The organism is Burkholderia territorii (assembly GCF_001718335.1).
GTDB lineage: Bacteria > Pseudomonadota > Gammaproteobacteria > Burkholderiales > Burkholderiaceae > Burkholderia > Burkholderia territorii.
In genome coordinates this window covers 685,926-801,268 of sequence record NZ_CP013366.1, presented here as the reverse complement: position 1 = coordinate 801,268, position 115,343 = coordinate 685,926, and the positions used below count along the sequence as shown (strand labels likewise).

At 65.5% G+C, this 115,343-nt stretch carries 90 protein-coding genes, 1 tRNA gene, 1 pseudogene and 1 riboswitch (2 of these 93 cut by a window edge); of the genes and pseudogenes, 41 read left to right on the top strand and 51 right to left on the bottom strand.

Going from position 1 to position 115,343, the window contains the following annotated elements:
* A protein-coding gene (locus tag WS51_RS14355) for an acyl-CoA dehydrogenase (RefSeq protein WP_059450908.1) crosses the window boundary here: on the top strand, positions 1-161 show its end. Its footprint begins 1,027 nt before the window's first position; the window shows 161 of its 1,188 coding nt (coding positions 1,028-1,188); its start codon lies beyond the left edge, outside the window; its stop codon occupies positions 159-161.
* A 139-nt stretch (positions 162-300) separates the two neighbouring features.
* Here WS51_RS14355 and WS51_RS14350 read toward each other — a convergent pair whose 3' ends face one another.
* The gene (locus WS51_RS14350) at positions 301-939 is read right to left on the bottom strand and encodes a peroxiredoxin (protein ID WP_059450909.1); all 639 of its coding nucleotides are present in this window, start codon (positions 937-939) and stop codon (positions 301-303) included.
* A gap of 318 nt (positions 940-1,257) precedes the next feature.
* Between WS51_RS14350 and WS51_RS14345 the strand changes: the two genes are divergently transcribed.
* The 3 genes from WS51_RS14345 (at position 1,258) to WS51_RS14335 (ending at position 2,561) form a co-directional block, all read left to right on the top strand.
* Positions 1,258-1,560, top strand: a complete 303-nt coding sequence (locus WS51_RS14345) for an ElaB/YgaM/YqjD family protein (protein WP_006754606.1) — start codon at positions 1,258-1,260, stop codon at positions 1,558-1,560.
* 124 nt (positions 1,561-1,684) lie between these two features.
* On the top strand, positions 1,685-2,074 hold the full coding sequence (locus WS51_RS14340) for a phage holin family protein (RefSeq protein ID WP_059450910.1): 390 nt from the start codon (positions 1,685-1,687) through the stop codon (positions 2,072-2,074).
* Positions 2,075-2,117: 43 nt separating this feature from the next.
* Complete coding sequence (locus tag WS51_RS14335) at positions 2,118-2,561, top strand: DUF3318 domain-containing protein (RefSeq protein WP_059450911.1); 444 nt, start codon at positions 2,118-2,120, stop codon at positions 2,559-2,561.
* A gap of 62 nt (positions 2,562-2,623) precedes the next feature.
* On the opposite strand, the gene WS51_RS14330 is transcribed toward WS51_RS14335, so the two are convergent.
* The 7 genes from WS51_RS14330 to glyA all read right to left on the bottom strand — a co-directional run bounded on the left by WS51_RS14330 (position 2,624) and on the right by glyA (position 7,448).
* Positions 2,624-3,076, bottom strand: coding sequence for a type IV pilin protein (locus WS51_RS14330; protein ID WP_059507009.1), 453 nt, complete (start codon positions 3,074-3,076; stop codon positions 2,624-2,626).
* Positions 3,073-3,534 (bottom strand): pilus assembly protein, encoded by a 462-nt coding sequence (locus WS51_RS14325; RefSeq protein WP_059507163.1) that lies wholly within the window; start codon positions 3,532-3,534, stop codon positions 3,073-3,075. Before WS51_RS14325 ends, WS51_RS14330 begins: the two co-directional genes overlap by 4 nt.
* Positions 3,535-3,752: 218 nt before the next feature.
* Complete coding sequence (locus WS51_RS14320; RefSeq protein ID WP_081333566.1) at positions 3,753-4,592, bottom strand: PilW family protein; 840 nt, start codon at positions 4,590-4,592, stop codon at positions 3,753-3,755.
* Positions 4,576-5,004 (bottom strand): hypothetical protein, encoded by a 429-nt coding sequence (locus tag WS51_RS14315; RefSeq protein WP_059868906.1) that lies wholly within the window; start codon positions 5,002-5,004, stop codon positions 4,576-4,578. Before WS51_RS14315 ends, WS51_RS14320 begins: the two co-directional genes overlap by 17 nt.
* On the bottom strand, positions 5,001-5,561 hold the full coding sequence (locus WS51_RS14310; RefSeq protein ID WP_060022728.1) for a GspH/FimT family pseudopilin: 561 nt from the start codon (positions 5,559-5,561) through the stop codon (positions 5,001-5,003). The genes WS51_RS14315 and WS51_RS14310 overlap by 4 nt, the downstream gene beginning before the upstream one ends.
* Positions 5,562-5,714: 153 nt before the next feature.
* Complete coding sequence (nrdR, locus tag WS51_RS14305; RefSeq protein ID WP_006760615.1) at positions 5,715-6,194, bottom strand: transcriptional regulator NrdR; 480 nt, start codon at positions 6,192-6,194, stop codon at positions 5,715-5,717.
* A 6-nt stretch (positions 6,195-6,200) separates the two neighbouring features.
* On the bottom strand, positions 6,201-7,448 hold the full coding sequence (gene glyA / locus WS51_RS14300) for a serine hydroxymethyltransferase (RefSeq protein WP_069229355.1): 1,248 nt from the start codon (positions 7,446-7,448) through the stop codon (positions 6,201-6,203).
* Positions 7,449-7,585: 137 nt separating this feature from the next.
* A riboswitch (ZMP/ZTP riboswitch) is annotated at positions 7,586-7,686 on the bottom strand.
* A gap of 180 nt (positions 7,687-7,866) precedes the next feature.
* Here glyA and ydfG point away from each other — a divergent pair.
* From ydfG to WS51_RS14255, 9 genes are all read left to right on the top strand, one after another.
* A complete protein-coding gene (gene ydfG / locus WS51_RS14295) occupies positions 7,867-8,613 on the top strand; it encodes a bifunctional NADP-dependent 3-hydroxy acid dehydrogenase/3-hydroxypropionate dehydrogenase YdfG (protein ID WP_059451373.1) in 747 nt (248 codons plus the stop codon).
* Positions 8,614-8,721: 108 nt separating this feature from the next.
* The gene (gene ybgC / locus WS51_RS14290; RefSeq protein ID WP_059506997.1) at positions 8,722-9,207 is read left to right on the top strand and encodes a tol-pal system-associated acyl-CoA thioesterase; all 486 of its coding nucleotides are present in this window, start codon (positions 8,722-8,724) and stop codon (positions 9,205-9,207) included.
* Positions 9,208-9,351: 144 nt separating this feature from the next.
* Positions 9,352-10,029 carry a protein TolQ gene (gene tolQ / locus WS51_RS14285; RefSeq protein WP_010091489.1) on the top strand — a complete coding sequence of 226 codons (678 nt, stop codon included), beginning with the start codon at positions 9,352-9,354 and terminating at the stop codon, positions 10,027-10,029.
* A 10-nt stretch (positions 10,030-10,039) separates the two neighbouring features.
* A complete protein-coding gene (gene tolR / locus WS51_RS14280) occupies positions 10,040-10,489 on the top strand; it encodes a protein TolR (protein ID WP_006484943.1) in 450 nt (149 codons plus the stop codon).
* A complete protein-coding gene (gene tolA / locus WS51_RS14275; RefSeq protein ID WP_069229354.1) occupies positions 10,486-11,550 on the top strand; it encodes a cell envelope integrity protein TolA in 1,065 nt (354 codons plus the stop codon). The genes tolR and tolA overlap by 4 nt, the downstream gene beginning before the upstream one ends.
* Positions 11,551-11,659: 109 nt before the next feature.
* Positions 11,660-12,955, top strand: a complete 1,296-nt coding sequence (tolB, locus tag WS51_RS14270) for a Tol-Pal system beta propeller repeat protein TolB (RefSeq protein WP_059506995.1) — start codon at positions 11,660-11,662, stop codon at positions 12,953-12,955.
* Between the two features lie 17 nt (positions 12,956-12,972).
* Complete coding sequence (gene pal, locus WS51_RS14265; protein ID WP_059451369.1) at positions 12,973-13,482, top strand: peptidoglycan-associated lipoprotein Pal; 510 nt, start codon at positions 12,973-12,975, stop codon at positions 13,480-13,482.
* A 19-nt stretch (positions 13,483-13,501) separates the two neighbouring features.
* Positions 13,502-14,251: a tol-pal system protein YbgF gene (gene ybgF / locus WS51_RS14260; protein ID WP_059451368.1), complete on the top strand. Its 750-nt coding sequence runs from the start codon at positions 13,502-13,504 to the stop codon at positions 14,249-14,251.
* 58 nt (positions 14,252-14,309) lie between these two features.
* Positions 14,310-14,385: transfer RNA gene (locus WS51_RS14255), tRNA-Lys, on the top strand.
* A gap of 150 nt (positions 14,386-14,535) precedes the next feature.
* Here WS51_RS14255 and WS51_RS14250 read toward each other — a convergent pair.
* Positions 14,536-15,483: a cupin domain-containing protein gene (locus WS51_RS14250; protein WP_060328783.1), complete on the bottom strand. Its 948-nt coding sequence runs from the start codon at positions 15,481-15,483 to the stop codon at positions 14,536-14,538.
* 131 nt (positions 15,484-15,614) lie between these two features.
* On the opposite strand from WS51_RS14250, the gene WS51_RS14245 reads away from it, so the two are divergent.
* Both WS51_RS14245 and WS51_RS14240 read left to right on the top strand, forming a co-directional pair.
* Positions 15,615-15,944, top strand: a complete 330-nt coding sequence (locus tag WS51_RS14245; RefSeq protein WP_011883382.1) for a carboxymuconolactone decarboxylase family protein — start codon at positions 15,615-15,617, stop codon at positions 15,942-15,944.
* A 148-nt stretch (positions 15,945-16,092) separates the two neighbouring features.
* Positions 16,093-16,926: pseudogene (locus tag WS51_RS14240) on the top strand (class II glutamine amidotransferase).
* Between the two features lie 21 nt (positions 16,927-16,947).
* On the opposite strand, the gene WS51_RS14235 reads toward WS51_RS14240, so the two are convergent.
* The 21 genes from WS51_RS14235 to WS51_RS14135 all read right to left on the bottom strand — a co-directional run bounded on the left by WS51_RS14235 (position 16,948) and on the right by WS51_RS14135 (position 57,709).
* The gene (locus WS51_RS14235; RefSeq protein ID WP_236872399.1) at positions 16,948-17,625 is read right to left on the bottom strand and encodes a GNAT family N-acetyltransferase; all 678 of its coding nucleotides are present in this window, start codon (positions 17,623-17,625) and stop codon (positions 16,948-16,950) included.
* Positions 17,625-18,950 carry an aminotransferase class I/II-fold pyridoxal phosphate-dependent enzyme gene (locus tag WS51_RS14230; RefSeq protein WP_069229352.1) on the bottom strand — a complete coding sequence of 442 codons (1,326 nt, stop codon included), beginning with the start codon at positions 18,948-18,950 and terminating at the stop codon, positions 17,625-17,627. Before WS51_RS14230 ends, WS51_RS14235 begins: the two co-directional genes overlap by 1 nt.
* Before the next feature lie 73 nt (positions 18,951-19,023).
* Positions 19,024-19,941 (bottom strand): UDP-3-O-acyl N-acetylglycosamine deacetylase, encoded by a 918-nt coding sequence (locus tag WS51_RS14225; RefSeq protein WP_069229983.1) that lies wholly within the window; start codon positions 19,939-19,941, stop codon positions 19,024-19,026.
* Between the two features lie 47 nt (positions 19,942-19,988).
* Positions 19,989-27,551 (bottom strand): type I polyketide synthase, encoded by a 7,563-nt coding sequence (locus WS51_RS14220; protein ID WP_069229351.1) that lies wholly within the window; start codon positions 27,549-27,551, stop codon positions 19,989-19,991.
* Complete coding sequence (locus WS51_RS14215) at positions 27,548-29,083, bottom strand: LTA synthase family protein (RefSeq protein ID WP_069229350.1); 1,536 nt, start codon at positions 29,081-29,083, stop codon at positions 27,548-27,550. The genes WS51_RS14220 and WS51_RS14215 overlap by 4 nt, the downstream gene beginning before the upstream one ends.
* A gap of 1 nt (position 29,084) precedes the next feature.
* A complete protein-coding gene (locus WS51_RS14210) occupies positions 29,085-29,870 on the bottom strand; it encodes an SDR family NAD(P)-dependent oxidoreductase (RefSeq protein ID WP_059768463.1) in 786 nt (261 codons plus the stop codon).
* A complete protein-coding gene (locus tag WS51_RS14205; protein WP_069229349.1) occupies positions 29,857-31,080 on the bottom strand; it encodes a capsule biosynthesis protein in 1,224 nt (407 codons plus the stop codon). The genes WS51_RS14210 and WS51_RS14205 overlap by 14 nt, the downstream gene beginning before the upstream one ends.
* A 229-nt stretch (positions 31,081-31,309) precedes the next feature.
* Entirely contained in the window at positions 31,310-33,475 is a 2,166-nt protein-coding gene (locus tag WS51_RS14200; RefSeq protein WP_236872385.1) for a capsular polysaccharide biosynthesis protein, read from the bottom strand.
* A gap of 35 nt (positions 33,476-33,510) precedes the next feature.
* Positions 33,511-34,311 (bottom strand): SGNH/GDSL hydrolase family protein, encoded by an 801-nt coding sequence (locus WS51_RS14195; RefSeq protein WP_236872384.1) that lies wholly within the window; start codon positions 34,309-34,311, stop codon positions 33,511-33,513.
* Positions 34,308-35,372 (bottom strand): CgeB family protein, encoded by a 1,065-nt coding sequence (locus tag WS51_RS14190; RefSeq protein WP_236872383.1) that lies wholly within the window; start codon positions 35,370-35,372, stop codon positions 34,308-34,310. The genes WS51_RS14195 and WS51_RS14190 overlap by 4 nt, the downstream gene beginning before the upstream one ends.
* A 1-nt stretch (position 35,373) precedes the next feature.
* The gene (locus tag WS51_RS14185; protein WP_236872382.1) at positions 35,374-37,932 is read right to left on the bottom strand and encodes a DUF6270 domain-containing protein; all 2,559 of its coding nucleotides are present in this window, start codon (positions 37,930-37,932) and stop codon (positions 35,374-35,376) included.
* Positions 37,919-41,311 carry a heparinase II/III domain-containing protein gene (locus WS51_RS14180; RefSeq protein WP_236872381.1) on the bottom strand — a complete coding sequence of 1,131 codons (3,393 nt, stop codon included), beginning with the start codon at positions 41,309-41,311 and terminating at the stop codon, positions 37,919-37,921. Before WS51_RS14180 ends, WS51_RS14185 begins: the two co-directional genes overlap by 14 nt.
* Positions 41,312-41,338: 27 nt before the next feature.
* Positions 41,339-42,691 carry a hypothetical protein gene (locus tag WS51_RS14175; RefSeq protein ID WP_155773598.1) on the bottom strand — a complete coding sequence of 451 codons (1,353 nt, stop codon included), beginning with the start codon at positions 42,689-42,691 and terminating at the stop codon, positions 41,339-41,341.
* Between the two features lie 52 nt (positions 42,692-42,743).
* Positions 42,744-46,166, bottom strand: a complete 3,423-nt coding sequence (locus tag WS51_RS14170; protein ID WP_081333565.1) for a heparinase II/III domain-containing protein — start codon at positions 46,164-46,166, stop codon at positions 42,744-42,746.
* 117 nt (positions 46,167-46,283) lie between these two features.
* A complete protein-coding gene (locus WS51_RS14165) occupies positions 46,284-50,486 on the bottom strand; it encodes a glycosyltransferase family protein (protein WP_069229344.1) in 4,203 nt (1,400 codons plus the stop codon).
* A 70-nt stretch (positions 50,487-50,556) separates the two neighbouring features.
* The gene (wecC, locus tag WS51_RS14160) at positions 50,557-51,825 is read right to left on the bottom strand and encodes a UDP-N-acetyl-D-mannosamine dehydrogenase (protein ID WP_069229343.1); all 1,269 of its coding nucleotides are present in this window, start codon (positions 51,823-51,825) and stop codon (positions 50,557-50,559) included.
* 90 nt (positions 51,826-51,915) lie between these two features.
* Positions 51,916-53,097, bottom strand: coding sequence for a non-hydrolyzing UDP-N-acetylglucosamine 2-epimerase (gene wecB, locus WS51_RS14155; RefSeq protein ID WP_069229342.1), 1,182 nt, complete (start codon positions 53,095-53,097; stop codon positions 51,916-51,918).
* A gap of 134 nt (positions 53,098-53,231) precedes the next feature.
* Positions 53,232-55,022 (bottom strand): polysaccharide biosynthesis/export family protein, encoded by a 1,791-nt coding sequence (locus WS51_RS14150; RefSeq protein WP_059808387.1) that lies wholly within the window; start codon positions 55,020-55,022, stop codon positions 53,232-53,234.
* Positions 55,023-55,147: 125 nt separating this feature from the next.
* Positions 55,148-56,254, bottom strand: a complete 1,107-nt coding sequence (locus WS51_RS14145) for a KpsE/RkpR family capsule polysaccharide export protein (protein WP_059808383.1) — start codon at positions 56,252-56,254, stop codon at positions 55,148-55,150.
* Positions 56,247-56,909 carry an ABC transporter ATP-binding protein gene (locus WS51_RS14140; protein WP_059808379.1) on the bottom strand — a complete coding sequence of 221 codons (663 nt, stop codon included), beginning with the start codon at positions 56,907-56,909 and terminating at the stop codon, positions 56,247-56,249. Before WS51_RS14140 ends, WS51_RS14145 begins: the two co-directional genes overlap by 8 nt.
* A complete protein-coding gene (locus WS51_RS14135; RefSeq protein WP_059808443.1) occupies positions 56,906-57,709 on the bottom strand; it encodes an ABC transporter permease in 804 nt (267 codons plus the stop codon). Before WS51_RS14135 ends, WS51_RS14140 begins: the two co-directional genes overlap by 4 nt.
* Positions 57,710-58,037: 328 nt before the next feature.
* Between WS51_RS14135 and WS51_RS14130 the strand changes: the two genes are divergently transcribed.
* Positions 58,038-58,850: a mechanosensitive ion channel family protein gene (locus WS51_RS14130; RefSeq protein WP_069229340.1), complete on the top strand. Its 813-nt coding sequence runs from the start codon at positions 58,038-58,040 to the stop codon at positions 58,848-58,850.
* 83 nt (positions 58,851-58,933) lie between these two features.
* Here WS51_RS14130 and WS51_RS14125 read toward each other — a convergent pair whose 3' ends face one another.
* Positions 58,934-59,617: a DedA family protein gene (locus WS51_RS14125; protein WP_059768436.1), complete on the bottom strand. Its 684-nt coding sequence runs from the start codon at positions 59,615-59,617 to the stop codon at positions 58,934-58,936.
* A gap of 172 nt (positions 59,618-59,789) precedes the next feature.
* Here WS51_RS14125 and mutL point away from each other — a divergent pair, with 172 nt between their 5' ends.
* Positions 59,790-61,784, top strand: a complete 1,995-nt coding sequence (gene mutL / locus WS51_RS14120) for a DNA mismatch repair endonuclease MutL (RefSeq protein ID WP_069229339.1) — start codon at positions 59,790-59,792, stop codon at positions 61,782-61,784.
* A complete protein-coding gene (gene miaA, locus WS51_RS14115; protein WP_059799599.1) occupies positions 61,781-62,758 on the top strand; it encodes a tRNA (adenosine(37)-N6)-dimethylallyltransferase MiaA in 978 nt (325 codons plus the stop codon). Before mutL ends, miaA begins: the two co-directional genes overlap by 4 nt.
* 52 nt (positions 62,759-62,810) lie before the next feature.
* Here miaA and WS51_RS14110 read toward each other — a convergent pair whose 3' ends face one another.
* On the bottom strand, positions 62,811-63,206 hold the full coding sequence (locus WS51_RS14110; protein WP_069229338.1) for a YybH family protein: 396 nt from the start codon (positions 63,204-63,206) through the stop codon (positions 62,811-62,813).
* Positions 63,207-63,314: 108 nt separating this feature from the next.
* Complete coding sequence (gene purM, locus WS51_RS14105; protein WP_059451336.1) at positions 63,315-64,370, bottom strand: phosphoribosylformylglycinamidine cyclo-ligase; 1,056 nt, start codon at positions 64,368-64,370, stop codon at positions 63,315-63,317.
* A gap of 247 nt (positions 64,371-64,617) precedes the next feature.
* On the opposite strand from purM, the gene hda reads away from it, so the two are divergent.
* The 6 genes from hda to panB are packed head-to-tail and all read left to right on the top strand — an operon-like array spanning position 64,618 to position 69,703.
* Positions 64,618-65,352: a DnaA regulatory inactivator Hda gene (gene hda, locus WS51_RS14100; protein WP_044844057.1), complete on the top strand. Its 735-nt coding sequence runs from the start codon at positions 64,618-64,620 to the stop codon at positions 65,350-65,352.
* 11 nt (positions 65,353-65,363) lie between these two features.
* On the top strand, positions 65,364-66,041 hold the full coding sequence (locus tag WS51_RS14095; RefSeq protein WP_006750664.1) for a histidinol-phosphatase: 678 nt from the start codon (positions 65,364-65,366) through the stop codon (positions 66,039-66,041).
* Positions 66,042-66,046: 5 nt separating this feature from the next.
* Positions 66,047-67,582 carry a polynucleotide adenylyltransferase PcnB gene (gene pcnB, locus WS51_RS14090; RefSeq protein WP_059451335.1) on the top strand — a complete coding sequence of 512 codons (1,536 nt, stop codon included), beginning with the start codon at positions 66,047-66,049 and terminating at the stop codon, positions 67,580-67,582.
* Between the two features lie 35 nt (positions 67,583-67,617).
* Positions 67,618-68,160 carry a 2-amino-4-hydroxy-6-hydroxymethyldihydropteridine diphosphokinase gene (folK, locus tag WS51_RS14085; protein WP_059451334.1) on the top strand — a complete coding sequence of 181 codons (543 nt, stop codon included), beginning with the start codon at positions 67,618-67,620 and terminating at the stop codon, positions 68,158-68,160.
* Positions 68,157-68,843 (top strand): deoxynucleoside kinase, encoded by a 687-nt coding sequence (locus tag WS51_RS14080; protein WP_069229337.1) that lies wholly within the window; start codon positions 68,157-68,159, stop codon positions 68,841-68,843. The genes folK and WS51_RS14080 overlap by 4 nt, the downstream gene beginning before the upstream one ends.
* 44 nt (positions 68,844-68,887) lie before the next feature.
* Positions 68,888-69,703 carry a 3-methyl-2-oxobutanoate hydroxymethyltransferase gene (gene panB, locus WS51_RS14075; RefSeq protein ID WP_059451332.1) on the top strand — a complete coding sequence of 272 codons (816 nt, stop codon included), beginning with the start codon at positions 68,888-68,890 and terminating at the stop codon, positions 69,701-69,703.
* A 135-nt stretch (positions 69,704-69,838) separates the two neighbouring features.
* On the opposite strand, the gene WS51_RS14070 is transcribed toward panB, so the two are convergent.
* From WS51_RS14070 to grpE, 5 genes are all read right to left on the bottom strand, one after another.
* Entirely contained in the window at positions 69,839-71,743 is a 1,905-nt protein-coding gene (locus WS51_RS14070; RefSeq protein ID WP_069229336.1) for a chorismate-binding protein, read from the bottom strand.
* Between the two features lie 4 nt (positions 71,744-71,747).
* The gene (dnaJ, locus tag WS51_RS14065) at positions 71,748-72,884 is read right to left on the bottom strand and encodes a molecular chaperone DnaJ (protein ID WP_069229335.1); all 1,137 of its coding nucleotides are present in this window, start codon (positions 72,882-72,884) and stop codon (positions 71,748-71,750) included.
* A gap of 253 nt (positions 72,885-73,137) precedes the next feature.
* Positions 73,138-75,087: a molecular chaperone DnaK gene (dnaK, locus tag WS51_RS14060; RefSeq protein ID WP_059451329.1), complete on the bottom strand. Its 1,950-nt coding sequence runs from the start codon at positions 75,085-75,087 to the stop codon at positions 73,138-73,140.
* Positions 75,088-75,234: 147 nt separating this feature from the next.
* Positions 75,235-75,675 (bottom strand): thioredoxin family protein, encoded by a 441-nt coding sequence (locus WS51_RS14055; RefSeq protein WP_069229334.1) that lies wholly within the window; start codon positions 75,673-75,675, stop codon positions 75,235-75,237.
* A 10-nt stretch (positions 75,676-75,685) separates the two neighbouring features.
* Positions 75,686-76,231: a nucleotide exchange factor GrpE gene (grpE, locus tag WS51_RS14050; protein ID WP_059451327.1), complete on the bottom strand. Its 546-nt coding sequence runs from the start codon at positions 76,229-76,231 to the stop codon at positions 75,686-75,688.
* A gap of 351 nt (positions 76,232-76,582) precedes the next feature.
* Here grpE and WS51_RS32530 point away from each other — a divergent pair, with 351 nt between their 5' ends.
* Positions 76,583-76,744, top strand: coding sequence for a hypothetical protein (locus WS51_RS32530; RefSeq protein WP_006476841.1), 162 nt, complete (start codon positions 76,583-76,585; stop codon positions 76,742-76,744).
* Here WS51_RS32530 and WS51_RS14045 read toward each other — a convergent pair.
* From WS51_RS14045 to hrcA, 3 genes are all read right to left on the bottom strand, one after another.
* Positions 76,716-77,123, bottom strand: a complete 408-nt coding sequence (locus tag WS51_RS14045) for an RNA-binding S4 domain-containing protein (protein WP_059451326.1) — start codon at positions 77,121-77,123, stop codon at positions 76,716-76,718. The genes WS51_RS32530 and WS51_RS14045 overlap by 29 nt on opposite strands.
* 5 nt (positions 77,124-77,128) lie before the next feature.
* Positions 77,129-78,193: a ferrochelatase gene (hemH, locus tag WS51_RS14040; protein ID WP_059451325.1), complete on the bottom strand. Its 1,065-nt coding sequence runs from the start codon at positions 78,191-78,193 to the stop codon at positions 77,129-77,131.
* A gap of 138 nt (positions 78,194-78,331) precedes the next feature.
* A complete protein-coding gene (hrcA, locus tag WS51_RS14035) occupies positions 78,332-79,354 on the bottom strand; it encodes a heat-inducible transcriptional repressor HrcA (RefSeq protein WP_059451324.1) in 1,023 nt (340 codons plus the stop codon).
* A gap of 130 nt (positions 79,355-79,484) precedes the next feature.
* On the opposite strand from hrcA, the gene WS51_RS14030 reads away from it, so the two are divergent.
* Both WS51_RS14030 and recN read left to right on the top strand, forming a co-directional pair.
* Positions 79,485-80,387 (top strand): NAD kinase, encoded by a 903-nt coding sequence (locus tag WS51_RS14030; RefSeq protein WP_059451323.1) that lies wholly within the window; start codon positions 79,485-79,487, stop codon positions 80,385-80,387.
* A gap of 19 nt (positions 80,388-80,406) precedes the next feature.
* On the top strand, positions 80,407-82,056 hold the full coding sequence (gene recN / locus WS51_RS14025) for a DNA repair protein RecN (RefSeq protein WP_059451322.1): 1,650 nt from the start codon (positions 80,407-80,409) through the stop codon (positions 82,054-82,056).
* A gap of 127 nt (positions 82,057-82,183) precedes the next feature.
* Here the strand turns inward: recN and glnE are convergent, their stop codons facing one another.
* The gene (gene glnE, locus WS51_RS14020; RefSeq protein ID WP_059451321.1) at positions 82,184-84,985 is read right to left on the bottom strand and encodes a bifunctional [glutamate--ammonia ligase]-adenylyl-L-tyrosine phosphorylase/[glutamate--ammonia-ligase] adenylyltransferase; all 2,802 of its coding nucleotides are present in this window, start codon (positions 84,983-84,985) and stop codon (positions 82,184-82,186) included.
* A gap of 228 nt (positions 84,986-85,213) precedes the next feature.
* Between glnE and WS51_RS14015 the strand changes: the two genes are divergently transcribed.
* The 3 genes from WS51_RS14015 to tldD all read left to right on the top strand — a co-directional run bounded on the left by WS51_RS14015 (position 85,214) and on the right by tldD (position 91,844).
* Positions 85,214-89,413: a YhdP family phospholipid transporter gene (locus WS51_RS14015; protein ID WP_069229333.1), complete on the top strand. Its 4,200-nt coding sequence runs from the start codon at positions 85,214-85,216 to the stop codon at positions 89,411-89,413.
* A 47-nt stretch (positions 89,414-89,460) separates the two neighbouring features.
* Positions 89,461-90,288 carry a carbon-nitrogen hydrolase family protein gene (locus tag WS51_RS14010; protein ID WP_059451319.1) on the top strand — a complete coding sequence of 276 codons (828 nt, stop codon included), beginning with the start codon at positions 89,461-89,463 and terminating at the stop codon, positions 90,286-90,288.
* An 89-nt stretch (positions 90,289-90,377) separates the two neighbouring features.
* Positions 90,378-91,844, top strand: a complete 1,467-nt coding sequence (gene tldD, locus WS51_RS14005) for a metalloprotease TldD (RefSeq protein WP_059451318.1) — start codon at positions 90,378-90,380, stop codon at positions 91,842-91,844.
* Between the two features lie 110 nt (positions 91,845-91,954).
* Here the strand turns inward: tldD and WS51_RS32110 are convergent, their stop codons facing one another.
* Positions 91,955-92,200 (bottom strand): hypothetical protein, encoded by a 246-nt coding sequence (locus WS51_RS32110; RefSeq protein WP_167357975.1) that lies wholly within the window; start codon positions 92,198-92,200, stop codon positions 91,955-91,957.
* 42 nt (positions 92,201-92,242) lie between these two features.
* Between WS51_RS32110 and aroG the strand changes: the two genes are divergently transcribed.
* On the top strand, positions 92,243-93,316 hold the full coding sequence (gene aroG, locus WS51_RS14000) for a 3-deoxy-7-phosphoheptulonate synthase AroG (protein WP_059465445.1): 1,074 nt from the start codon (positions 92,243-92,245) through the stop codon (positions 93,314-93,316).
* A gap of 120 nt (positions 93,317-93,436) precedes the next feature.
* On the opposite strand, the gene hmpA is transcribed toward aroG, so the two are convergent.
* Both hmpA and WS51_RS13990 read right to left on the bottom strand, forming a co-directional pair.
* Positions 93,437-94,645: an NO-inducible flavohemoprotein gene (gene hmpA, locus WS51_RS13995; RefSeq protein ID WP_069229332.1), complete on the bottom strand. Its 1,209-nt coding sequence runs from the start codon at positions 94,643-94,645 to the stop codon at positions 93,437-93,439.
* 95 nt (positions 94,646-94,740) lie between these two features.
* Entirely contained in the window at positions 94,741-95,292 is a 552-nt protein-coding gene (locus tag WS51_RS13990; RefSeq protein ID WP_059506956.1) for a cob(I)yrinic acid a,c-diamide adenosyltransferase, read from the bottom strand.
* Positions 95,293-95,432: 140 nt separating this feature from the next.
* Between WS51_RS13990 and WS51_RS13985 the strand changes: the two genes are divergently transcribed.
* From WS51_RS13985 to proC, 6 genes are all read left to right on the top strand, one after another.
* On the top strand, positions 95,433-96,842 hold the full coding sequence (locus WS51_RS13985; protein ID WP_069229331.1) for an FAD-binding oxidoreductase: 1,410 nt from the start codon (positions 95,433-95,435) through the stop codon (positions 96,840-96,842).
* Positions 96,843-96,880: 38 nt separating this feature from the next.
* Positions 96,881-98,374, top strand: coding sequence for an FAD-linked oxidase C-terminal domain-containing protein (locus WS51_RS13980; RefSeq protein ID WP_059451314.1), 1,494 nt, complete (start codon positions 96,881-96,883; stop codon positions 98,372-98,374).
* Between the two features lie 180 nt (positions 98,375-98,554).
* Complete coding sequence (gene glcE / locus WS51_RS13975; protein WP_059451313.1) at positions 98,555-99,643, top strand: glycolate oxidase subunit GlcE; 1,089 nt, start codon at positions 98,555-98,557, stop codon at positions 99,641-99,643.
* A 7-nt stretch (positions 99,644-99,650) separates the two neighbouring features.
* Positions 99,651-100,877 carry a glycolate oxidase subunit GlcF gene (gene glcF / locus WS51_RS13970; protein ID WP_059506954.1) on the top strand — a complete coding sequence of 409 codons (1,227 nt, stop codon included), beginning with the start codon at positions 99,651-99,653 and terminating at the stop codon, positions 100,875-100,877.
* Between the two features lie 139 nt (positions 100,878-101,016).
* Positions 101,017-101,715, top strand: a complete 699-nt coding sequence (locus tag WS51_RS13965) for a YggS family pyridoxal phosphate-dependent enzyme (RefSeq protein WP_059506953.1) — start codon at positions 101,017-101,019, stop codon at positions 101,713-101,715.
* A gap of 50 nt (positions 101,716-101,765) precedes the next feature.
* Positions 101,766-102,578 carry a pyrroline-5-carboxylate reductase gene (gene proC, locus WS51_RS13960; RefSeq protein ID WP_059451310.1) on the top strand — a complete coding sequence of 271 codons (813 nt, stop codon included), beginning with the start codon at positions 101,766-101,768 and terminating at the stop codon, positions 102,576-102,578.
* A gap of 94 nt (positions 102,579-102,672) precedes the next feature.
* Here the strand turns inward: proC and ubiA are convergent, their stop codons facing one another.
* The 6 genes from ubiA to recG all read right to left on the bottom strand — a co-directional run bounded on the left by ubiA (position 102,673) and on the right by recG (position 110,840).
* Positions 102,673-103,545 (bottom strand): 4-hydroxybenzoate octaprenyltransferase, encoded by an 873-nt coding sequence (gene ubiA, locus WS51_RS13955; protein ID WP_059506951.1) that lies wholly within the window; start codon positions 103,543-103,545, stop codon positions 102,673-102,675.
* Between the two features lie 279 nt (positions 103,546-103,824).
* Positions 103,825-104,313, bottom strand: a complete 489-nt coding sequence (gene dpsA, locus WS51_RS13950) for a non-specific DNA-binding protein DpsA (RefSeq protein ID WP_059452029.1) — start codon at positions 104,311-104,313, stop codon at positions 103,825-103,827.
* Positions 104,314-104,434: 121 nt separating this feature from the next.
* Entirely contained in the window at positions 104,435-104,590 is a 156-nt protein-coding gene (locus tag WS51_RS32525; protein WP_167357980.1) for a hypothetical protein, read from the bottom strand.
* A 98-nt stretch (positions 104,591-104,688) separates the two neighbouring features.
* Complete coding sequence (gene katG / locus WS51_RS13945; protein ID WP_069229330.1) at positions 104,689-106,875, bottom strand: catalase/peroxidase HPI; 2,187 nt, start codon at positions 106,873-106,875, stop codon at positions 104,689-104,691.
* Positions 106,876-107,415: 540 nt separating this feature from the next.
* Complete coding sequence (locus tag WS51_RS13940; RefSeq protein WP_059452027.1) at positions 107,416-108,375, bottom strand: hydrogen peroxide-inducible genes activator; 960 nt, start codon at positions 108,373-108,375, stop codon at positions 107,416-107,418.
* 137 nt (positions 108,376-108,512) lie between these two features.
* Positions 108,513-110,840, bottom strand: coding sequence for an ATP-dependent DNA helicase RecG (gene recG, locus WS51_RS13935; RefSeq protein ID WP_069229329.1), 2,328 nt, complete (start codon positions 110,838-110,840; stop codon positions 108,513-108,515).
* A 167-nt stretch (positions 110,841-111,007) separates the two neighbouring features.
* On the opposite strand from recG, the gene queA reads away from it, so the two are divergent.
* From queA to secD, 4 genes are all read left to right on the top strand, one after another.
* A complete protein-coding gene (gene queA / locus WS51_RS13930; protein WP_059452025.1) occupies positions 111,008-112,075 on the top strand; it encodes a tRNA preQ1(34) S-adenosylmethionine ribosyltransferase-isomerase QueA in 1,068 nt (355 codons plus the stop codon).
* A 132-nt stretch (positions 112,076-112,207) separates the two neighbouring features.
* The gene (gene tgt, locus WS51_RS13925) at positions 112,208-113,395 is read left to right on the top strand and encodes a tRNA guanosine(34) transglycosylase Tgt (protein ID WP_059452024.1); all 1,188 of its coding nucleotides are present in this window, start codon (positions 112,208-112,210) and stop codon (positions 113,393-113,395) included.
* 234 nt (positions 113,396-113,629) lie between these two features.
* Entirely contained in the window at positions 113,630-113,953 is a 324-nt protein-coding gene (yajC, locus tag WS51_RS13920) for a preprotein translocase subunit YajC (RefSeq protein WP_006476868.1), read from the top strand.
* A 106-nt stretch (positions 113,954-114,059) separates the two neighbouring features.
* A protein-coding gene (gene secD, locus WS51_RS13915) for a protein translocase subunit SecD (protein ID WP_069229328.1) crosses the window boundary here: on the top strand, positions 114,060-115,343 show its 5' portion. 747 nt of this gene lie beyond the right edge of the window; 1,284 of the gene's 2,031 nt are visible here — the first part of the coding sequence; the start codon lies at positions 114,060-114,062; its stop codon lies off the right edge, out of view.

The window sequence follows — 115,343 nt, the reverse complement described above, 5'->3', positions numbered from 1 at the left end:
GGCTCGCGCGCGACATGCTCGGCGGCAACGGCATCTCGGACGAATTCGGCGTCGCGCGCCATCTCGTGAACCTCGAAGTGGTGAACACGTACGAAGGCACGCACGACATCCACGCACTGATCCTCGGCCGCGCGCAGACGGGCATCCAGGCTTTCTTCTGATCATTCCGGCGCGATACGCGGCATCCGTCTCGTCATAGGGGCGCCGCCGAAAACGACACGGCCCGCCCGGCATCGCTGCCCGGCGGGCCGTTTTCATCGGCACGCGTTCGTCACGCGCCGCCGATGCGACAGACGCTGCTTACTTGTTCGGCTGCGGCGTGAGGCGCAGGTACGGACGCACCGCGTTGAAGCCCTTCGGGAAGCGCTTCTTCAGCTCTTCCGGATCCTGCAGCGACGGCACGATCACGACGTCGTCGCCGTCCTTCCAGTTGCCGGGCGTCGCGACCTTGTAGTTGTCCGTCAGCTGCAGCGAGTCGATCACGCGCAGCACTTCGTCGAAGTTACGGCCGGTGCTCGCCGGATAGGTGATGATGAGCCGCACCTTCTTGTTCGGATCGATCACGAACAGCGAGCGCACCGTCAGCGTTTCGTTCGCGTTCGGATGGATCATGTCGTACAGCTGCGACACCTTGCGGTCCGCGTCGGCGATGATCGGGAAGCCGACGACGGTCGACTGCGTTTCGTTGATGTCGTTGATCCAGCCCTTGTGCGATTCGACGCCGTCGACCGACAGCGCGATCACCTTCACGTTGCGCTTCTCGAATTCGCCCTTCAGCTTCGCGGTCAGCCCGAGTTCGGTCGTGCATACCGGCGTGTAGTCGGCCGGGTGCGAGAACAGGACGCCCCAGCTGTCGCCCAGCCACTCGTGAAACTTGATCGGGCCCAGGCTCGATTCCTGCTCGAAATCCGGTGCGATGTCACCAAGACGCAGACTCATGATGTTCCCTCCTCGAACGATGCTGGTTGAAACCGCGCGCCGGACGGCGCGGGACAGTCCATCAGCTTACGGGAAGCAATGGGCCGTGCGAACGATTATTCCGTTTGATATTCATACTTTTTTGTCATTTTTACCCGGTATCCGGGCAGTCCGGACGTCCGCAACGGAAACTTTTCGCAGCATTTGCGGCTCTGTCAATGCTGACGAGTCATTTACCATGTGGTCTTGCACCGCCGCCGCGTGTCTTCCCGGCTCGCCAGCAGGCAGGGGTTTCGCTACGATGTGAACCTGCAGCATGACAGCATGAAGGGAGTTGCAATGTCGGAAATCAACAAGGAGAAACTGATGTCGGATATCAAAACCGTTCTCGCGGACGCCGAGGATCTGCTCAAGCAGGCAGCGAGCAGCACGGGCGACCGTGCGGCCGAGCTGCGCGAGAAAGCCATGTCGCGCCTGAAGCAGGCCAAGGAAAAGGCAACCGACGTCCAGGTCGTGGTGGTCGAGAAAGGCAAGAAGGCCGCGCGCGCGACCGACGACTACGTGCATGAGCATCCGTGGACGTCGATCGGCGTCGCCGCGGGCGTCGGTGTGCTGATCGGCCTGCTGATCAACCGCAAGTAACGCGCGCAGCGCCGTTGCTCCTCATGCGCCGCCCCGTGCGGCGCGTGAGTGCCGAGGCTAGCCGGCGGTTCGCCGCCGGCTGGCATTGCCCTAGCCGCTCATTGCGCGCACAAGCGCCTCATCCATGACGACAGACACCCACCCGCAGCCGTCCGGCCAAGGACCGCTGCGCCGCCTCGTCGGCTCCGCGATCGGCCTGCTGCAAACGCGCCTCGAACTGGTCGGCATCGAGCTCGCCGAGGAGAAGGAACGCCTGATGGGCGTGCTGTTCCTCGGGCTCGCGGCCATGATGCTCGCGACGATGGCGCTCATCAGCCTGACCGTGCTCGTCGCGATTGCATTCTGGGATACCTATCGCTGGCAGTCGCTCGCCGCCATCACCGCGCTGTACGCAATCGCGGCCATCGCCTGTGCGTGGAAGGCGCGTTCGGGCCTGCGCGACGCGCCGACCGTGTTCGAGGCGACGCTCGCCGAGCTCGAGAAAGACCGCGAAATTTTCCGCGGCAAGCCGTGAACGCAACCGCGTTCCCCTCTCTCACCTACTTCGCCGACGCGCCATGAGCCAGAACGTCACGGGCCATTCCGCCCGCCCCCATTCGTCGCGATCGAACTGGAGCGCATCGCAGCATCGCGCGCTCCGCAAGGAATTGCTGATCCTGCGATCCGAGGTCGAGCGGCTCGAGCTTGCCGAAGCCGCAGCCGAAGTGCGCCACGCCGTCACGCGCTTCAGTTGGCTCAAGGTGTTCGTCCCCGGCCTGTCCGGCACCAGGTTCAGCCAGTCCGCCAAGAACCTGAATGCGAGCCTCGGCCACCTCGTCAACCAGTACCCGATGTTGAGTTCGCTCGCGTCGCTCGTGCTGGCGAAACCCGTTCGCTCGCTGCTGCGCGCGAGCGCGGGCCCGGCGTTGAAGTGGGGCACCGTCGGCTTCGCAGCGTGGGAGGTCTACCGGATCTGGAAACAGTCGCGCGACGAGCGCGAAACCGCCGCGAACGGCGACTGACGAGCTACGACCAGCGCGCACGGCCTCGCGCCGATGTGCGTTTTCCGTGTGTGATCGTGTGATCAACGCACGCCCCAGCATGTCCGCTGCAGCGAATCGGCTTCTGCAGCTTTCGATCCCGCGTTGCCTTTGGTGCCATCAGCACGCAGCGTGAACGCGCCGCATGCGTCGTCGCGCATCGGGCCTGCATCGAGCGGGCGGGCAACGAGTTCGTAGGCCACCGGCGCACCGTTGCCGTCTGCTAGCCGCAGGGCCACGTCGTAGACCGCCTGCCCGTCCGGGGGCGCGTGCGAATATGCGTGTGGCAGCGTGCGTGGCGGCGCGCCATCAAGCGTTTCGAGATACTGCGCCGCGCGATAGAGTGCGGCGACCGCGGATGCGCGATGCGTGCGCGCGACATGCTCGCGATACGACGGGATACCCCACCCGGCCAGCACGGCAACGATCGCAAGCACGACCATCAGTTCGAGCAACGTGAACGCTGCCGACCGGCGCATCGATGCAGGCCGTTTCATCGAGGAACCGCCGCGACGCGACGCCAGCGTTGCGCGACGATGCGGCCGTCTCGCAGCGCGGTCTGGCTCTGCAGCCAGACCGCGCTTGACGCATGGCCACCGACTCCACGCGCGGTGATGAGATAAGCGCGACTCCCTCGAGGACCGACACCTCGCCAGGCTTCGATCAGGCAACGCGGCGGCTCGCTCGCCATCGGCCATGAGGCGAATGGTGCGAATGCTTCGGCGACATTCAGCGCGGGCGCACGCCGCCATGCGTCCGGTTCGACGGTTGACGCGGATTCGTCGATGTACGGCGCGCCGCCTCGGAGCAATCGCGCCGTGCAGGCTGCCAGTGCTGCATCGGCTGCGTGAAATGCGATCAGCCGATCCGACAATGCACGCGTGCGGCGCGATTCCGTCAGTGCGGATTCGAACCATGTGCCGGTCAGCGCGGCGACTGCCGCGCCGACCGCGATCACGGCAGGCAGTGCCAGGCCGGCGTCGCGACGCCAGCCGCGGCCCGTGGACGGAACGCCTATACGGGAACGCGTTCCGCTCAGCATGGGTGCATCACCGCGTGTCGCAGGTCGCGGGACAGCGCGGCACGCCGCGTTGAGGTGCGTTGTGCTGCCTTGCGTTGCGTTGCCTGCCGCGATTCGCGTCGCAAGCTCGTCTACGAATCGGCTTGCGCAGATCATTGCAACACCCCAGGATCCAGCACCGCGTCAACGCCGGGATCGGTGAATGCGGCCGCGTCATTGCGCAGCGCGACGATTCGATGCAGCACCAGATGCGCGCGGCCGTCCGACGAAACGGCCGAGCGGCCGTCGCAATCGACATGACGCGCCGGCTCGTGGATCGGTTCGCCACGCGCACGGACGCACACATGCAAGGCAACGACATTGCGCCAGTCGCCACTGCCCATCGCTCCCGCGTCGACGAACCGCGCGGTTTCGCGACGCAGGTAGCGCACGCGCAGTTGGTCGATGCCGGACACGACGGGTTGCGGCGTGCCCGGGCGCCCGCTTCCCTCGCAGTACAACTCGGGCTCGCCCGTCGACGGACTGACGTGCGCGTCGAAGCGGTTTTCCACGAGCGCCCGCTCACCGGCAGCACCGACACCCTGCCCGAGACAATCCGACAGCTGCGCCCCAATAGTCGGCCACGTCGACACCGCATCGCCGACATACCGAACGAGCAATGCGTCCGATGCTGCGCGCGTGGCTTCGCAGTGCACCTGTGCTCCATTACCTCGCACACGCCCCGCGGAACAGCCGAACACCGGCGGCAACGACGCCGGCCCTGCCACATCGAGCGGGCGAAATCCGGCCATCTGGATCTGCTGGCCGATCAGCATCAGTGCGGTCGCGGCCGCGTCGCGCATCCGGAACCCGTCTTCCGCTCGCCGCTGCGCGACGCGCTGGGCGTGGTACAGCGCACCGGCAGCGGCTAGCACGAGCAGACCGACCGTCATCGCGATCAGCACTTCGAGCAGCGTATGCGCGTGACTGCGGCGATCAGCGTTCATCGGCATCGGCCCCGGCCTCCCGAAACGGCATCCGCACGCACGACGGCGGCCCGACCGCCGAGCGTGCACTTTCGCAGCGCGCCGATGGCGGCGCATCGGCATGAGCGCGGAGCCCACGCCAGCCGACCGTCACGTAGCGGATTCCCGCCGGCCCATTGTCGAGCGCGCTCGTGCCGCCGGGCAATGATGCGGACGCGAGCGCCGCGATGCCATCGTCAGCGCCTGCCATTGCGCGCCGGCTCTCAATGCGAGCATCGGCCAGCCACAGCGCGCGTTCACGCCAGATCGTCGCCCGCTGCGCGCGCGTCATCGCAAGCTGGCTGCCGGTCACGGCCAGCATCACCGCCGCGAGCAGCGCGACGGCGAGCACCGCTTCGAGCAGCGACGTGCCGTGCATCGACTTGCGTGCGCGCGTCATGCCGCTTCGCAACGACCGGTGACGACGCGCGCGCGGCCGCCCGCCGCGATCCGGATGCAGCGCGACACGCGTGCGTCGTCACCGGACAGCATGCGCTGAGGACGCAGCTCGAAACGCCTGATCCCGCCAAGCACCTGGCCCGCCGGCGGAGCAAATGCCAGATCGTGCGCCGCCCCCGCGACCGCAATGTCTGCATCGCGCGGATAGCGCCGCAGCACCCGCGATCGTCCGTCGAAATGCCCGCTGACGAGCCAGCCGCACGACCATCCCGCGAGGTCACACCGCTCGCCGGAATGCATGCAGTCGCCGTCGCGCCCGGCCCTGCACAGCGTCACGCGCACGCCGAGACGTGTCGCCTCGGTGCGCGCGAACGACAGCGCGCCGAGCAACGCGCGCGCGCGTGCATCCACACGTTCGCGCATGTGCCACTGATCGAATGCGGGCACTGCGTATAGTCCGATCGCGGCCGCCAGCGCGATCGCGATCATCAGCTCGACGAGCGTAAAGCCGCCGCTGCATTGCATGCATCGTTCAACGCACGATCGGTGCCGTCCCATCGCCATCGCCCTCCGTCAACGTGATGAGACGACTGTATCGACGCAAGCGACTACGCGCCATTGGCCGAACGGCCGACTGGCGACATGCGATCGCGGCCGACACAATCGGCGCGAACTGAACCCACGGAGAAGACGATGAACGGACGCAGCGCGTCAGCGCTTACGCGGAGGCTTGGAGGGGGACGCGCGACGGAACTCTTCGATCACGTCGGCAAATTCGGAAACATCCTCGAACCGGCGATAAACCGATGCGAAACGGACATAGGCAATCGTATCGAGGCCGCGCAACTCGTTCATCACGAGTTCGCCGAGCTTCTCGCTACGCACTTCACGCTCGCCGGTCGCGAGCAATTGATATTCGATGCGGGCAACCGCCGCGTCGATCGCGTCAGCCGCAACCGGCCGCTTGCGCAGCGCGAGTTGCATGCTGGCGACGATCTTGCGACGGTCGAACTCCGTGCGGCTGCCGTCCTTCTTCACGACGGCCGGCAGGTTCAGCTCGACCCGCTCGTACGTCGTGAAGCGCTTGTCGCAAGCCGAGCAGCGACGGCGCCGACGAATCGCGGCGCCATCTTCGGACACGCGCGAGTCGACGACCTGCGTGTCCTCGTGCCGGCAGAACGGGCAGCGCATGCCGGATCAGCGATAAACCGGGAAGCGCTTCGTCAGCTCGGCCACTTGCGCGCGCACGCGCTCGATCGTCGCCGCATCTTCCGGGTTCTCGAGCACATCGGCGATCAGGTTGCCGACCTGCTCCGCTTCCGCCGGGCCGAAGCCGCGCGTCGTCATCGCCGGCGAGCCCAGGCGGATCCCGCTCGTCACGAACGGCTTTTCCGGATCGTTCGGGATCGCGTTCTTGTTCACCGTGATGTGTGCCGCGCCCAGCGCCGCTTCCGCTGCCTTGCCCGTGATGTGCTTCGCGCGCAGGTCCACCAGCATCACGTGGCTTTCCGTACGCCCCGACACGATCCGCAGCCCGCGCTTGACCAGCGTCTCGGCCAGCACCCGCGCGTTCTCGACCACCTTTGCCTGGTAAGCCTTGAATTCCGGCGACAGCGCTTCCTTGAACGCCACCGCCTTCGCCGCGATCACGTGCATCAGCGGCCCGCCCTGGATGCCCGGGAAGATCGCCGAGTTGATCTGCTTCTCGTACTCCGCCTTCATCAGGATCACGCCGCCGCGCGGCCCGCGCAGGCTCTTGTGCGTCGTCGTCGTCACGAAGTCCGCGTGCGGCACCGGGTTCGGATACACGCCCGCCGCGATCAGGCCCGCGTAGTGCGCCATGTCGACCATCAGGTACGCACCGACCGACTTCGCGATCTTCGCCAGACGCTCGAAGTCGATCTTCAGCGCGAATGCCGACGCGCCCGCCACGATCAGCTTCGGCTTGTGTTCGTTCGCCAGTTTCTCGGCCGCGTCGTAGTCGATGTCTTCGTTTTCGTTCAGGCCGTAGCTCACGACGTTGAACCACTTGCCCGACATGTTCACCGGGGAGCCGTGCGTCAGGTGCCCGCCGTGCGCGAGGCTCATGCCCATGATCGTGTCGCCCGGCTTGAGCATCGCGAAGAACACGCCCTGGTTCGCCTGCGAACCCGAGTTCGGCTGCACGTTCGCGGCTTCCGCGCCGAACAGCTGCTTCACGCGGTCGATCGCCAGTTGCTCCACCACGTCGACGTACTCGCAGCCGCCGTAGTAACGCTTGCCCGGATACCCTTCCGCGTACTTGTTCGTGAGCTGCGAGCCCTGTGCGGCCATCACGGCCGGGCTCGTGTAGTTTTCCGACGCGATCAGCTCGATGTGCTCTTCCTGGCGGCGGTTTTCCTGCTCGATCGCTGCAAAGATTTCGGGATCGACGTTCGCGATGGTGCTTTGGGCTCTGTCAAACATACGGTTTCCGTTAAGTGTGTACAGGTTGACCGGAGTGGCCGAGTACATTGCGCTGCTGGCGGAACCAGCCCGACGTGGCGGAAGAATCCGTATGACGCGAGGCAGGACAGCCACCGGCGATGCACGCGACGGCGCACAACGGCTGCCCAGGCGAACGGCAAAAACGGCGCCCCGCGCTTCACGGTGGGATGCTCCACCTTGAACCCGAAGGGTTCTATCGCCAGTCACGCAGGGGTGATGAGCGCGTTAGTTTATTGGATGCGTCATGAATAGGCAACCGCGCGGCAGCAGCCCCGAAACAATAAGGGTCGGACTTTACGCGCCCATGCCGACGCGCTTCGGCGCCTTGCCGCGGTGCCGCAATCTCAGTAGGCTTGCGGGATACCATCCGCTACTTTGTTACCGACCAGGAGCAGCAATGATCGTGTTCGTCACAGGCGCGTCCGCCGGCTTCGGCGCCGCCATCGCCCGTGCCTTCGTCAAGGGCGGCCACCGCGTCGTCGCAACCGCCCGCCGCAAGGATCGTCTCGATGCGCTCGCGGCCGAGCTCGGCGATGCACTGCTGCCGCTCGAGCTCGACGTGCGCGACCGCGCCGCCGTCGAGGCGGTGCCGGCGGCCCTTCCCGCCGAATTCGCGGCGCTCGACGTGCTCGTCAACAACGCCGGCCTCGCGCTCGGCGTCGAGCCCGCCCACAAGGCCAGCCTCGACGAGTGGCAGACCATGATCGACACGAACTGCTCCGGGCTGGTGACCGTCACCCATGCGTTGCTGCCGGGCATGATCGAGCGCGGACGCGGCCATATCTTCAACCTGGGTTCGGTGGCCGGCACCTATCCGTATCCGGGCGGGAACGTATATGGTGCGACCAAGGCTTTCGTCAGACAATTCAGTCTGAACCTGCGCGCCGACCTGATCGGCACTCCGCTGCGCGTCACCGACATCGAGCCGGGCCTGTGCGGCGGCACGGAATTCTCGAACGTCCGCTTCCGCGGCGACGATGCGAAGGCGGCGAATGTGTACCAGAACGTCCAGCCGCTCACGGCAGAGGACATCGCCGACACGATCTACTGGATCGCGACGCGCCCCGCGCACGTCAACATCAACACGATCGAAATGATGCCGGTCGCCCAAGCTCCGGCTGGCCTCGCGATCCATCGCGGCTGACACGGCTGGCGCAGCCGCGGGGCCGGCTCCGGCCGGCCCGCGGCATGCTGCGCCATACTACATTCCGTTACGAATCGGTTACGAATCCGGCCTCGGCCTTCCGGTAGAATGCGCGCCATGACTCAGCCTACCCGCTCCCCGGACGCGCACTCCGGCTTCATCTGGCCGGTACGCGTGTACTACGAGGACACCGACGCAGGCGGCATCGTCTTCTATGCCAATTACCTGAAATTCTTCGAGCGCGCCCGTACCGAATGGCTGCGCGCGTGCGGCATCGACCAGCGTCGGCTCGCCGACGACACGGGCGCGATCTTCATCGTCCGCAGCACATCGCTCGACTACCGCGCGCCAGCGCGACTCGACGACGCGCTGACGATCACGAGCCGGCCCGGGCGCATCGGCCGCGCATCGGTGGAATTCACTCAGGAAGCGTGGCGTGACGACACGCTGCTCGTGGCCGGACACATCCGTCTCGGCTGCGTCGACCGAACCGGCATCCGGCCCGCGGCAATCCCGCCGGTCGTGCTCGACGCGCTGCACCGCGGGCCCGTCGTCGACGCCGGGCAGGCCGTACTGTCAACGAAGCTCGGATGAGCACCGTTTAGACAAAGCCTATGAACTTGCCTTCCTGAATCGATACTAAGCAAGGTTCGGCGCCAGGCCAGGCCGGCGCGCCGCGCCACACGCATACCGTGCGCCCTCGCCGGACACCCCCGAAGGGACGTTACTCAAACCTCTATGAACACTTCTCAAGACCTGTCGATCATTTCCCTCGTTCTCAACGCGAGCGTGCTGGCCCAGGCCGTGATGGGGCTGCTGCTGCTGCTGTCGCTGATGTCGTGGACCTTCATCTTCCGCAAGTGGTTCGCGATCCGCCGCGCACGCGCGCAGACCGAACGCTTCGAACGGGATTTCTGGTCGGGCGGCGACCTGCAGGCGCTGTATCAGAGCGCGGCCAACAATCGCCACACGATCGGCGCGCTGGAGCGGATCTTCGAGTCGGGGATGCGTGAGTTCCTGAAGGCAAAGGAAAAGCGCATCAGCGACCCGGGCCTCGTGCTCGATGGCGCGCGCCGCGCGATGCGCGCGTCGTTCCAGCGCGAAATGGACGTGCTCGAAGCGAACCTCGCGTTCCTCGCGTCGGTCGGCTCGGTCAGTCCGTACATCGGTCTGTTCGGCACCGTCTGGGGGATCATGAACTCGTTCCGTGGCCTGGCGAACGTGCAGCAGGCGACGCTCGCGAACGTCGCACCCGGCATCGCCGAGGCACTCGTCGCCACCGCGATCGGCCTGTTCGCCGCGATTCCGGCGGTGGTCGCGTACAACCGCTACGCGCACGACATCGACCGCCTCGCGATCCGCTTCGAGACCTTCATCGAAGAGTTCTCGAACATCCTGCAGCGTCAGGCCCAGTAAGGAGCGCGCCATGGCAGGAAGTCCCATTCGATCCAGCATGCGCGGCGGCCGCTCGCGCCGCGCGATGGCCGACATCAACGTCGTGCCGTACATCGACGTGATGCTGGTGCTGCTCGTGATCTTCATGGTCACGGCACCGCTCGTGGCCCCGTCGATCATCAATCTGCCCACCGTCGGCAATGCGGCTCCGCAGGAACAGACGCCGCCGGTCGTCGTCAACATCAAGGCCGATCGCACGATGAGCGTCAAGTACAAGGGCGACTCCGGCGCGACGCAGGAAGACACGATGACGAAGGCCGAGCTCGACAGCTTCATCTCGGCCCGGCAGGCCGACCATCCCGACCAGCCGGTCGTGATCGCGGCCGACAAGACCGTGCAGTACGATGCCGTCATGACCGTGATGTCGGACCTGAAGGCGCGCGGCGTCAAGCGCGTCGGCCTCCTCGTCAAATCGCAATGAACCGGCAGCAATCCACGCACGGCACCTATCCGTCTCAGCCCCCTCGCGAGCGCGGCACCTGGCGCGCGTTCGCGCTCGCCGCGCTGATGCACGTGCTGCTCGCGCTGTTCCTCTATCACGGCGTGCAGTGGCAGAACAGCACGCCGGCCGGCGCCGAGGCCGAGCTGTGGACCGAGGTGCCCGACGTGCCCGCACCGCGGCCCGTCGTCGCACCCACGCCGCCGGCGAAGCTGGCACCGCCGCCTCCTCCGGTCCGGGACGAGCAGGCGGACATCGCGCTGCAGCAGAAGAAACGGCAACAGGAAGCGGCCGCCCGGGAAGCGCTGCTCGAGCAGCAGCGCCGCGCGCAGCAACTGAAGGCCCAGCAGGAAGAAGCCCGGCGCGAGCAACTCGCGGCCCAGCAGGCTGCCGCCCTCGCCGCGCAAAAGGCCGCCGAGCGCGAAAGGCAGAAGCAGGCGGAGAAACTCAGGCAACAGCAGCTCGTGGAGCAGCAGAAGCTCGAACAGCAGAAGCTCCAGCAGCAGAAATTGCAGCAACAGAAGCAGGCGCAGCAGGAAGCGCAGCAGGCGGCGAAGGCCAAGGCCGACGCGGCCGCGAAGGCGAAGGCGGAAGCGCAGGCCAAGGCGAAGGCCGAAGCGGCGGCGCGCGCGAAGGCCGATGCGGCGGCGAAGGCGAAGCTCGACCGCGAGCGCAGCGCGCGTCTCGCGCAGTTGCAAGGGATGTCCGGCGCCGGCGAAGGCGGCGGTGAAGGCCTCGCGAAAAGCGGTACCGGCACGGGCTCCGGCGGCAACGCCGCATCGCCCGGCTATCCCGACAAGGTGCGTCGTCGCGTGAAGCCGAACATCGTCTGGGGCGGCGAGCGCGCGGGCCTGACGACGGTCGTCGCGATCCGCTGCACGCCGTCGGGCGACGTGCTGAGCGTTTCGATCCGCCGTTCGAGCGGAAATTCGGGGTGGGATCAAGCCGTGGTCAATGCGATTCAGGCGTCGGTTCCATTGCCGCCCGATTCTAACGGTCGTACCCCGTCCGACATTACGATTACCTTCAAGGCGGCGGAGTGAGCGCAAATGCGCTTACACTCCGAGCGTCGCTGCCGGACGGGAACGAATCGGGTATTTTTACTGTCTCTGCGGTTGCGCAGCGATCCAAGTCACATGGGAAGCAAGAAGCATGAGTTTGATGACGAAACTAGGTTTCAGGGCACTCGTGGCCTCGTGTCTCATTGCGGCCGGCGGCGCCGCTAACGCGCAGGTCAACGTGCTGATCACCGGCGTCGGTTCGACCCAGTTCCCCATCGCCACCGCGAACTTCGCGAACGAGGCGGGCCTGCCGCAGCAGGTCACGTCGATCGTGCGAGCCGACCTCGCCCGCAGCGGCAAATTCACCAATATCGACGCGGGCAGCACGCCCGTGCCCGAGACCGCTTCGGTCGATCTCGGCGCATGGAAGGCCAAGGGCGCGAACGCGTTCGTCGCCGGCAGCGTGAACCGCGAAGCGAACGGGCAGTACAAGGTGAACTTCATCCTGTACGACACCGTGAAGCAGCAAAGCCTCGGCGGCCTGTCGCTGACGGCAAACGACAACACGCTGCGCACGGCCGGCCACAAGATCGCCGACTACATCTACCAGAAGTTGCTCGGCGTGCGCGGCGTGTTCGCCACGCGTCTGTCGTACGTGATCAAGACGGGCAACCGCTACCAGCTGCAGATTTCGGACTCGGACGGCCAGAACGCGCGCATCGCGCTGTCGAGCACCGAGCCGATCATCTCGCCGGCGTGGTCGCCGAGCGGGACGAAGGTTGCGTACGTGTCGTTCGAGCGCAAGAAGCCGATCGTCTACATTCACGACCTGCCGACGGGCCGCCGCTACATGGTCTCCGACCAGAAGGGCAACAACAGCGCGCCGGCGTGGTCGCCGGACAGCAACACGCTGGCCGTTGCGCTGTCGCTGACGGGCAATACGCAAATCTATTCGGTCAATGCAAACGGCGGCGGTCTGCGCCGGCTCACGCAGAGCAGCTCGATCGACACCGAGCCGTTCTACTCGCCGGACGGCCGCTGGATCTATTTCACGAGCGATCGCGGCGGCGCGCCGCAGATCTACCGGATGCCCGCGCAAGGCGAAAGCGCCGGCGCCGCGCAACGCGTGACCTTCACCGGCAGCTACAACACCAGCCCGCGCGTCAGCCCGGACGGCAAGCTGCTCGCCTACATCTCCCGCACGGGTGGGGGGTTCAAGCTGTACGTCCAGGATCTGCAAACCGGCGCGGCGAACGCCATCACGAACACCAATCGCGACGAATCGCCGAGCTTCGCGGCAAACGGCCAGTACCTTCTCTACGCTACCCAGTCGGGTGGTCGCAACGTGCTGGCAGCAGTGCCCTCCGACGGCAGCGCGCCGCCGCAGATCCTGTCCGTCCAGGGCGGCTCCGTTCGTGAGCCGTCGTGGGGGCCCTTCATGCAATGACCACAAGGAGAGTAACCATGATGTCGAATAAAGCTCGTCTGGCCCTGGCCGTGATGATGATCAGCGCGCTCGCAGCGTGCAAGTCGGGCGTGAAGCTCGACGACAAGGCCAACGCGGGCGCGATGAGCACGCAACCGAGCGCCGACAACGTCGCGCAGGTGAACGTCGATCCGCTGAACGACCCGAACAGCCCGCTCGCGAAGCGCAGCATCTACTTCGACTTCGACAGCTATTCGGTGAAGGACGAGTACCAGCCGCTGCTGCAGCAACACGCGCAGTACCTGAAGAGCCACCCGCAGCGCCACGTGCTGATCCAGGGCAACACCGACGAACGCGGCACGAGCGAGTACAACCTCGCGCTGGGCCAGAAGCGTGCGGAGGCTGTCCGTCGCGCGATGGCACTGCTCGGCGTGAACGACTCGCAGATGGAAGCCGTGAGCCTCGGCAAGGAAAAGCCGCAAGCATCGGGCCACGACGAAGCATCGTGGGCGCAGAACCGTCGCGCCGACCTCGTCTACCAACCGTAAGTAACGGAAGAATTGCCGTATGACGCACCGTGAATCCTGGCTGCGCATGGCCGCAGCGTTCTGCGTCGTCGGCGCGGCGTGGTCGGCCGCGCCGGCGCACGCAGGCATGTTCGACGACAACGAGGCGCGCCGCGCCGTGCTCGATCTGCGCAGCAAGAGCGACAACCTGGCCAGCCAGTTGTCGGCCGCCCAGCGTACGATCCTCGATCAATCCGGCCGTATCGACCAGTTGAACCAGCAGGTCGCGACGCTGCGCGGCGAGAACGAGGATCTGACGAACCGGCTGACAACGCTCGAGCGGCAGCAGAAGGAGTACTACCAGGATCTCGACACGCGGCTCAAGAAGTTCGAGCCGCAGCAGGCGACGATCGATGGTGTCGAAGGTACCGTGCAGCCGGGTGAAACGGATGCGCTCAGCGCGGCGCAGCAGCAATTCCGCAACGGCAATTTCAAGGCTGCCGCTGCGTCGTTTCGCAGCTTCATCGCGAAGTATCCGCAGAGCCCGTACCAGCCGACCGCGCAGTACTGGCTCGGCAACGCGCAATACGCGCTGCGCGACTACCGCGGCTCGACCGCGACGTGGCAGGCGATCGTGAGCAAGTATCCGCAGCATCCGCGCGCGGCCGATGCGCTCGTCGCGATCGGCACGAACCAGCTCGAGCAAGGCCAGAAGGCGGCCGCGAAGAAAACGTTCGAGCAGGTCGTGTCGCAATACGCCGGATCGAACGCTGCGCAGACGGCACAGGGCAAGATCGAAAGCATCAAATAAATTATCGTGACGGGTTGTTGACAGGCCAACGATCCGCCGCTATAATTTTTTGCTCTTTGGGTCGTTAGCTCAGTTGGTAGAGCAGCGGACTTTTAATCCGTTGGTCGCGTGTTCGAGTCACGCACGGCCTACCAAGATGTCAAGAAGGGGCTTCCGGGAAACCGGAAGCCCCTTTTTCATTGTTGCTGTCGCGCAAGCAAATGCGCGCCGGCCAGACATCCCTCCCCTGCCGCATTCCCGCCGCCACGATGCGTGCGTCGAACACGACGCTCGCACCTGCCACCTCACGTGCCGCGCTGCGCGCGCCGCCAGCGCCCCGGCGTCGTGCCGAGCACCGCGCGAAACGCCTTGCCGAACGCCGCCTCCGACTGATAGCCGACCGCCTGTCCGATCTCCGCCTGACCGCGCTGCGTGTCCTGCAGCAATGCGCATGCGTGCATCATCCGGATCCGCGCGACGAATTCGCCGACGCTCATCCCGGCCTTCTCCCGGAAATGCCGCGCATAGGTCGCGCGCGACATCGCGGACGCCGCGCCGAGCGACTCGACCGTCCACGGTTGCGCCGGCGCCTGCAGCACGGCCTGGACCGACGGACCGAGCCGCGCGTCGGCCGCCAGCGCGAGCCAGCCGGCCGGCACGCGCGCATCGCGGCCGTACGCGCGCAACGCATAGGCGAGCAGCGCCTGCCCGAGCGCATTCACGATCGCACGCGCGCCCGGCTGCGCGTTCGATGCCTCCGCGCGCAACACGCTCGTCAGCAGTTGCAGCGACGCCGGGCCCGACGCGTCGCGCAGCCCGACATGCAGCACGCGCGGCAGCGTGCGCATCAACAAGTCACCGGCGCCGCGCGCATAGACGAAGCGCCCGCAGAGCAGGTCGACACTCGCATCGGCCGGAGCCGCGAGATCGCGATTCGACTTGACCGGCAGCACCACGCCGCCGGCCGCGCCGGGCTCCCGCAGCGACGCGACCGACCGCACGCTGCCGCCTTCGACATCGAACAGGTCGTGCGCGTCGCCAGCCGGCAACAGCACGAAATCGCCGTCGACCAGCCGCAGCGGGCGCCCGTCGGCCGTGCGCAGCTCGCACGTACCGGAGAGCAGCAAGTGAAACGCCGCCTCGCCCGGCGGCAGCGCATCGTGCGGCATCGCGAATGGGCCGTCGAGCAGGCACCGCACATCGAGTTCGACATGACTGCGGCCCAGCGACAGCAATTGACTCAATGCGTCCATGAGACGTTTGCGCTAAAAATTGACACTCTAACGTATCGAAGCCCTCAGCGTGAACGATCAGAATAGGCCCTGCATCGCCCGAGATCGCGGCATCCGCCGCCCGATCAACTTCTTCTCGAAAAGGACGCATCATGCTGAACTGGAACGAATACCGGAAGGAACTCACGACGCGCATCGGCGATATCGCGAAGCTCTCGCCCGACACGCTGGCCGGCTACAAGGCGCTGTCCGGTGCCGGCGCCAAGACGGGTCATCTCGACGCGAAGACGCGCGAACTGATCGCGCTCGCGGTGGCCGTCACGACGCGCTGCGACGGCTGTATCGCCGTGCACACGGCGGAAGCCGCGAAGCATGGCGCGACCAAGGAGGAAGTGGCCGAAGCGCTCGGCGTCGCGATCGCGCTGAATGCGGGCGCGGCGCTCGTCTACTCGGCCCGCGTGATGGACGCGCTCGGCGACTGACGCGCGCCCGAAGGATGCGGCACCCGCCGCATCCTTCGTCGACTGTCGCCGACGCGGAGCCCGCGAGCGAGCGTGCGGCGGCCGCGCATAACGGCGCAAGCGAAGTCGGCTACCATGCGCGAGAGGATTCATCGCGAAGGAGCGCTCCATGTGCCGCTGGCTCGCCTATACGGGTAATCCGATCCATCTCGAGACCGTGCTGTTTCGCGCGAAGCATTCGCTGATCGACCAGAGCCTGCATTCGGAACTGGGCGCCACGACGACCAATGGCGACGGCTTCGGCATCGGCTGGTATGGCCATCCCGATGAACTGCCGTTCCGCTACCGCTCCGTGCACCCCGCGTGGAACGACCGCAACCTGCGCGAGGCCGCGCGCGCGATTCGCTCGCGGATGTTCATCGCGCACATCCGTGCGGCGACCGATACGCCCGTCCAGGAAACCAACTGCCACCCGTTCCGCCATGGCCGCTGGCTGTTCGTGCACAACGGGCTGATTCGCGACTTCCACAAGCTGCGCCGCGACCTGACGATGAAGGTCGACCCGGCGCTGTTTCCGACACTCGAAGGATCGACCGACTCCGAACTGATGTTCCGTCTCGCGTTGACCTAAGGCCTCGAGCAGACGCCGCTGCCCGCGCTCGAACGCATGGTCGGCGTGATCGAGGAAACCGCCGTGCGATACCGCGTCGCCGAGCCGCTCAACATGACGATCTGCGCGACGGACGGCGACCGGATCATCGCGGTGCGCTATTCGAGCGAACGGCAATCGCGCTCGCTGTTCCACAGCACGTCGTTCAAGCATCTGCACGAGCTTTATCCGCACAATCCGCGCATCGTCGAAGCGGGCGACGACGCGTTCATGGTCGTGTCGGAACCGCTCGTCGATCTGCGTGGTGCATGGGAGGAGGTGCCCGAAAGCACGGCGATCGTCGCGCATGGCGCGGATGTGCAGCAGCGGGTGTTCAATCCGAGGCATAAGTAGCCAGGAGAATGACGCGAGTTTCTAGCCGCGCCGCGTGAGCCGCATGCGCACTGAATCCAGTTCGGCGGGCAGGCGGCGCGAACGTCGGCGCGTGCGCGTCAGCGCGGTGAATCCGAGCCGCTCGTACAGGGCGCGGGCCTGCACGTTTCGGGTCAGTACGTCCAGCACGATGTCACGGCTGCCGTCGTCCGGCAACGCCCCCGTTTCAAGCGCGTGGCGAAACAACGCGGTGAAGACGCCGGTGCCGCGCTGGCGCTCGTCGGTCGCGCAATGCGCGACGAGGATCTGCGAACGCCTGGGCGCAGGGATTTCCGTTTCGAGCACCAGACCGCGCAGCAACTGGCCGATCGTACGACGTAGTCCGAAAAAACGCGTCAATGCCCACATGACGTAAACGTCGTCGAGCGTCGTGCACCGTCCGTCATGAATCGCCATCACCGCGAGCACCGTGCCATCGGCATCGACCGCGACCCGATGCCTGCGCCAAGAGAACCGGCCGTGACGCGACCGGAACGCCTGTTGCAGGAACGCGATGCACCGCGCGTCGCTTTCACCGAGGAAGAAGCCGAATTCGCCGACACCGGATGCGAACACAAGCGGCGCGCACGCTGCCGCATCGTCCGCGCACGCGGCGCGAAACGGCGTCGACGCACCGGCATGCGGCACGTCGAAGGATGGCGCGAGCGCGACGGCCGGCATCATGCTGCCCTCGCCAGCCGTGCCAGCACGCCAACCGTCCGGCTGATCTGCTCCGGCTCGTGCGTCGAGCAGATGAAGAACCGCAGGCGCGCGGCCTTCTCCTCGACGGCCGGATAGAAGATCGGCTGCACGTTGATCCCTTCGTCGAACATCGCGTTGGCCCACTGCGCGGCTTTCAGCGAACTTCCGGTGATCACCGGCACGACCGCATACCCGGCGCTCGTGCCGGTGTTGAGCCCCGCCGCGCGTGCCTCGGTCAGGAACTGCCGCCCGCGCGCCTGCAGTTGCGCAACGCGCGCCGGTTCGGCCTGCAGGCGTTCGAGCGCGGCCAGCGATGCCTCGGCGAGCGTCGGCGCAAGCCCGACGCTATAGAGAAAGCCCGGCGCCAGATGGCGCAGCATGTCCACGAGCGGCTGACAGCCGGCGATGAAACCGCCGCAACCGGCCAGCGTCTTGCTCATCGTGCCCATCCATATGTCGACCTGGTCGGGCGCGACCGCGCAATGTTCGCGAATGCCCTTGCCCGTCTCGCCGAGCACGCCGAGCGAATGCGCTTCGTCGACCAGCAGGAACGCGCCGTGACGCGCCTTCACGTCGACGAAACGCTGAAGGTCCGGGAGGTCGCCGTCCATGCTGTACAGCCCCTCGATCGCGATCAGCACGTGCCGGTATTCGCGACGCACGCGCGACAGCAGCTCGTCGAGCGCCTGCCAGTCGTTGTGCGCGAAGCTCAGCCGTTTCGCGCCGCTCAGCTGCGCGCCCTGCACGATGCTGTTGTGCGCGAGCGCGTCGTGGACGATCAGGTCGCCGGGGCCGAACAGCGCGCCGATCACCGTCACGTTGGTCGCATGGCCGCTCACGAACGCGACGCAATCGTCGGTCTCGTAGAACGCGGCCAGCGCCCGCTCGAGAGCGCGCTGCACCGGACGCTCGCCCGCAACCATCCGGCTCGCGGACGCCGACGTGCCGTAGCGGTCGATCGCGGCCTTCGCGCGTTCGGACACGGTCGCGTCGCCGGCGAGGCCGAGGTAGTTGTAGTTCGCGAAGTTCACGTATTCGCGGCCGCCGATCCGGGTGGTCGCGCCGGCAACGCCATCGTGTACGCGGAAGAACGGTGAATCGACGCGCAGCTTCTCGCCCATCTCGCGCATGATCCTGACCTGCTGATACTGCGGCATCGACTCGAAACGGCTGCGCGCCGACACGGCGTGTGCCGCCGGTGCAGCGGGCACGCCGGGGGCCGCGGCGGCTTCCGTCGCGCGCTCGAGTTGCCGTTTGAGGGCTTTCGCCGCCAGTTGCTGGCGAAGGTGTTCTCCGAGTGCCATTGCTTCGTTCGCGGTCTGTCGCGAATCCGTTACCAGGTATGAGGTATCGCCTGTCGCGTTGACAGGCGCCGGTTCAGGCTTCACCGAACTCGATCAACCGCCAGGCATCCCGGTCGGCGAGCAGCGCATCGATCAGTCGGAAATTCATTTCGTGGCTCGGCCGCCATGCGCTCACGCGTGCGAGCAGCGGCGCACCGGCCAGCGCGAGGTCGCCGATCAGGTCGAGCACCCGGTGCCGGACGAACTCGTCGGGCAGCCGCATGCCGCCGAGCACGCGCTTGCCGACGATCGACGCCGTGCACGACGGCCGCGCGCCGCGCAGAATCGGCACCCCACGCGCATAGCCGGCGATGATTGCCGGCACGGCCCATTTCACGCGCCCGTACGAACGCGACGGTGCGATTTCGGTCGCAAACGTGTCCGGTGTCAGCGCGCCCTCCCAATGCATGTCGCCGAACCCGCGCAAGTCGTTTCGCACGCTCAATTCGTAGTGCGCAGCCGGCTCGATCCGCATTTCGCGTCGCTGAGCGCCGCTGCCCTGCGCGACCACGACGGGCCGCAGCACCCGGATGAAGCGCTTGGGCGCATCGAGCGCGACACGGCCGCACGCGCGGATCGCATCGACCCACGGCGCGGCGCTGCCGTCGAGAATCGGCACTTCCTCCTCATCGAGCTCGACGATCGCGTGGTCGATTTCACACGCCAGCAACGAAGCGAGCAAATGCTCGACTGTACGTACGCCGACACCGTCGGCATTGCGCAGCATCGTGCAAAGCGGCTGGGCACGTCGCAGAGCGGGATCCACTTCGAGCACCCCAATTTCGCGGCCATTGCGCATCCTTCGAAACACGATGCCGTGCCGGCCGCCCGTCGGCGTGACCGGATGGATCCGCACCCGCACGCGCCGGCCGGTATGCAGACCATGACCAGAGAATTCGAGCGGCCGCCCCAGCGTACCCTCGTTCGACTGCCAGCCCGACGGCAGCGTAATCCGACCGGTCTGCTCGTGTGCCGACACGCTTGCGCTCCCCGGTGCGCTCAATTTGAACCTCGCTCGAGTTCGGCTCGCGCTTCGTCGCCCAGCGCATGTCGCGCGACCAGCGCTTGCGCCAGCTCGTTCGCTGCCGCGCCCTTATCGCCGCCGTCCTGCGCATCGACCAGTTCGACGATGCGCCCGGCCAACGTATGCACGGTCGCGCCCTCCGCGATCGCCATGATCGACAGCTTGACGCCGAAGGTTTCCTCGACGGCCATCCCGAGTTCCATGCCCATCAGTGAATCCATTCCCAGCTCGAGCACCGAACGGCCGGCATCGACGCGCTCCGGCGACATGTGCAGGATCCGCGCGATCTGGCCGCGCAGCGCCGTCTCGACGAGCGCCACTGCCTCGGCAGCCGGCAATGCGCGCACTTGCTCCAGCAGCGCACGATCCTCGCTCGAGGTCTCGGCCGCGCCGCTCCTCTGCAACGCCACGTAACGCCGCGCGTGCGCGGCCGGCATGCCGCGCGAGACGGCGCCCCAGTCCAGGCGCACGACGGCTTCGCCGGCGCCCCCTCGGGCCAGCGCGCGTTCGAGCGCGGCCATCGCCTCGTCCGACGTGATCGACGCACCGCCGATGCGCGACTGCAACGCCTCGCGCGTGCCGACATTGCGCGCGAGAAAGCCGACGTCCTCGATCGGCCCCCACGCCATGAACATCGCCGGCAGGCCCGCTGCCCGGCGATGCGCGACCAGCGCCTCGAGGAATCCGTTGGCGGCCACATACGCGCCCTGCCCGGGGTTGCCGAGATAGGTGGTCGCCGACGAATACACGACGAAGAAATCGAGCGCGCAACGTTGGGTGGCGCGATGCAAGTTCCATGCGCCCGCGACCTTCGGTTCGAGCACCGCCGCGAAACGTGCATCATCGACGTTGCGCAACAGCCCGTCGTCGATCCGCATCGCCGAATGAAACACGCCCTTGAGCGGCGTGCCGCGACGCTCGATCGCGTCGACAAGGCTGCCGAGCGCCTCGCTGTCGGTCACGTCGCATCGCGCGATCGACACATTCGCCCCGAGCACGTCGCGCCAGCGATCGACTTCCGCCTGCATTGCGGCATCCAACGCGCCGCCGCGACTCGCGAGCGTGAGCTGCCTCGCGCCACGCTCGATCATCCAGCGTGCGGTTGCGAATCCCAGGCCGCCGGTGCCGCCGACGATCAGGTACGCCGCATGCGGGTCGAGCTGCAGCGCGTGCGGCGCGAGGCCACGCGTGGGCACAGGCGTGCCGTACGGATAAGTGACCAGCACCTTGCCGATCTGACGGGCCTGTTGCATGTAGCGGAACGCTTCCTCCGCACGCGAGGCCGGGAACGCGCGGTACGGCAACGGATGCAGCACGCCGTCCGAGAACAGGCCCATCACTTCGCCGAACAGCCGCGTCGTCAGCGACGGCAGCACGCCCATCAACTGATCCGCGTCGATGCCGAAATAGCTGATGTTGTTGCGGAACGGCCGCAGGCCGATCTGGCTGTTCTCGTAGAAGTCGCGCTTGCCGAGTTCGAGGAAGCGGCCGAATGGACGCAGCGTGTCGATGCTGCGCACCATCGCTTCGCCGGCGAGCGAGTTGAGCACGATGTCGACACCTTCGCCGTGCGTGCGCGCAAGGATCTCGTCGGCGAACGCAAGACTGCGCGAATCGAACACGTGATCGACGCCCAGCAGGCGAATGAACTCGCGTTTCTCGTCACTGCCGGCGGTGGCGAAGACTTCCGCGCCGAGGTGTCGCGCGATCTGAATCGCCGCGATACCGACTCCGCCCGCGCCGCCGTGCACGAGCACGCGCTCGCCGCGTCGCAGCCGCGCCAGCTCGCACAATGCGTAGTAAGCGGTGAAGAACGTGGTCGGAACCGTGGCGGCCTCTTCGAACGACATCGCGTCGGGCTTGCGTGCAATCGCGGTTGCGCGCGTGACCACGCGCGTCGCGAACGATGCGGGTGCAAAGCCCAGCACCGCGTCGCCCGGAACGAAGCCGTCGACATCCGGGCCAACGCGTGTGACGCGCCCTGACAGCTCCATGCCGATCGTCGCGCCGGCGAACCCCGTCTCGACGGCCTCGTCGGACAGCAGTCCCATCGCGTACATCACATCGCGGAAATTGAGCCCCGTCGCCATCGGCTCGATCTCGACCTCGCCGGCGGCGAGATCGCGCGCCGCCATCGCGAACCATGCGAGATTGCGCAATGAACCCGGCATGTCGAATGCGAGCCTGGCGCCCGAGTACTCCGATGCGCTCGATTGCGCTGCGTCACGCTCGGCCGCCTGCGCGGCGAGCAGCATGCGTGGCACGTAGCGCCCCTGCGGCGCAAGCAGCACTTCCTCCTCACCGTCGTCGCCGAGCAGCGCCATGGCAAGCTGCAGTGCCGGTTGCTCGACGGCTTGATCGACGTCTATCAAACGCATCGGCAACGTCGGATATTCGTTCGCCATCACGCGCCCGAGACCCCACAACGTGCCATGCTCGGGGTGCGACGCGGCGCCGTCGGCGAATGGTGCACCGCCGCGCGTCACTACGCACAGTCGGCCGCGTTCCGTCGCACCCGCCGCATCGAGATCGCGCACGAGCGATGCCAGCGCGAGCGCACCGCCGCGCTGCGCGCGCATCATCACCGCACCGTCGGCCGCGTCGACGGACGCAAGCGGCGCGACGAACACGATGTGGGCTGGCTGCTCCGCCGGCTGGCGCACCGACCATGCGGCGGCGTCACGAACCGATGCCGATTCGACGCGACATCCAAGCCGCTCCAGCTCGCCAGCCACGGCAATGCCGAATGCATCGTCATCTTCCTGCACGATCAGCCAGTGCGAGCCGTCGCTTTCCGCGAGCCTACGCGCCCGATCCTCGCTCCGCGACCCGCATGCCGTTTGCTCGCGGGCAACCGGCTTGCGCGCGACGACGAGCGTCGGCATGCCCTCGAGATCGATGTCTTGTTCGATATCGCGCACCACGTCGACCAGCCCCGCGGCTTCGCACATCGATTCGATCGCGGCGGGCGTCAACGCGCCGTATTCGCTGGCGGCGACTTCGTCACCGACCGCGCCGAACACGATGTCGGAGAACCGGCTGCGCCGCGCCTCGGCGATGACGACCACCCCGCCCGGCGCAATCCGTTCGGCGATTTCCGCCAGCGCAGCACGCGGATCCTGGTGATCGCCGAGCATCCGGTTGACGACCACGACGTCGAACGGCGCCGCATCGCGGCATTGCGAAAACAGCTGTGCGTCGGTCGAATACGGAAGCGTCTGCACATGCGCGCGGGCTTCTCTGTCGAATCCGGCGAGTTGTTGTTGCGTCCCCGCCAGCACGTACTCGCAGCGGCCGGGCGGCACGTCGACGTCGAGCGGTTGCAGCACATCGCCCTTCGCAGGGCCGATTTCCATTACACGCACGCGGCGTGCGTCAGGCCACGCCGCGACAGCCTGCGTCACGCATGCGGCGAGCAACGCGCGCGCATGCGCCCACGTCGGCGATCCGTCGAAGAACTGTTCGACCAGGCTCCGCCCTGTCGACGACAGCACCGCGCCGCCTGGCGGCACGTCGTGCAGCACGCGCGGCAGCGACTCGCCGACGTGCGCGAGCAACGTCAGTTCCGCGACGTGGGCGGGCGATGCGGACAACACGTCGCGCCACAGCGCATCGCGCGCGGGCAGCGCCGCGCAAGCGGCGTCATCGCGAACCAGGCGATCGCCTTCGACACGCGCCAGCCCGTCCTCGACCACGATCCGCGCGAGGCGCGCGACCAGTTGCCCGTGTGCGGTCCCGAACGTGGATGGCTGACCGAACGCGCCAAGCGCGTCCAGTGTTTCGAGCGCGTACAGGCCGGCGAGCACGTCCAGCAACGGCAGCATCTCGGTCAGATGCTGCGTGCGGCGTGCGCGGTCCTCGCGCGCAGCAACCTGTGCGTTCGCGCGTTCGACGAGCACGCCGGGCGCGGGAAGCGAGTCGGCGATGCAACCGCCGGGCAGCGGTCGTGCCTCGAGTACATAAGCAAAGCGCGCCGGTGCACCGTGACGGCGGCCGGCGAGATCGACGCGCCGGAAGCGGCATGCGCGAAGGCGTGCGACGATCTTGCCGTCTGCATCGATGAATTCGAACGACGCAACGATCGAATGCGGGCTGCGACGGTGAATGCGTGCCAGCACGCGGCAAATCGCTTCGCCGCCCAGGAAATCGACACGCCCGACATGGACCGGAACAAACGCGGCACGTCCGTCTTCCGGGGCCGCGCCGGCCTGCCCGAGCATCGCGAACAACGGATGGAAACCGCTGTCCATCAGGGCCGGATGCAGCAGGTAGTCCGACCGATCGGGTGCATCGGCGAGCACCGAAGGGACGTCCAGTTCGGCCAGCGCGGTTTCGTCCGATACGGATAACGAACGAACCCAACGGAACGCAGGCCCGTAGCTCAGGCCGATCGACGTCGCACCTGCATAGAGCGCGTCGCCGGATAGCGCAGGACGCGACTCCAGATTCGCGACGACCGATTCATCCGGCACGCTGTTCGCATCGAGCGTATTGCCGCTTTCGAGCAGGCGTCCCGTCACGTTCAAGTTCCACGGACCGTCCGTCATCCGGTCGCGCGTCTCAATCGTAAACGACGCGGTCCGCACGTCGACGACGAACCGGAACAGCTTCGCATGCTGAGGCTGAAACACGACCGGCATGCGAATCTCGATGTTTTCGACGGCCGCATCGCGCGTGCCGAAGAACGTGCGCGCCGCCGCGAGCGCCATTTCGATGTAGCCGGCGCCAGGGAACGCGACGCCGCCGTCGACAACGTGATCCGCGAGCATCGGCACGCGCTGCGGATCGAGCTGGTTCTCCCACGCGAACGCATGCTCGTGCAACCGATAGCCAAGCAGTGGATGATCGACACGCCGGTTCACGAGCCCGTAACCCTCGACGCTCGTCGCGAGCCAATAACGCTCGCGCTGCCACGGATAGGTCGGCAGCGCGGTGTGCGGTGCATCGGGAACGAAACGGTCCAGATCGACGGCCGCGCCTTGCGCAACCGCCGACAGGATCGCATGAGCGAGCATTTCGGCGCTGTCGTGCTGGCGCTTGAGCGTCGGGACGACGACGCCCGGCGCGCCGCGCGCGGCAAGCGTCTGCTTCACGTACGTACGCAGGATCGAGTGCGGTGCAATCTCGACGAACATGCGCACGCCGTCTTCGGCCAGTCGCGCAATCGCGTCACCGAAACGAACCGGCTCGCGAATGTTGCGCCACCAGTAACCGGCATCGAGCGCGGTGCCCGGCAACGTGTCGCCCCTTACCGTCGACACGAATCGCGTATGCGTGTCGCGCGGTGCGAGATCGGCAAGCCCCTCGCGCACGACGTGCTCGATTGCATCCATGCGGCTGCTGTGGAAAGCGTAGTCGAGATCGAGCATCTGGTAGAAGTGGCCGGCGTCCGCCAGCACCGCGCCGATTGCGTCGAGTGCAGCCTGCGAACCGGCGAGCGTCACCGAATCCGGGCTGTTGGCGCCCGCGATTTCAATGTCGGCGTCGAGTTCGAGGCGCTCGATCCAGCCGCGGGCCGCGGCTTCGCCGATACCGGCCGCCGCCATCCTGCCCGCGCCGCGCGTGAGGCCTTGGGCACTGCTGCGGATCCGGATCACGCGCACGGCTTCCGCGAGCGTGAGCGCGCCCGATGCCCAGGCCGCGGCAATCTCGCCGACGCTATGGCCGACGGCCGCGTCGAAGCGGATGCCACGCGCGCTCAGCACGCGCGTGATGCCGACCTGAATCGCGAACAACAGGGGCTGCGCGTTCTCGGTCGCGGCGAGCCATTCGGCATCGACGCCTTCGCACATGGCTTCGACCAGGGATTCGTCGCCGTCTGCACGCCAGAGCGCATCGACCTCGTCGAGTGCCGCGCGGAACACTGCATCCTCGCCGTAGAGTCGCTTGCCCATCCCGGCCCATTGACAGCCGTTGCCCGCATAGACGAACGCGACCGACGTATCGCCTTCGACGGCTTGCCCCTGCACGGCATACGCCGGCAGCGCCTGCTCGGCTGGCTCGGCAAGCGCAGTGAGCGCGGCAAGCCCTTCGGCCACATTCGTTGGCGCGACGACCGACCGATGATCGAGCCACTGGCGTCGCCGCGCGGCAGCCGCCGCCAGCGCGTGCCAGGATGCGCCCTCTTTCAGGCGCTCGAGATAGCGTGCGGCCAGTGCAGCCAGCGCGGCCGACGAACGTGCGGTCAGAACGAGCGGCGGCAGCGGCGCATCGCTCGTCGCCGCCGGTTGCGCGGCGCGCGCCGTTGACACGGCTTCGGTAATGACGACGTGCGCGTTCGTGCCGCCAAAACCGAACGAGTTGATGCCAATCGCCAGCGGCTCGTCTCCGCGCGCGAGCGGTGTGAACCGGTCGACCACGCGCAAGCGGCCGCCTTCGAAATCGATGCCGGGATTCGGCGCGTCGAAATGCAGCGAGCGCGGCACCGCGCGGTGCTTCACGCACAGTACGGCCTTCAGCAGGCCGGCCATGCCCGATGCCGTTTCGAGGTGCCCGATGTTGGTCTTGACCGATCCGATCAGCAACGGGTCCGACTCTGGCCGGCCGCCCGACACCGCATCGATCAGCGCGCGCGCCTCGATGGGATCGCCGACCGCGGTGCCGGTTCCATGCGCCTCCAGGTAGGCGAGCTTGCGTGGGTCGATGCCCGCGCGCCGGTACACCGCGCGCAGAAGGTCCGCTTGCGTCGCCGCCGCCGGCACGTTGATGCCGCCGTGCGAATGACCATCGGAATTCACGCCCGACCCGGCGATGACCGCATGGATCGTATCGCCGTCGGCCAGCGCCTGGTCGAGCGGCTTGAGCAGGACAAACGCGCCGCCTTCCGCACGCACGTAACCGTCGCCTGTCGCGTCGAACGCGCGGCAGCGGCCGCGCGGCGACAGCATCGACGCCTTCGAGAAACTGACGAAGCCGAACGGGTGCAGCAGCAGGTTGACCCCGCCGGCAAGCGCCATCGCGGTCTCGCCGGACTGCAATGCCTGAACTGCCTGATGAAGCGCGACGAGAGACGACGAGCATGCGGTATCGACCGACATGCTCGGGCCGCGCAGGTCGAACAGGTAGGACACGCGGTTCGATGCAATGCTGAGCGTGTTGCCGGTTGCCGAATATGGATCGATCGTGTTCAGGTCGTCCATGCTTCGGTTGCCGTAGTCCGTCCCCGCCACGCCGACGAACACGCCACAGTCGCGCCCGCGCATCGCGACCGGGCGCACACCGGCGTCTTCGAATGTCTCCCACGCGAGTTCGAGCAGCAGCCGCTGCTGCGGGTCCATTTGCGTCGCCTCGCGCGGCGAGATGCCGAAGAATTCGGCGTCGAAGCCCGCAACGTCGTCGACGACGCCGGCCGCGAAGGTATAGCTCTTTCCCGGCTCGCGCTTCGACGGGTGCTGGTGGAACGCCGTGCCGAATCGGTCCGGTGGAATGGTCGTTACGGCATCGCGCTCGTCACACAGCAGTTGCCAGAAGTCGTCGGGGCCCTGGACACCACCGGGAAACCGGCACGCCATTCCGATGATCGCTATTTGCTTGTTCATGCTTTTTCTGCTTTGGCCAGCGCATCGCGATCGCACGCGCGAGGCTCGTTCGAATGATTGATGGCCGACATCAGCGTTCGGCCCAGTTCTTCTGCCCGGATGTCCTGTGCGCAGCCACCGGCATTCGCATCATTTTTCCAGACGAAATAATCGCTGCGCTCGGGCAGGACACCGAGCCTGTCGAACACGCGCCGCAATGCCGGTACGTGGTCACCGTAGAAACAGACGATCGTCTCGCGGTTGCGCTGCCTCAGATGGTCGAGCAGCCGCTCGATCATCCGGTTTGCGTTGTCCAGGTGACGCAGGTATGCCGTCAGGTCATGCCACCCGTCGTCTTCACCGAGCGAATGGTATCGGGCAGCTTCGCCCGCGGCGACAGTTTCGAGATGCAGCGGCCCATGGTTCTCCATCGTCATCGCGAAGATGAAGGCCGGATTTTCGCGAGGTGCGTCGAGTACGTCGATGATCGCGTCGGCGAGCGCGGCGTCCGCGACGTAGTGCCCGGCACGCGGGCAAGCGTCGAAGCTGCTGATGTCCATGAACGAATCGAACTGCATCAGCGGAAACACGCGATCGCGCCCAAAAAAGTCCGCGTGGTACGGGTGAATCGCGAGCGTCTCGTAGCCGCCGCGCCTGAACCACCCCGCAAGCGATGGACATGCGTTGCGCAGAAACGCATACGGGTAGAAGCGCGCATATCCGAGCCGCTCTGCCGGCATGCCCGTGAGGACGGCGAACTCCGTACGCATCGTATTCGCGCCCCATGCGGGCACGGTCAGTTCGCCGTGCGCGATGGCTTCGCGGCGGGCCCGGTCGAACGCCGCCAGCAGCGACGGCGCGACCGCGGGGGTCGCACGCCGGATATCGAAGAACGATTCGCTCTGGATCACGACGACGTCCGGCCTGCGCGACGGCGAGCCCGATGCGTACCGGCTCGTTGCGACCGCCGCGTCGAACGTCTTCAGCGTCGCAGGCCGCAGGCCATTAAGCAGATACGCGACGAACACCGCGAAGAAGCCATGGCGTCGTTGATCCACCGCCGCATCGAGCGTCAACGGCAGGCGTGCGGCCACCCGTGCACCGACCAGCAGGCTGGCCAGCGCGACAGCAGCGACTGCCGTGCGCGGCGGCGCCTCCACATGGTCGAGCAGGCAACCGGCGACGAGCAGCATCACGCCGCCTGCGATCGCCGCGACCTTGCCGACGCTCACGAACGGCAAATAAAGACGTGGATGAGCAAACAACTGGCTAAACAGGCTCAGGTCGGTGAAGACGAATGGCTCGCGCAGCGACTCGAATTTCGCATTGCTGATGGCAGCCAGCAGCCCGACGAGCACCGCAGCAATGGCGGCGGAAAACAGCGGCCGCGACGTGGCGGCCAGAACGCATGCTACCGCGAAGATCACGGCCAACGTATGCAAAACCACCGCACGTGCAGGCCTGCGCAACGGCGCGCGCGGCACCGCCACGGCATCGAAGCCGAACGACGCAGCCAATGCCGTGGCGAACGCGAGTAGCAGCGTGCTCGACATGCTAGCGGCCCTCGCGCGGCAAGTAAGAGAGTTTGCCGAGAATCGCATCGGCCAGCAGCGCGGGCAACAGCGTCAACAACCGCATTCCGAGCGCGAGCGTGCCCGGAAACGCGATCTCCGCGCGGCCTGCTTGCAGCTTGCGGCGAATATACCCGGCAGCACGATCGGCCGACCACATGAATGGCTTCTCGCCGGGAAATACGTCGCTCATCGCGGTCTTCACGAATCCTGGCAGTACGATCGACATCCTGATGCCGTCGCGCGCGAGCACCGGTCGCACGGAGTCGCCATAGGCCTTGATCGCAGCCTTGCTCGCGCAATATGCCGGCGAAATCGCCATGCCGCGCAGCGCCGCGAGCGAACTCACCATCGCGACATGACCGCGACGGCGCCCGCGCATGCGCGCGATCACCGGCAGCACGGCATGCAGTGCGCCGTACAGATTCGTGTCGATCACGGCGCTCGTGCGCTCAAGTTCCTCCCAGTCGCCGGCGTGCGCGAGCGTACTCGCAACGCCTGCGTTCGCGATCAGCAAATCGATCGGATGCGCATCGTCGAACGCGTCGAGCCACGTGCGCATCGCGTCGGCATCGCAGACGTCCACGCGACCGCATTCGACGGCCGCGCCACGCGCCCGGCAAGCGACCGCGACGTCGTCGAGGCGCGCAGCATCCCGGCCGATCAGCCCGACGACGGCGCCGGGCGACGCATAGGCCAGCGCGAGCGCGCGTCCGAGCCCGGCCGTCGCCCCGGTGATCACGACATGACGCGGCTCAGGCGAACGCATGATCGACCTCCACGCTGGCTGCCTCCAGTCTTCGCACGGCGCCTTCCACGGCCATGCCGATACCGGTATCCGTGTAGAAATCGCCGTTGATCTGCGTGTGATGAATCACGTAATCCAGGAATGCGTGGAACAACTCCTCGTCGGGTCGCTCGGCATGCCGCCAGAAGCTGTCGAGTCCACCTTGCCACGTCAGCCCCGGCATGTCATAGATTGCAACGCCCAGCGCGATCAGCGGGCAATGGTGGTAGAGCGCCGACATGCCGGTCGTACTGTTGACCAGCACCACGCCGTTCGTGTGATCGAGCAGCGTCGGCAGATGGCCGGAATCGATGAACGACACGCGATCGGCAATTCCGAGTTCGCGTGCAAGTCGCCGGACGTGACCGCGATAATCGAACGCACCGGTATCGAGCGGATGATTCTTGATCAGCAGATCGTGGCCAGCGGGTGCGTGCTGCGCGAATGACTGCATGACGGTGCCGATCGATTCTCGCACGCTGCCGAAGGGCGAATGGTGAACGATTTGCGCGTCCGCATTGACCTGAAGCGGAAACAGGAAGTACGGCCGACCAGCAAGCAGACGCTGCGTGACGCGTTCGGATTCCCGATCGAATATCGGTTGCTTCAATGCACGCGCCGCCAGGCCGGCGTATTCGATCAGGCCGTTGCGCGGACGATGACTGCGGTAATTCGGGAAACGGTGTCCGTAGAGTGTATTGGCCGCGCGATAGCGGATGTCGTGATAGGCGCGAACGGCGAGCCGATATCCGGTCGCGCGCCCCAGATCGCGTGGCGGCGTGACGCTGCGTTGCTCCCGATACCACGCCGGATCGCGCGGCAGCAATGAGCGGCCATTGACGCCGTGACGCTCGAGCGTCAGCCAATGCGGGCGCACGTACCCTTCTTCGAACACATGCACGGCAACATCCTGATCGCGGGCGACAGGATGCACAGGCCGATGAATGGCCCGGCAGTCGCCGAACAGGACCACATCCGTCACGTCGCCGGTCCGCAGCGTTGCCGCATACCACGCGGCAAGCTCGTCCGGATGCGCGGTGTAATCGGTCGCAGCATCATTTCCGGAATAGATCAGGTCTCCCCCACAGAAATTGATCCTGCGAACACGATGGCCGCGACCCCGCAACGCATCGGCTAATCGGCTAAAGAACGGCGATGCCGTGCCTTGCAGAATCAGAAAAGAGCGTCGCATTATTAATATGATTTATCATTTTTCAATATTTTTACGCACACACACGAATTAAAACGCCGAATGCGCCGGCAGTGAAATAGCCACTCCTGCCCCGATTTTTGACCCCGGATTTATAGATGAACAATTGTATCGTTTTACGAGATAACGATACAACCTCGGTTGCCCGAAAAGCGCTATAGCAGAGTTGCGTGACCGGACGCCATTCGCGCCATTAGCCAACTGTCTCCGGCTAAAGCTTTGCAAGCCAGCGCTGCAGCGACATGTAGAGTCTCTTGCGTGCCGATAACCGATATTCCGAGTAAGTCGTCAGCACCCACATCTTGACTTTTCCCGCCTGCTGCTTCAATCGGTTTCGCGTCAGCTTGCCCTGCCCCGATGACTCGCGCTGCGCGTTCAGCAACGCAATCGCGAGTCGCGCGTCGATGACCGCGCGCGATACCGGATGGACATACCGCGGATAGCGCAGCAGCGTTCCGGCAACCAGTTCATCAAGCGTCAGCCGGCGAGTACGACGCGACCAGACCGGATGGATGTCCGTCCCGCCGCCGACGCCGGGCATGCGTTCGGTGTTCGACGATACGTTTGCGAAGATGTCATGCGTGAGCCCCCAGCCGGCATAAAACGGCGCGCCGTAGCAGACGACCCGCTTGCCGCGCAGCAGCGCCTCGAAGCCGGTCAACGACGTCATCGTATGCACTTCGTCGGCCTGCTCGACGCATGCGATCACGTCGGATTCCGGTGCCACGGCATCCGCGAGCCGGCGTGCGTCGGACAGCGGCACCGCACCCGCGCGATTACCGCTGACGACATCCGGATGCGGCTTGAAGACGATGAACGCGTCGGGATGGGCGGCCCGCACGCTCGACAGCAACCCGAGATTGGTGGAGATCCACGGCGAGCCGGTCCGGATCGACGCATCGTCCTCCACTTGTCCGGGCACCAGGATTACCTTCGCAGGGCGAGGCGAAGGCAGCGCCACGCCGCCGCTGCCGACGTTGTACTTGCCGATGCGGGCATCGACCAACGCCGCACGCACGGTGCGCGCCTCGGCGAGTTCCGCATCGTCGAAGCCACCGCGCTCGAGGATCGCCTCGAGCCGCGACGGCGTGCGCGGATCGAAATAGATGCCGAGATCGTCGATCACGAGCGAGAGCGGCGCGATCAGGTTCGAGCCGAGACCGACGGAGCGGATGAATCCGTCTTCCATGCGAAGCACCGGCAAGTTCAGATCGCGGGCAACGGCCTCGACCTCGGGATGCCGTGCGCCCCACAGAACGACGGAGCGCGACGGGTTGCGCGGAAGACGCCGCAACGCTTCCGGGTTGGCAACGTAGCGCACGCACGCGCCGCCCTGCCGCAGGAATGGCGCGACCACGCTGCGCTTCCACAGGCTGAGACCGACGCATACGAGTTCGCCTCGTGTTACTTCGCTCAGCCGGCGCTGCCTCGCGAGATGGTCGATCACGTCGAAGATCGTGCCACGGCTGCCGGTTTCGGGATCCACGTAACGGCAATAGCGAAGATACGCCGCGTCGAACAACTGATGCAGCGTTGCGCTGCCGCGACGATCGGCGACACGCACGGCGTCCTCGTGGCGGTCATCGGTCAGGCCCCAGCCTGCGTACCACGGCAAGCCGAACGTCACGACCGGCCTGCCGCACAGCATCGCCTCGAAGCCCATCTGCGAGGATACGGCGTAGACCTTGCCGACCCGCTTCAGCAGCGACGGTGGACTGACGTCGGCGGGCAGCAGGCGCACGCGCGGATCGGCGAATGCGGCATCGACGAGATAGCCGGCCTTCTTGCCGCACGTCACGTCCGGATGCGTCTTGATCCAGACTGGCTTGCCGGGGTTTTCGGCCAGCGCAGCGGCAAGCATCGCACGGAACGACGATTCGTCGGCCCCGCCCAGACGGACCGCGACATCGCCGCGCGTCTGGTCGATGACCAGGATTGCGTCGTCTCGCCAATCGGCGGGCGCGACGAAATCCGGCGCGTGGTTGTATTTCGACAGGCCGTGGCGGACGATCAGGGACATCGCGCGGCGGGCTTCGCTACGAACACCGTCGGCATGATCGCCCTCGCGCACGGCGGCTTCCTTGACGAGCATCTCGAGACGGGACGGCCGGCTTGCGTCGTAGTAGATGCCGAGATCGTCGACGATGATCGACAGCGCCGCATCGCCAAGCACGCCTAGGGAGACGGAGCGGAGGAAGCCGTCTTCGATGCGCAGCACTTCCACGCCGGCACGCCGCGCCCATGCCTGCGCACGCAAACCGCTTTCGCGCAGCCCCCAGCCCAGAATGCCGTCGATGCCGGACCTCTGCCAAGGAAACCCGCACGAAACGATACCGTCGAGCCACGGGGTTGTGCCGCACCACGCCCACAAACCCACGCTTTGAATCGGGACAATCCAGCGTCGCGAGCGGGTCACGTTTTCACCCCGCCACGCGTCGCACCGTGACCGGTGGAACGTTCGGGGCCGGCGAGCGGCCGTGCAAACAGAATCTTCAACTGCTGAACGAGACAACGCGCATACGGGCGGCGCGCATAGTGATGATCGAACCGGCGCGGATGATGCCACGAGCGCTTGACCAAGCCGTCCGCTCCGAGTGCGTGCGGACTTGAATCGAGGTATGGAATGCCGTGAGCACGGCAAAATTCTTCGATACGAGCGTTGAATTCCTGTGCCAGCTCGGTCCGCTCGCGTTGCGTCGCCGATACCTGCTGACGTACTGCAGCCGTTTCATCGCGCGGTGCGGCCTGATCCGCCAGAGTCGGCAGTGGCGCGCTGAGTACGGCGACCCGATGGGCCGAACCTACCTCGGCAATGAAATCGCAGTAGTTGCGAACCGCCTCGTCGAGCAATACCGATATCGGACACGATCGGAATTCCACGAGCTTCCACAGCGAATAGGCCGTATCGACTTCTCCGAGATTGAGCAGCACCCAATCGTGTCTTGAAGACTGAAGCCGATCCGTGAAGCGCAGTAATGCGGACGTCGTCGAGTGGCGGTTGTCGATGCCGATCGCCGTCGCGCCCGGCACGTATTCGATGTCGAACTGCACATGCGGCAATCGAATTGCGAACCACGTGTGCTCGAACACGCGAACGTGAGAATCCCCGAGAACCAGCACGCACTGCGGCGGCCGGCCGTTGGCAAGCGCCGCGCATCGGCGCCACCCGCGCAATAACAGATGATCGCGCACGCGTTGCATGATCGCACTCACTGGCCCAACACCTCGGCAATCTGGCGAAGTCGATGCTGCCAAGTGTGGTGCTTCGCCACGTATTCCGCCCCCGCACGTGCCCGCTCGAGATCTCGAGTGGAGGGACCATTGCGCAAACGCGCGAACAGTTCACGCGCCTCGTCGCCGCTGCGCACGACATGACAGAAGTCCGCGAACATTGCATCGACCGAACGCGCTGGCGTTGTTACTGCAATTCCGCCGCAACCCAGAATCTCGACCAGCCGCCGAGAAAACATGGTCGGCGAGTCCTCGACCGTGTTCACGTTCAAGGACACGACATAGTCGCGATACACCTGTGCCGTCTGATCATGTCGGACTGCATGCTGCACGTCCAGATCGTCAAGCGGCGGGAAGCGATAATGCGATGCCTTGCGGTCCGAATTGCGATCGACGACGGTCAGACCCAGACCGCTACCGCATGCTGCTCCGAACAATGCATCCTGCCACGCACGCCGACGTGCGTGGTTCTCGCTGCTATAGCTGCCGACGAAATTCGCGCGACGGAACTTGAAGTCGAAACCCGTGAAACCGTGCGTACGCGGCTGGATCGCGAACATCAAGGTATGGACCGACGCGTGCTCGCCCATGACTGCCTTGTAGCGCGGCACGGCATTGGCGTCGACCGTAAAGACGTGATCGAACAGCTTCGCACTGTTCACGAAGCGATCGAAGTGCACCGAGTCTTCCTTGTTCCAGAACACCGTCGGAATACCGCGATCTCTCGCGGCTTCGACCAGCCGAATCAACGCGTGATTGGTGCGCTGCGGATGTCCCGGATATGCGGCGATCTTGTACTTCCAGCGGTCGCGCAGGCCTGACCACGCCGACTCGACCAACAGATAGTCCGGACGCGAAAACGCCAACCGCCAGCGAAATCCGCCGGGGCCCAACGGAATCACGCGACTATCGAAAACGAGGCTCGACGATGTCAAGCCGTCTGCAACCAGAGCGATAGTCGGTTGTTTTCGGATACTCAAGTCCACTCCCAACGACGGACGCGCGGTAAAGCGCCACGCACGGCCGAAGCGGTTCGATTCCACATCACGCCACCTTCTCCAGCACAAGCACACCATCGAGCAGATGAGCCGCATCCTCTTCAATGCTCAAATAGGCGAGTGCGCGCAAATTGCCACCACGGAACCCAACCGAGAAACCGTCATCCGGAATCGGATTTCCTTTGAAACGTTTGGCTAAATATTGTGCGACGTCGGGATGACTGTCTTCTACCGCGCGGCTCGGAAAAGGAACGAGAAAGCATGCGCCTACAGGATGTGCGTCCGTGCTTTCGACCAAACCCACGGAACAGAACCTCGCAAAGTCGCCGTCAGCCGGATACGTCAAGTCGACCCACGGCCTCCCCAGGAGCGAATCGAGCTTTGCGGCAAGCGATTCGCGGCGTACCGCCTCGCGCACAAAGTTCCACTTCTTGAGCTTTACGCGCGGCTTTTGACTCTCGCGCGCAGCGGCCTGCGTCGCGTCGGAGCCACGTTCGTCCTGTTGTTCGGCCTCGTTGTACGCGATCGCATCCAGCGTGCTGTCGTATGCGATGAAATGCTGCGAACGAAAACCGACGCTGCGCTTGAACAGATTGATCCCCATTCCGTCGTCCACGACATACAGGTAATTGATCGATCTCACCCACGAATACTTCTCGATCAGTTCCTTTACGACGTGAAATACATTCAGGTTCATGACCCCGTTCTTCACGTGCTCCTTGTGGCACAGAATATGGTTGATCTGCGCGAACTCGCCGAACATGAAGAGCGTGATGTAGGAAACCAGTCGGCCTTCGTGCACGATACCGAAGAATCGTTCGGTGTGGTATTCGCACCCTGAAGCACTTGGGTTCAGCACATAAACCGGCGGGTTCGAATAGTAGTACTCGGGAATTGGCCTCCCCTGGCGCATCGGATCGGACGTGCGGATTTCGTAGATGTCCTGGTCGAAACCCGCGTGACTACCTTCATGGAACCGGTATCCAAGGCGATTTGCCTTGTGGATCATGTTCCGTGACTTGTCGCCGATCGACCGGAGGTACGCTTCGATCGAATCGGGAATCGTCAGAAAGGCGGGCCTCGCCTTTTGCATGCTCGCCGGCATCAGTTCGCCGCCCTCTGCCTCGACGAACACGGGTTCCCGACCGAAGCGTTCGACATCGTGCCGCGATGCATAGGCGTCCATCGACGTAAACCATTTATCGCAATGGACAATACATTCCGGGCCGCAGCGGTGCCGTTTGAGCAGAAAATTCGCGCGAAGCGCCGGCTCGCGCGTGATCTTGACCGACTGATTGCCATCCTTGCGTTTCGCCGTGAGCGCCGGGCTTTCGAGTACTGCCCCTGCTGATTCGAAGCCGACATCCGACAGGACGACCGGGCCGTCGAAGTTCCACGTCAAAATCTTGAGAGACTTGATTCGCGCGTCGACGGCAATATCGGTCGTCAGCCGTTCTTCACGCATATCGCTCTTGAGGTACCGGAAGTAGCCGACCCAAGACTTCATGTACCCCATCGCGTGCATGTCGGCATCGACGAGATTCTCGCCGGCGACGACGAGCAACAAATTTCGGTTGCCCGACAGATCGCCGTTGACGGTCGCGCTCATGCGAATGCGCGCCGCTGCCGACGCGCGCACCGAGACCTCGAGACCTTGCATGGATTTCTGCAACGTCACGCGATCGCCGTGCCAGGCAGCCACCGGCGTTGACTCGTCATGGCGAAACCGGCTTCCCGCCAGCCGCAGCTTGTCCCGGACATAGCTTACGAAACCCACGCTGCTCCCCTGCTTGTCAGAAGCTCCGGCGGCTGGCGCCCCGGTGCGCGCCACACACCGATCGAGGCATTCGAGCAAGTGTGTGTAATAACCCGTTACATAGTGGAACGGACTTTTCCCCCATTGATGGTCGACGGCGCCGACGAGCAAAGCCGACTCGAAATGCAGGAATTGCGCGTCATCGAGATCCTCGCGCATCCGCGCATATTGTCGCGACAGAAAGGCGTTCGCCTGCGCAATGTCGTCGTGCGAATATGCTGGCGAGAAATCGGTGCCGTCGGAACAGGCCGAGCTCCAGTACACTTCGTTCACGATGAGCCTGTCCAGACGCCCCTGCGCGCTCAACTTCGCGACAAGCTGGCGCCAGCCGGCCTCCCAGCGTTCGAAGAATGCGTCGGTAAACGGCTTGATGACCGTACCGCGACGCTTCCCGGCATCGAATCCTGACGAAAGCAGTTCGCCCGATACCGTACAGCACGCACCATGCTCATCAACGAACACGTTGAATCTCTCGTCGATCAGGTCGACCAGCAAGAAGTCGAATTGACCACCATCCAGTACTGCAGTCAAGCCGTGTTCGACGTCCGATTGCACCATCCTGCGCTGAAACGGCGACGCGATCGCGTCGAAATCGACGTTCTCCACGACGCCCGACGAAAATGCAGTCCCCAGCGAACTGCGCGCAAGGTAGCCGGCAAGCTCGTAGCGCTCCGCTTGCGGGAATCGGTCGGTAAAGGCGTCTCGGCTCACGCAACTTCCATGAATCAGAAGCTTCGGTTTACTGCGCGCCATCCATTTTTCCTCGTACTTGTTTTTAGTTGTCGTCATGCAGTCGCGCGGCGCCCGTCTCGAAGAAAGGGTCCATGCGCGCTGCGAAGTTCGTCGCGGCAGATGAGCACTCGGTCAATTCGGCACCGCCAAGGCAAATGATCGTCGAGTATGCCGCTTCTCCGCGTCGCGAGCGCAGATCGACGCCAGTGGTCGGCTGGATCTTACCGAACTCGAAGGCCGTCCAACCACGAATCTTGCCGTCGTTCTGGCCCCTGTATATATCGGCATTTGCACCCCGATGAATGAGGGTGCCGACGAATTTTTCTGCAGTGAGCCGAATGCAATCGTCTTCATTCGCCGCCTGGATCTCCGGACCGAGGAGAAAGCGCTGCACCACGTCGGCGCTATCCGGGGCGTCAAATGTATCCACGACGACGACTTCATCGGACCGCCCTACGAACACGTAGCGAGTGAACGTCGCGTCACATCCGGGCACCGTATATCGGCAGGCAATCCGGACACCATCATCCGACTCTTCAAACTGCTCGATGCAGCCCGACACCGGCCCGAATTTCGACTGGACCTCGTGTCGCGGCAAGCCGTCGAGCGCCGCCGGAACGATAGCACTATGCCCGGTGGTAGAGGTAATGCAGCGCGAATATGGATCGCCCTGATCGTACGAGTAGCTGCCGGCGTCGACTACCACGTCGATTCCGTTGTACTGGACGTAGATCGATGCATCGTCCATCTGCTTGTGCCACTCCGTCCGGCCGCCGCACACGAGCGAAAAGTACAGCCCGTCACGCTTAACGACGGCAAATCCCGAATCGAAGAAGCAAAACGCACCATCACGCGATGGCAGTCCGAGATCGTAGCGGGGCGAATCACCGATCGGCGGAATTTTACCGTCGGGCAGCACGCATAGTTCGAGCGCATCGGATGCTCTCGCGATCAATGCGTCGATTTCTTCCCGCAGAGCGCCGGCGACCCCGAGATTCGCGAGTATGGCTCGAAGCTTGCGGTACAGCGACAAGTTGAAGTTGTGATACCCGATCGTGTTCTCATTGCACAGACCATCCTTGTCGAAGGATTGCGCGGCAAGCGACAGAATCCGGTCGGTCGCAATTTCCAGGTAACCGCGCCCTTCGTCTTCAGCCAATAATGCCCATACGTAGATCAGCGACGTCGCGCCCATCAGCTTGTGATTGCCGACGCCAAGATTCCGGTCGTCGGCCAGCCACTCGGCCCAACGGTGAATTTCCCGCAGGAGACGCACCCGCAGCGGAATCGACACGTCACTCCCGTCCAGAGCCTGATGGCAGGCAAGCAACACCTTCAGCCGCTCGCTCGCCGAATGATCAGCTGACGGAATTCGTCCGATCGCGAGCCGATTCCCGGCAATCGCCGTGAAATCCATGAAGCTGGAGACGAGTTCGATCGCCAGCTTGCGTGCATCGGCGTCGTTGCGCTGCACCCACGTCGCGAGTAGACGCCCTACGTAGGCGAGCGAGTAGTACCACATCCGGTCGGCATTCAGCGCGAATGTGTGATTCCACTCAAAGCGCGTGCCGACTCTGACTTCGATGCGCGTCGCCCCTGTCATGAATGACATTTGAGCGGTACCGTCCGTCAGCCAATCCGCCGCAAGTGGCTGATAATCGTCGATCAGACGCACCTGTTCAAGCCGTGAGGGGCGAACTGCCGTCGCGGCGAGGAAGTCGGCTTCGGACATTACCTGCACGTCCGTCGTTTCGCCGGCTGCCGATGCGCCGCCGGGCGCATCGGTCAACTTCTCGAGCACTAGGATGCCGTTACAGAACCGTTCGGCCCAGTCGGTGATTTCGAAGAAGGCAAGCGCCCGCAATGCGCCGCCCTTGAAACCGGCCTGAAAACCGGCGTTGTCGACCGGACTCCCTTTGAAGCGCCGTCTCAGATAGTCGGCAATACCGTAACCGATGTCCGCGTCGATCCGCCCGGGGAACGGGACGGCAATGATCGCTCCAGCCGACTGAACCGCAACAGACCGCATCAAGCCCTTGCCGATGTATTCGACGAATTGCTCGGGCACCGGTGGCGGCATCTCCACGATCGCGCGGCCGATTCGGCCGGCGATGTGTGCAAGCGCGCCTTCCTCCTCGATCGACTCGCGGATGAACGTCCACTGCGGCAGCCGGAATCTTTCCTTACCTTTGCTCGCCTGCGGCGCGCTCCGCACGGCGTCTGCGTCGTCGGACACCGATCCCACATGCGTGTCGGCAAACTTCACCGGTGCACCGTCGTACGTCAGGAATGCGCGAGGAGAAAATCCGACGCTGCGCCGGAATGTGTCGATACCGTTGTCCTGCCCTGCGATGTACATGTAGTTCACCGCCTTCACGTGACGATGATGCGTGATCAACTCATCGACCAGGTGCAGGACGTTGAGATTCATCACGCCGTTCGCGGCGTGCGTCTTGTGGCAAAGAATATGATTGATCTGAGCCACCTCTCCGAACAGGAATACGGTGATATACGACACCAGCCGGTCACCGAGAAAGACCCCGACAAATTTCTCGGTATGAAGCTCGCATCCCACCGGGCTCGGCGCAACGACATACTGTGGAGGGTTCGTATGGAAATATTCCGGAATCGGGCGCCCCTGACGCATTGGATCGGACGTTCTGATCTCGTAGATGTCCTGGCCCAGCGTCTCGGGTGCGACATTCCTGAATTCGTATCCCAGCCGCCGGGCTTTCCGAATCATGTTCCGGGATTTGTCGCCGATCGATTTCAGATAGGCGTCGAGCGACGCCGGGATTTCGAGAAAGGCCGGTTGCGCCCGCTGCAATGAGGCCGGAACCAGTTCCGCCGTACTCGTCTCGACATACACTTCGTCGCGACCGAACGCGGTGCTACGTGCCCGGATCGCAAACTCGTCCATCGATTCGAACCAACGATTGCAGTGCGCCACGCAATGGAACCCGCAGTTGTTCTTGCGAATCAGGAAATTGGCCGTCAGCGGCCGACTGCCGTCCTCGGTGAGCGGATGCCAGCGCTTCACAACCTTGCGCGATGCGCCGGGAAAGGCGGGAACGGCATCTTCGCTCGTCAGCACGACGTCCTCGAGTACAACAGGCGTTGTCATGTTCCACGGCCGAATCTGAAATCCAGTTGCCTCCGGAATCACCTCGAAATCAAACGTGAGCTGGCCTTCCTTGATGAACGGCAACAAGTACCGATAGAAGCCGGAAGATGTCTTGATGAAGCCGACCTCCGCTGCCTTTGCTTCGGTCAGTTGCTCGCCCGTAATCACGAACAGGAGGTTGCCCTTTTCAGGCAGTGTCCACCCGACAGTCGCGGAGAGACGAGCCGAGCTCCTGCGTTCGACCGTGAACACACCGTCGAGCACCGCACGCCCGCGATTCAGTACGACTCGATCAATCCATGCTTCATGCATAGCGACATCCCATCTTGCTCATCGTTCTCAGGCACGCGGCCCTTCTTCATTCACTTGCGAATCGGGTAGCACCCCGACTTGGTTCGGCATTCGATCCGGCTGTATGTTGACCGATTCAATCGAATCCGGCCCCGAATGCGCGAGCCTGACCAGAAACGCATTGATGACCTCTTTCGGCGGCGGCTCGTGCCCTTGCGCGAGGCTGCCGAGGTGCAGAAAGAATCGATCTTCCAGCCAACCCCAAAACTGCGTTCCCCGGACACCGCGAAAACTCGAATGCGACAGGAATGGTTTCAGGTGATAGTCGGTATGCCAATCCGTAAAGTTCTGCAGATAAATCACGCGATTGCCATCGCTCGGATAGACGCGCCACAAATCTGCAACAGCCACGTTCTCGAGCCGCTCGCGAAGCGTCGCGAGATCTTCCGTGCCAAAGCAAACGCGACCGAAATTCCGCACGGCCGTTTCCTCGAACGCAAGAATCGAAGTCTGCGGATTCCAGACGAATGCGGTCGAATCCGCAAATCTCGTCGATAAATACAATGATGCAAATCCTCCGCCGGATCCTCCCCAGAAGACCAGCCGCTCCGGAGCCAGAACCGAACGAACCTTCTCCGTGATCAGCTCATACAGGTATTGAAGGGGTGTGGTGGCCGTGCCGACATGCCATGCAAGCGTCAAACCCGGATCGAGCAGCAACGCCGGATCCGAGAATATGAGAACGGAGCTGTTCACGTCGTTCATCATCGATACGCCGCTGAACACCGGCAGCTTGAAGACCTCGGATCGCGGTGCATTGCCGTGAAGAAAGCAAAACAGCGCCGGGGTGCGTCGATCGACGAGGAGGAACTCGATCAGCAGATCATTGACCGGAATGATATGCGCGCAATTCGGCAGCGCTGTCGCGGCCCGGAACTCGCTTATGCTGGCCCATATCTTCGGCGGATATCGCCCGGCATCGCGCGCGCTTGCGTATCGCGCCGTCAGGAGTTCGGTGTCGGGGCTCGTGAGGGCAACGAAGGAATGCAGACGGACGGAATCTCGCGCCCCCCATGTCACGACCTTGAAGCGGACCGTGCCGGCAAATGGAGTGGATTGGAAAAACTCCCAGTCGAGCGATACACGTCCGGCCCGAGTGGGCACGTATCGGTACCACCAACCGTGATGGGAGCGTACGAGCCCGAGTTTTTCAGGGGCGCTCGGCGGATCGCTGAACTCGACCTGGACCAATGCGCTATTGGTCGCGATCTCCGGTCCGCACGCGAGATCCATGCAAACGGAGAACCGTTGCACACCCGCGATGTCGAGCGAGAACTGAACACCTGCATCGGATAGCTGGATGCCATCAATCGAGTGATAGCAGTTGGAAGTATCGTTCATAAATGGAGACCGTAAACCGGGTAAGCACAATGCGAAGATCGGTAACGACCGGTCAATCCGCGAAGAACGGATCCGATTTATTCGCAAATGCTCGTGCGCGATCCGAGCATTCTTCGGGATCCGTACCGTTCAGCACGACGATCGACGAAAATTCACCTTCGATCCGGCCTCTGCTCAGGTCGATACCGGTAGTCGGCGCGATTTCGCCGAAATCGTACGTACTCCATCCTCGGACTTGCCTGTCCTGCTCGCCTCGGTAGAAGTCCACGTGCTGCGACGAGTGGATGATCGCTCCGTTAAACGTTTCACCCTGCAGTCGAATGATTCCTTGCTCAGCGTGTGCGGAAACCTGCGGCGCCAAAAGAAAGCGCTGCACGCCATCCGAGGGATTCGGTGTCTTGATCCTGTCCACGATGACAACCTCGCCTAGCCAGTGGACGAACAAGAATCTCCGGAAACTCGTCCAGCATCCGGGAACGGAGTATGTGCACTCGATGCGCACGCCGTCATTACTCTCCTCGAACCGCTCGATGCGCCCCGATACCGGTCCATACTTCGCGATCAGTTCGTATCGCGGCAGCCCGTCGAACTGGGAGAGAAACACGCCGGTATGACCCGCCGAAGAGGTAATGCACCGAGTGTGCGGATTGCGCTGATCGTAAGAATAGCTTCCACCATCGATAAACACGTCTTCGCCCCGGTACTGCAGATATATCGCCGTGTCGTCCATGTGCTTGTGCCAATTCGTCCGGCCGCCGCAGATCAAGGACAAATAGAAGTCGTCACGCTTGACCACCGCAAACCCGGACTCGAAGAAGCAGAACGATTCATTGACCGAAGTGACGCGCGAGTCGTATCGAGGGGAGTCTCCGATGGGCGGAATCAGGCCGTTGGGAAAAATTGCGAGCCGTAGCGCACGCATTGCTTTGTCGAGCAACGGTTCGATGTCGGCTCGCATCTCCGCCGCGATTCCCAGCTTTCCGAGCGCTTCGTGAATCTTCGTGTACAACGACAGGTTGAAATTGTGGTAACCGATCGTATTCTCGTTACACAAGCCGTCCTTGTCGAATGACTCCTCCAGCAGCGAGCGCACACGGCGCAGCGCGGTGTCGAGATATATCGCGCCCGCCTCGTTCGACAGCAGCGAATACATGTACATCAGCGACATGCAGCCCATAAGTTGATGGTTGCCAACACCCAGATTGGCCTCCTCGGTCAGCCATTCGGCGCAGTAATGCATTTCGGCAAGCAGTCGCGGCACCAGGGCGACGGAACGAGGATCCTCTGAACGCCTGATGATCTGATGCAGCGCCAGCATTACCTTCAACCGTTCGGCCGTAGCATGATCCGCGGACGCAATCCCGTTAACCGCTGCACGATGCTCGGCGACGGTCACATAATCGAGATAGTCCGACATCAATGACAAGGCCAGATCCAGGGGTGCGGAATCGCCGGACTGCCGGTATGTCGCGAGCAGACGCCCGATATAGATCAACGAGTAGTACCACATGCGCACCGAGTTGTTCGGCAGTTCCGAATTCCATGCGAACTTCTCGTCCAGTTCGACATCAACGATTGCCGTCGAATACGGAAATGACATCTTCGCGATGTTTCCGACGCGCCACCCTTCGGGCAATGGCTGATAGTCGTCGGTGAGACAGACGCGATCCAGCGACGATATATCGGTCGGAACGGAAGCCATGAAGCGATCTCGCGCCAGGAATGTTCCCTGCGGCTTGTTGCGCACGATCGAATCCGCACGCAAACCGCCCTTTCCGAACTTCTCGAACGCTTCGGTCAGACCGCGGACATGGCTGTTTCCTACTGGCGTCAGTTTCTCGACCACCAGTAAACCCCGGAAAAACAATGCATCGTCATCGCTGACCAGGAAGTAGCCCAGCGCGCGAAAATCGCTGCCCTTGAACGCCGTTTCGAAACCGTCGTCCGATATCGGGCTTTGCTTGAACCGCCGTCGCATGTAGTTGCAGAGGCGATCGTCGGTATCCGGAATCCGATCGGGGAAAGGTACCGCGAAGCAACTTCCCTCCATCCAGTCGATTACCGTCTCGCTCAATCCGCGGGACAAGTAGCGTTCGAATTCCTGATAGACGGGCATCGGTAGACGCGCAACACGACGGCCGATACGGCTCTCGATCGCCTGCATGATCTCGCCGCCGACCTGTTCGCGCACAAACGTCCAGCTGGCATCTTTGACCTTCGGCTTGGACGATTGCGCCGATGCTGGCGTCGATTCGACAGTCGGCAACGGATCCGGCCGACGCCGAGGATACATCTCGATCACGCTGTCGTAGGTCATGAAGGCCGTATCGCGAAAGCCGACACTCTTCTTGAAATGATTGATCCCGCCGGAGGATTGACCAATGTAGAGATAGTTGACGACCCGCACCTCGGAGTGATACCGAATGAGCTCGTCGACGACGTGAAACACAGTGAGATTCATCGCTCCGCTGCTGGCGTGATCTCGATGGCACAGCAAATGATTGATCTGTGCAAGCTCGCCGAAGAGAAAGAGCGTGATGTATGCGACCAGCCGATCGCCCTTGAATACGCCGTAGAAACGCTCGGTATGCAACCGGCAACCGACGGCACTCGATGTCAAGACATTCTCGGGTGGATTCTTGTAGTAATACTCGGGAATCGGTCGGCCCTGCCGCATGGGATCCGACGTCCGAATTTCGTAAATGTCCTGCCCGTATTCGCCAGGATCGACTGCCCGATACTCGTAACCGAGCCTCCTCGCCTTGCGCACCATATTGCGTGACTTGTCGTCGATGCCGGACCAATACAAGTCGATCGATGCGGGAATTTCAAGCATTGCGGGCTGCGCACGCAGGATACTCGCAGGAATCAGCTCGCCAGTGTTTCGTTCGACATAAACGTCGTCGCGCCCGAACTCTGAGCGCTTCGTCCGCTGCTCATAGCCATCCATCGAGTCGAACCATTTGTTGCAATGCACGATACATGTCGGGCCGCATGCATGCTTAGCGAGCAATAGGTTCGCGGCAACCAGTCCGTGCTGATGTCCGCCAAACGACTCCCACTTCTTGACGATACGCCGCGGGCGAGCGGACAAGAATCGGACGTCGCCCGATTCGACGCCAGTCAAGCGAATGTCGTCCAGCACGACGGGCGGTACGCCAATACCCCACAGTCGAATGCTGACCGTGGTGACTTCCGGCACGATATCGAACACGTGGCACAGTCGCTCTTTGTTCACCGACGGCTTCAGGTACTGGTAATAGCCGCCCCTTGTCGGCACGAATCCGATGTCCGTCGCGTGTTGCTCCGTTAACGCGTCACCGTTGACGAGCAGAATCAGGTTCGTGCCGTCCGGCAATCCTCCGGCAATCGTTGCGCCGAGTTCGACCGACGTCTTCGCCCCGACGCTCGCGGCGCAGTAGATCACCGAGTTGCGTTCGCTCAATACGACGCGATCCATGTATTGGTCAGCCATCTTTCCCCGCTGCTGTTCCTGTCGACGGTGCGGCTCCAGTCGCCAACGTCACGCACCTGTATCTCTCTTGGCCTCGCCCGGTCTGGGCATGCGTGGTACCCGATATAGCACCGGGAATCATTGCCGGACCGCGGCCCGGTCGCCCGCAAAGCATGCGAGCTCGCGTCGAATCACCACGTCCTGAGCACTCTGCCGTCTAACGCGCCGCGCCGCATTCGCGCTCATCTCTGCAAACAGTCGCGGGTCCCGGACGAGCTTGAGCAATCCGTTCACGAGTGCCTTCGTATCCTCCGCGGGTACGAGTACACCGCACGTTTCGTCGACGAACTCCGGAATGGCAGCAATCCCATTCGTGACGGGGACAAGGCCCGATGCCATTGCTTCGTCGCGTGAAACGCCCTGAGTATCCATTCTCGACGGGCACAGGAACACGCCGTACTCCTTGTGCAGGTCGGCGATCTCGCGTTGCGTCAAGAAACGCCGCTCGATCCGCACATTCGAGAATCCACGCAATGGCGCGACGGTTTCATCGAATAGCGCACCGTCTCCGATCAAGTGGAACTGCATGCAGTCGAATTCCGGCCTGGCCGACAACGCGAGAATCGCGCCGACGCTCAGGTCATTGGCATAGACCTTCGATGCGTATGGTCGGATGGACAGCACCTTCCAGCGCAACTCGGCATCTTTCTCGACGTAATCGAATCGCGCGGTATCGATCGGATTGTGGATAACGCTGTACGCATCGTCCGGCAGCATCAGTCCGAGGTCTTCCATTGCGGTAACCGCGAGATACTTCGAGACAAAGACCAAATGAAGTGATCGCGGCCTGTCCGTCAGCACGCTTCGCCAGAATTGCACACGCCGTTCGCTCTTCAACGCAGCAGCGGAACGTTGCTCCGCATCGTCATAGAGAAATGCGCGGCGCTCGAAGCGCTGGATGTCGGCACCATGAACCCAGACGACGATCTTCAACCGATCGGCGTATGGTTTCAGCGCACGCCACATCGCCTCATCAAGGAAGTGGACTAGCACCGACTGGTATCGCCCAGTCTCGAGCAATCGCTCCAGCACCTCCGCGCCACCTGTCATCACGTCGACATTTTCGAACTCCTGGTACTCCACCGTCTGTTCATCACGGAATCGGAAAACATCGCATCGCACGCCATTTTCCCGATAGGCGCGAACGCGGCTGTGAACGAATGCGTTTCGATACAGATCGTCGTACGCCGGATAGTGGTTCGTCAGTACAAGATGCTGTCCCTGAGAAAATACGTCCGCCGGCAGAAGAGAACGATGGCCGAGCAGCAGCGACTGAACGCGCGCGGATCCACTGGCGTATACCCGCAAGCCGATCCGCAGCAAAGCGGTGCCTGCCGGCACCTCGACATCGTGATTGCGATTCGACGCTTTCACGACATGGCCGATCCGCGCCTTCTCACGATCGAGAAACAATACGACGATCTGAATGTTCAACCCTGGCGAAACGTCGAGATGGAACTGCAGCTTCCCGTTTTCGACCGACAGGTCGGATGGTGAAAAATCGCGATCGGCATACCAGTATTCGTGCGCCCCATCCGGCAACGCCGAATCGACTTGCAGGCAGCCGCCGCGTTCGACCATCGACACGCGGCTGTTCACCGGCGCCTTCGCGAGCAGCGACGCCAGGTCGCTACCGCGCAGTTGCGGAAGGGCATTGCTATCGAGTCGCTCCGGAGCAACCGATTCCGCTCTGCGCTGTATTTCGCCGAGCGTTAGCCCGTGATCGGCGAGAACGGCGTCGTCCACAGCCGCGCGGCCAGTTTCGTCCAGCGCAACACCGCTTCGGCAATAGTTGAACTCGTCGACCGCGAAACATGATTGATGCTCGAACCGCGCGGTGTACAGTCCCCTCACCCACGCACGCAACGAAACTGCCGGCAATGTATCGAAACGAGCGATACCCGATCGCGCGTCCACCGCGTCAACAGATGTGTATGCTGCATCCTCGCGAAGCAGGGACAAGCCCTTGCTGCTCGACCACACATGCTGGGCAACCTTGCCGATCGCAAGCGCCTGCGAGTATCGCGTCGCGAGTGCGAGATCAGTGAGATAGTGAATGCCGTAGTAATCGTCCGCGACCATCACGGATAGCCACGCGGCAGGCGATGCCAACGTCTGCAACATTACCGCATCGGATTCAAGCGCCGACAGTACGCGTACCGTATCGCCTTCCGGCACGCCTGCGGGTTGGAACTGGTCCGGTACGACGAGCACGAGCATCTTTGCCTGATATTGCTGGCGCGCGAACGAATGGAGCACGCAGTCGGCTTGCGTCTGGTCCTTCGCGTGAGCGACCACGATGATCTGCGGAAGCAGCGATGGCAAAGTCTCCTCGCTGACTTTAGAGATAACGTAAGCGAGTCGGTCCTGATACGTATGCTCGAGCATCACCTTGCGAAGAGCGGCAAGGCGGAGCTTCCTTGCGCTCGTTCCATCGGCGGCCAAAGCATCGAGACGTCGCCGGATCTCTGCGCCGCTATCGCTCGTTACGACGAGATCACCGAACATCAGCCGCACACCGCGCGAGAAGTTGCTGATCGTGATCGTATTCGACGCCAGGAGCTCATAGACGCGGCGCGCGAACATCGACTGGGATTGCTTTATCGAATTGAGATTGATCGCGTACCGATAACCCTTGTACGCCTTGTCGATCTCCGCATACGGCAAGTTGCCGACGACGAAGGGTTGGTACTCCTCCGGAAACTGGTAATTCGCATCGCTTTTCCCGTAGTTTCTGTCGTAGATTTCCAGCGGCCGGAATTCGGGCAGGTTGACGATGAAATTTCCCAGATCCCTCGTTCGCTCCGGATAACGCACGTAATAGGCCCCGGCAAAGCAGAACGCATCCTTCCGCTCGTACTTCTCGACGGGGTTGTTGACAAGCGGTTGAGCCGCGAACGGCAGCAGATACACCCGATCGTGACCCAACGCGGCCTTGTAGCGGTGAATGCAGTCGATATCCGTCGTGAAGACGAAATCAAATAATTTCGCCGTTGTGAGAAACGTCTCGAAATGAACCGGATCTTCCTTGTTCCAGAAGATCGTCGGAACCTGATGATCGCGGCACCATTGGACGATGCCGACGACTTCCTGACTCAGGTGGCCGACCTTGCTTCCCCACAGATCATCCTTGCCGCGCCATGCCGATTCGATGAACAGCATGTCCGGATTGAACGCGCCGAGTTCGGTGTGCCAGTGAGCGGGCGTCAATTGCAACAGATTGCACTCCGGGTCGTACGAGCCGAACGTGAATTCGTCCATGATGGCCGCGACCTTGAGTTGCTTCATCCGGTGAGCAAGTTGCTGACCATCGTCCTCGAGCAAGCCCTTCAATCGCGCACGTGCGGCGACCGCCACGGGCTCGACAGCGTCCGGGCGCGATGACGCCGGTACGGCCTGGAGCATGGGGCGAGCGCTGGCGCTCTTCAGCGCTCTTGCCTGCTTGTCATCGCGACGCTGCTTCGACAGACGATGGATCGCCAGCAGTTTGCCCGGGATAGCGAAGAAGCCGCGCCACGACTTGGTGCCGAATATCAGCGCGTGCCCGAGCTGAAATGACAGGGTGTTCTTCGTCCGGAGCACCTGCTGATTTGCCGCGATCAACTGCTGGCGCAGCCGCTCGATCTGCGCGTTCGCCTCGGTGAGCGCCATCCTGTTTCGAACGGCATCCAGCTTCATTCTCTCGAGATTCGCGGACGACGCCTTGCTTTCCGAGCGCAGCACGGACAGCATCGATCCCATTTCCTGCCTCTCGATCGCGCGGGCCTCGCGTTCGGCCTCCAAGGCCGCGACTTGTTGTTCGAGGGCGGCGATGCCGGCAGCGTGCAATAGCTCGTGTTTGCGTGCGACCTCCTTCGCCGCATCGATCTCACTGGTCAAGTCGCCGATCGTCCGGCCGTATCGCGAAAGCTCGGCTGCGAGAGATTCAATCGTGATGTCCGAGTCGGTTCGGTACTGCCGAAAAGTCTCCTCCTCCCGATCGCGCAACGCCTTCAAACCGTCGAATCTGCTGGTGAGATCGCTGATGGCCTGTTGATACCGTGTCGTCGCGGTGGCGCCTTCGGCACTCATCGATTCCAGTGCTGCGTCGACACCTGCCGCACTTGCCTGCGCCTTGCGCAACTGCGCGGCTTCGGCCTCGAGCCGCGATACAAGCTCGTCCTGCGCGGCGCGTTCGGCCCGTAGTGCCGCGCATAGTGCCGCATACCGATCGCGCTCGCGTCGCAAAGCGGCCACCTCGTCGCGACCTTCACCTGCCCCGATATCGACCTTCATGCTCATCCCGACTTCCCCGTCTTTTCAAATTGTCTTTGCGTTCCCGCGTCATGCGCGAAGCGCCGACATGAGCAATTCAATCCCAGACGCCCTTGGTGTCGACGAGTCGTTGTGTCTCGCGCAATTCGGGTTTCAACGCCTTGAACTGCGCGTGATCGACCAGCATGACAAGGACATCCGCGCGTGCGAGCGCTTCGTCCAGGTCCATCAACCGTGCGCCGCGCAACTCAAGCTTTTCCGGAATGGCGTCGATATGGGGTTCGACAACGATCACCTGCTCCGGATACGCGTCGGAAAGCTTGTGCGCAATATCGAGTGACGGGCTTTCCCGCAAGTCGTCGATGTTCGGCTTGAACGCGAGTCCAAAGCATGCGATTCGAACGTCGTGCCGGTTTTTTCCTGCTTCGCACAGCGAATCGACTGCGGCCCGCACCTTGTCGATCACCCAGTGCGGTTTCGAATCGTTCACTTCGCGAGCCTGACGAATCAACTTCGCTTGATCCGGCGTCCTGTTAACGATGAACCACGGATCCACCGCGATGCAGTGGCCTCCGACGCCCGGTCCGGGCTGCAGGATATTGACCCGCGGATGGTGATTCGCAATATCGATCAGCTCCCACACGTTGATGTCGAGCTTGTCGCAAATGAGCGAAAGCTCGTTGGCGAACGCGATATTGACGTCGCGGAATGCGTTCTCGGTCAACTTCGACATTTCGGCCGTCCGAGCGTCCGTCACCAGCAACTGGCCACTGACGAAAGTGCGGTAGACCTCCTGCGCATGAACGGCGGAAAGCGGATTCACACCGCCGATCACGCGATCGTTTTCGATCAGTTCACGAATGACCTGCCCGGGAAGAACACGCTCGGGGCAGTAGGCAACGTAGACGTCGCACTCGCCCCGTTCCTTCTCGGGAAACACCAGATCCGGCCGCGCGCGCGCCAGCCACTCGACCATCTGCTCTGTCGTACCGACGGGCGAGGTCGACTCGAGGATGACGATGTCGCCTTTCTTCAGAACCGGCGCGATCGATTCGCTCGCGGCCTTGACATACGACAGATCCGGTTCGAATGCGCCATGAAACGGCGTTGGCACAGCGATCATGAAAGCATCCGCGGGCTCGGGACGAGTCGTCGCGCGCAGCCATCCTTCCTTCACGGCTGCATGTACGACGATGTCCAGTTCGGGCTCCACGATATGAATCTCGCCACGATTGATCGTGTCGACAGCGTGCTGATCGATGTCGACACCGATGACCTTGATCTTGCGCGATGCGAGTACGGCCGCGGTCGGAAGGCCGATGTACCCGAGTCCGATGACGGATATCGATTGAATGGTGTTTTTCACGGAACGTCCCTGATGATGTACGGGGGTGCGGCGCCTGTTCGGCGTACCGCGCGGATCAGAACTGATCTAACACTGTCGGTGCGTGCGGCATTAGCCGGCAAACGCCCGGACCGTATCGACGGCCGACGAGAACGGCTGCAGATCATTGCGACGGCTTTCGCCGGCAAGATGGCGAACAATGCGCTCGCATGCCCGGCCGTCGCCATACGGATTGTGTGCGCGCGCCATTTCCCCGTAGCGTTCGGCGTCATCAAGCAGTTCACGGCAGGATGCGACGATCCTCCCCGTGTCGGAGCCCACGAGGCGAACCGTGCCGGCAGCGACCGCTTCGGGCCGCTCCGTCGTATCACGCATGACAAGCACGGGCTTGCCCAACGACGGCGCCTCCTCCTGAATCCCGCCCGAATCGGTCAGGATCAGCGTCGAACGCGACATCAGATAGACGAACGGCAGGTAATCCTGCGGATCGAGCAGATGGACGTTGGGCACGCCGGACAGTATTTCCTCGGCGGGTTGCTTGACCTGCGGATTCAGATGAACCGGATAAACGAAATCGACGTCCGCATAGTGCGCAGCTAGTTCCCGGATCGCCTGGCAGATATTCCGGATCCCTTCTCCGAAGTTCTCTCTGCGATGAGCCGTGACCAGCACCATGCGGCGATCGTCTTCCAGCGCCGGAAATGCATCGCGCATCTGGCGGCGCAGAATTTGATCGTGTTCGAGCCTACGTGTGACCGTCAACAACGCATCGATCACCGTATTGCCCGTCACTATGATGTCCGCATCGCGCACCCGTTCTGCGATGAGGTTCTCACGCGATGCCTCGGTCGGCGCGAAATGAATGTCGGCCAATTGCCCTGTCAGCTTCCGATTGCCTTCTTCGGGCCAAGGCGAATACATGTCTCCGCTACGCAGCCCAGCTTCGACGTGCCCCACCTTGATCTTCAGGTAGAACGCTGCAAGCGCGCTCGCGAACGTAGTCGTCGTATCGCCATGCACGAGCATGTAGTCCGGTCGATACGACGCGAGAACGGGCGTGATCTCGTTCACGATATCGCAGGTAATGGACTGAAGCGTTTGACCCGCCTTCATCAGGTTAAGGTCGTAATCCGGCTTTAACTCAAAAAGTTCGAGTACCTGATCCAGCATTTGCCGGTGTTGTGCGGTGACGCATACGCGACACTCCACATCCGGCTTCCCCCTCAGCGCGTGTACCAGCGGCGCCATCTTGATCGCCTCCGGCCGCGTGCCAAACACGGTCAGAATTTTCATGATATTTATCGTTGCTATTATTTTACGGGCCCCCGAAGGAGCAATCTGCCGGTGCGCTCGTGCCAACGAACCGCCCGCGGCCCTCTCGGTGTCACACGACGCGCGCTCTGCGCGTCATGTGACATGCTGCGACATCACCAGAAGATCAGCTTCGCGGCCACTGCCATCTGATACAGGATCTGCGTAATCCCGCGCGTGATCTCGATACTCTTCGACTTCACCTTCGGCAACACCATGAGTTCATCGCCGGCCTCGACTCTCGTACCGCTATCGGCCAGTTCTGCTTTGCCGTTCTGATGAATCACGATGATCTTGCTGTTGTCGGCCTTCTGCGTATAACCGCCGACGTGAGCCACATAGTCACTTGCCGTCATGCCCGATTGCCATTCAACTGCGTTCGGGAAAAGCACCTCTCCATGCACCATGACGACGCTGGTTCTCTCCGGGATGTTGATGACATCGCCATCCTCGAGAATGACGTTGCCCATCGTCCGCTCGTTGAGCACGACCTGCCCCTTGAACTCGGTCTTGCTCGCGAGCGCGGCAAACTTTGTGATGTTCTCCGCTTCCTTCGAGCGCAGATTCGCCTCCTCGCTCGTGGCGGACGGAGCCGACAATGCCGCCTCCTGAAGCTTCTGCAATTCGACACCCAGCATTTCCTTTTGCCGGTCGGCCACCGACTTGCGGAACAACTGGGCCTCGTCCACACGTGACAGCGGATTGGCGTGGATCTGGCTCAGGACCTGGGCCATCGTCGATCCATACGGCAGCACCAATGCATGCTGTCCGGAATGCGCCCCCTCCACGCGCACCTGGATCGTGCCGGCGTAGCGATCGGAGGTGACCGTGAGCTGATCACCGTCGTTGAGTCTGACGTTCGATGCGTTCGAGATCGAGTAATACTCGGTGGTCCGCTCGGTGCCCTGACGGCGCACGATGCTGACATGCGTTGCGCCGGGCTTCGGCCGCGCGACCGCAAGCGCCTGCTGAAGCGTAATGACAGGCGTCGCAAATTCGAAGTCGTACGCGTTGTAGACCTCGCCTCGCACCGTGAAGACATGTTCGCGCGGCCCGACGACGATCACGTCGCCGTCGGCCAGTTGCAACTGGTCAATCTCGCCGTTCAGCAAGAAGTCGTACAGGTTGAAACGCTTTCGCACCGCCCCGCCGCGTTTGACGACGACGTCCACATAGCTGCCTCGGTCTACGTCGACGCCGCCGGCCTTGTCGAGGTAGGAGAGGATGCTCTCCGACGCGATGCCTCCATACATGCCCGGTTGCTTGACATACCCGGTGACGAACACCTTCACCGGCTGCGCGACGTCGAGGCTTGCGTACACATTCACGTTCGCCTTGTAGACTTTGCGCACTTCATTCAGCACACGTCCATTCAGATCGGCATTCCGAATACCGGCGACCGTAACGGGCCCGACGTTCGGCACAAAGATATTCCCTTGCGGATCGACGGTCAGTTGTCCGTCGAATGCAAAAGCGCCCCACATTCTCAGCGTGACGGTATCTCCGATGCTGACCTGATAACCCGGGTTGAATCCGGTCCCGCGACTATTGTGAAACGTTCCGCCGAACAGCTGCGAGCCGAACATGCTGTTCGGCGCCTGCGGTGCGACGCTCATATCGACAGGGCTCGGTGCCGCACCGCCGGGTCCGCCTTGCTGACGCAAGACCCTGCCGCCTTGAAGCATCATCGCCGCTGCCCCCGTGTCATCGGGGTTGTAGCCGAAACCCGTCGGAGCAGCGCCACGCTGCCCACCGTCACCTGCAGCCTTCGACGAGATCGCACTGCTGTCGCTCTCGGTCCCCGAGAGCCCGAACAGCGTGTCGCTGATTCCGGCCCAACCCGTGGTGCTCGAGGCGCCCAGCATCAGGGCAATCAATGCCTTTCGGCTTCTTGATAGATTGGTCATCTCAATGTTTTCGTTCGTCGATGCCTGCTTGCATTCGCTACCCGGTCACCGGCAACGACGCTGTACCAGCCATTCAAGTTGGTGCGAACCGCCTCCCGATGTGACTCCGGCAGCAGCTGTATCCGTTACGTCCGGTGATCTTCGATAATCGCCTGCGCAAGCCTCACGACACCGAACAACAACAACAATCCGACAACGAGCGACATCATGATGTGAAGCTTGCGCGGATACTCGGCCTCTTCCGGCAGGCTGGGCGTTACGATCACGGACAGGCTCTTTGCCTTGTGTCCCGATTCAATTCGAGCCTTTTCAAACGTCGACAGCGATACCTTGTAGAGATCGGTCGCAAACTGGAGCCGGGACTTCAGTTCCGCGTACTGCGCGGCCGTACGGTTCATCTTTCCATCGCCAGGCGCACTGAGCTTGGCTCGCTCGACGGCAATCTGCGCGACGAGCGCCGATAGCGCGTTACGCTTCGCTACGACCGGCGGCGCATCGTCATTCATGTACGTCTGCAGGTTGCGCAGTTCCGCTTCGAGTTCTGCCTGCTTCGATTGCATTTCGACTACCATGCGGCCGCCCGCCTCCGCGCTGGCAGTCGGGTCAAGCATGCCGGTCTTGTTTTCGAATGCAATCACGGAATCTCGCGCCGCCTTGACTTCCTCATACGAACGATCGATTTCTTCGCGCGCGAAATTCATGTCGTTGCGCGAAATCCGGTGCGACAACTCGTTCAGGAAGGTCTCGCTTTCAGTCAGCAACGTTCGGTTAAACGTCTGCGCGAACGCCGGCGACATACCTTGTGTCCGAATCGTCAACAACCCCGTCTTGTCGTCTACTTCCACGCTGACACGCCGCAGGTAGTACTTCAGCGTTTCCTCGCGCGTTGCGTTTGGCGAAAGACGGTTGAGCAAATCGAATCCGACATGGCCGAATGCCTCCTTCAGCTTCAGCCGTGCATCCACCTTCGCCAGCATGTCCGGCGATTCGATGTACTGCTTGAGGACAACAGCGTCGTCCCGCGCCGACGCATCTCCCCCGCCGCCAAGCAGTGCCTGAATATTCAGCCCCGTCCCGACAGAACGCCCCGAGTCCTTCACCAGCACCTGCGATTCACTGACGTACCGATCCCGCGAAACCAGACCGAGATACAACCCGCAAACGACAAGCGGTACCGCGACAAGCGATATCTGCAGCCGATGCCCGCGCAGCTTCCCCAACCAATCAGACATTGTTTTCTTGCTTGTAAACTTCGATCGCCTCATTCACATCGGGGTAGTACGTGACTTTCCCGTTGCCGATCAGCAATCCGACATCGCAGACTCGACTCACCTCATCGAGGCCGTGCGACACAAAAATGAACTGACTGACGGCACGCCTGGCCATCATCAGCGCCTCGCTTTTCTTTCTGAACACGGCATCGCCGACCGCCGTCACCTCGTCGATCACGTAGTAATCGAAGTCGAACGCCATCGAGAGTCCAAAACCCAGTCGAGCTCGCATGCCGGTCGAATAACTACGGATCGGCATGTCGAAGAATTTGCCGAGTTCGCAGAAATCCGCCACAAACTGCACCTTCTCCGCCAGCTCGCCTTTGCTCGCGTACAGGCGCGCGACAAACTTGACGTTCTCGCGCCCCGTCATGCTGCTTTGGAATCCATTCGCGAGACCGACTGGCCACGAGATCCGCCTGTTCGTCACGACCCGGCCGCGATCGGGTCGATCGATACCGCCTATGATGCTGAGCAACGTGCTCTTGCCGGCGCCATTACGCCCGATCAGGCCAATACTCTTCCCCGACGGCACTTCGATATTGACGTCCTTGAAGACGTAGTGTCGGCCTGACGGCGTCTTATACGATTTCGTGAGATTCTCGAGTCGAATCATGATCGCAGCAGGGACGGTTCACGCGCTTTGTAAAGGGCCATACCAGCGAACAGAACGACAAGCGAGCAGAACGCGGGGTAGGCGAGACCGACGTTTTCGACCGCGTATGCAGGCACGATCGTATGCCGCAACAGCTCAAGAATATGAACGAGAGGATTCCACAATACCCAGCCACGGTATTCCGGCGGAATGGTCGTCAGCGGGTACATCACCGCACTGGTGAAATAGAGCGGGCGCATGAACAATGGGATAACCTTCTCGCTGACCGGAAATTCGTGGCCTATAACCATGAACATGATCCCGATACCCAGTCCCAGAAGCACAAGAACCATCCAAATCGCCGCGAGCTCGGGAATATCGCCCAATTGAACCGGCTGACCGCCAAGGCCGAGAATAACCAGCAATACAACCAGGACAACTGCGCTGATAATGCACTCGAGCGCCGCGCGCGCTATTAGCGTATCCAGCGGATGCACCGGGCGGTAGCTCAACAATCCCAGATTCGCTTCCAGTGCGTTCAACGATCGCAACGCGATGTTGATGAACATGAAGTAAGGGACCAGGCCACAGATGAGAAATACCGGAAACGAAATACCGGGCATCGTATGTTTCGCGATCAAGCCTAGGATTGCGAACAATACGAGCATGTGAACGATAGGCTCGAGAAACACCCATAGATACCCGAGCCGATGCTTGCCGAACCGGGTCTTCAGTTCGCGCAAAAACAATGCATAAACTACTCTTTGCTGAATAGCAAATGCTTCGCCTAGCCTGGAATCCCCGTTTGGCGGTTCTGCCATACCCAACCCCGGTCCCACGTTTATCGTTTGCGCCCCGTGCGCGGTGAATATTTTCCCGCGCTCCTGAATTCTTGAATCGCCTCAAACTACCGAGGCGCCGCATTGTACCAGCTTACATGCAAGAAAACTTCCTTGCGTTTAAACCTGTTAACTCTTCTATACATGCTTTCGATTCACATGACGCATCAATGTGTTTCAGTAAAAACTACCTCTTCGTTGTGGCGCAACGCATCCCTCGGGTGCCATGGATGAGCATCTCGTAAAATGCAGTAATAATCAGACCAAATTCGGCTTTAAACTGCCAGATTCATCGAACCCCGGAGCCACCATGCCAACCTTGGAATCCGCCCAACAATTCCTGATGACCCGCGGCCTCGACTTCGGCCTCAACTTCCTCGCCGCGATCGTCTTGTGGTTCGTCGGCCGCTGGGCGATCCGCATCGCCACGCGCCTGCTCGGCAAGGTCGTGCGCCGTAGCGGCAAGGTCGATCCGACGCTTACCGACTACCTGACCTCGGTCGTCAGCGTGCTGCTGACGATCCTGCTGATCCTCGCGATCCTGCAGATCTTCGGTGTGCAGACGACGTCGTTCGCCGCGCTGCTCGCCGGCCTCGGCCTCGCGATCGGCACCGCCTGGGGCGGGCTGCTTGCCCACTTCGCCGCCGGCGTGTTCATGCAGGTGCTGCGTCCGTTCAAGATCGGCGACGTGATCAGCGCGGGCGGCGTCACGGGCACGGTGAAGGAGCTCGGCCTGTTCGGCACGACGATCGTCACCGCCGACAACGTCGTGACGATCGTCGGCAACAACAAGATCTTCTCGGACAACATCGCGAACTACAGCGCGACGCCACATCGCCGCGTCGACCTGACCGCCAAGATCGCGAACGGCGTCGACGCGGCCGATGCGATCAATCGCCTGAAGACGCAGATCCAGTTGATCCCGAACGTGCTGAAAGTGCCGGCGCCGGATGTCGGCGTGCTGCAGTTCACGCCGGAAGGTCCGCTCCTGTTCGTGCGTCCGTCGACGCAACCGGAGAATTACTGGCAGGTGTACTGCGATACCAACCGCGTGATTCTCGAGACGTTCCGCGACGCGCAATACCCGACGCCCGAAACGCCGATCTTCCATCGCACGAACTGACGAAACGGTGCGACCCGCACGGACGAAAAAAAAGCGTGGCAACCGCCACGCTCTTTCACTGCGCCGAAGCGAAATCGTCCGGCTCAGTTCCCGCCCGCGTTCGGCGTGCTGTCCGATCGCCGCCCGCGCACCAGCTTCCACAGCGCGCCGAGCGCAACCGGCACGATCGCCGCACCGATCCCCGCGAGCACAATCACGTTCAGATACTGGCGGATGAACGGAATATTGCCGAAGAAGTAGCCGAGCAGCACCAGCAGCAGCACCCAGACCAGCGCGCCGATTACGTTGAACAGCTGGAAGCGCGCGACGCTCATCGACGACGCGCCGGCAACGAACGGCGCGAACGTGCGCACCACCGGGATGAAGCGCGCGAGCACGATCGTCTTGCCGCCGTGCTTGTCGTAGAAGGTATGCGTCTTCTGCAGCGCCGCGCGATCGAGGAAGCGCTCGAGCACCGGAATATGCGTATTGAAGACCTTCGGCCCGATCCAGCGGCCGATCATGTAGTTGACGGTATTGCCGGCCGTCGCCGCAACGAGCAGCAACACGATGAGCGCGGCGACGTTCATGTCGCCCGTCGCCGCGAACGCGCCGCCGATGAACAGCAGCGAATCGCCCGGCAGGAACGGCAGCACGACGAGGCCCGTCTCGCAGAACACGATCAGGAACAGCACCAGATACACCCACGCACCGTACTGCCGGATGAAGTCGCCGAGGAACGCGTCGATATGCAGGACCAGGTTGACGAAATGAAGCAGCGTATCCAAATGCGATTCCTCGAAGGCGAAAGGGCCCGAACGGCCAAAATGCGGATATGCCCGCCGGAGAAGGCGGCGCGCGGAACGGAGCCATCATACCGAAACTACCTTAAGGCTCCGTGAAAAAACGTAACCGGCACCGCCCCCCGGCAGGCCCGCGCCGCCTCGCTATAATTCGGCCATGTCCGAAATCACCGAAACGGCCGCGGGCGCCGCGCCCGCCCCCGCTCCGCGCCCGCTGCGCGCGATCCAGCCCCTGCCCGACCAGTTGATCAGCCAGATCGCTGCCGGCGAGGTCGTCGAACGCCCGGCGTCGGTCGTCAAGGAGCTGCTCGAGAACGCGATGGACGCTGGCGCGACGACGCTGCGCATCGTGCTCGAGGAAGGCGGCGTCAAGCGCATCTCGATCACCGACGACGGCTGCGGCATCCCGCCCGCCGAACTGCCGCTCGCACTGATGCGCCACGCGACGAGCAAGATCCGCTCGCTCGAGGAGCTGGAGGCCGTCGCGACGCTGGGGTTTCGCGGCGAAGCGCTCGCGTCGATCGCGTCGGTGGCCGAGATGTCGATCACGAGCCGCACGGCCGACGCCGCGCATGCGACGAAGATCGACGCGACCACCGGCGCGCTGTCGCCGGCTGCCGGCGCGGTCGGCACGACGATCGAGGTGCGCGAGCTGTACTTCAACACGCCCGCGCGCCGCAAGTTCCTGAAAAGCGAGCAGACCGAGTTCGGCCACTGCCTCGAGATGATCCGCCGCGCAGCGCTCGCACGGCCGGACGTCGCAATCTCGGTGCTGCACAACGGCAAGGCCGTCGAGCACTGGAATGCGACGGAGCCCGCGGTGCGGGTCGCGAAGATTCTCGGCGACGGCTTCGCGACCGCGCACCTGCCGCTCGACGAGCAGGCGGGGCCGCTGGCCGTCTATGGCTGCGCGGGCCTGCCGACGGCGAGCCGCGGCCGCGCCGACCAGCAATACTTCTTCGTCAATGGCCGCTTCGTGCGCGACAAGCTGCTCACGCACGCGGTGCGCGCGGCATACGAGGACGTCCTCCACGGCGACCGCTATCCGTCGTACGTGCTCTTCCTCGACCTGCCGCCGGAAGCCGTCGACGTGAACGTGCACCCGTCGAAGATCGAGGTGCGATTCCGCGATTCGCGCTCGATCCACCAATACGTGTTCCACGCGGTGCAGCGCGCACTCGCGCGTCATGCGGGCGCGTCGCCGGAAACCACCGCGGGCGGCCATGCCGCGCAACTCGCGCCGGCGCCAAGCAGCCCCGCATCGTTCCTGAATACGCCGCTCGGCCAGGGCACGGCCACCGGCACGGGCGGCAGTAGCGGCTTCTCGGCGGCGCGGTTATCGTCGTCGGGCAACACGTGGATGCGTCAGGCACGCATGACGCAGGGCACGCTGCCGGTCGCGCAACCGCTCGCGCTCTACGATGCGCTGTTCGGCCGCAAGGACACGGGTGCGGGTACACCGGACGGCACGACGACCCTCGCGCGCGATTCGGCGGACGCGGCCAATGCGCCCGTCGCGCCGCTGCCGGGCTTCGCCACATCGCCCGCTGCCGCGAGCGTGCATGACGAGCAGCCGCTCGGGTTCGCGCTCGGCCAGATCCACGGAATCTACGTGCTCGCGCAGAACGCGCACGGCCTCGTGATCGTCGACATGCACGCCGCACACGAGCGGATCCTGTACGAACAGTTCAAGAACGCGCTGGCCGACCGCACGGTCGCCGTGCAATCGCTGCTGCTGCCGATATCGATGACGGCGACGCCGGTCGAAATCGGCACGGTCGAGGAAGAACGCGACACGCTCGAATCGCTCGGCTTCGACCTCGCGGTGCTGTCGCCGACGACGCTCGCGATCCGCGCCGTGCCCGCACTGCTGAAGGACGCCGACCTGCAGTCGCTCGCGCGCGCAGTGCTCGCCGACCTGCACGCGTTCGGCGGCTCGCGCGTGCTCACCGAGCGCCAGCACGAGCTGCTCGGCACGCTCGCGTGCCACCACGCGGTGCGCGCGAACCGGCGTCTGACGCTCGACGAGATGAACGCGCTGCTGCGCCAGATGGAAGCGACCGAACGCGCGGACCAATGCAATCACGGCCGGCCGACCTGGTACCAGCTCACGCTGAACGACCTCGACCGTCTCTTCATGCGCGGCCAATGAGCGCTTCATCGCAGCCCCGCCCTACGACGATCGCCTGTCTGCTCGGCCCGACCGCCTCCGGCAAGACGGCGGCCGCGCTGGCGCTCGCCGCGCGCCGCCCGATCGAGATCGTCAGCGTCGATTCGGCGCTCGTCTACCGCGACATGGATATCGGCACCGCGAAACCGACGCGCGACGAGCGCGCGAGCGTGCCGCACCACCTCATCGACATCATCGACCCGGCCGACGCCTATTCGGCCGCCAGTTTCCGCGCGGATGCGCTGCGCGTGATCGGCGAGATCGCCGCGCGCGGCCGCACGCCGCTGCTCGCGGGCGGCACGATGCTGTACTACAGGGCGCTGACGCAGGGCCTCAACGACCTGCCGACGGCCGACCCGGCCGTGCGCGCGGAACTGGACGCCGACGCCGCACGCGACGGCTGGCCCGCGCTGCACGCGCGGCTCGCGCAGGTCGACCCGGCCACGGCCGCGCGGCTCGCCCCGAACGACTCGCAGCGGATCCAGCGCGCGCTGGAAGTGTTCATGCTGAGCGGGCAGCCGATGTCGGCACTGCTCGCCGCGCCGACGCGCATCGACGACGCGGCGGCCGCTTACCGCTTCGTGCCGGTCGCGCTCGAACCGTCGGATCGCGCGGTGTTGCACGCGCGCATCGCGCAACGCTTCGACGCGATGCTCGACGCCGGCTTCATTGACGAAGTCGAGCGACTGCGCCGCCGCGACGATCTCCATCCCGGCCTGCCGTCGATGCGTTGCGTCGGCTATCGGCAAGTGTGGGAATTCCTCGACGGCGACACCGATTACCGGACGATGCGCGACAAGGGCATCTTCGCGACGCGCCAGCTCTGCAAGCGACAGATCACGTGGCTGCGCGCGATGCCCGAGCGCGTCGTCGTCGACTGCATCGCGCCGGATTCGACCGGCCGGGCCGTCGACGCGCTCGAGCGCGTGCTGGACGGCCGTATCGAGGATCGCTGACGGGGCCGGATCGATACGCATCGATCCTGGCCGGCAGCGATGCTTCTCGCGCTCAGTGCACGAGCATCACGAGATTCGCGTCCCGCACGAGCTGCCATCGGCCATCCGACTTGCGGAAGATCGTCAGTGTATGGCCGGCGCGGCGCACCGTCTCGCCGGCCGGGGGCGTCGCCTCGATCTCGATGAAATTGCGCATGTACGCCCAGTCGCCCATCACGCGCAGTTCGTCGATCCGGTAACGGCCGTCGACCTTCGGCCCATTGCCCGCCGCCGCGTTTGCATCGCACGACGCGGCCGCGAATGCTGCCTTGTCGAACGGCGGCTGGCCGGCCACCATGAAAATCGCGTCGTCGGCGATCAGGTCGAGCACGGTCGCCAGATCGCCGCGCCGGCTCGACACGAACCAGATTTCCACCAGATCGCGAATCGCGCGTTCGTCCTCGGTCATCGTCGTTCCTCCTGCGGCGGCCCCGCCGACACGCGGGGCCACGCCAGAAAAAAAGCCGCCCGGATCGACTCCGGGCGGCTTTGCTTGCTGCATCCTGCGTGCGGTGCGTCAGACCACGACCGTCTGCGCCTCGCCTTCGCGGCTCGCACGCACGGTGCCGATCTTCCACACCTGTTCGCCGGCGGCCGTCAGGTCGGCGATCGCGGCGTCGGCATCGGCCGCCGCGACGATCACGGCCATCCCGATCCCGCAGTTGAACACGCGGTGCATTTCCGCGTCGGCGACGCCGCCGTGCTCCTGCAGCCACTTGAACAGCGGCGGCAGCGGCCAAGCGTTCTGGTCGAGCTCGGCCGTCAGGCCTTCGCGCAGCACGCGCGGAATGTTCTCGACGAGGCCGCCACCGGTGATGTGGGCCATGCCCTTCACCGACAGCTTCTGCATCAGCGCGAGCAGCGGCTTCACGTAGATGCGCGTGGGCGCCATCAGCGTGTCGGCCAGCGAGCGGCCGTGGAAATCAGCCGACAGGTCGGGATTCGCGCGCTCGATGATCTTGCGCACGAGCGAGAAGCCGTTCGAGTGGATGCCGCTCGACGCAAGGCCGAGCACCACGTCGCCTTCGGCGATCGTGCTGCCGTCGATGATCTTGCTCTTCTCGACCGCGCCGACCGCGAAGCCGGCCAGGTCGTATTCGCCGTCCGGGTACATGCCCGGCATTTCGGCGGTCTCGCCGCCGATCAGCGCGCAGCCGGACAGCTCGCAGCCGTGCGCGATGCCCTTGACGACCGTGGCGGCCGTGTCGACGTCGAGCTTGCCGCACGCGAAGTAGTCGAGGAAGAACAGCGGCTCGGCGCCCTGCACGAGGATGTCGTTCACGCTCATCGCCACCAGATCCTGGCCGACGGTGTCGTGTTTGTTCAGATGAAAGGCCAGCTTGAGCTTGGTGCCCACGCCGTCGGTGCCCGACACGAGCACCGGCTCCTTGTACTTCTTCGGCACTTCGAACAGCGCGCCGAACCCGCCGATGCCGCCGAGCACGCCGTCGCGCAGGGTTTTCTTCGCAAAAGGCTTGATCTTGTCGATGAGGGCGTCGCCCGCGTCGATGTCGACGCCTGCGTCGCGGTAGGACAGACCCTGAGCGTCGGGAGCGGATTTCGGAGGATTCATGGGGGAATGCGAGAAGGTCGGTAAAATGCGATTTTACCCGAAGCCGGCCCGTTGGCCGGAATTCCCAGCACCGAATCGTCAGGGATTGCATCTTGGTCGACACGTCCCCGTTTTCATCGCCACGCGAGCCGCGCCGAAACCCGCGCGCCGCCGTGCGTGCGGCCGCGTGTGCAGGCACCGGAGCAGCCCCCCGCGCGTGCCCGGCGTACGGCGCGCGTTTCATCAACCGACCCGCATTGTGACTGTTGTGTCCCGTCAACTGACGCTCGATCTCGGCACGCCGCCGCCCGCCACGTTCGACAACTTCATCATGAATGAGGAGAACGACGAGCTCATCTCGCGGCTCCAGAAGCTCGACCTCGCGCTCGCGGCAGGGCCCGTGCCGGACCGGTCGTTCTACATCTGGGGCGAGCCCGGCAGCGGCCGCACCCATCTGCTGCAGGCGCTCGTGAGCGACGCGTCGTACGGCTACGCGCGCTACCTGACGCCGCAAAGCCCGCTCGGCGCGTTCACGTTCGACCCGCGCATCGGCATCTATGCGATCGACGACTGCGACAAGATGAGCGATACCCAGCAGGTCGCGCTGTTCAACCTGTTCAACGAGGTCCGCGCGCACCCGTCGAGCGCGTTCGTCGCGGCGGGGCCCGCGGCGCCGCTCGCGCTCGACGTGCGCGAGGATCTGCGCACGCGGCTCGGCTGGGGGCTCGTGTTTCACCTGTCGCCGCCGTCCGACGCCGGCAAGATCGCCGTGCTGAAGCTCGCGGCGAAGGAGCGCGGGATCGCGCTCACCGACGACATCGCCGCCTATCTGCTGACCCATTTCCGCCGCGACATGCCGAGCCTGATGGCGCTGCTCGACGCGCTCGACCGCTTCTCGCTCGAGCAGAAACGCGCCGTCACGCTGCCGCTGTTGCGCCGGATGCTGGCCCGCCCGGGCGACGACATCGCGCCGCCGGGCACAGGCCCGAACCGCTTCGAGTAAAATGCGCATCCATGACTAATCTGGCACTCTTTGACCTCGATCACACGCTGATCCCGACCGATAGCGACCACGAATGGGGCCGCTTCATGGTGAAGCTCGGCATCGTCGACGCGGAAAGCTTCTCGCGTCAGAACGATCAGTTCTTCGCCGACTACAAGGCCGGCAAGCTCGACATCCATGCGTACCTGTGCGCGATGCTCACGCCGCTCGCGAAGTATTCGCGCGCGCAGCTCGCCGAATGGCACGAGCAGTACATGCACGAGGTGATTCGCCCCGCGATGACGCCCGCCGCGCTCGAGCTCGTGCGCAAGCACCTCGATGCCGGCGACCTGTGCTGCGTCGTGACCGCGACCAACGAGTTCATCACGCGCCCGATCGCGACCGCGTTCGGCGTCGACACGCTGATCGCGTGCGAGGTCGAAACGACCGACGGGCATCCCGACTCGCCGTACACGGGCCGGCCGACCGGCACGCCGAGCTATCGCGAAGGCAAGATCGTGCGCACCGAAGCGTGGCTCGCGTCGCTCGGCAAGCACTGGGACGACTTCGAACACAGCTATTTCTACAGCGACTCGCACAACGACATCCCGTTGCTCGAGAAAGTCACCGACCCGATCGCGACCAACCCCGACGACACGCTGCGTGCGCATGCAAGCAACCGCGGCTGGCGCATCCTCGATCTCTTCTGAACGTCGTGATCAAAAAATTCATTCGCAAGCTGCTCGGCCAGGACGGCGCCGAACAAACATCGCCCGCCGAGGCACCCGCCGCCGACACGGCCGCTGCGCAGCGCCCCGCGAAGGGCAGCCGCGGCGGCGCCGCGAAGAAGCCGCGCAGCAATCATGAGCCGACCGTCGTGCCGGCCAGCGTGCACCAGATCGATCCGTCGCTGATCTCGCGCAATGCCGTACGCGTGACCGACACGCTGCAGCAGGCGGGCTTTCGCGCGTTCATCGTCGGCGGCGCGGTGCGCGACCTGTTGCTCGGCATCGCGCCGAAGGACTTCGACGTCGCGACCGACGCAACGCCGACCGAGGTGCAGCGGCTGTTCCGCCGCGCGCGCCTGATCGGCCGCCGCTTCCAGATCGTCCACGTCCAGTTCGGCCAGGAACTGATCGAGGTGTCGACGTTCCGCGCACTGGTCGACGCGCCGCCCGAAGCCGCCGCGGCCGAGCCGCCGAAGCGCCTGAAGCGCGACGAGCTCGACCGCCGCACGCATGCGGTGGACGCCAGCGGCCGCGTGCTGCGCGACAACGTGTGGGGCGAGCAGCACGAAGACGCCGCGCGCCGCGACTTCACGATCAACGCGATGTACTACGACCCGTCGACGCAGACGGTGCTCGACTACCACGACGGGATGGCCGACATGCGCGCCCGCCTGTTGCGGATGATCGGCGACCCGGCCACGCGCTATCGCGAGGATCCGGTGCGGATGCTGCGCGTCGTGCGTTTCGCGGCGAAGCTCGGCTTCGAGATCGAGCCGCACACGCGCGAGCCGATCAACGCGCTCGCCGATCTCGTCAACAACGTGCCGGCCGCGCGCCTGTTCGACGAAATGCTGAAGCTGCTGCTGTCGGGCCACGCGCTCGCATGCCTGCAGCGGCTGCGCAAGGAAGGGCTGCACCACGGGCTGCTGCCGCTCCTCGACGTCGTGCTCGAACAGCCGCAGGGCGAGAAGTTCATCACGCTCGCGCTGAACAACACCGACGCGCGCGTGCGCGCCGGCAAGCCGGTGTCGCCGGGTTTCCTGTTCGCGACGCTGCTGTGGCACGACATGCGCCAGCGCTTCGAGCAATACACGGCGGAAGGCGAATTCCCGGTGCCGGCGCTCCATCGCGCGATGGACGACGTGATCGACATGCAGACCGAGAAACTCGCGATCCACAAGCGTTACTCGGCCGACATGCGCGAGATCTGGGGCCTGCAGCTGCGCCTCGAAAAACGCTCGGGCCGCAGCGCGATGCGGCTGCTGGAACACCAAAGGTTTAGAGCGGGGTATGATTTCCTCCTGTTACGCTGCGAATCCGGCGAGCTCGATGCGCAAGTCGGACAGTGGTGGACGGATTTCATCGAAGGCGACGCGGCCGCGCGCGAGGCACTCCTCACGCAGGGCGGCTCGAAGGAGAAATCGCCCCGCAAGCGGCGGCGCCGCGGCGGTGCGCGAAACCGCAAGCCGGGCGAAGGCGCCGCCGAGCAGGCGCCGGACACCGCGGGCGGTTCCGACGACTGACGCGCACGCCGGCGAACGACGTAGGAAGTGATGCCATGACGGTTGCATATATCGGACTGGGGGCGAATCTCGGCGATGCGCGCCAGACCCTGAAGGACGCGGTGGTGTGCCTCGCGCAGCAGCGCACCATCTCGATCCTCGGCAAATCGAGCCTGTATCGCACGGCGCCCTTCGAAGCGGGCGGCGACGACTACTACAACTGCGTCGTCAAGATCGACACGACGCTGTCGGCCCGGGAGCTGCTCGCGCTTTGCCAGAAGATCGAACATCACTTCGGGCGCGAGCGCCCGTATCGCAACGCGCCGCGCACGCTCGACCTCGATATCCTGCTGTTCGGCTCCGATTCGATCGACGAGCCCGACCTGATCGTCCCGCATCCGCGCCTCACCGATCGCGCATTCGCGCTCGTGCCGCTCGTCGAGATCGAGCCGGCGCTCGACATCCCCGCGCGCGGCCGCGCCGATGCGTACCTCGCCTCCGTCGCGGATCAGCGCGTCGAGAAGGTGCAGACCTGCCAATGCCTGATGCAGAAGGCCCTTGCCGCCGGCGCTGACGCCGACAAGAACCGCTGCCGATGAACATCAATCCGCTGACCGTCACCGCGCCCGACCTGCGCGCCCCGCATCGCTATCTGGTGATCGAAGGGCCCATCGGCGTCGGCAAGACGACGCTCGCGCGCCTGTTCGCCGAGCGCTGGTCGATGCAGACGCTGCTCGAGCGCCCGCAGGACAACCCGTTTCTCGAACGCTTCTATCGCGACACCGCGCGCTACGCGCTGCCCGCGCAGTTGTCGTTCGCGCTGCAGCGCGCGCAGCAGGCACGCGAACTGATCGGCGCGCTCGATACGGGCCGGCCCGTCGTCGCCGATTTCATGCCGCAGAAGAACGACATCTTCGCGCGGCTGAACCTGCCGGAAGACGAATGGCAGCTGTACCGGTCGATCGCGACGCACGTGGACGTGCCGCAAGCCCCCGCGCCCGATCTCGTCATCTATCTGCAGGCGAGCCCCGAGGTGCTGTTCTCGCGCATCCAGAAGCGCGGGCTGCCGATGGAGCTGCAGATCAGCGACGCGTACCTGCGCTCGCTCGTCGATGCGTACAACGAATTCTTCTACCACTACAACCGCACGCCGGTGCTCACGGTCGCAGCCGAACATCTGAACCCGCAAGACTCCCCCGACGACCTCGCGCTGCTGATCGAGCGCATCGACACGATGCGCGGCCGCAAGGAATTCTTCGTCAAGGGCGAGACGACGCGCTGACGCGTCCTCGCCTGGTCGTTCCTCCCTATCGAACCGGATTTCCCATGACCTATCTCCAGGAATCGAGCCGGCCTGCCGTCACCGTGCCCAAGCTGCAGGCAATGCGCGAGGCCGGCGAGAAGATCGCGATGCTCACCTGCTACGACGCGAGCTTTTCCGCGCTGCTCGATCGCGCCGGCACCGATGTGCTGCTGATCGGCGACTCGCTCGGCAACGTGCTGCAGGGCCACACCACTACGCTCCCCGTGTCGATCGACGACATCGCCTACCACACCGCATGCGTCGCGCGTGTGCAACCGCGCGCGCTCGTCGTCGCCGATCTGCCGTTCGGCACGTACGGCACGCCGGCGGAGGCGTTCGCGAACGCGGTGACGCTGATGCGCGCCGGCGCGCAGATGGTCAAGCTCGAAGGCGGCGAATGGCTCGCCGACACGATCCGCTTCCTCGTCGAACGCTCGGTGCCGGTGTGCGCGCACCTCGGCCTCACGCCGCAGTCGGTGCATGCGTTCGGCGGCTTCAAGGTGCAGGGCCGCACCGAAGCCGGTGCCGCGCAGCTGCTGCGCGATGCGCGCGCGATCGAAGATGCCGGCGCCCAGCTCGTCGTGCTCGAAGCGGTGCCGACGCTCGTCGCGTCCGAGGTCACGCACATGCTGAAGATTCCGACGATCGGCATCGGCGCGGGCCTCGATTGCTCGGGCCAGGTGCTGGTGCTGCACGACATGCTCGGCATTTTCCCCGGCAAGCGCCCGCGTTTCGTAAAGGATTTCATGCAGGGCCAGCCGAACATCCAGGCGGCCGTCGAAGCGTACGTGAGCGCCGTGAAGGACGGCTCGTTCCCGGGCCCGGAACACTCGTTCTGACGCGCGGTTAGCACCCGTTCGATAAAAAAGCGCGGCACCCTGCAAAGGGTGCCGCGCTTTTTCTTTGGGCGGCGCCGCATTGCCGAAGCTCGGCGGTGCCGGTACTTCGGGCACGCGGCCCGGGCGCTCATCGCGTCATTTCAATACCGCATCGAGCGCACCGCGCAGTGCATTGGTCAGCAGCAGCGCGTCGGCGCGCGCCAGGTCGTCGAGCGTGACGATGCGCTCCTCGGCGCCGAACGTGCGATCGTCGAGCAGCACGCCGCGCATCACGCCCGGCAGCACGCCGCTCGACAGCGGTGGAGTCACCCATCGTCCGTCGAGCTTGACGAACAGATTCGAGCGGCCGCCTTCCGTCACCTCGCCGCGCTCGTTGACGAACAGCATGTCGAAGCCGCCCAGCGCCTCCGCCGCTTGCCATGCACGGTCGTATTCGGCACGGCGCGTCGTCTTGTGCACCAGCAGCGCGTCGTCCGTGCGCGTCGGTGCGAAGCCGTGCGCGGACGCGAGCATCACGCCGACCGGCCCCGCGGGCAGCGGCTTCAGCGGCGCGGCCGTGATGTCGACCGCGCCGTCCTTCGCGAGCGCGAGCTTCATCCGGTACGGGCCGTCGCCGTCGAGCGCCGCGCAGCGCGCGTCGATCTCGCGGCGCAACGCATCGGCATCGAGGCGGAAGCCGAATGCATCTGCGCTGCGCCGCAGCCGCGCGAGATGGCGCTCGAGATTCCGGATGCCGTCCGCTCGCGTCGCGGCGGTGGTCTCGAACAGCTGGAAGCCGGGATCGGCGTCGGTCAGGAATCGCGCCTTCAATTCGCACTCCGCATATTCGTCGGCGGCGACGCTGTCGAGCACGATGCCCGCGCCGACACCCATCGTGCCGCGTCGCCGGCCGGCAGCGGCCGTTGCCGCGTCACGCGTAGCGATCGTTGCGGCGCCCTCGGCATCGACCGTCTCGAGCGTCAGCGTCCGGATCGCGACCGACAGGCAGAAATCGCCGCAGCCGCCCGCATCGTCTGCCGACGCCCCGTTCCTCGGCGCGTCGAGCCAGCCGATCGCGCCCGTATAGAGCCCGCGCGGCGTCGACTCGATCGCGTCGATCAGTTCCATCGTCTTGTGCTTCGGCGCGCCGGTGATCGATCCGCATGGAAACAGCGCACGCAGCATCTGCGCGAACGTGGTGCCGTCGCGCCAGCCGGCTTCGACCGTCGACGTCATCTGCCAGACCGACGCGTACGGTTCGACCGAGAACAGCGCCGGCACCCTCACCGTGCCCGTGCGGGCGATCCGCGACACGTCGTTGCGCAGCAAGTCGACGATCATCACGTTTTCCGCGCGGTTCTTCGGATCGCTGGCGAGGAACGCGGCGGCGGCCGCGTCGTCGCGCGGATCGGCCGAGCGCGGCGCGGTGCCCTTCATCGGCCGCGCGCGCAGCACGTCGCCGTGCTTCTCGACGAACAGCTCGGGCGAGCACGACACGACCCACGTACCGTCGGGCAGCGCGATCAGCGCGCCGTAACGCACGGGCTGTCGCGCGCGCAACCGCCGGTACAGCGCGAGCGGTGTGCCGAACATGTCGAAATTCAGCCGGTACGTGTAGTTGATCTGATACGAATCGCCCGCGCGCAGCGCGTCGTGCACGGCGGCAATCGCCGCGTCGAACGCATCGCGCGACACGCTCTTCGCGACGTGCGCGACGCCCGCGATCGTCGGCGCACCGCCGCCGTCCTGCTGCGCGAGCCACGCGTCGACTTCGTCGCGCGACAGGCGCTCGCAGCGCGCATACAGCAAAAAGCGCAGCGGGGCATGGCCCGGCTGCGCTCTTTCGAGATTGCGTCCGAATTCGTAATCGCCGACGACGACCGCATGCAGCCCGTCGCGCAGATCCTGCATCACCGCCGCATCGAGTTCGTCGAGCCGTGCCGGATCCGTGCACACGCGTTCGCGCACGAAACCGGAATACAAACGACTCGACCGCGCGGACGCGGTCGAGTCGCAATCGTCCAAGAGCGCGAACGACGCGCTCTCGTTGCCTTCAGTCATGCCGTTACTCGAAGAAGCTCTTGACCCGGTCGAACCAGCTCTTGCTCTGCGGGCTGTGACGCGCACCGCCCTCGGCCAGCGACTTCTCGAACTGCTTGAGCAGGTCCCGCTGCTGCTCGGTCAGCTTCACGGGCGTCTCGACCTGCACGTGGACGTACAGATCGCCCGCGATGCTCGAACGCAGACCCTTGATGCCCTTGCCGCGCAGGCGGAACGTCTTGCACGACTGCGTGCCTTCCGGCACCGGGAACGACGCACGGCCGGCCAGCGTCGGCACCTCGATCTCGCCGCCGAGTGCGGCGGTCGTGAACGGAATCGGCATCTGGCAGTGCAGATCGTCGCCGTCGCGCTCGAACACCGAGTGCGGCTTGATGTGGATCTCGACGTACAGGTCGCCCGGCGGCCCGCCGTTGATGCCCGGCTCGCCGTTGCCGGCCGAGCGGATCCGCATCCCGTCGTCGATGCCGGCCGGGATCTTCACTTCGAGCGTCTTGGTTTCCTTCACCTTGCCCGAGCCATGGCAGTGCACGCACGGTTCGGGGATGTAGGTGCCGGTGCCGTGACACTTCGGGCAGGTCTGCTGGATGCTGAAGAAACCCTGCGACATGCGCACCGTGCCCTGGCCGTGGCACGTCGGGCAGGTTTCCGGCTTCGTGCCCGGCTTCGCGCCCGATCCGTGACAGACTTCGCACGACACCCAGCTCGGCACGCGGATCTGCGTGTCGTAGCCGTGCGCGGCCTGCTCGAGCGTGATTTCCATGCTGTAGCGCAGGTCGGCGCCGCGATACACCTGCGGCCCGCCGCGGCCGCCGCGCGCGGCACCGCCCGCGGCCTGACCGAAGATGTCGCCGAAGATGTCGCCGAACGCGTCCGCGAAACCGCCGAAACCCTGTCCGCCCGCACCGCCCATGTTCGGATCGACGCCCGCGTGGCCGTACTGATCGTACGCCGCGCGCTTCTGGTCGTCCGACAGCATTTCATAGGCTTCCTTCGCTTCCTTGAAATGCTCTTCCGCATCCTTGCTGTCCGGATTGCGGTCAGGGTGATACTTCATCGCAAGCTTGCGATACGCCTTCTTGATTTCGTCGTCGCTCGCATTCTTCGCGACGCCCAGAACCTCGTAGTAATCCCGTTTCGCCATATCGATTCGCTGTGCCGACGCGCGTCATGCACGCGGCGGCTCCTTTCGCCCGCAGTAAAGTCTCTCGACTCGTCTGGCGCTGCGCCGTCCGCGGACGGCTCGCGCAGCACCCGCCAAAAAACAAATGTGCCCGGAGGGCCGCGAAGCCCGCCAGGCGTGGAGTCGATCCGGCCATCCGGAAGGAAAGACAGACCGCTGTTCAGCCGCGCCGCGCGCGTGTCGCGCGCGGCGTGCGGTGCCATGGCAACCCGGCTCAGTCCTTCTTCACTTCCTTGAACTCGGCGTCGACGACGTCGTCCGCAGCCTGCTGCGCACCCGCGTGGGCCGCGCCTTCCGCTGCACCCGCCGCGCCGGCCGCACCAGCCTGCTGCGCCTGCATGTCGGCGTACATCTTTTCGCCGAGCTTCTGCGAAGCCTTGCCGAGCTCCTCGACCTTCGCGTCGATCGCCGCCTTGTCGGCCGACGTATCCTTCAGCACGTCCTCGAGCGACTTCAGCGCCGCTTCGATCTTTTCCTTCTCGCCCGCGTCCAGCTTGTCGCCGTACTCGGTGAGCGCCTTCTTCGTGCTGTGGACCAGCGCGTCGCCCTGGTTGCGCGAATCGGCCAGCTCGCGCAGCTTGTGGTCTTCCGCTGCGTTCGCTTCCGCGTCCTTGATCATCTGGTCGATTTCGGCGTCGGACAGACCCGAGTTCGCCTTGATCGTGATCTTGTTTTCCTTGCCGGTCGCCTTGTCCTTCGCGCCGACGTGCAGGATGCCGTTCGCGTCGATGTCGAAGGTCACTTCGATCTGCGGCACGCCGCGCGGTGCGGGCGGGATGCCTTCGAGGTTGAACTCGCCGAGCAGCTTGTTGCCTGCCGCCATCTCGCGTTCGCCCTGGAACACCTTGATCGTCACGGCCGACTGGTTGTCGTCCGCCGTCGAATACACCTGTGCGTGCTTCGTCGGGATCGTCGTGTTCTTGTTGATCATCTTCGTCATCACGCCGCCGAGCGTTTCGATGCCGAGCGACAGCGGGGTCACGTCGAGCAGCAGCACGTCCTTGCGATCGCCCGACAGCACCTGGCCCTGGATCGCCGCGCCGACTGCGACGGCTTCGTCCGGGTTCACGTCACGGCGCGGATCCTTGCCGAAGAACTCCTTCACCTTCTCCTGCACCTTCGGCATGCGGGTCTGGCCGCCGACCAGGATCACGTCGTCGATATCCGACACCTTGACGCCGGCGTCCTTGATCGCGATGCGGCACGGTTCGATCGTGCGCTCGACCAGGTCCTCGACCAGCGCTTCCAGCTTCGCGCGGGTGATCTTGAGGTTCAGGTGCTTCGGACCCGATGCGTCGGCCGTGATGTACGGCAGGTTGATTTCGGTCTGCTGGCTCGACGACAGCTCGATCTTCGCCTTTTCGGCCGCTTCCTTCAGGCGCTGCAGCGCGAGCACGTCCTTCGACAGGTCGACGCCCTGCTCCTTCTTGAATTCGCCGATGATGTAATCGATGATGCGCTGGTCGAAGTCCTCGCCGCCGAGGAACGTGTCGCCGTTGGTCGACAGCACTTCGAACTGCATTTCGCCGTCGACGTCCGCGATCTCGATGATCGACACGTCGAACGTGCCGCCGCCGAGGTCATACACGGCGATCTTGCGGTCGCCCTTCTCGGCCTTGTCGAGGCCGAATGCGAGCGCAGCCGCGGTCGGCTCGTTGATGATCCGCTTGACTTCGAGGCCCGCGATGCGGCCGGCGTCCTTGGTCGCCTGACGCTGGCTGTCGTTGAAGTAAGCCGGCACCGTGATCACGGCTTCCGTGACCGGCTCGCCGAGGTAGTCTTCGGCCGTCTTCTTCATCTTGCGCAGCACTTCCGCCGAAACCTGCGGCGGCGCCAGCTTCTCGCCGTGCGCTTCGACCCATGCGTCGCCGTTGTCGGCCTTGATGATCGCGTACGGCATCAGGCCGATGTCCTTCTGGACTTCCTTCTCTTCGAAGCGGCGGCCGATCAGGCGCTTCACCGCGAACAGCGTGTTCTTCGGGTTGGTCACGGACTGACGCTTGGCCGGCGCGCCGACGAGCACTTCGTTATCGTCCATGTAGGCGATGATCGACGGCGTGGTGCGCGCGCCTTCCGAGTTCTCGATGACCTTGACCTGGTTGCCTTCCATGATGGCGACGCACGAGTTCGTGGTGCCGAGGTCAATACCGATGATCTTTCCCATTTTTCCTAATCTCCAGAAATGCTTGTTTGCTGCGCGAAACGCCGCTTTTTTGGGCGGTTTCGCGCGCCAGAATTCAACTCTGTTCCCGAAATGCGTCCGGCCGATCCGTTTTCAAGACCCGCCAAGCGATGCGGATATTAAATTTTTTCAATCGCCGCCGGTAGCCGGATCGTGCGGACCGCCGTCGCGCTCCGACGGCGCACCGGCCGCCGCGGCGATCTTCGCGCGCGCCGCCGACACCGCCGCCTGGAACTGTCCCAGGCCATGCCAGCCGGTCGCGCGGCCGAGCCGCTTGCCGCGATGAAAAAAGAACCACGTCGGCACGCCGTGCAGGCCGAAGCGGCGCCCCAGCTCATGATGTTCGTATACGTTGCAGTGGAACCACTTCAGATCCAGCGCGCGGATCGCGTCCGGCCGGGCGAGCATCGCCTTCTTCGCAATCTCGCAGTTGAAGCAATCGACGCCCCAGAAGAACACCACGGCGAGTGCGTCGCCGGCGCCGACGACAGCGGCGTCGAACGTGTCGGCCGCCAGCGCCTGCATGTCGAACGCTTCGAACGCGGCCGGATCGACGCCGGCGGGAATCATCGCGGCAGCCTTACTTCGGCTGGGCGACCGTGACGAGCGCCGGGCGCAGCACGCGGTCCGCGATCATGTAGCCCTTTTGCAGCACGGCCACCACGGTGTTCGGCTCCTGATCGGCCGGCACCATCGAAATCGCCTGGTGCTGGTGCGGATCGAACTTCTCGCCGACCGGGTTGATCGCGACGACGCGGCCCTTCTCGAGCGCGCTCGTCAGTTGGCGCAGCGTCAGCTCGACGCCTTCACGCACCTTCGCGATGTCGCCGGATGTGTCGCTGACGGCAGCCTCGAGGCTGTCCAGCACGGGCAGCAGGTGCTCCGCGAAGCCCTCGATCGCAAACTTGTGCGCCTTCGACACATCTTCCTGCGCACGACGGCGCACGTTCTCGGTCTCGGCCTTCGCCCGGAGGAAGCTCTCCTGCAGCTCGGCGACCTTGGCTTGAGCCTCCGCGAGCGCCGCGTCGGCTGCTTCGGCGGCGGGAGCAGCGCCTTGCGCCGCCTGCTTCTCGCTGCCGATCTCTTCGGCCGATTGGGTAGCCGGGTTCTCTTGCGTGTTTTCCATGTCGCTGAAAGTCGATTAGAGGTTGAAGCCAAATCGGCAACCGCCGGACCGTATGCCGGCGGCACCGCACATTGTTGGTGCAAATAAGGGCGAAAACTGCGATTTCAAGAGGGCTATTCGCCGGTATTCGCCAATACCGCGAAACAACCGCACCGCGCGCTGCCCGATTGCGCGCATTTGTCGTCAGATCAGACGAAACGGCCGGTAACAACGCTTACCAGGCAAGTACTAGCTCGCCACAGGGGGCTGCACTACACTCCATTCAAGCGTCGAGAAAGCGCGTTTACCCTAGCTTACCGCCGCCTGACATCCACCTGGCGCTGCATTCACCGTCCGAGCGAGGCGAGTACCGTGAAATTGACCTTTGCCATATCGGTGGTCGCGCTGGTACTGATTGCCGGCACCACCACCATCTGCCTGTCCGGAGCCGTGACCGACCGCACGACCGAATACGGAAGCGCGCGGGCTACCTTCGACCAGATGTTCAGCTCCCACCAGAAAATCTGTCGATGATGCGCCGGTCGCGCTTGGTCGGCCGGCCGTGCAGTTCCGCCGCCGGCTCGCGATACGTGCGGCGCCGCTCCAGTTCGGCGAGCCGCGCCACGCGCCCCGCTTCCGTTTCCTCGTAAAGCGTCTGCGCGATGCTCGCGGGCCCGCGCACGTCGCAGATGCCGAGCACGGCAATGTGCCAGACGACACCGTCGATCGCAATCTCGACCTCGTCGCCGACGCGCACGTCCTTCGCCGGCTTGACGGCCGCCCCGCCGATCTTCACGTGGCCCTTGTCGACCGCGTCGGACGCGAGCGAGCGCGTCTTGAAGAAGCGCGCTGCCCACAGCCATTTGTCGATGCGCAGCCTGGCGCCGGGTTCCGTCGAAATCTTGTAGTTCATCGTGTTCAACTCACCGTTTCGGGCTGGGCGGCCTTCACCGGCCAGCCCTGCAGATTCTCGGCGACGATCTCGCCCAGCGCGCCGATCCAGGCCGGCGCGCCGTTCAGGCACGGAATCCGGTGGAAGGCCTGGCCGCCGCCCGCGATGAACTCGTCGCGCACCTCCATCCCGATCTCCTCGATCGTCTCCAGACAATCGGCCGTAAACCCGGGACAGAACACGTCGGCCCGCCGCACGCCGGCCTCCCCGAGCTCGCGCAGCGTCGGCGCCGTGTATGGCTGCAGCCACTCGGCCTTGCCGAAGCGCGACTGGAACGTCACACGGCATTCGAGCGTCGACAGCCCGAGCGCGGCCATCAGCAGCGCGCCCGTTTGCTGGCACTGGTCGTGATAGGGATCGCCCAGGTCGAGCGTGCGTTTCGGCACCCCGTGAAAACTCAGCACGAGCTTGTCGCCGGCCGCGAAGTCGGGCCGGCCGTGCTGCGCCCAGTAATGGCGCACCTGCTCCGCGAGTGCATGGATGTAGGCCGGATGGTCGGCATATTGCCGCACCGTGCGCACCTCCGGCTGGTTGCGCATCCGCGCGAGCGCGGCGAACGCGGCATCGAATGCGGTGGCGGTGGTGGACGCCGAGTATTGCGGATACATCGGCATCAGCAGCACGCGCTCGACGCCCGCCCGCTTGAACTGCGCGAGGGCCTGCGCAATGCCCGGACTGCCGTAGCGCATCGCGTAGTCGACCGTTACCTGGTAGCCGTTCGATGCGAGCAGATGGCGCACGCCTTCGGTCTGCCGCTCGGTGTACACGCGCAGCGGCGAGCCCTCTGGCATCCAGACGGCAGCGTATTTCTTCGCGGACGCGCGGCCGCGCAGCGGCAGGATCAACGTGCGCAGCAGGACCTGCCAGATCGCCTGCGGGATTTCGACGACGCGGGGATCCGACAGGAATTCGGCCAGATAGCGCCGCACCGCGCGCGGCGTCGGGGCGTCGGGCGTGCCGAGATTGATCAGCAGCACGCCGATGCGATGGGAGGCGGCAACACTCGAAGGCGGCTCGAGATCGAAACGCATGGGCAGAAACGTGCTCGGGGCACGCAGTCGGACGGCCCTCAATTATAGCGGGCCGCCTTGCTCGGGTCGGCTGGCCGTTCGGCCGACTGGCGATGCACGCGGCGTCGCGGCACGATGGCGAAACGGTATCGGTTCGGGTTACTGCTGGCTCAGCGTGAGCGACAGCAGCCGCGCGGTGATGTCGACGATCGGGATCACGCGGTTATACGCCATGCGGGTCGGGCCGATCACGCCGAGCGTGCCGACGATCTTGCCGTTCACCTCGTAGGGCGCCGTCACGACGCTCATTTCCTCGATCGGCACCAGCGTCGATTCGCCGCCGATAAATATCTGCACGCCCTGCGCGTGGCTCGACACGTCGAGCAATTGAAGGAGGCCCGTCTTTTGGTCGAATACGTCGAACAACTTGCGCAGCCGCGCCATGTCGGACGACAGATCCGCCACCTCGAGCAGGTTGCGCTCGCCGGAAATGAGCACGGTGTCCTCGGTGTCGGGCACCTCGGTGCTGGCCGTCACGGCCGCGTGCATCAGCGTGGTCATGTCGCCGCGCAGCTGGTCGATCTCGTCGCGCAGGCGGCGGCGCACCTCGTCGAAGGACAGCCCGGCGAAGTGCGCATTGATGTAGTTGGATGCCTCGGTGAGCTGCGACGGCGAATAGTCGCGCGGCGTCGCGAGCATGCGGTTCTGCACGTCGCCCTCGGGCGTGACGATGATCAGCAGGATGCGCTTGTCCGACAGGCGCATGAACTCGATCTGCTTGAATACATGGCTGCGGCGCGGCGTCAGCACGACGCCCGCGAACTGCGACAGGTTGGACAGCACGCTCGCCGCGGCTGCCACCACGCGTTGCTGCGGTTCGCCCGCCTGCAGCGTGTTCTGCACCTGGCGCGCGACGGCCTCGGCGTCGATCGGCGCCTCGACCGTCAGCATCGTATCGACGAACAGCCGATAGCCGCGCGGCGTCGGCACGCGGCCGGCCGACGTATGCGGGCTCGACACGAGGCCGAGCTCCTCCAGGTCGGACATCACGTTGCGGATCGTTGCCGGGCTCAGCTCGAGCCCGGAATAACGGGACAACGTGCGCGAGCCGACCGGCTGACCGTCGGCGATATACCGTTCGATCAGGGTTTTCAGGAGGGTTCGTGCGCGAGGATCTAGCATGGTGGAAAATTTTAGCGCAACCGCGCGAGCACGGCGAGTGGCCGCGACCACTGTCGCACGGGCCGATCGATCCGGCCCTGTCTTCACACAGCCGGTTCTTTTCGTCAACGAGCTATGGTGTAATGCCGGCATGAAAACCGGTAATCAGTTCAATACTGTTGCGCTCGTGGGCCGGAGCAACACGCCCGGCATCGCCGAGCCGCTCGCCACGCTGGCTGGCTGCATCGCGAAGCTGGGCTTCGAGGTCGTGTTCGAAGCCGAAACGGCCCGCGAAATCGGCATCTCCGGCTATCCGGCGCTCACTCCGGCGGAAATCGGTGCGCGCGCGGACGTGGCGGTCGTGCTCGGCGGCGACGGCACGATGCTCGGCATCGGCCGGCAGCTCGCGCCGTACAAGACACCGCTGATCGGGATCAACCACGGGCGGCTCGGCTTCATCACGGACATCGCGGCGGCCGACATGCAGGCGCTCGTGCCGGTGATCCTGTCGGGCAAGTTCGAGCGCGAGGAGCGCTCGCTGCTCGAGGCCCGGATCGTGCGCGACGGTGAGCCGATCTACCACGCACTCGCGTTCAACGATGTCGTCGTGAACCGCAGCGGCTTTTCAGGGATGGTCGAGCTGCGCGCGTCGGTCGACGGCCGGTATATGTACAACCAGCGCTCGGACGGCCTGATCGTCGCCACGCCGACCGGCTCGACCGCATACGCGCTGTCGTCGGCCGGGCCGATCCTGCACCCGCAACTCCAGGGCATCGTGCTCGTGCCGATCGCGCCGCATGCGCTGTCGAACAGGCCGATCGTGCTGCCCGACGATTCGAAGATCGCGATCCAGATCGTCGGCGGCCGTGACGTCAACGTGAACTTCGACATGCAGTCGTTTACCTCGCTGGAGCTGAACGACACGATCGAGGTGCGCCGCTCGAAGCACACGGTGCCGTTCCTGCATCCGGTCGGCTACAGCTATTACGCGACGCTGCGCAAGAAGCTGCACTGGAACGAGCACGCATCGAACGAAGACGACAAGGCGTCCTGACGCACCCGAGCCCGACACCATGCTTCGCCACCTCTCGATCCGCGACTTCGTCATCGTCGCCGCGCTCGATCTCGAATTCGACAGCGGCTTTACCGTCTTTTCCGGCGAAACCGGCGCCGGCAAGTCGATCCTGATCGACGCGCTGGCCCTCGCGCTCGGCGAGCGCGCCGACGCAAGCGTCGTGCGCACCGGCTGCGGCCGCGCCGACATCACCGCCGAATTCACGCCGCACGACCGCGTCGCGCGCTGGCTCGACGAACACGCGTTCGACGCCGAGGACACCGTGATGCTGCGCCGCGTGATCGACGCGAACGGCCGCTCGCGTGCGTTCATCAACGGCACCAGCGCGACGCTCGCGCAATTGCGCGAGCTTGGCGAGATGCTGGTCGACATCCACGGCCAGCACGCGCATCAGCTGTTGATGCGCCCCGATGCGCAGCGCGAACTGTTCGATACGCACGCGGGGCTCGTCGCCGATGCCGCGAACGTCGCACGCGCGTGGCGCGTCTGGCGCGACGCGACGCAGGCGATCGACGCCGCGAAGGCGCACGAACGGGAACTGCAGCTCGAACGCGAGAAGCTCGCATGGCAGCTCGCCGAGCTCGACAAGCTCGCGCCGCAACCGGGCGAATGGGACGAAGTCGGCAGCGAGCACAAGCGCCTGTCGCATTCGGCGAACCTGATCGCCGGCGTGCAGGGTGCGCTCAACGCGCTGTCCGAGGCCGACGACGCGATGCTCCCGCAGCTCGGCGCGATCGTGTCGAAACTGCGCAGCCTGGCCGATTACGACTCCGGGCTCGGCGATGCGCTCGCCTCGCTCGAACCGGCCGAGATCCAGCTGCAGGAAGCCGTCTATTCGCTGTCGCACTATGCGCAGCGCCTCGATCTCGACCCGGCCCGGCTCGCGCAGGTCGAAACGCGCCTCGACGCGCTGCACTCGACCGCCCGCAAGTTCAGGCTGCCGCCCGACACGCTGCACGAGGAGCATGCGGCACGCCGCGCGCAGCTCGCCGCGCTCGACGCAGCGGCCGATCTCGGCGCGCTGGAAGCCGCGCAAGCCAAGGCGTGGGAAGCCTATCTCACCGACGCGAAACGCCTGTCGAAGTCACGCGCGCAGGCCGCGAAGGCGCTCGGCGCGGCCGTCACGGCCGGCATGCAGGAGCTGTCGATGGCGGGCGGCAGCTTCGAAGTCGCGCTCGTGCCGCTCGCCGATGGCGGCCCGCACGGGCTCGAGCAGGTCGAATTCCGGGTCGCCGGACACCCCGGCGTGCCGCTGCGCCCGCTCGCGAAAGTCGCGTCGGGCGGCGAACTCGCACGGATCAGCCTTGCGCTCGCGGTAATCGCGAGTGCCGCGAGCCCGACGCCGACGCTGATTTTCGACGAAGTCGACACGGGCATCGGCGGCGGCGTCGCCGAGGTGGTCGGCCGGCTGCTGCACCAGCTCGGGCGTGACCGCCAGGTACTATGCGTGACGCACCTGCCGCAGGTCGCCGCGCGTGGCGACCATCACTTCCAGGTCGCGAAGGGCGCCGACGAGCGCGGCGGCACCGTCTCATCGGTCGTCGCGCTCGACAAGGCGAGCCGGGTCGAGGAAATCGCCCGGATGCTCGGCGGCCTCGAGATCACCGCGACGACGCGCAAGCACGCGAAGGAAATGCTGGCGGCCTGACGCGGGCACCGGTCGCCGCATGCGACAAGGCCGGCGCCCGCGCCGGCCTTTCCCGACGAACGGCAGCGGCCACCCGACCGCACCCAGCCAGCCCCGACGATTCGAACAGTCGATTCGAACGCCCGCCTCAAACGCCCGTTTCGACCGCCCCGAACACCCGCTCCCAGAGCGCCGTCACGGCCGCTCGCTCGTCGGCCACCAGCGCCGGATCGACGCGAGCCTTTTCCATCCCGTCGAGCCGCAGCTTGTGCTGCAGCTTCCGGTACTTGCGGTACGCGGCTCCGACGCGCTCGGCTTCGTCCTCGCCCATCAGCCCGAACCGCGCGACCTCGCGCAGCAGCGCGATGTTGCCGGTGTTGCGGATCAGCTCGGCATCGCTCGATGCATGCAGCAGCACCCAGTACTGAACGATGAACTCGATGTCGACCATCCCGCCGCGATCGTGCTTCAGGTCGAACAGCTCGGTCTGGTTCGGGTGGCCGGCGAACACCTTACCGCGCATGTCGACGATCTCCTTCGCCAGCACCGCCCCGTCGCGCGGCGTCGTCAGCACCTGCTGGCGGATCGCCTCGAAGTCCGCGCCGATCTGCGTGTCGCCCGCGCTGTAGCGGGCCCGCGTGAGCGCCTGGTGCTCCCACACCCACGCGGTATTCGCCGCGTCGCCCTCGCGCAGCTGATAGCGGCGGAACGCGTCGAGATCGGTCACGAGCAGCCCGGCCTCGCCGTTCGGCCGCAGCCGCAAGTCGATGTCGAACAGCGCGCCCGCGCCGGTCGCGGTCGTGAGCCACGTGATCAGCCGTCGCGTAAACGTCGTGTAGACGTCCGCCGAGCGCTCGTCGGGGTCGTCGTACAGGAAGATCAGGTCGAGATCCGATGCATAGCCGAGTTCCTTGCCGCCGAGCTTGCCGTACGCGATCACCGCGAACTTCGGCACGTCGCGGTGACGTTTCGCGAGCTGCGACCAGACGACCTCGATCGTCACGTCGAGCACCGCGTCGGCGAGCTCCGACAGGCGATCGCTCACGTGCTCGACCGACAGCTGCCCTGCCAGGTCGATCAGCAGAATCCGGAACACCTCGGCGTGCTGCGCGTGCCGCAGCAGGTCCATCTGCTGCTCGGGGCCGTCGGCGGCCGCGAGACGCGCACGCAACGCGTCCTTGAACGCGGGCCAGTCGAACGGGCTGGCGATCGCTTCGTCATCGAGCAGTTCGTCGAGCAGTTGCGGATGGCGGATCAGGTAACCGCCGCCCCAGCGCGTCGCGCCGAGCACCGACAGCACGCGATCGAGCGCGGCCGGATACTCGGTCAGCAGCGCCAGATAGACGCCGCGCCGGCTGACCGTCTCGAGCAGGTCGAACAGCCGCACGATGGTCTCGTCGCGGCGCGCGGCGTCGATCCGCGGCGCCGCCTCGAGCGCGCGTTGCGCGACGCTGTCGAAGCGTTGCCGGCTCTTTTCCGGCAGGCCCGCGTAGCGCGACGATTGCCAGATCGCGCGCAGCCGCGCGAGCACGGTCGCCGGATCGGTGAAGCCCAGCCCGTCGAGGCGCGCGCGCAGCGCGTCGTCTTCACCGTCGTCGGCGAGCGCCCCGCTCCAGATCCACGATGCGGCGGTGTCCTCCCCCGCCGCGCAGGGGCCGCCGTTCGCCTTGTCGGCAAAGATCTGATCGAACTGCGCCTCGACGAAGGTGCGGTGGCCGTCGAGCACCTGCATCAGCGCCGCGTAGTCGGCAAAGCCGAGCGATGCGGCCAGCGCCGCGCGCTCGTGAGGATCGACCGGCATCGCGTGCGTCTGCGCGTCGTCGCGGTACTGCAGCCGGTGCTCGAGCGTGCGCAGGAAGTTGTACGCGTCGGTCAGGCGCTCGCGCACGTCCTCGCCGATCAGCCCGCGCGCCTGCGCATGGCGCAGCACCGCGAGCGTCGGCCGCACGCGGAATTCCGCATCCTGGCCGCCGCGAATCAGCTGGAACACCTGCGCGCTGAACTCGATCTCGCGGATGCCGCCGCGCCCGAGCTTGATGTCGTCGGCCTTGTCGGGCCGCATCGATGCGCGGCGCGCGGCTTCCTGGCGGATCTGCTGGTGCAGCGAACGGATCGCGCCGATCACGCCGAAGTCGAGATAGCGGCGGTACACGAACGGCTTGACGATCGATTCGAGCTGCGTCGCGAGCCGCCGCGCGGCGTCGCTGTCGCCTTCCGACACGAGCCGCCCCTTGATCCACGCATAGCGCTCCCATTCGCGCCCCTGCACGTAGAAATATTCCTCGAGCATCCCGAGACTGCAGACGAGCGGCCCCGAATCACCGTTCGGGCGCAGCCGCATGTCGACGCGAAACACGTAACCGTCGGCGGTGACCTCGGACAGCACGCCGATCAGGCGCCGGCCGAGCCGCGTGAAGTATTCCTGGGTGGACAGCGGCGAGCGCGTGCCGCCGGCCGTCTCGCCGTCGTCCTCGTAGACGAAGATCAGGTCGATGTCCGACGACACGTTCAGCTCGCGGCCGCCGAGCTTGCCCATCCCGACCACGCCCAGCACGACGCGCTGGCCGTCGGCGCCGCGCGGCTCGCCGTACATCGCCTCGAGTTCGGCCGACAGCAGCGCGAGCGAGCGCTGCACGGCCACCTCGGCGAGATCGGTCATCGCGGACGTCACCTCGGCGACGTCCGCGACGCCGCGCAGGTCGCGCTCCGCGACCGCGCCGAACACCTCGACCCGCAACTGCCGCAGCGCGCGCTTCAGTTGCTCGTCGCCCTGCGCGAGCGCGCCGGTGGGCGATGCGAGCAGCTCGGTCAGGCGCGCGTCGAGCTGCGCGCGCACGAGCGGCGCGGCGGCCCACGCGGCGATCTGGTCGCGCAGCGCGGGACGGGCGGCGGCCGCGCGGGCGATATAGCGGGAGAAGGACGGGCTGATCAGGGCGGAAGCGTCGGTCATCGAAAAGCGGCCTGGCGGTAAGGCCTGCCGCTGCGCGAGCACGCTTGCGCGCCCCGCCGCCGACAGGCCCCGTGGACTCGGCGCGGTTGTCGCGACGCGGATGCGCCGCCGCGACAACCGCGCGCCGGAAGGCCCGTGCCGCACTGCCGCGAAGGCCGCCGGCACGAACCCCTGTGATACATTTCAACGTCAGTCTGCAAAACTACCATATCGCCGCCCTTCCGCCGCATGTCCGACCGTCAGGAATCCGCGTTAGCCAAGCCCGAAGCGGGACCTCCGAAGCACGATCATCCCGTCCTGCGTCGCGTGTTCAGGGTGACGCTGGCAGTCGGGATCGGCACGTACTTCGTCGCGGCCGGCGCGTTCCTCGGGCTGCGCTATGTGCTGCTGCCGCGCATCGACGAATTTCGCCCGCGCATCGAGCGCGCGGTGTCCGACAAGCTCCACGCGCAGCTTTCGATCGGCAAACTGTCTCCTCACTGGTCCGGCATGCAGCCGGGCGTCGAAGTCGCCAACCTCACCATTCGCGGTCGTGACGGCCAGGTCGCGCTGTCCGTTCCGCACGCGACGGCCGCGCTGTCGTGGATGTCGCTGCTGCGGCTGTCGCCCGCGCTGTCGAGCCTGATCGTCGACCATCCGGACCTCGTCGTCGCGCGCACGGCCGACGGCTCGCTGAGCATCGCGGGCGTCGGCGTCGCGACCACCCATGGCGGAAACGACACGTTCGGCACCTGGCTGCTGAAGCAGGAAGCGATCGTGCTGCGCAACGGCACGCTGCGCTGGCGCGACGCGCAGCACGACGCGCCGGAGCTCGCGCTGGCGGGCATCCGCCTGGCGGTGCTCAACGACGGCCGCGAGCACCGGGCCGCGCTGCAGGCGCCCGCGAACGGCACGCTGCTGCTCGGCCCGCTCGATTTCCGCGCGCGCTTCCGGCACAAGCCGCTCGCACCGATCGGCAAGCCCACGAACTGGACCGGCGACGCGTATCTGTCGACCGGCCCGGTCGATCTGCAGACGCTCGGCCGCTATCTCGACATTCCGCTCACGATCCACGCGGGCCGGATCGACAACGCCATCTGGGCGACCTTCGAGAACGGCCACCTGCGCTCCGCCGGCGGCGACCTGCAGGGCGCCGACGTCGTGCTGCGCGTGCGGCCGACCCAGCCGCGCCTCGACGTGCCGACGGTCGGCTTCGGCTGGGACATGGCGCTCGACGCCGGCCGCGACTACACGCTGCATCTGACGCGCTTCAACGCGGAGCTCGGGCAGACGCCGCTGCCGGACGGCACGCCGCTCGCCCGCTCGCTCGCGCTGTCGACGCTGACCGCCCGCTACCGCGTGCCGGCCGCCGACCAGGGGCAACTCCTGAGCGTCGTGGGCGACCGCGTCGATCTCGGCATCCTGAGCGAATTCATCCGCGGGTTGCCGCTGCCGGCGCGGCTGCGCAACGAACTGATCAAGCTCGACCCGCGCGGGATGGTGTCGAACTATCACATCGAGGTCGAACGCGCGAAGCCGGCGCGGGCCGAGCTCGCCGACGAGGAGCGCCGCACCGGCGCCGCGCCGATCGTTCGCTACCGCTTCCTGGGCGACCTGCAGGGCATCAGCTTCGCCGCGCAGGAGCCGCCGCCGGGCCTCTCGCCGCGCGGCCATCCGCGCGCCGGCTGGCCGGGCGTCGAGAACCTGTGGGGCCACGTCGACGCGAACGAGACGGGCGGCGCCGCGCACTTCGACGCGGTCAATGCGGCGGTCACGGTGCCCGGTGAATTCGACGAGCCGCGCCTCACCTTCGACCGGCTGCGCGGCAACGCCAAATGGGCGATCACGCCGGCGCCGGGCGAAAAGCACGCGCGCGTCGAGGTGACGTTGCCCGACCTGTTCGTCGCGAACCCCGATGCGGAAATCGCGGTGTCGGGCTCGTACACGAACCCAGGCCACGGCCGCGGCTCGCTCGACCTGCGCGCGGATTTCGCGCGTGCGTCGGTGGCGCGCATTCCGCGCTACCTGCCGACCGGGATGTCCGAGCACCTGCGCACGTACCTCGGCCATGCGCTGCAGGATGGCCAGGTGTCCAAGGGCGCGTCGATCGTCGCGCGCGGCCCGCTCGAAAAATTCCCGTTCGAACACGAGCCGGATGCCGGCGTGTTCCACATCGTCGCGCCATTTACCGGCGGGCGCTTCGAGCCGACGCCGTATCCGCCGCGCAAGCTCGCGAACGGCACGCCGAGCGTCTGGCCCGCGCTCGACGGAATCGACGGCGTGTTCGAGCTCGCGCAGAACAAGCTGCGCTTCGACATCGCACGCGCGCACTACAAGCGCGTCGCGCTGACGAAGGTCGCCGGCCGGATCGACGATCTCGGCAACCCGTCGAAGTCGCCGCTCGTCATCGACGGCCACGCGCAAGGCCCGCTCGCGGACCTGATCGACTACGCCGACAACAGCTCGCTCGGCGCGATGAGCGGACACATCGGCCAGCGGATCGATGCGCAGGGGCCCGCGGCGCTCGCGCTCAAGATCACGATTCCGCAGCACGTTCCGCATCCGCATACGCACGTCGAAGGCGCACTGGCGTTCGGCGGCAACACGCTGTCGACCGACGGCGTGCCGCCGCTGTCCGCGCTGCGCGGCAGCGTGCGCTTCACCGAGGCCGGTGCATCGCTGCACGACCTGTCGGGGCGCTTCCTCGGCGGTCCGGTGCGCGCGAACGGCAACTTCCAGTCGCACGGCCCGTACGCCGTCGACGTCGACGGCAAGCTCGCGCTCGACGCCACGCGCGGCCTGAACCTGCGCGGCACGGCCGCGGCGCTGCTCGAGCACGTGGTCGGCGACGCGCCGTACCAGCTCGCCGTACGCGGCGCGCCGGGCCGGCTGCCGGAGGTCACCGCGCGTTCCGACCTGACGGGCGTCGCGCTCAACTTCCCCGCGCCGTTCGCGAAACCGGCCGGCACGCCGATGCCGTTCCGCTTCACGCTGCAGCCGGCCAGCCAGGCGGGCGGCAAGCGCCTCGAGCATGCCGACCTGACGCTCGGCCCCGTGTCCGCGACCTACCTGCTCGACGCGACGGCCGGCCAGCCGCTGCGCGCGGTGCGCGGCGCGATGGGCATCCACCGGATGCCCGACCTGCCGCAGGAGGGCGTAAGCGCCGCCGTCGACGTCGACGAACTCGACGCCGACGCCTGGCTCGCACTGGCCCGCACGCTGCAGCACGACGCGCCGCGCGCGCCGGAACCGCAAGCCGCGCCGCGCATCGACGTCGCGAGCTTCACGCCGAAGCGCTTCGCGCTTCACTTCGGCACGCTGAAGCTGCTCAAGCGCAACTGGGAGAACGTGATCATCGGCGCGTCGCACATCGACGAGCTGTGGCAGGCGAACATCGCGTCGAACCAGGTATCGGGCTACCTGTCCTGGGCGCCGGGCGGCGGCCACAACGGCGCGGGGGTGCTAAACGCGCGGCTCGCGAAGCTCGTGATTCCGGACAGCGCGCAGCACGACCTCGTCGGCCGCGCGATGAACCTGCCGACGCCGACCGACCGGCCGATGCCGTCGGTCGACCTGATCGTCGACCAGGTCGTCGCGCGCAACCACGACATCGGCCGCCTCGTCGTCAACGCGCGCAACATCGACGAAGCCGGCACGCCGGTGTGGCAGCTCGACAAGCTGGAGCTGTCGAACCCGGCCGCGAAGCTGACGGCAACCGGCAACTGGCGCACGTCGCGCCGCGCGCTGGCCCGCGGCGTCGACGAAAACGATGCGCCGCGCCGCAGCGTGTTCGACTTCAAGCTCGACGTCGGCAACGCGGGCGCGCTGCTCGACCTCGTCGGCCTGCCGCGCACGCTGGCGGACGGCCACGGCACGGTGACCGGCAAGGTCGGCTGGCGCGGCGGCCCGACCGCGGTCGACCTCCCGTCGCTCGGCGGCCAGGTCGCGCTCGACCTGGAACACGGCCAGATCCTGAAGGTCGATCCGGGCGCCGCGAAACTGCTCGGCGTGCTCAGCCTGCAGAGCCTCGCGCGCTTCCTGACGCTCAATTTCCGCGACGTGATCGGCAAGGGACTGCCGTTCGACAAGATCACGGGCACCAGCCGCATCTCGAACGGCATCGCCCGCACCGACGACTTCTCGATGACGACCGCGCCGGCAAACGTGACCGTGCGCGGCGCGGTCGACCTCGGCACCGAGACGCAGGACCTGCACGCGCACGTCGCGCCGAAGATCGGCGCCGGCACAGCCGCGATCGCCGCCGCGATCATCAATCCGCTGCTCGGCGTCGGCGTGCTGGCGGCGAACTACGCGCTGTCGGAGACGCTGTCGCACGCGTTCGCGCTCGACTACGCGATCACCGGCTCGTGGGCGCATCCGCACATCGAGCGGGTGCGGGGCGATCAGGGTAAGATGAACCACGGTCCGGCCGATGCGGCGAGCCACTGATGCGCTCGGTCGGGCCGCACCCCATTTATGACGCAACCGATCCAGCGATGACCGATCACACCCGTTTAGCCACACCCTTTCGGGTCGCCGCGCTGCAGATGGTGAGCACGCCGGACGTCGCACGCAATCTCGCCGAAGCCGGCCGCCTGATCGCGGAAGCGGCCGGCGAGGGCGCGCAGCTCGTGCTGCTGCCCGAGTATTTCTGCTTCATGGGCCATCGCGACACCGACAAGCTCGCGCTCGCCGAACCCTACCGCGACGGCCCGATCCAGCGCTTTCTTTCGGAGGCCGCGCAGCGTCACGGCGTCTGGGTGATCGGCGGCACGCTGCCGCTGAAGGCGCCCGAACCCGATCGCGTGCTGAACACGACGCTCGTGTTCGACCCGAGCGGCCACGAAGCGGCGCGCTACGACAAGATCCACCTGTTCAACTTCGAGAAAGGCGACGAATCGTTCGACGAGGCGCGCACGATCCGCGCGGGCGACACCGTCGTCGCGTTCGACGCGCCGTTCGGCCGGGTCGGCCTGTCGGTCTGTTACGATCTGCGCTTTCCGGAGCTGTATCGCAGGATGGGCGACTGCGCGCTGATCGTCGTGCCGTCGGCGTTTACGTATACGACGGGCCGCGCGCACTGGGAGATGCTGCTGCGCGCGCGGGCCGTCGAGAACCAGTGTTACGTGCTCGCGGCCGCGCAAGGCGGCAAGCACGAGAACGGCCGGCGCACCTGGGGCCACAGCATGCTGATCGACCCGTGGGGCGAGATCGTCGCGGTTCGCGACGAAGGCGCGAGCGTCGTGATCGGCGCGCTCGATCCGCAGCGCATCGCCGACGTGCGCCAGAGCCTGCCCGCGTGGCGGCATCGCGTGCTGACCTGAACCGCTGCCCCCGGCGCTTGAAACGTCGCCCGGCCAACCCATCTGCCCAGAACGCACCCGACAACTTTTTGAGAACCCTCGATACCCGCATGAACATCATCGAACCCGGCATCCGCAATCTTGCGCTGGCGAAGGACATCCTCCTCACGCCGTACGGCCTCGACGAGAGCCTGCTCACGCGCACGATCGCCGACATCTTCACGCATCGCGTCGACTACGCGGACCTGTACTTCCAGGCAACCCGCAGCGAAGCGTGGAGCCTCGAGGAAGGCATCGTGAAGTCGGGCAGCTTCAGCATCGACCAGGGCGTCGGCGTGCGTGCGGTCGCGGGCGACCGCACCGCGTTCGCGTACTCGGACGACCTGTCGCCGGAGGCCATCGCCCAGGCGGCCGCGGCCACCAAGGCGATCGCGGCGGCCGGCGGCGGCCGCCAGAAGATCAAGGCGGCGACGTCGCTGAAGGGCATCTCGGGCCGCGACCTGTACCTGCCGTCCGATCCGCTCGCGTCGCTCGACGCGACGGCCAAGGTCAAGTTGCTCGAGCGCATCGAGCAGATGGCGCGCGGGCGCGATCCGCGCGTCACGCAGGTGATGGCGGGCCTCGCCGGCGAATACGACGTCGTGCTGGTCGCGCGCAGCGACGGCGCGCTCGCGGCCGACATCCGCCCGCTCGTGCGCGTGTCGGTCACGGTGATCGCCGAACAGAACGGTCGCCGCGAAATCGGCTCCGGCGGCGGCGGCGGCCGCTTCGACTACGGCTACTTCACCGACGAGGTGCTGTCGCGCTACGTCGACGACGCCGTGCACGCGGCGCTCGTGAACCTCGACGCGCGCCCCGCCCCGGCCGGCGCGATGACGGTCGTGCTCGGGCCGGGCTGGCCGGGCGTGCTGCTGCACGAGGCGATCGGCCATGGCCTCGAGGGCGACTTCAACCGCAAGGGCTCGTCGGCGTTCGCCGGGCGCATCGGCGAACAGGTCGCCGCGAAGGGCGTGACGGTGGTCGACGACGGCACGCTGCCGAATCGCCGCGGTTCGCTGAACATCGACGACGAAGGCAACCCGACGCAGTGCACGACGCTGATCGAGGACGGCATCCTGAAGGGCTACATCCAGGACACGCTGAACGCGCGCCTGATGAAGATGCCCGTCACCGGCAACGCACGGCGCGAGTCGTATGCGGCGCTGCCGATGCCGCGCATGACCAACACGTACATGCTGAACGGCGACAAGGATCCGCAGGAAATCATCGCGTCGGTGAAGAACGGCCTGTACGCGGTGAACTTCGGCGGCGGCCAGGTCGACATCACGAACGGCAAGTTCGTGTTCTCGGCGTCCGAGGCGTACATGATCGAGAACGGCAAGATCACGTACCCGGTGAAGGGCGCGACGCTGATCGGCAGCGGCCCGGAATCGCTGAAGTACGTGAGCATGATCGGCAACGACATGTCGCTCGACTCGGGCGTCGGCGTGTGCGGCAAGGAAGGCCAGAGCGTGCCGGTCGGTGTCGGCCAGCCGACCTTGCGGATCGACAAGATGACGGTCGGCGGTACGGCATAACCGCATCGCGACGCAGACAATCCGCGCATTTTGACTAAAACGCGCGGATTGTCCGCATTTTCGAGCATCCCCGGTTGCCAGCCGCCCGGCGACCGGGTATAAATTCCGAATCAACTTTTTTGACGAACCGAATCTCCGTCATGTCCGCCAAGTTTTACTTTTACTTTTTTTGGTATCTCAGACCGCTGGCGGATCGAGAGGGTTGATGGCGCGTAAAGCGCAACCGAAATTCCCGAAAAAACCGCCGGCGAACCCGGCGGTTTTTTTTCGCCCTTCGCCACCCGGTCGCCGCCGCAGCGGATCCCGCGGCCCCGACCGAAATCACTGAATCGCTTGAATTGATGAATCTGCCGCACGCGCACTGACCGAACGGCGCCCGCAAAATTAGGAGAAACAGCATGCCCCCGCACAACACCGACGACGTCCGCATTCGCGAACTCAAGGAACTGACGCCGCCCGCCCACCTGATCCGCGAATTCGCATGCTCCGAGGCCGCGTCCGAGCTGATCTACAACTCGCGCCAGTCGATGCACCGCATCCTGCACGGGATGGACGACCGGCTGATCGTGGTGATCGGGCCGTGCTCGATCCACGATACGAAGGCGGCGATCGAGTACGCGGGGCGGCTCGTGAAGGAGCGCGAGCGCTTCAAGGGCGAGCTGGAAATCGTGATGCGCGTGTACTTCGAGAAGCCGCGCACGACGGTCGGCTGGAAAGGCCTCATCAACGATCCGCACCTCGACAACAGCTTCAAGATCAACGAAGGGCTGCGCACCGCGCGCGAACTGCTGCTGCAGATCAACGAGATGGGCCTGCCGGCCGCGACCGAATACCTCGACATGATCAGCCCGCAGTACATCGCCGACCTGATCTCGTGGGGCGCGATCGGCGCGCGCACGACCGAGTCGCAGGTGCACCGCGAGCTTGCGTCGGGGCTGTCGTGCCCGGTCGGTTTCAAGAACGGCACCGACGGCAACGTGAAGATCGCGGTCGACGCGATCAAGGCCGCCTCGCAGCCGCACCATTTCCTGTCGGTGACCAAGGGCGGTCACTCGGCGATCGTGTCGACGGCCGGCAACGAGGACTGCCACGTGATTCTGCGCGGCGGCAAGACGCCGAACTACGATGCGGACAGCGTGAACGCCGCATGCGCCGACATCGGCAAGGCCGGCCTCGCCGCGCGCTTGATGATCGATGCGAGCCACGCGAACAGCTCGAAGAAGCACGAGAACCAGATCCCCGTGTGCGCGGACATCGGCCGCCAGGTCGCGGCCGGCGACGAGCGCATCGTCGGCGTGATGATCGAGTCGCACCTGGTCGAAGGGCGCCAGGACCTGAAGGAAGGCTGCCCGCTGACCTACGGCCAGAGCATCACCGACGCGTGCATCGCGTGGGACGACAGCGTGAAGGTGCTCGAAGGCCTCGCGGAATCGGTGAAGGCACGGCGCGTCGCGCGCGGCAGCGGCAACTGAGCGCCGGCAGGCCCGAGGCGGCGCCTGCCGCCTGCGGGCTGGCGGCCTGCGCCTCGCGCTGCAACGATAAGGCCCGGCTCGCGCCGGGCCTGTTCGTTTGGGGGAACCGCCGTCAGGTCCTCACTCGAGCGCACCCGAACCGAAGATCTCGGTCTTGATGCGTGCCGGCTCGACGCCCAGCGCGACCAGCGCGTCGCGTTGCGCCTTCATGAACGCGACCGGGCCGCACACATAGTAGTCGGCATCCGGCACCAGCGCGTATTGCTTCACGCGTTCCGGCGTCAGACGCCCTTCGAGGTCGTGATCGACGCCGCCGCGGTCGTTCGGGCCGACCTGCTCGTACAGCACCGTGCGCTTCACGTTCGCATGGTCGCGCACCGTATCGTTCAACCAGTCGCGGAACGCGTGCACCGCGCCCGACCGGCATGCGTGAACGAACCGCACGTCGCGCGTGCTGCCTTCGCCGACGAGCGTCGATGCCATCGACACCATCGGCGTCAGGCCGACCCCGCCGGAGATCAGCACGACCGGCGTATCGACGCCGCGCTTGAGCGAAAATTCGCCCATCGGCGCGGTCACTTCGACGATCGCGCCCTCCTCCACACCGTCGTGCATCAGCGTCGACACCTTGCCGGGCGGGATGGCTTCAGGCTGGCCGGCCTCGCGCTTCACCGAGATGCGCAGCCACTTGCCGTGCGGCGCATCGGACAGGCTGTACTGGCGCGGCTGGTCGACGCCAAGCTCGCCGACGAAACGCTTCACCGTGACGTACTGGCCCGGCTCGAAGGTCGGCGCGTCGCCGCCGTCGGCGGGTGTCAGGTAGAACGACGTGATCTCGTCGCTTTCACGCACCTTGCGGGCGACTCTGAACGGACGGAAACCGCTCCACGCGGCGCCTGCATAGAGGTCGGCCTCGGCGCCGATCAGGATCTGCGCGAGCTGGCCGTACGCGACGCGCCATGCGTCGAGCGTCTGCGCATCGACCGCCTCGCCGAGCACCTCGACGATCGACGCGAGCAGGTTCTCGCCGACGATCGGGTAATGCTCGGGACGGATGTTCAGGCTCGCGTGCTTGTGCGCGATATGCGACACCGCGCCGCCCAGTGCGCCGAGATTGTCGATGTTCGCCGCATACGCATAGACGGCCTTCGCGAGCGTTTCCGGCTGGCTGCCCGTCTTCTGGTGCGTCTGGTTGAACAAGTTCTTCAGTTCCGGATGACGCGCGAACATGCGCTGATAGAAATGCTTCGTGATCGTCGCGCCATGCTCGGCCAGGACGGGGGCGGTGGCCTTCACTCGGGCCATCTGGTCAGCGGTGATGTGGGTCATGTTCGTTCTCCGTTAAACATGCACATACGATACATGTTTAAAAAAACGCCGCCCCTCTGGCAAATTGTCGCATCGAGCAAAAACGCTGCCGCGCGTCAGCGGATCCGGCCGCGCTCCCACAGCACGTCCGACCCACCGTCCGTGCGGTTCAGCACGCGCGCCAGCACGAACAGCAGGTCCGACAGCCGGTTCACGTAGCGCCGCGGCGCATCGTTGAGCGTGTCGGTGCGCCCGAGCGCGACGATCGAGCGCTCGGCGCGCCGGCATACCGTGCGGCACACGTGCGCGAGCGACGCCGCGCGCGAGCCGGCCGGCAGGATGAATTCCTTCAGCGGCGGCAGCGTCGCGTTGTAGTCGGCGAGCCACCGGTCGAGCCGGGCGAGGTGCGTGTCGTCGAGTACCGCATGGCCGGGAATGCACAGCTCGCCGCCGAGATCGAACAGGTCGTGCTGGATCGTGACCAGCGCGGTGCGCACGTCGTCCGGCAGCGGCTCGGCGAGCAGCACGCCGAGGTTCGAGTTCAGTTCGTCGACGTCGCCGATCGCGGCGATCCGCGCGTCGTCCTTGCCGACGCGCCGCCCGTCGCCGAGGCCCGTGGTGCCGTCGTCGCCCGTGCGCGTCGCGATCTTGCTCAAGCGGTTGCCCATCCGAATGTCCTCTCGTGCGCGGCCGCGATGCGGCCCGGTTGCGTAGGAACGCGATTATCGCAGCCCGCGGCGGCGGGCGCAGCGGGCGTTACAGCGTAGAATGGGCCGAAAGTTCGACAAGCAGTCGCCAGGAGACATTCGTGAATCACCCTGCCCCGCCGGCCACCGCGCGCCGCCCGCTGCCCCCCGCCATGCTCGATGCGCTGCGCGCCGCCTTCGGCGAGCGCGTGTCGACCGCCGATGCCGTGCGCGCCCACCACGGCCGCGACGAGTCGCCGTTCGATCCGCAATTGCCCGACGCCGTCGTATTCGCGCACAACGCCGATGAAGTACGCGAAGTCGTGTCGCTGTGCGCGCTCTACAGCGTGCCGCTGATCCCGTATGGCGCGGGCTCGTCGCTCGAAGGCCACCTGCTCGCCGTGCGCGGCGGCGTCTCGCTCGACCTGTCGGAAATGAACCGCGTGCTGTCGATCAACGCGGAAGACCTGACCGTCACGGTCGAGCCGGGCATCACGCGCAAGGCGCTCAACGAAGCGCTGCGCGACACCGGCCTGTTCTTCCCGATCGATCCGGGCGCCGACGCCAGCATCGGCGGGATGACCGCGACCCGCGCGTCGGGCACCAACGCCGTGCGCTATGGAACCATGCGCGAGAACGTGCTGGGCCTCACGGCCGTGCTGGCCGACGGCCGCGTCGTGAAGACGGGCTCGCGCGCGCGCAAGTCGTCGGCCGGCTATGACCTCACGCGGCTGTTCGTCGGCTCCGAAGGCACGCTCGGCGTGATCACCGAGATCACGCTGCGCCTGCATCCGCTGCCCGAAGCCGTGTCGGCCGCGATCTGCACGTTCCCGTCGATGGGCGACGCGGTGCGCACCGTGATCGAGACGATCCAGATCGGCGTGCCGATCGCGCGCGTCGAGTTCGTCGACTCGCTCGCGGTGCGCTCGATCAATCGCCACTCGAACCTGACGCTCACCGAAGCGCCGACGCTGTTCTTCGAATTCCACGGCACCGAGGCCGGCGTGAAGGAACAGGCCGAGCTCGTGCAGACGCTCGCGGGCCAGAACAACGGCCAGGGCTTCGAATGGGCGACCCGCCCCGAGGATCGCTCGCGGCTCTGGGCCGCGCGCCATAACGCGTACTTCGCGATGCTGCAGCTCAAACCCGGCTGCCGCGCGGTGACGACCGACGTATGCGTGCCGATCTCGCAACTCGCCGCGTGCGTCGAGGAAACCGAAGCCGACCTGTGCGCATCGTCGCTGCCCTGCCCGATCGTCGGCCACGTCGGCGACGGCAATTTCCACGTCGCGATCCTGATCGACCCCGACAAGCCCGACGAAATCGACGAAGCCGAACGCATCAACGACCGGATCGTCGAGCGCGCGCTGCGCCTCGGCGGCACCTGCACCGGCGAGCACGGCGTCGGCCTGCACAAGATGCGCTTCCTGCCGAAGGAGCACGGCGACAACGCGATCGACGCAATGCGCGCCATCAAGCTCGCGCTCGATCCGCGCAACCTGATGAATCCCGGCAAGATCTTCACGTGCTGACACGGCGGCGCGCCGCCGCGCCGCCCGCAGGAGACCCGATGAACGCTTCCGTCGAACTGTCGAGCGCGATGCGCGCGCAGCGCCAGCGCGAAGTCGTGCAGGCGCTGATGGCCGTGCTGCCGACGCATTGCCTGCTGTTCCGCGACGAGGACACCGCCCCGTACGAATGCGACGGCCTGTCCGCATATCGCCGGCTGCCGCTGGCGGTCGCGCTGCCCGAAACCGAATCGCAGGTGCAGCGGATCGTGCAGATCTGCCGGCGCATGGAAGTGCCGATCGTGCCGCGCGGGGCGGGCACGAGCCTGTCCGGCGGCGCGCTGCCGATCGCCAACGGCGTGGTGCTGTCGCTCGCGCGCTTCACGCGCATCGTCGAGGTCGACCCGTACGCGCGCACGGCCACCGTGCAGCCCGGCGTACGCAACCTCGCGATTTCGGAAGCCGCCGCGCCTTACGGGCTGTATTACGCGCCCGATCCGTCGTCGCAGATCGCCTGCACGATCGGCGGCAACGTCGCGGAAAATTCGGGCGGCGTCCACTGCCTCAAATACGGGCTGACGGTGCACAACGTGATGCGCGTGCGCGCGGTCACGATCGACGGCGAGATCGTCGAATTCGGCTCGCTCGGCCTCGACACGCCGGGCCTCGACCTGCTCGCGGTGATGATCGGCAGCGAAGGGATGTTCGCGATCGTCACCGAGGTCACGGTGAAGCTGATCCCGAAACCGCAGACCGCGCAGCTCGTGATGGCGAGCTTCGACGATGTCGTGAAGGGCGGCGAGGCGGTCGCCGCGATCATCGCGTCGGGCATCATCCCGGCCGGGCTGGAAATGATGGACAAGCCGGCCACGCAGGCCGTCGAGGCGTTCACGCACGCGGGTTACGACGTCGACGCGAAGGCGATCCTGCTGTGCGAATCGGACGGCACGCCCGAGGAGGTCGCGGAGGAAATCGTCCGCATGACGGCCGTGCTGCGCGAACATGGCGCGACGCGCATCCAGGTGTCGCGCAACGAAAGCGAGCGGCTGCGCTTCTGGTCCGGCCGCAAAAATGCGTTTCCGGCCGCCGGGCGCATTTCCGCCGACTATTACTGCATGGACGGCACCGTGCCGCGCCGCGCGATCGGCCCGCTGCTCGCGCGCATCGAGCAACTCGAGACGCGCTACGGGCTGCGCTGCATCAACGTGTTCCATGCGGGCGACGGCAACATGCATCCGCTGATCCTCTACAACGCGAACGATCCGGACGAGCTGCACCGCGCCGAGCAGTTCGGTGCGGAAATCCTCGAGTGCTGCGTGGAATTCGGCGGCAGCGTGACGGGCGAGCACGGCGTCGGCATCGAAAAGCTCAATTCGATGTGCGTACAGTTCTCGCCGCAGGAGCGCGATGCGTTCTTCGCGGTCAAGCGCGCATTCGATCCGGCCGGGCTGCTCAATCCCGACAAGGGCATCCCGACCCGCGCGCGTTGCGCCGAATACGGCCGCCAGCACGTACGCGGGGGGCTGCTGCCGCACCCCGACCTGCCGCGCTTCTGAGCGCCGCGCGGTTGCGCGGCGCGTGTCGACGCGCGGGCCGCGATGCGCACCCCGCTCGCGCCAGCCATGCGCGCGGCGGCGGCTGCATGCCTTCGCGATACCGCGCTTAGGGATAGTCGCGATGTGGATTCGCGCCACCCCGGTACAATCGACCGGACAACAACGAGGCAGCAACGGAACATGGAAGAGGACGACATCGTCGCCGGATGGGCCGAGCGCATCCGTGCCGCCAGTGCAGACGGCCGGCCGCTGCGGATTCGCGGCGGCGGCACCAAGGACTGGTACGGCCAGGCGCTGGACGGCGAAATACTCGACACGCGCGCGTTTCAGGGCGTCGTGTCGTACGACCCGGCCGAGCTCGTCGTCACGGTCCGCGCGGGCACGCCGCTCGCGCAGCTTGAAACCGTCCTCGCCGAGCGCGGCCAGATGCTGCCGTTCGAACCGCCGCATTTCGGCCGCGCGGCCACCGTCGGCGGCTGCATCGCGGCGGGCCTCGCGGGCCCGCGCCGCGCGACCTGCGGCGCGCCGCGCGATTTCGTGCTCGGCGTCACGCTGATGAACGGGCGCGGCGAAGTGCTGCGCTTCGGCGGACAGGTCGTGAAGAACGTCGCCGGCTACGACGTGTCGCGGCTGATGGCCGGCTCGCTCGGCACGCTCGGGCTGATGCTCGACCTGTCGATCAAGGTACTGCCGGTGCCGGTCGCCGAAGTCACGCTGAAGTTCGAGATGACCGCGACCGACGCGGTGCGCAAGCTCAACGAATGGGGCGGCCATCCGCTGCCCGTCAGCGCGAGCGCATGGCGCAACGGCACGCTGGTGCTGCGGCTGTCGGGCGCGGAAGCCGCCGTGAAATCGGCGAAGACGCTGCTCGGCGGCGAAGTCGTCGACGCGGTCGAGGCCGAGCGCTTCTGGGCCGGCCTGCGCGAGCACACCGATCCGTTCTTCAACGGCATTCCGCCCGGCTATGCGCTGTGGCGCCTCGCGCTGCCGTCGATCACCGAACCGATGCACCTGCCCGGCACGCAGCTGATGGAATGGGGCGGCGCGCAGCGCTGGTGGATCACCGACGCCGACGCGCAAACGGTGCGCATGAGCGCGAAGCAGGCCGGCGGCCATGCGACGCTGTTCCGCGCGGGCGATTCCTACGACCGCAGCGCGGGCGTGTTCACGCCGCTGCCCGCGCCGCTGATGAAGATTCACCGCGGGCTGAAGACTGCGTTCGATCCCGCGCGCATCTTCAATCGCGGCCGGCTCTACCCCGATCTCTGAGGGCTCGATGCAAACGAACCTCGCCGATTTCATCCGCAATACGCCCGACGGCGACGAGGCCGACGCGATCCTGCGCAAGTGCGTGCATTGCGGCTTCTGCACCGCGACGTGCCCGACCTACCAACTGCTCGGCGACGAACTCGACGGCCCGCGCGGCCGCATCTACCTGATCAAGCAGATGGTCGAAGGCGCGCCGGTCACGCGCAGCACGCAGCAGCATCTGGACCGCTGCCTCACCTGCCGCAGTTGCGAGACGACCTGCCCGTCGGGCGTCCAGTACGGCCGGCTCGTCGAGATCGGCCGCAAGCACGTCGAAGCGCAAGTGCAGCGTCCGGTGCAGCAGCGGCTCGTGCGCCGCATGCTCGCGAGCCTCGTGCCGAACGCGGCGCTGTTCTCGCCGGTCATGCGGCTCGGCCAGCACGTGCGGCCGCTGTTGCCGAAGCGGCTGCGCGACAAGGTGCCGCCGCGCACGCGGCTGCTCGAATGGCCGCAGCGCACGCATCCGCGCAAGATGCTGATGCTCGCCGGCTGCGTGCAGCCGTCGATGCTGCCGAACATCAACATCGCGACCGCGCGCGTGCTCGACGCGCTCGGCGTGGAGGCGGTCGTCGCGCCCGACGCGGGCTGCTGCGGCGCGATCCGCCTGCACCTGAACTATCACGACGAAGCGCTCGACGACGCACGCCGCAACATCGACGCGTGGTGGCCGTACGTCGAGCAAGGCGCCGAGGCGATCGTGATGAATGCATCGGGCTGCGGCGCGACGGTGCTCGAATACGCGCACCTGCTGCGCGACGATCCGGCCTATGCGGAGAAGGCGCAGCGCATCGTCGCGCTGACGCGCGACATCTCGGACGTGCTGCTCGCGTTCGAGGCCGAGCTCTCGACGCTCGCGCGGCGCCGCGCGATCCATACCGTCGCGTATCACCCGCCGTGCACGCTGCAGCACGGCCAGCAGTCGCGCGGCAAGGTCGAGCGCCTGCTCGAGACGCTCGGCATCGACGTGCGGCTGCCTGCCGACAGCCATCTGTGCTGCGGGTCGGCCGGCACCTATTCGCTGACGCAGCCGTCGCTGTCGTACCGGCTGCGCAAGCAGAAGCTGCTGAAGCTGCAGGCGCTCGAGCCGCAGATGATCGTGTCCGGCAACGTCGGCTGCATCGCGCATCTGCAAAGCGGCACGCAGATACCGGTCACGCACTGGATTCAGCTGGTCGAGCATCTGCTGTACGGGTAACGCGCGTTCCCGCTATCGGCGCGAACGGGCACTCGCGCGGCGTGCGCGCGGGCGTCCGTATAATGGGCGAGTCGACGCGGCGCGTGCCGTGCCGCGTTCGTCACCGTACTCGCTTCCCGTGCCTGCTTCCGTGCCCGTCATGTCCGACTTCGCCGCCCGTCTCGACTCCGTTCACCGCCGCATCGCCGATGCCGCCCGCGCCGCCGGCCGCGATCCCGCCACCGTCTCGTTGCTCGCCGTATCGAAGACTTTTCCCGCCGACGACGTGCGCGCCGCGCATGCGGCAGGGCAACGCGCATTCGGCGAGAACTACGTGCAGGAATCGATCGACAAGATCGACGCGCTCGCCGATCTGCGCGCGGATCTCGAATGGCATTTCATCGGGCCGCTGCAATCGAACAAGACACGCCCGGTCGCCGAACGGTTCGACTGGGTCCATTCGGTCGACCGGCTGAAGATCGCGCAGCGCCTTGCCGAACAACGCCCCGCGCACCTGCCGCCGCTCAACGTGTGCGTGCAGGTGAACATCAGCGGCGAGGCATCGAAGAGCGGCGTCGCGCCGGCCGACGTGGCCGAGTTCGCGCGCGCGGTCGCCGCGCTGCCGGCACTCCGCCTGCGCGGCCTGATGGCGATTCCCGAGCCGGCCGGCGATACCGATTCGCAACGCGTGCCGCATCGTGCGCTGCGCGCGCTGTTCGATGCATTGCGCGCCGACGGCCTGCCGCTCGACACGTTGTCGATGGGCATGTCCGCCGATCTCGAAGCCGCCGTGCTCGAAGGCGCGACGATCGTGCGCGTCGGTACCGCGATCTTCGGCGCGCGCGACTATTCGCACTGAGCGCGGCCCTTTTTCGCCTTTCCGTTCACTCACCTGCTCAATCGGACATCATGAAAATCGCATTCATCGGCGGCGGCAACATGGCCGCGGCCCTCATCGGCGGCCTGATCAAGCGCGGCGTTGCCGCTGACGGCCTGTATGCCATCGACGTCAACGAGGACGTCCGCGCACGCGCGGCGCAGCAGTTCGGCATCCGCACCGGTGCTGCCATCGACGCGACGCTCGCCGACTACGACGCGATCGTGCTCGCGGTGAAACCGCAGGTGCTGAAGGACGTCGCGCAGGCACTCGCGCCGCATCTGAAATCGCAGCTCGTGATCAGCATCGCGGCGGGCATCCGCGGCACCGACCTCGCCCGCTGGCTCGGCGACTACGCACGCGTCGTGCGCACGATGCCGAACACGCCCGCGCTGGTCGGCATGGGCGTGACGGGCCTCGCCGCGCTGCCGGGCGTCGACGCCGCCGGTCGCGAGCTCGCGTCGAACGTGCTCGGCGCGGTCGGCGAAATCGTGTGGTTCGACGACGAAGCGCAGCTCGACGCCGTCACGGCGATCTCGGGCAGCGGCCCGGCCTACGTGTTCTATTTCATCGAAGCGCTGCAGGAAGCCGCGCGCCGCCTCGGCATGAACGACGAACAGGGCCGCGCGCTCGCGGTCGCCACGTTCGCGGGCGCCGCGCAACTGGCCGCGCAATCGGGCGAGCCGGCGAGCGTGCTGCGCGAGCGCGTGACGTCGAAGGGCGGCACGACGGCCGCCGCGCTCGCGTCGTTCGATGCGCAGGGCGTGAAGGAAGCGATCGTGCGCGGTGCGCTTGCAGCCGAGGCGCGCGCGAAGGAAATGGGCGACGAGCTCGGCCGCGCGTAAGCGCAGCGGCCCACGCGGTGCACGCCCGGCACCGCCAACAAAAAAGCGGCCTCGGCCGCTTTTTTGTTGGCATCGGGCGCAGTGCGCGGCCGCTTCAGTTGCCCGTCGCACCCGCCAGCAGGTAATGCGCGGCGATTCCCGCGAACAACACGCCGCCGAGCCAGTTGTTGTGCCGGAACGCCGCGAAGCACGGCATCCGCTCGCGCCCCTTGATTAGCGTGTAGTGATACAGCGCGCAGCCGACGGCCGCCGCCCAGCCGGCCCAGTACGCGAGGCCGAAGCCGAGCGTCACGCCGATCCATGCGTAGATGCCGAGCGTCGCCGCATAGCAGGCCATCACGGCCGCGACGTCGAAGCGGCCGAACGTCAGCGCGGACGTGCGGATGCCGATCTTGATGTCGTCGTCGCGATCGACCATCGCGTATTCGGTGTCGTACGCGACCGACCAGAAAATATTCGCGATCAGCATCACCCACGCGAGCATCGGCACCGTGTCCTGCACGGCCGCGAACGCCATCGGAATGCCGAAGCCGAACGCGATGCCGAGATACGCCTGCGGAATCGCGAAGAATCGTTTCATGAACGGATACGAACCGGCGACGAACAACGCGACGACCGACAGCTCCTTCGTCAGCGTGTTGAGCGGCAGGATCAGCAAGAACGCGAGGAACGACAGCACCACCGCGATCGCGACGGCTTCCCATGCGCGGATCTTGCCGGACGTCAGCGGCCGGTCGGCGGTGCGCTTCACGTGGCGATCGAAATCGCGGTCGGCATAGTCGTTCATCGCGCAGCCGGCCGAGCGCATCAGCAGCGTGCCGAGCGCGAAGATCACGATCAGCGGCCAGCGCGGATGGCCGTCCGATGCGATCCACAGTGCGTTGAGCGTCGGCCAGAGCAGCAGCAGGCTGCCGATCGGCTTGTCCATCCGGACGAGCCGCAGATACAGGGGAAAGCGGGCAAGCATGGCGAACTACCGGGAAGATAATCCCGGCATTTTAGAGCCGAGCCGCGCTTCGCGTCATGTCGGGATCGCCCGCGAGCGCATGCGGCGCGCCGCGCGTCGGCCGCTTCGGCCCGGCGCAAGCAGCTCGGGCGGGGCCGCTCGCCAATCGACAGATGGACCTGCGCGAGGCAGGCATCGGCGGCCGGGCGGAATTCGCGCCGATGCAGGCGACCTGGCCCCGATTCGGGCCGTGCTGCCCGCCGATGCGTGCCGCATGGCGGCCGACCGGCCGCAACGAACCTACGCGAGCAGCGAGCGCAGCATCCACGCGGTCTTTTCGTGCGTCTGCAGGCGCTGCGTCAGCAGGTCGGCGGTCGGTTCGTCGCTCGCCGCATCGGCGATCGGGAAAATCTCGCGCGCGGTGCGCACGACCGTCTCGTGCCCTTCGACGAGCTGACGGATCATTTCTTCGGCGGCCGGCACCCCGTTCGCTTCCGGCACCGACGACAGCTTCGCGAAATCCGCGAACGTGCCCGGGGCGACGACGCCGAGCGTACGAATGCGCTCGGCGACCGAGTCGACCGCGAGCCACAGTTCGTTGTACTGCTCTTCGAACATCAGGTGCAGCGTGTTGAACATCGGCCCGGTGACGTTCCAGTGAAAGTTGTGGGTCTTCAGGTACAGCGAGAACGTATCGGCAAGCAGACGCGACAGGCCGTCCGCGATCTTCCTGCGGTCCTTGTCGCTGATGCCGATGTTGATCTGCGTGGCGTTGCCTTTCTTGGCCATCTTCGGGACTCCTCGTTCGAAATGTTGAACCGGCGAAAATGTGTCGAGCAAACCGCATGCCGTATTGCGCGGCATCCGTCCTCGACATGCAAGTCTAGCGCGGACGCGCGATTCGCTGCATTCAGGCACCCGCGCTCGACACGAGCGGCGCGAGCGCGTGCAGCGCCTGCGCGGCCAGCTCGGCCGCGCCGCCGACGACGATCGCGAAACCGACGATGCGCCGCGCCCACTCGGCCGGCGTGAACGCGGTGCGCATGTTCAGCATCATTTGCATCATGGTCGTCACTCCTTCGACAAGGTTCTGGAGAAAAAACGGCCGGTCGTGCGACCGGCCGTTTCACGTTACAACGTGACTGCGTTACCGCATCGCGACATTCATGCGAGGTCGAAGCGATCGAGGTTCATCACCTTGTTCCAGGCCGCGACGAAATCGCGCACGAACTTCTCGTGCGCGTCCGCGCTGCCGTACACCTCGGCAAGCGCGCGCAACTGCGAGTGCGAACCGAAGATCAGGTCGACGCGCGTACCGGTCCACTTGACCTGGCCGGTCGCCCGATCGCGCCCCTCGAAAACGTCGTGCGCGGCCGACGCCGGCGTCCACTCCGTGCCCATGTCGAGCAGGTTCACGAAGAAGTCGTTGGTCAGCGAGCCCGGACGATCGGTGAACACGCCGTGCTTGGCGTCACCGACGTTCGCGCCGAGCACGCGCAGGCCGCCGACGAGCACCGTCATCTCGGGCGCGCTCAGCGTCAGCAACTGCGCCTTGTCGACGAGCAGCGCCTCGGCCGGGATCTTGTACGCGCGCTTCAGGTAGTTGCGGAAGCCGTCCGCGACCGGCTCGAGCACGGCCATCGCTTCGATGTCGGTCTGCTCCTGCGACGCGTCCATCCGGCCCGGCGCGAACGGCACCGTCACCGCGACACCCGCGTTCTTCGCGGCCTGTTCGACGCCGGCCGCGCCGGCCAGCACGATGAGGTCGGCGAGCGACACCTTCTTGCCCCCCGTCTGCGCATCGTTGAACGCCTTGCGCACGCCTTCCAGCGTCTCGAGCACCGTCGCGAGCGCGGCCGGCTGGTTCACTTCCCAGTCCTTCTGCGGCGCCAGGCGGATGCGCGCACCGTTCGCGCCGCCGCGCTTGTCGGAACCGCGGAACGTCGAAGCCGATGCCCAGGCGGTCGACACGAGCTGCGCGACCGACAGGCCCGATGCAAGCACCTTCGCCTTCAGCGCCGCGACGTCGGCGTCGTCGATCAGCTTGTGATCGACGGCCGGAATCGGGTCCTGCCACAGCAGTTCCTCGGCCGGCACTTCCGGGCCGAGGTAGCGGGCGCGCGGGCCCATGTCGCGGTGCGTGAGCTTGAACCAGGCGCGCGCGAACGCGTCGGCGAATTCGGCCGGATTCTCGTAGAAGCGGCGCGAGATCTTTTCGTAGGCCGGGTCGAAACGCAGCGACAGGTCGGTCGTGAGCATCGTCGGGCGATGCTTCTTCGCCGGATCGAATGCATCCGGAATCACCTCGTCGGCGCCCTTCGCGACCCACTGATGCGCGCCGGCCGGGCTCTTCGTCAGTTCCCATTCGTAGCTGAACAGGTGCTTGAAGAAATCGTTGCTCCACTTCGTCGGCGTCGACGTCCACGTGACCTCGAGGCCGCTCGTGATCGCGTCGCGGCCCTTGCCCGATGCGTACGTGCTCTTCCAGCCGAGACCCTGCTGCTCGATGCCGGCCGCTTCCGGTTCCGGGCCGACGTTCGATGCGGGACCCGCGCCGTGCGTCTTGCCGAACGTGTGGCCACCGGCGATCAGCGCGACCGTCTCTTCGTCGTTCATCGCCATCCGCGCGAACGTCTCGCGGATGTCGCGCGCCGCCGCGACCGGGTCGGGATTGCCGTCCGGACCTTCCGGGTTCACGTAGATGAGGCCCATCTGCACGGCCGCGAGCGGATTCTCGAGTTCACGGTCGCCGGAGTAACGGCTGTTCGGGCCGCCGCTCAGTTCCAGCCAGATCTTTTCCGAACCCCAGTAGACGTCGTCCGGTTCCCATGTGTCGACACGGCCGCCGGCGAAGCCGAAGGTCTTGAAGCCCATCGATTCGAGCGCGACGTTGCCGGTCAGGATCATCAGGTCAGCCCACGAGATGTTGCGGCCGTACTTCTGCTTGATCGGCCACAGCAGCCGGCGCGCCTTGTCGAGGTTGCCGTTGTCCGGCCAGCTGTTCAGCGGCGCGAAGCGCTGCTGCCCGCCGCCCGCGCCGCCGCGGCCGTCGGCGATCCGGTATGTGCCGGCGCTGTGCCAGGCCATCCGGATGAACAGGCCGCCGTAGTGGCCGAAGTCGGCCGGCCACCAGTCCTGCGACGTCGTCATCAGCGCCTGCAGGTCGCGCTTCACCGCAGCGAGGTCGAGCTTCTTGAACGCTTGCGCGTAGTCGAAATCCTTGTCCATCGGATCGGACAGCGCCGAGTGTCGATGCAGGATGTCGAGATTGAGCTGGTTCGGCCACCAGTCCTTGTTCGACGTGCCGCCGGCCGCCGTATGGTTGAACGGACATTTCGATTCGGTCGACATGCTTTTTTTCTCCTTTACTTGCTCGTGAGCCCCCACTTGCCGGGCGCGGTTCGTGGAGCATTGCGGGGGGATGAAACGGAACGGTTGGTCCCGTCGTGCTACGGGGTGCCAGGCGGCGTGGCTTCCGATGCGGGCTGCGGAAGTTCGGACATGCGATGGTCCCTCATGGCTGGTTGGCGGTGAGGCTGGGAACACGGAACCGGCATGCCGCGGCACTCATCCACCATACACACGGTCCGCCAGATACGCGAACGCAATCGGACGCAGGCTGCGGGCCGCGGCCCTCGCGCGATTTACGACCTCGTCGCGCAACGGGATGTTCCGCTGCGCGTGCTGCAGTATCGACCGCATCATGACATCCTCCTTTGACAGCTGCATTCAGCGTGCAAACCGGCCGCCGATCCGTTGCAGTTCATGGAGTCGATTCTAGTAATTTCTATTGATTATTTGAATTTAATAAATTTCATCTATGCGATAGGCAAAAATAAACGGGACCACGTGGCCCCGTTCACCGGTCTCCCTGGATGCATGCTGCCCCGCTCAGTTCATCGTCGTCGGCATGTCGAGCTTCGCGACGCCCGGCAGATCGCACGCGGCGATCGCCTCGCTGATCGCGTCGATCGCCGGCATCCGCGTGAAGCTCTTGCGCCACACCAGCACGACGCGGCGGTCCGGCACCGGTTCGTTGAACGGCACGTACGACAGCAGCTCGGCGTCGGGACCGTTCGCGCGCGGGCCGACTTCGGCAACCGACATCCGCGGCAGCACCGTGATGCCGACACCGCTCGCGACCATATGACGAATCGTTTCGAGGGACGAGCCTTCGAAGGTCTTCTGGATACCGTCGGCCGTCTGCGAAAAGCGCATCAGCTCCGGGCACACGCCGAGCACGTGGTCGCGGAAGCAATGGCCATTGCCGAGCAGCAGCATGGTTTCCTGCTTCAGGTCCTCGGCGTCGATCTCGTCGCGCTTCTCCCATGGATGGCCGGCCGGCAGCGCGACGACGAACGGCTCGTCGTACAGCGGCCGCACCATCAGGCCGGTCTCGGGAAACGGCAGCGCCATGATCGCGGCGTCGATCTCGCCCTGCTTCAGCAGCTCGAGCAACTTCAGCGTGTAGTTCTCCTGCAGCATCAGCGGCATCTGCGGCACGCGCTGGATCATCTGCTTGACGAGCGTCGGCAGCAGGTACGGCCCGATCGTGTAGATCACGCCGAGCCGGAACGGGCCGACGAGCGGATCCTTGCCCTGTTTCGCGATCTCCTTGATCGCGAAGGTCTGCTCGAGTACGCGCTGCGCCTGCGTGACGATCTGGTCGCCGATCGGGGTCACGCTCACTTCGCTCGCGCCGCGCTCGAAAATCTGCACGTTCAGCTCGTCTTCCAGCTTCTTGATCGCCACCGATAGCGTCGGCTGGCTCACGAAGCATGCTTCGGCCGCGCGACCGAAATGCCGCTCGCGCGCGACCGCGACGATGTACTTCAATTCAGTGAGGGTCATTGTGGGTCAATCAGGGATATACAGGCGATAGGTTTAATTTATACACCTGTTGGCATCGGTTCGCCAAGTTTCTGTGCATCGCGATGCACCCGATCGCGGCCGAATGGCGGTTTTAAATCCGGCCCTGAATACGCGGATCAGGCCTTCAGATACTGCTCCCGCGCCCCCAGCCAGCGCGCGAGATGCTGCGTGACCACGTCGGGATACGCGGCGATCAACCGCGCCGCTGCCTCGCGTGCCGGGTCGATCAGCCAGCCGTCCGTCTCGAGGTTCGCGAAGCGCAGCATCGCCGCGCCGGACTGGCGTGCGCCGAGAAATTCGCCCGGGCCGCGGATTTCGAGGTCGCGCCGCGCGATTTCGAAGCCGTCGGTCGTCTCGCGCATCGTCTTCAGCCGCTCGCGGCCGGCGATCGACAACGGGCCCGTGTACAGCAGCACGCACACCGACGCCGCGGTGCCGCGCCCGACGCGGCCGCGCAACTGATGCAACTGCGCGAGGCCGAAACGCTCCGCGTGCTCGATCACCATCAGCGACGCGTTCGGCACGTCGACGCCAACCTCGATCACGGTCGTCGCGACGAGCAGCTGAACTTCGTTGCGCGTGAACGCGTCCATCACGGCCGCCTTGTCGGCCGGCGACAGCCGCCCGTGCACGAGCCCGACCTTCAGCTCGGGCAGCGCCGCGGCGAGCGTCTCGTAGGTTTCGACGGCCGTCTGCAGCTGCAGCGTCTCGCTCTCCTCGATCAGCGGGCATACCCAGTACACCTGGCGGCCCGTCAGCGCGGCCTCGCGCACGCGGGCGATCACCTCTTCGCGTCGCGCATCGCCGACGAGGCGCGTCAGCACCGGCGTGCGGCCCGGCGGCAATTCGTCGATCGTCGACACTTCGAGATCCGCGTAATACGTCATCGCGAGCGTGCGCGGAATCGGCGTGGCCGACATCATCAGCTGGTGCGGCTGGAAGTCGCGCGCGCCGTTGGCCGCATTCGCGGCCTTCGCGCGCAGCGCGAGACGCTGCTCGACGCCGAAGCGGTGCTGCTCGTCGACGATCACGAGGCCGAGCCGCGCGAATTCGACCGTGTCCTGGATGATCGCGTGCGTGCCGATCACGAGCTGCGCGGTGCCCAGCGCCGCCGCCTCGATCGCCGCGCGCTTCTCCTTCGCCTTCAGGCTGCCCGCGAGCCACGCGACCGATACGCCGAGCGGTTCGAGCCACGCGCGCAGCTTGCGCGCGTGCTGCTCCGCGAGGATTTCGGTCGGCGCCATCAGCGCGGCCTGGTAGCCGGCGTCGATCGCCTGCGTGGCCGCCAGCGCCGCGACGACCGTCTTGCCGCTGCCGACGTCGCCCTGCAGCAGCCGCTGCATCGGGTGCGCGAGCGTGAGGTCGTGCGCGATCTCGTCGACGACGCGCGACTGCGCGCCCGTCAGCGTGAACGGCAGCGCCGCGTAGAGGCGGGCCGTCAGCGAATCGGCGTCGGTCGCGGCGCGGCGCGGCATCGCGGGCGCCGCGCGCGTGCGGCGCTCCTCGTGCGCGCGCTTGAGCGACAGCTGCTGCGCGAGCAACTCCTCGAACTTGATGCGCGTCCACGCCGGATGCGAGCCGTCCATCAGCGCGGCCTCGTCGGAATCGACGCCGGGGTGGTGCAGGATCCGCACGGCCTGCGCGAGCGTCGGCACGCCGAGCGGCTTCAGGTAGTCGCGTTCGATCTCGGGCGGCAGCAGCTCGGGCAGCGGCGTGCGCTCGACCGCGTTCTCGATCGCCTTGCGCAAATACGCCTGCGACACGCCGGCCGTGCTCGGGTAGACCGGCGTGAGCACCTGCGGCAGCGGCGCGTCGGCTTCGACGACGCGCACGGCCGGATGCACCATCTCCATCCCGAAGAAGCCGCCGCGCACGTCCCCCCGCACGCGCAGCCGCTGGCCGACGGCCATCTGCTTGACCTGCGAGCCGTAGAAATTGAGAAAGCGCAGCACGAGCTGCTCGCCGTCGTCGTCCCGGATCTTCACGACCAGCTGGCGCCGCGGCCGGTAGGCGACTTCGTTGTCGAACACCACGCCGTCGGTCTGCGCGATGCCGCCCGGCAGCAGTTCCCCGATCGGCGTGAGCGTGGTTTCGTCCTCGTAGCGCATCGGCAAATGCAGCACGAGATCGATCGAGCGCGTGAGGCCGAGCTTCGCGAGCTTGTCGGCGGTCTTCACGGGTTTGTCGGCGGCCGCCTTCTTCTTGCGCTTCGCGCCGGACGTATCGGCCGCCGCTGCGTCGTCGCCGCCGGCGCCCGGTTCGACGTCGGACGCGGCGGCGGCCGGCCGCGCGAGCCGCCCGTCGGCGCCGCGCTTCGGGCCCGCACGGCGCGGCGCGGCACCGCGCGGCTCCGCGCTTTGCGCGGCTGACGCTGCATCGTCCGCGTCGAACGGATCGGCGGAATCGGCCATGGCGGCGGAGGAACGGCGTGGTGACACAGGCATCGGATCGTCTGGGTGCTTCGCAAGGCAAGTACAATAGCGGCTTTCACGTCGTCCGAACGAACGACGCCGGCCAGGCCGCGCATCCCGCCATCATAGCGGCTCGCGCGCTCCATTCATGCGTTTCCGCCCTGTCGGCGGCGCCCGCCGGCCGTTTCGAACCAGCCCGCATGTTCACGCTTTCCGATTTCGATTTCAATCTGCCCCCCGAGCTGATTGCGCAAACCGCTCTGCCCGACCGCACCGCGAGCCGCCTGCTCGAGGTCGACGGCACCGTCGAGCCCGCGCGCCTCGTCGACCGCCGCTTCACCGAGCTGCCGTCGTGCATCGCGCCCGGCGACCTGCTCGTGTTCAACGATACCAAGGTGCTGAAGGCGCGTTTCTTCGGCCAGAAGGCCAGCGGCGGCAAGATCGAGGTGCTGATCGAGCGCGTGACCGGCACGCACACCGCGCTCGCGCAGATCCGCGCGAGCAAGTCGCCGGGCGCCGGCACGACGCTGCGCCTGGCCGACGCGTTCGACGTCACGGTCGGCGAGCGCGTCGAGCCGTTCTTCACGCTGCATTTCCCCGCGCCGTGCCTCGACCTGATCGAGCAGCACGGCCGCCTGCCGCTGCCGCCGTACATCGAGCACGACGCCGACGCGAACGACGAGACGCGCTACCAGACGGTCTACGCGGCCAACCCGGGCGCGGTCGCGGCTCCCACGGCCGGGCTGCATTTCGACCAGCCGCTGCTCGAGAAGCTCGATGCGATGGGCGTCGAGCGCGCGACGCTGACGCTGCACGTGGGCGCCGGCACGTTCCAGCCGGTGCGCGTCGAGAACATCGCCGAGCACAAGATGCACAGCGAGTGGTACGACCTGCCGCAGTCGCTCGTCGACAAGATCGCCGCGACCCGCGCGCGCGGCGGCAAGGTGATCGCGGTCGGCACGACGTCGATGCGCGCGCTCGAAGCCGCGGCGCGCAGCGCCGAGGAAGCGGGCCAACCGCTCGCGGCGATGCAGGCCGAGACCGACATCTTCATCACGCCGGGCTACCGCTTCCGCGTCGTCGACCGGCTCGTCACGAACTTCCACCTGCCGAAGTCGACGCTGCTGATGCTGGTGTCCGCGTTCGCGGGCGTCGAGACGATCCGCGCCGCGTACCGGCACGCGATCGACGAACGCTACCGCTTCTTCAGCTACGGCGATGCGATGCTGCTCACGCGGCGCGACACGCCGGAGGCGCCGCGCGCGTAAGCGCGGCGGTGGCCGCATCCGTGTTCCGGCTGCGCGCTTCGAAGGCGCGCGCCTGCTTTTCCGACCGCCGGCTTGCCGGCGGCGTTTCCAACATGCGCCGGACTGTTTTCCGGTGGCAAGGAGAATGACGCGATGACCGAAGGTTCATCCCACGATACGCACGCTCCCGTGCACGAGCGCCCCGCCAACGGGCTCGAATTCGAACTGCTGACGACCGACGGCCATGCGCGCCGCGGCCGCGTGAAGCTCAACCACGGCGTGGTCGAAACGCCGATCTTCATGCCGGTCGGCACCTACGGCACCGTGAAGGCGATTCAGCCGCGCGAGCTGCACGAGATCAACGCGCAGATCATCCTCGGCAACACGTTCCACCTGTGGCTGCGCCCCGGCCTCGACACGATCGACGCGCACGGCGGCCTGCACGGCTTCATGGGCTGGAACAAGCCGATCCTGACCGACTCGGGTGGCTTCCAGGTGTTCTCGCTCGGCGACCTGCGCAAGATCACCGAGGACGGCGTGACGTTCGCGTCGCCGATCAACGGCGACAAGCTGTTCCTGTCGCCGGAAGTGTCGATGCAGATCCAGAAGGTGCTGAACTCGGACATCGTGATGCAGTTCGACGAATGCACGCCGTACGCGACCAACGGCGTGCCGACCACGCACAAGGAAGCGGCCGACTCGATGCGCATGTCGCTGCGATGGGCGAAGCGCTCGCTGGACGAATTCGACCGGCTCGGCAACCCGAACGCGCTGTTCGGGATCGTCCAGGGCGGGATGTTCGAGGACCTGCGCGACGAGTCGCTCGCGGGCCTGTCGGAGCTCGGCTTCCACGGCCTCGCGATCGGCGGGCTGTCGGTCGGCGAGCCGAAGGAAGACATGATGCGCGTGCTGCGGCACGTCGGCCCGAAGCTGCCGGCCGACAAGCCGCATTACCTGATGGGCGTCGGCACGCCGGAGGATCTGGTCGAGGGCGTCGCGAACGGCGTCGACATGTTCGACTGCGTGATGCCGACCCGCAACGCGCGCAACGGCTGGCTGTTCACGCGCTTCGGCGACGTGAAGATCCGCAACGCGACGCACAAGAATTCGCTGAAGCCGCTCGACGCGAGCTGCGCGTGCTACACGTGCCGGAATTTCTCGCGCGGCTACCTGCATCACCTGCACCGCGTCGGCGAAATCCTCGGCGCGCAGCTCAACACGATCCACAACCTGCACTACTACCTGCAGCTGATGAGCGAGATCCGCGACGCGATCGAAACCCACACGTTCGACGCGTTCCGCCAGCGCTTCGCGGAGGATCGCGCGCGAGGGGTCGACTGACGGTCCGGCGCGCCCGCGCCGCCCACCGTCACATGCAACGTGTATCAAGTTGAGCGGTCCCGACACCGGTCGCGACCGCCAAACATTACAATTACCTTTCCAGACGCGCGGCCTCGCTGCCGGTTCGTGCTTTAACAGCTTGATCCGAAAGCGCATTTGCCGCGCCGTTTGCACAAGGGGCCGGTGGTAGAATAACCGGCTTATTTTTCGATCTTCCCCTACGGAGAGACCAACGTGCCGTTCATTTCCAATGCCTTCGCGCAAGGTGCCGGTGGCGCCGAATCGAGCCTGATGAGCTTCCTGCCGCTCATCCTGATGTTCGCGGTGCTGTACTTCATCATGATCCGTCCGCAGATGAAGCGCCAGAAGGAACACCGCAACATGCTCGCGGCCATGGCGAAGGGCGACGAAGTCGTCACGAGCGGCGGCCTCGTCGGCAAGGTGACGAAGGTCACCGAAGGCTACATCGGCGTCGAAATCGCCGAAGGCACCGAAATCACCGTGCAGAAGGCTGCCGTCACGACCATTCTGCCGAAGGGCACGATCAAGTCGCTGTAAGGCTTTCACCGAGCGTCCGGCTCCCCGCGTCGTGCCCGCCTGAGAGAGCGGGCCGCCGCGGCGCCGGACGCGACGCTTTCACGCCAACCACCCGTTCGGCCCCCTCATGAATCGTTATCCACTCTGGAAATATGTCGTGATGGTCGTGGCGCTCGCCATCGGCCTTCTGTACACATTGCCCAACTTCTTCGGCGAAGCGCCGGCGGTGCAGGTGTCGAGCGGCAAGGCCACGGTCAAGCTCGACTCGACCACGCTGACCGAGGTCGAATCCGCGCTCGCCTCCGCGCAGATCACGCCGGACGACGTCACCTTCGAGAACACGGCGTCCAACGCGAACATCCGCGTGCGCCTGAAGGACACCGATACGCAGCTGCGCGTCAAGGACCTGCTGCAGAAGTCGCTGAACGCCGATCCGAACGATCCGCAATACGTCGTCGCACTGAACCTGCAAAGCGCGTCGCCGCGCTGGCTGACCGCGCTGCACGCACTGCCGATGTATCTCGGCCTCGACCTGCGCGGCGGTGTCCACTTCCTGCTCCAGGTCGACATGACGGGCGCGCTCACGAAGAAGCTCGACTCCGACGCGTCCGACGCGCGCACGCTGCTGCGCGACAAGAACATCCGCGACGGCGGCGTCAGCCGCGTCGACCAGTCGGTCGTCGTGAACTTCAGCGATGCACAGACGGCGGAAGACGCCCGCAAGCTGCTCGCCGCGTCGCTCACCGAACTGCAATGGGCGACCCAGCCCGGCGGCGGCGGCACGCAAGTCGTCGGCACGTTCACGCCGGCCGTGCAGAAGGCCGTCGAGGATGCCGCGCTCAAGCAGAACCTGACGACGCTCCACAACCGCGTGAACGAACTCGGCGTGTCCGAGCCGATCCTGCAACAGCAAGGCAGCGACCGCATCGTCGTCGAACTGCCGGGCGTGCAGGACACCGCGAAGGCGAAGGACATCATCGGCCGCACCGCGACGCTCGAGGCGCGCCTCGCCGATCCGATCAACACGCACCCGAACCCGAACGACCCGGTGCCGCCCGGCGAGGAGCTGTTCACGCAGGGCAACCAGGCGCCCGTGCTGCTGAAGAAGGACGTGATCTTCACCGGCGACCGCATCATCGATGCGTCGGCCGGCTTCGACGAACACCAGCGTCCGTCGGTCAACATCCGCCTCGACTCGGCGGGCGGCCGCTCGGTGCGTGCGGTGTCGCGCGAGAACATCGGCAAGCCGATGGCAATGGTGCTGTTCGAGAAGGGCAAGGGCGAGGTGCTGACGGTCGCGACGATCCAGTCCGAACTCGGCGACCGCTTCCAGATCACGGGCCAGCCGACGCCGCAGGCCGCGGCCGATCTCGCGCTGCTGCTGCGCGCCGGTTCGCTCGCCGCGCCGATG

Excerpts from the sequence above, each read along its gene's own strand:
- WS51_RS14015 (WP_069229333.1), top strand. The coding sequence starts at position 85,214 with ATGTCCGACCGTCAGGAATCCGCGTTAGCCAAGCCCGAAGCGGGACCT.
- queA (WP_059452025.1), top strand. The coding sequence starts at position 111,008 with ATGTTCACGCTTTCCGATTTCGATTTCAATCTGCCCCCCGAGCTGATT.
- glyA (WP_069229355.1), bottom strand. The coding sequence starts at position 7,448 with ATGTTTGACAGAGCCCAAAGCACCATCGCGAACGTCGATCCCGAAATC.
- tgt (WP_059452024.1), top strand. The coding sequence starts at position 112,208 with ATGACCGAAGGTTCATCCCACGATACGCACGCTCCCGTGCACGAGCGC.
- tolQ (WP_010091489.1), top strand. The coding sequence starts at position 9,352 with ATGAACACTTCTCAAGACCTGTCGATCATTTCCCTCGTTCTCAACGCG.
- miaA (WP_059799599.1), top strand. The coding sequence starts at position 61,781 with ATGAGCGCTTCATCGCAGCCCCGCCCTACGACGATCGCCTGTCTGCTC.
- WS51_RS14175 (WP_155773598.1), bottom strand. The coding sequence starts at position 42,691 with ATGAACGATACTTCCAACTGCTATCACTCGATTGATGGCATCCAGCTA.
- dnaK (WP_059451329.1), bottom strand. The coding sequence starts at position 75,087 with ATGGGAAAGATCATCGGTATTGACCTCGGCACCACGAACTCGTGCGTC.
- WS51_RS14080 (WP_069229337.1), top strand. The coding sequence starts at position 68,157 with ATGAACATCAATCCGCTGACCGTCACCGCGCCCGACCTGCGCGCCCCG.
- aroG (WP_059465445.1), top strand. The coding sequence starts at position 92,243 with ATGCCCCCGCACAACACCGACGACGTCCGCATTCGCGAACTCAAGGAA.
- WS51_RS13965 (WP_059506953.1), top strand. The coding sequence starts at position 101,017 with ATGTCCGACTTCGCCGCCCGTCTCGACTCCGTTCACCGCCGCATCGCC.
- WS51_RS14205 (WP_069229349.1), bottom strand. The coding sequence starts at position 31,080 with ATGCGACGCTCTTTTCTGATTCTGCAAGGCACGGCATCGCCGTTCTTT.
- hmpA (WP_069229332.1), bottom strand. The coding sequence starts at position 94,645 with ATGACCCACATCACCGCTGACCAGATGGCCCGAGTGAAGGCCACCGCC.
- WS51_RS14230 (WP_069229352.1), bottom strand. The coding sequence starts at position 18,950 with ATGGCACTCGGAGAACACCTTCGCCAGCAACTGGCGGCGAAAGCCCTC.
- WS51_RS14030 (WP_059451323.1), top strand. The coding sequence starts at position 79,485 with ATGAAAACCGGTAATCAGTTCAATACTGTTGCGCTCGTGGGCCGGAGC.
- WS51_RS14250 (WP_060328783.1), bottom strand. The coding sequence starts at position 15,483 with ATGGACGCATTGAGTCAATTGCTGTCGCTGGGCCGCAGTCATGTCGAA.
- folK (WP_059451334.1), top strand. The coding sequence starts at position 67,618 with ATGACGGTTGCATATATCGGACTGGGGGCGAATCTCGGCGATGCGCGC.
- panB (WP_059451332.1), top strand. The coding sequence starts at position 68,888 with ATGACCTATCTCCAGGAATCGAGCCGGCCTGCCGTCACCGTGCCCAAG.
- WS51_RS14235 (WP_236872399.1), bottom strand. The coding sequence starts at position 17,625 with ATGCCGGCCGTCGCGCTCGCGCCATCCTTCGACGTGCCGCATGCCGGT.
- WS51_RS14335 (WP_059450911.1), top strand. The coding sequence starts at position 2,118 with ATGAGCCAGAACGTCACGGGCCATTCCGCCCGCCCCCATTCGTCGCGA.
- WS51_RS14185 (WP_236872382.1), bottom strand. The coding sequence starts at position 37,932 with ATGACGACAACTAAAAACAAGTACGAGGAAAAATGGATGGCGCGCAGT.
- WS51_RS14215 (WP_069229350.1), bottom strand. The coding sequence starts at position 29,083 with ATGTCGAGCACGCTGCTACTCGCGTTCGCCACGGCATTGGCTGCGTCG.
- WS51_RS14320 (WP_081333566.1), bottom strand. The coding sequence starts at position 4,592 with ATGCCGATGAACGCTGATCGCCGCAGTCACGCGCATACGCTGCTCGAA.
- proC (WP_059451310.1), top strand. The coding sequence starts at position 101,766 with ATGAAAATCGCATTCATCGGCGGCGGCAACATGGCCGCGGCCCTCATC.
- WS51_RS14055 (WP_069229334.1), bottom strand. The coding sequence starts at position 75,675 with ATGATTCCCGCCGGCGTCGATCCGGCCGCGTTCGAAGCGTTCGACATG.
- WS51_RS14350 (WP_059450909.1), bottom strand. The coding sequence starts at position 939 with ATGAGTCTGCGTCTTGGTGACATCGCACCGGATTTCGAGCAGGAATCG.
- WS51_RS14130 (WP_069229340.1), top strand. The coding sequence starts at position 58,038 with ATGCCAACCTTGGAATCCGCCCAACAATTCCTGATGACCCGCGGCCTC.
- tolA (WP_069229354.1), top strand. The coding sequence starts at position 10,486 with ATGAACCGGCAGCAATCCACGCACGGCACCTATCCGTCTCAGCCCCCT.
- ubiA (WP_059506951.1), bottom strand. The coding sequence starts at position 103,545 with ATGCTTGCCCGCTTTCCCCTGTATCTGCGGCTCGTCCGGATGGACAAG.
- WS51_RS13990 (WP_059506956.1), bottom strand. The coding sequence starts at position 95,292 with ATGGGCAACCGCTTGAGCAAGATCGCGACGCGCACGGGCGACGACGGC.
- dnaJ (WP_069229335.1), bottom strand. The coding sequence starts at position 72,884 with ATGGCGAAACGGGATTACTACGAGGTTCTGGGCGTCGCGAAGAATGCG.
- WS51_RS14315 (WP_059868906.1), bottom strand. The coding sequence starts at position 5,004 with ATGACGCGCGCACGCAAGTCGATGCACGGCACGTCGCTGCTCGAAGCG.
- grpE (WP_059451327.1), bottom strand. The coding sequence starts at position 76,231 with ATGGAAAACACGCAAGAGAACCCGGCTACCCAATCGGCCGAAGAGATC.
- WS51_RS14310 (WP_060022728.1), bottom strand. The coding sequence starts at position 5,561 with ATGGGACGGCACCGATCGTGCGTTGAACGATGCATGCAATGCAGCGGC.
- WS51_RS32525 (WP_167357980.1), bottom strand. The coding sequence starts at position 104,590 with ATGATGCAAATGATGCTGAACATGCGCACCGCGTTCACGCCGGCCGAG.
- hemH (WP_059451325.1), bottom strand. The coding sequence starts at position 78,193 with ATGCGTTTCGATCTCGAGCCGCCTTCGAGTGTTGCCGCCTCCCATCGC.
- glcE (WP_059451313.1), top strand. The coding sequence starts at position 98,555 with ATGGAAGAGGACGACATCGTCGCCGGATGGGCCGAGCGCATCCGTGCC.
- tolR (WP_006484943.1), top strand. The coding sequence starts at position 10,040 with ATGGCAGGAAGTCCCATTCGATCCAGCATGCGCGGCGGCCGCTCGCGC.
- WS51_RS14170 (WP_081333565.1), bottom strand. The coding sequence starts at position 46,166 with ATGGCTGACCAATACATGGATCGCGTCGTATTGAGCGAACGCAACTCG.
- wecB (WP_069229342.1), bottom strand. The coding sequence starts at position 53,097 with ATGAAAATTCTGACCGTGTTTGGCACGCGGCCGGAGGCGATCAAGATG.
- WS51_RS14345 (WP_006754606.1), top strand. The coding sequence starts at position 1,258 with ATGTCGGAAATCAACAAGGAGAAACTGATGTCGGATATCAAAACCGTT.
- WS51_RS14165 (WP_069229344.1), bottom strand. The coding sequence starts at position 50,486 with ATGAGCATGAAGGTCGATATCGGGGCAGGTGAAGGTCGCGACGAGGTG.
- WS51_RS14210 (WP_059768463.1), bottom strand. The coding sequence starts at position 29,870 with ATGCGTTCGCCTGAGCCGCGTCATGTCGTGATCACCGGGGCGACGGCC.
- tolB (WP_059506995.1), top strand. The coding sequence starts at position 11,660 with ATGAGTTTGATGACGAAACTAGGTTTCAGGGCACTCGTGGCCTCGTGT.
- WS51_RS14010 (WP_059451319.1), top strand. The coding sequence starts at position 89,461 with ATGACCGATCACACCCGTTTAGCCACACCCTTTCGGGTCGCCGCGCTG.
- pal (WP_059451369.1), top strand. The coding sequence starts at position 12,973 with ATGATGTCGAATAAAGCTCGTCTGGCCCTGGCCGTGATGATGATCAGC.
- WS51_RS14070 (WP_069229336.1), bottom strand. The coding sequence starts at position 71,743 with ATGACTGAAGGCAACGAGAGCGCGTCGTTCGCGCTCTTGGACGATTGC.
- glnE (WP_059451321.1), bottom strand. The coding sequence starts at position 84,985 with ATGACCGACGCTTCCGCCCTGATCAGCCCGTCCTTCTCCCGCTATATC.
- purM (WP_059451336.1), bottom strand. The coding sequence starts at position 64,370 with ATGAATCCTCCGAAATCCGCTCCCGACGCTCAGGGTCTGTCCTACCGC.
- WS51_RS14145 (WP_059808383.1), bottom strand. The coding sequence starts at position 56,254 with ATGTCTGATTGGTTGGGGAAGCTGCGCGGGCATCGGCTGCAGATATCG.
- WS51_RS14045 (WP_059451326.1), bottom strand. The coding sequence starts at position 77,123 with ATGAACTACAAGATTTCGACGGAACCCGGCGCCAGGCTGCGCATCGAC.
- glcF (WP_059506954.1), top strand. The coding sequence starts at position 99,651 with ATGCAAACGAACCTCGCCGATTTCATCCGCAATACGCCCGACGGCGAC.
- WS51_RS14140 (WP_059808379.1), bottom strand. The coding sequence starts at position 56,909 with ATGATTCGACTCGAGAATCTCACGAAATCGTATAAGACGCCGTCAGGC.
- ybgC (WP_059506997.1), top strand. The coding sequence starts at position 8,722 with ATGCGCGCCATGACTCAGCCTACCCGCTCCCCGGACGCGCACTCCGGC.
- ybgF (WP_059451368.1), top strand. The coding sequence starts at position 13,502 with ATGACGCACCGTGAATCCTGGCTGCGCATGGCCGCAGCGTTCTGCGTC.
- ydfG (WP_059451373.1), top strand. The coding sequence starts at position 7,867 with ATGATCGTGTTCGTCACAGGCGCGTCCGCCGGCTTCGGCGCCGCCATC.
- nrdR (WP_006760615.1), bottom strand. The coding sequence starts at position 6,194 with ATGCGCTGCCCGTTCTGCCGGCACGAGGACACGCAGGTCGTCGACTCG.
- WS51_RS14150 (WP_059808387.1), bottom strand. The coding sequence starts at position 55,022 with ATGACCAATCTATCAAGAAGCCGAAAGGCATTGATTGCCCTGATGCTG.
- mutL (WP_069229339.1), top strand. The coding sequence starts at position 59,790 with ATGTCCGAAATCACCGAAACGGCCGCGGGCGCCGCGCCCGCCCCCGCT.
- hrcA (WP_059451324.1), bottom strand. The coding sequence starts at position 79,354 with ATGCTAGATCCTCGCGCACGAACCCTCCTGAAAACCCTGATCGAACGG.
- WS51_RS13940 (WP_059452027.1), bottom strand. The coding sequence starts at position 108,375 with ATGACCCTCACTGAATTGAAGTACATCGTCGCGGTCGCGCGCGAGCGG.
- tldD (WP_059451318.1), top strand. The coding sequence starts at position 90,378 with ATGAACATCATCGAACCCGGCATCCGCAATCTTGCGCTGGCGAAGGAC.
- WS51_RS14220 (WP_069229351.1), bottom strand. The coding sequence starts at position 27,551 with ATGAACAAGCAAATAGCGATCATCGGAATGGCGTGCCGGTTTCCCGGT.
- dpsA (WP_059452029.1), bottom strand. The coding sequence starts at position 104,313 with ATGGCCAAGAAAGGCAACGCCACGCAGATCAACATCGGCATCAGCGAC.
- recG (WP_069229329.1), bottom strand. The coding sequence starts at position 110,840 with ATGCCTGTGTCACCACGCCGTTCCTCCGCCGCCATGGCCGATTCCGCC.
- katG (WP_069229330.1), bottom strand. The coding sequence starts at position 106,875 with ATGTCGACCGAATCGAAATGTCCGTTCAACCATACGGCGGCCGGCGGC.
- WS51_RS14330 (WP_059507009.1), bottom strand. The coding sequence starts at position 3,076 with ATGAAACGGCCTGCATCGATGCGCCGGTCGGCAGCGTTCACGTTGCTC.
- WS51_RS14340 (WP_059450910.1), top strand. The coding sequence starts at position 1,685 with ATGACGACAGACACCCACCCGCAGCCGTCCGGCCAAGGACCGCTGCGC.
- recN (WP_059451322.1), top strand. The coding sequence starts at position 80,407 with ATGCTTCGCCACCTCTCGATCCGCGACTTCGTCATCGTCGCCGCGCTC.
- WS51_RS14095 (WP_006750664.1), top strand. The coding sequence starts at position 65,364 with ATGACTAATCTGGCACTCTTTGACCTCGATCACACGCTGATCCCGACC.
- WS51_RS13980 (WP_059451314.1), top strand. The coding sequence starts at position 96,881 with ATGAACGCTTCCGTCGAACTGTCGAGCGCGATGCGCGCGCAGCGCCAG.
- WS51_RS14180 (WP_236872381.1), bottom strand. The coding sequence starts at position 41,311 with ATGCATGAAGCATGGATTGATCGAGTCGTACTGAATCGCGGGCGTGCG.
- WS51_RS14245 (WP_011883382.1), top strand. The coding sequence starts at position 15,615 with ATGCTGAACTGGAACGAATACCGGAAGGAACTCACGACGCGCATCGGC.
- WS51_RS14110 (WP_069229338.1), bottom strand. The coding sequence starts at position 63,206 with ATGACCGAGGACGAACGCGCGATTCGCGATCTGGTGGAAATCTGGTTC.
- WS51_RS14135 (WP_059808443.1), bottom strand. The coding sequence starts at position 57,709 with ATGGCAGAACCGCCAAACGGGGATTCCAGGCTAGGCGAAGCATTTGCT.